Annotated in this window: 113 protein-coding genes and 1 tRNA gene (2 of these 114 running past the window's edge); 32 read left to right on the top strand and 82 right to left on the bottom strand. The window is 61.7% G+C overall.

The window, feature by feature from the left end; genetic code table 11:
• The 6 genes from trpB to NKJ94_RS06295 form a co-directional block, all read right to left on the bottom strand.
• A protein-coding gene (gene trpB, locus NKJ94_RS06320) for a tryptophan synthase subunit beta (RefSeq protein WP_352523655.1) crosses the window boundary here: on the bottom strand, positions 1-949 show its 5' portion. The gene continues 266 nt to the left of window position 1, outside the view; 949 of the gene's 1,215 nt are visible here — the first part of the coding sequence; its start codon is at positions 947-949; its stop codon lies beyond the left edge, outside the window.
• Positions 950-1,054: 105 nt separating this feature from the next.
• Positions 1,055-1,849: a helix-turn-helix transcriptional regulator gene (locus NKJ94_RS06315; protein ID WP_352523653.1), complete on the bottom strand. Its 795-nt coding sequence runs from the start codon at positions 1,847-1,849 to the stop codon at positions 1,055-1,057.
• An 86-nt stretch (positions 1,850-1,935) separates the two neighbouring features.
• Positions 1,936-2,973, bottom strand: a complete 1,038-nt coding sequence (locus NKJ94_RS06310) for a phosphatidylglycerol lysyltransferase domain-containing protein (protein WP_352523651.1) — start codon at positions 2,971-2,973, stop codon at positions 1,936-1,938.
• A 273-nt stretch (positions 2,974-3,246) separates the two neighbouring features.
• Positions 3,247-3,969, bottom strand: a complete 723-nt coding sequence (locus NKJ94_RS06305; protein WP_352523649.1) for a glycosyltransferase — start codon at positions 3,967-3,969, stop codon at positions 3,247-3,249.
• Between the two features lie 108 nt (positions 3,970-4,077).
• Positions 4,078-4,851 (bottom strand): glycosyltransferase family 2 protein, encoded by a 774-nt coding sequence (locus tag NKJ94_RS06300; RefSeq protein ID WP_352523648.1) that lies wholly within the window; start codon positions 4,849-4,851, stop codon positions 4,078-4,080.
• Positions 4,852-4,965: 114 nt separating this feature from the next.
• Positions 4,966-6,129: a glycosyltransferase family 4 protein gene (locus NKJ94_RS06295; protein WP_352523646.1), complete on the bottom strand. Its 1,164-nt coding sequence runs from the start codon at positions 6,127-6,129 to the stop codon at positions 4,966-4,968.
• Positions 6,130-6,352: 223 nt separating this feature from the next.
• Between NKJ94_RS06295 and NKJ94_RS06290 the strand changes: the two genes are divergently transcribed.
• Positions 6,353-7,333: a glycosyltransferase family 2 protein gene (locus NKJ94_RS06290; protein WP_352523644.1), complete on the top strand. Its 981-nt coding sequence runs from the start codon at positions 6,353-6,355 to the stop codon at positions 7,331-7,333.
• A gap of 30 nt (positions 7,334-7,363) precedes the next feature.
• On the opposite strand, the gene NKJ94_RS06285 is transcribed toward NKJ94_RS06290, so the two are convergent.
• The 10 genes from NKJ94_RS06285 to NKJ94_RS06240 form a co-directional block, all read right to left on the bottom strand.
• Positions 7,364-8,053, bottom strand: coding sequence for a sulfotransferase family protein (locus tag NKJ94_RS06285; RefSeq protein WP_502904175.1), 690 nt, complete (start codon positions 8,051-8,053; stop codon positions 7,364-7,366).
• Between the two features lie 20 nt (positions 8,054-8,073).
• Positions 8,074-8,868: a sulfotransferase domain-containing protein gene (locus NKJ94_RS06280; RefSeq protein WP_352523641.1), complete on the bottom strand. Its 795-nt coding sequence runs from the start codon at positions 8,866-8,868 to the stop codon at positions 8,074-8,076.
• 301 nt (positions 8,869-9,169) lie between these two features.
• A complete protein-coding gene (locus NKJ94_RS06275; RefSeq protein WP_352523639.1) occupies positions 9,170-10,348 on the bottom strand; it encodes a glycosyltransferase family 9 protein in 1,179 nt (392 codons plus the stop codon).
• Positions 10,338-11,525: a glycosyltransferase family 9 protein gene (locus tag NKJ94_RS06270; RefSeq protein WP_352523637.1), complete on the bottom strand. Its 1,188-nt coding sequence runs from the start codon at positions 11,523-11,525 to the stop codon at positions 10,338-10,340. Before NKJ94_RS06270 ends, NKJ94_RS06275 begins: the two co-directional genes overlap by 11 nt.
• Positions 11,526-11,537: 12 nt before the next feature.
• Complete coding sequence (locus NKJ94_RS06265; RefSeq protein WP_352523635.1) at positions 11,538-12,704, bottom strand: glycosyltransferase family 9 protein; 1,167 nt, start codon at positions 12,702-12,704, stop codon at positions 11,538-11,540.
• A gap of 6 nt (positions 12,705-12,710) precedes the next feature.
• The gene (locus NKJ94_RS06260; RefSeq protein WP_352523856.1) at positions 12,711-14,411 is read right to left on the bottom strand and encodes an ABC transporter ATP-binding protein; all 1,701 of its coding nucleotides are present in this window, start codon (positions 14,409-14,411) and stop codon (positions 12,711-12,713) included.
• A 326-nt stretch (positions 14,412-14,737) separates the two neighbouring features.
• Entirely contained in the window at positions 14,738-15,358 is a 621-nt protein-coding gene (locus tag NKJ94_RS06255; protein ID WP_352523633.1) for a class I SAM-dependent methyltransferase, read from the bottom strand.
• A gap of 392 nt (positions 15,359-15,750) precedes the next feature.
• A complete protein-coding gene (locus NKJ94_RS37565) occupies positions 15,751-16,005 on the bottom strand; it encodes a DUF6894 family protein (RefSeq protein ID WP_502904168.1) in 255 nt (84 codons plus the stop codon).
• A 585-nt stretch (positions 16,006-16,590) separates the two neighbouring features.
• Positions 16,591-16,905: a hypothetical protein gene (locus tag NKJ94_RS06245; protein WP_352523629.1), complete on the bottom strand. Its 315-nt coding sequence runs from the start codon at positions 16,903-16,905 to the stop codon at positions 16,591-16,593.
• A gap of 226 nt (positions 16,906-17,131) precedes the next feature.
• A complete protein-coding gene (locus NKJ94_RS06240) occupies positions 17,132-17,368 on the bottom strand; it encodes a hypothetical protein (protein WP_352523627.1) in 237 nt (78 codons plus the stop codon).
• 230 nt (positions 17,369-17,598) lie between these two features.
• Here NKJ94_RS06240 and NKJ94_RS06235 point away from each other — a divergent pair, with 230 nt between their 5' ends.
• Positions 17,599-18,435, top strand: coding sequence for a hypothetical protein (locus NKJ94_RS06235; protein ID WP_352523625.1), 837 nt, complete (start codon positions 17,599-17,601; stop codon positions 18,433-18,435).
• Between the two features lie 27 nt (positions 18,436-18,462).
• Here NKJ94_RS06235 and NKJ94_RS06230 read toward each other — a convergent pair whose 3' ends face one another.
• Entirely contained in the window at positions 18,463-18,765 is a 303-nt protein-coding gene (locus tag NKJ94_RS06230; protein ID WP_352523854.1) for a DUF982 domain-containing protein, read from the bottom strand.
• 239 nt (positions 18,766-19,004) lie between these two features.
• Between NKJ94_RS06230 and NKJ94_RS06225 the strand changes: the two genes are divergently transcribed.
• The 6 genes from NKJ94_RS06225 to NKJ94_RS06200 all read left to right on the top strand — a co-directional run bounded on the left by NKJ94_RS06225 (position 19,005) and on the right by NKJ94_RS06200 (position 27,222).
• Positions 19,005-20,066 carry a glycosyltransferase family 4 protein gene (locus NKJ94_RS06225; protein WP_352523623.1) on the top strand — a complete coding sequence of 354 codons (1,062 nt, stop codon included), beginning with the start codon at positions 19,005-19,007 and terminating at the stop codon, positions 20,064-20,066.
• A gap of 47 nt (positions 20,067-20,113) precedes the next feature.
• The gene (locus NKJ94_RS06220; RefSeq protein ID WP_352523621.1) at positions 20,114-22,276 is read left to right on the top strand and encodes an amylo-alpha-1,6-glucosidase; all 2,163 of its coding nucleotides are present in this window, start codon (positions 20,114-20,116) and stop codon (positions 22,274-22,276) included.
• Positions 22,277-22,454: 178 nt separating this feature from the next.
• Positions 22,455-24,236 carry an alpha,alpha-trehalose-phosphate synthase (UDP-forming) gene (locus NKJ94_RS06215; RefSeq protein ID WP_352523619.1) on the top strand — a complete coding sequence of 594 codons (1,782 nt, stop codon included), beginning with the start codon at positions 22,455-22,457 and terminating at the stop codon, positions 24,234-24,236.
• Entirely contained in the window at positions 24,233-24,994 is a 762-nt protein-coding gene (gene otsB, locus NKJ94_RS06210; protein WP_352523617.1) for a trehalose-phosphatase, read from the top strand. Before NKJ94_RS06215 ends, otsB begins: the two co-directional genes overlap by 4 nt.
• Positions 24,995-25,192: 198 nt before the next feature.
• Positions 25,193-25,585: an MmcQ/YjbR family DNA-binding protein gene (locus tag NKJ94_RS06205; RefSeq protein ID WP_352523614.1), complete on the top strand. Its 393-nt coding sequence runs from the start codon at positions 25,193-25,195 to the stop codon at positions 25,583-25,585.
• Between the two features lie 179 nt (positions 25,586-25,764).
• The gene (locus NKJ94_RS06200; protein WP_352523612.1) at positions 25,765-27,222 is read left to right on the top strand and encodes an NCS1 family nucleobase:cation symporter-1; all 1,458 of its coding nucleotides are present in this window, start codon (positions 25,765-25,767) and stop codon (positions 27,220-27,222) included.
• Positions 27,223-27,252: 30 nt separating this feature from the next.
• Here the strand turns inward: NKJ94_RS06200 and NKJ94_RS06195 are convergent, their stop codons facing one another.
• The 5 genes from NKJ94_RS06195 to tpiA form a co-directional block, all read right to left on the bottom strand.
• Positions 27,253-27,792 carry a DUF1697 domain-containing protein gene (locus NKJ94_RS06195; RefSeq protein WP_352523610.1) on the bottom strand — a complete coding sequence of 180 codons (540 nt, stop codon included), beginning with the start codon at positions 27,790-27,792 and terminating at the stop codon, positions 27,253-27,255.
• Between the two features lie 11 nt (positions 27,793-27,803).
• The gene (gene pyrG / locus NKJ94_RS06190; RefSeq protein WP_352523608.1) at positions 27,804-29,432 is read right to left on the bottom strand and encodes a CTP synthase; all 1,629 of its coding nucleotides are present in this window, start codon (positions 29,430-29,432) and stop codon (positions 27,804-27,806) included.
• A gap of 147 nt (positions 29,433-29,579) precedes the next feature.
• Positions 29,580-30,710: a L,D-transpeptidase gene (locus tag NKJ94_RS06185; RefSeq protein ID WP_352523607.1), complete on the bottom strand. Its 1,131-nt coding sequence runs from the start codon at positions 30,708-30,710 to the stop codon at positions 29,580-29,582.
• A gap of 198 nt (positions 30,711-30,908) precedes the next feature.
• Complete coding sequence (gene secG / locus NKJ94_RS06180; RefSeq protein ID WP_352523606.1) at positions 30,909-31,361, bottom strand: preprotein translocase subunit SecG; 453 nt, start codon at positions 31,359-31,361, stop codon at positions 30,909-30,911.
• Positions 31,362-31,524: 163 nt separating this feature from the next.
• Positions 31,525-32,292 (bottom strand): triose-phosphate isomerase, encoded by a 768-nt coding sequence (tpiA, locus tag NKJ94_RS06175; RefSeq protein WP_352523605.1) that lies wholly within the window; start codon positions 32,290-32,292, stop codon positions 31,525-31,527.
• Positions 32,293-32,434: 142 nt separating this feature from the next.
• Here tpiA and NKJ94_RS06170 point away from each other — a divergent pair, with 142 nt between their 5' ends.
• The 6 genes from NKJ94_RS06170 to lexA all read left to right on the top strand — a co-directional run bounded on the left by NKJ94_RS06170 (position 32,435) and on the right by lexA (position 38,834).
• A complete protein-coding gene (locus NKJ94_RS06170) occupies positions 32,435-34,327 on the top strand; it encodes a SurA N-terminal domain-containing protein (protein ID WP_352523603.1) in 1,893 nt (630 codons plus the stop codon).
• Positions 34,324-35,334, top strand: a complete 1,011-nt coding sequence (gene trpD / locus NKJ94_RS06165; protein ID WP_352523601.1) for an anthranilate phosphoribosyltransferase — start codon at positions 34,324-34,326, stop codon at positions 35,332-35,334. Before NKJ94_RS06170 ends, trpD begins: the two co-directional genes overlap by 4 nt.
• 4 nt (positions 35,335-35,338) lie before the next feature.
• Positions 35,339-36,190, top strand: a complete 852-nt coding sequence (gene trpC, locus NKJ94_RS06160; protein WP_352523599.1) for an indole-3-glycerol phosphate synthase TrpC — start codon at positions 35,339-35,341, stop codon at positions 36,188-36,190.
• A 66-nt stretch (positions 36,191-36,256) separates the two neighbouring features.
• On the top strand, positions 36,257-36,772 hold the full coding sequence (gene moaC / locus NKJ94_RS06155) for a cyclic pyranopterin monophosphate synthase MoaC (protein WP_352523597.1): 516 nt from the start codon (positions 36,257-36,259) through the stop codon (positions 36,770-36,772).
• Positions 36,772-37,977, top strand: coding sequence for a molybdopterin molybdotransferase MoeA (locus NKJ94_RS06150; protein WP_352523595.1), 1,206 nt, complete (start codon positions 36,772-36,774; stop codon positions 37,975-37,977). The genes moaC and NKJ94_RS06150 overlap by 1 nt, the downstream gene beginning before the upstream one ends.
• Positions 37,978-38,081: 104 nt before the next feature.
• Positions 38,082-38,834: a transcriptional repressor LexA gene (gene lexA / locus NKJ94_RS06145; protein WP_352523593.1), complete on the top strand. Its 753-nt coding sequence runs from the start codon at positions 38,082-38,084 to the stop codon at positions 38,832-38,834.
• Here lexA and NKJ94_RS06140 read toward each other — a convergent pair.
• Complete coding sequence (locus tag NKJ94_RS06140) at positions 38,791-41,298, bottom strand: ComEC/Rec2 family competence protein (RefSeq protein ID WP_352523591.1); 2,508 nt, start codon at positions 41,296-41,298, stop codon at positions 38,791-38,793. The two genes, lexA and NKJ94_RS06140, sit on opposite strands and share 44 nt — an antisense overlap.
• A 96-nt stretch (positions 41,299-41,394) precedes the next feature.
• Between NKJ94_RS06140 and gltX the strand changes: the two genes are divergently transcribed.
• Complete coding sequence (gltX, locus tag NKJ94_RS06135; RefSeq protein ID WP_352523589.1) at positions 41,395-42,816, top strand: glutamate--tRNA ligase; 1,422 nt, start codon at positions 41,395-41,397, stop codon at positions 42,814-42,816.
• 179 nt (positions 42,817-42,995) lie between these two features.
• On the top strand, positions 42,996-44,324 hold the full coding sequence (gltA, locus tag NKJ94_RS06130; RefSeq protein ID WP_352523587.1) for a citrate synthase: 1,329 nt from the start codon (positions 42,996-42,998) through the stop codon (positions 44,322-44,324).
• Positions 44,325-44,440: 116 nt separating this feature from the next.
• On the opposite strand, the gene lpxB is transcribed toward gltA, so the two are convergent.
• From lpxB to NKJ94_RS06065, 13 genes are all read right to left on the bottom strand, one after another.
• Positions 44,441-45,610, bottom strand: coding sequence for a lipid-A-disaccharide synthase (gene lpxB, locus NKJ94_RS06125; RefSeq protein ID WP_352523585.1), 1,170 nt, complete (start codon positions 45,608-45,610; stop codon positions 44,441-44,443).
• Positions 45,600-46,502 carry an LpxI family protein gene (locus NKJ94_RS06120; RefSeq protein ID WP_352523583.1) on the bottom strand — a complete coding sequence of 301 codons (903 nt, stop codon included), beginning with the start codon at positions 46,500-46,502 and terminating at the stop codon, positions 45,600-45,602. Before NKJ94_RS06120 ends, lpxB begins: the two co-directional genes overlap by 11 nt.
• A gap of 6 nt (positions 46,503-46,508) precedes the next feature.
• The gene (gene lpxA / locus NKJ94_RS06115) at positions 46,509-47,342 is read right to left on the bottom strand and encodes an acyl-ACP--UDP-N-acetylglucosamine O-acyltransferase (RefSeq protein ID WP_352523581.1); all 834 of its coding nucleotides are present in this window, start codon (positions 47,340-47,342) and stop codon (positions 46,509-46,511) included.
• 13 nt (positions 47,343-47,355) lie between these two features.
• Positions 47,356-47,820 (bottom strand): 3-hydroxyacyl-ACP dehydratase FabZ, encoded by a 465-nt coding sequence (gene fabZ, locus NKJ94_RS06110; RefSeq protein WP_023674942.1) that lies wholly within the window; start codon positions 47,818-47,820, stop codon positions 47,356-47,358.
• Positions 47,813-48,871, bottom strand: coding sequence for a UDP-3-O-(3-hydroxymyristoyl)glucosamine N-acyltransferase (gene lpxD / locus NKJ94_RS06105; protein ID WP_352523580.1), 1,059 nt, complete (start codon positions 48,869-48,871; stop codon positions 47,813-47,815). The genes fabZ and lpxD overlap by 8 nt, the downstream gene beginning before the upstream one ends.
• Before the next feature lie 180 nt (positions 48,872-49,051).
• On the bottom strand, positions 49,052-51,415 hold the full coding sequence (bamA, locus tag NKJ94_RS06100; RefSeq protein ID WP_352523577.1) for an outer membrane protein assembly factor BamA: 2,364 nt from the start codon (positions 51,413-51,415) through the stop codon (positions 49,052-49,054).
• Between the two features lie 217 nt (positions 51,416-51,632).
• Complete coding sequence (gene rseP, locus NKJ94_RS06095) at positions 51,633-52,775, bottom strand: RIP metalloprotease RseP (protein ID WP_352523575.1); 1,143 nt, start codon at positions 52,773-52,775, stop codon at positions 51,633-51,635.
• A 101-nt stretch (positions 52,776-52,876) separates the two neighbouring features.
• A complete protein-coding gene (locus NKJ94_RS06090; RefSeq protein WP_352523573.1) occupies positions 52,877-53,710 on the bottom strand; it encodes a phosphatidate cytidylyltransferase in 834 nt (277 codons plus the stop codon).
• A gap of 3 nt (positions 53,711-53,713) precedes the next feature.
• Complete coding sequence (locus NKJ94_RS06085; protein WP_352523571.1) at positions 53,714-54,436, bottom strand: isoprenyl transferase; 723 nt, start codon at positions 54,434-54,436, stop codon at positions 53,714-53,716.
• 32 nt (positions 54,437-54,468) lie between these two features.
• Positions 54,469-55,023: a ribosome recycling factor gene (gene frr / locus NKJ94_RS06080; RefSeq protein WP_084642476.1), complete on the bottom strand. Its 555-nt coding sequence runs from the start codon at positions 55,021-55,023 to the stop codon at positions 54,469-54,471.
• A 104-nt stretch (positions 55,024-55,127) separates the two neighbouring features.
• Entirely contained in the window at positions 55,128-55,850 is a 723-nt protein-coding gene (gene pyrH / locus NKJ94_RS06075; protein WP_352523569.1) for a UMP kinase, read from the bottom strand.
• 137 nt (positions 55,851-55,987) lie between these two features.
• Positions 55,988-57,094: an aldo/keto reductase gene (locus tag NKJ94_RS06070; RefSeq protein WP_352523567.1), complete on the bottom strand. Its 1,107-nt coding sequence runs from the start codon at positions 57,092-57,094 to the stop codon at positions 55,988-55,990.
• 54 nt (positions 57,095-57,148) lie between these two features.
• The gene (locus NKJ94_RS06065; RefSeq protein ID WP_352523566.1) at positions 57,149-57,577 is read right to left on the bottom strand and encodes a nuclear transport factor 2 family protein; all 429 of its coding nucleotides are present in this window, start codon (positions 57,575-57,577) and stop codon (positions 57,149-57,151) included.
• Between the two features lie 114 nt (positions 57,578-57,691).
• Between NKJ94_RS06065 and NKJ94_RS06060 the strand changes: the two genes are divergently transcribed.
• Positions 57,692-58,630 carry a LysR family transcriptional regulator gene (locus NKJ94_RS06060; RefSeq protein WP_352523564.1) on the top strand — a complete coding sequence of 313 codons (939 nt, stop codon included), beginning with the start codon at positions 57,692-57,694 and terminating at the stop codon, positions 58,628-58,630.
• Positions 58,631-58,638: 8 nt separating this feature from the next.
• Here NKJ94_RS06060 and tsf read toward each other — a convergent pair whose 3' ends face one another.
• The 5 genes from tsf to NKJ94_RS06035 all read right to left on the bottom strand — a co-directional run bounded on the left by tsf (position 58,639) and on the right by NKJ94_RS06035 (position 63,267).
• Positions 58,639-59,562 (bottom strand): translation elongation factor Ts, encoded by a 924-nt coding sequence (gene tsf / locus NKJ94_RS06055; RefSeq protein WP_352523563.1) that lies wholly within the window; start codon positions 59,560-59,562, stop codon positions 58,639-58,641.
• Between the two features lie 119 nt (positions 59,563-59,681).
• Positions 59,682-60,476, bottom strand: a complete 795-nt coding sequence (gene rpsB, locus NKJ94_RS06050) for a 30S ribosomal protein S2 (protein WP_352523562.1) — start codon at positions 60,474-60,476, stop codon at positions 59,682-59,684.
• 205 nt (positions 60,477-60,681) lie between these two features.
• Entirely contained in the window at positions 60,682-60,960 is a 279-nt protein-coding gene (locus NKJ94_RS06045; protein ID WP_352523560.1) for a DUF4031 domain-containing protein, read from the bottom strand.
• 43 nt (positions 60,961-61,003) lie between these two features.
• Entirely contained in the window at positions 61,004-62,302 is a 1,299-nt protein-coding gene (locus NKJ94_RS06040; protein ID WP_352523558.1) for a lysophospholipid acyltransferase family protein, read from the bottom strand.
• Positions 62,303-62,439: 137 nt separating this feature from the next.
• Positions 62,440-63,267, bottom strand: coding sequence for a cell envelope integrity EipB family protein (locus NKJ94_RS06035; RefSeq protein ID WP_352523557.1), 828 nt, complete (start codon positions 63,265-63,267; stop codon positions 62,440-62,442).
• A 138-nt stretch (positions 63,268-63,405) separates the two neighbouring features.
• Between NKJ94_RS06035 and NKJ94_RS06030 the strand changes: the two genes are divergently transcribed.
• The 4 genes from NKJ94_RS06030 to NKJ94_RS06015 all read left to right on the top strand — a co-directional run bounded on the left by NKJ94_RS06030 (position 63,406) and on the right by NKJ94_RS06015 (position 66,418).
• Positions 63,406-63,870, top strand: a complete 465-nt coding sequence (locus tag NKJ94_RS06030) for a RidA family protein (RefSeq protein WP_352523555.1) — start codon at positions 63,406-63,408, stop codon at positions 63,868-63,870.
• 14 nt (positions 63,871-63,884) lie between these two features.
• A complete protein-coding gene (locus NKJ94_RS06025) occupies positions 63,885-64,613 on the top strand; it encodes a glycerophosphodiester phosphodiesterase (RefSeq protein ID WP_352523553.1) in 729 nt (242 codons plus the stop codon).
• Positions 64,614-64,653: 40 nt separating this feature from the next.
• The gene (locus NKJ94_RS06020; protein WP_352523552.1) at positions 64,654-65,868 is read left to right on the top strand and encodes a GNAT family N-acetyltransferase; all 1,215 of its coding nucleotides are present in this window, start codon (positions 64,654-64,656) and stop codon (positions 65,866-65,868) included.
• A 118-nt stretch (positions 65,869-65,986) separates the two neighbouring features.
• The gene (locus NKJ94_RS06015; RefSeq protein WP_352523550.1) at positions 65,987-66,418 is read left to right on the top strand and encodes an HIT family protein; all 432 of its coding nucleotides are present in this window, start codon (positions 65,987-65,989) and stop codon (positions 66,416-66,418) included.
• Positions 66,419-66,507: 89 nt separating this feature from the next.
• On the opposite strand, the gene clpA is transcribed toward NKJ94_RS06015, so the two are convergent.
• The 3 genes from clpA to NKJ94_RS06000 form a co-directional block, all read right to left on the bottom strand.
• Positions 66,508-68,976, bottom strand: coding sequence for an ATP-dependent Clp protease ATP-binding subunit ClpA (gene clpA, locus NKJ94_RS06010; protein WP_352523548.1), 2,469 nt, complete (start codon positions 68,974-68,976; stop codon positions 66,508-66,510).
• Positions 68,977-68,982: 6 nt separating this feature from the next.
• Complete coding sequence (gene clpS, locus NKJ94_RS06005) at positions 68,983-69,309, bottom strand: ATP-dependent Clp protease adapter ClpS (RefSeq protein ID WP_023717744.1); 327 nt, start codon at positions 69,307-69,309, stop codon at positions 68,983-68,985.
• 274 nt (positions 69,310-69,583) lie between these two features.
• Complete coding sequence (locus NKJ94_RS06000) at positions 69,584-69,913, bottom strand: phasin family protein (protein WP_023674920.1); 330 nt, start codon at positions 69,911-69,913, stop codon at positions 69,584-69,586.
• 298 nt (positions 69,914-70,211) lie between these two features.
• On the opposite strand from NKJ94_RS06000, the gene NKJ94_RS05995 reads away from it, so the two are divergent.
• Positions 70,212-71,597 (top strand): SPOR domain-containing protein, encoded by a 1,386-nt coding sequence (locus NKJ94_RS05995; RefSeq protein WP_352523546.1) that lies wholly within the window; start codon positions 70,212-70,214, stop codon positions 71,595-71,597.
• Between the two features lie 44 nt (positions 71,598-71,641).
• On the opposite strand, the gene NKJ94_RS05990 is transcribed toward NKJ94_RS05995, so the two are convergent.
• From NKJ94_RS05990 to NKJ94_RS05975, 4 genes are all read right to left on the bottom strand, one after another.
• Entirely contained in the window at positions 71,642-72,340 is a 699-nt protein-coding gene (locus tag NKJ94_RS05990) for a DnaJ domain-containing protein (RefSeq protein ID WP_352523545.1), read from the bottom strand.
• Entirely contained in the window at positions 72,340-73,071 is a 732-nt protein-coding gene (locus tag NKJ94_RS05985) for a vWA domain-containing protein (protein ID WP_352523543.1), read from the bottom strand. The genes NKJ94_RS05990 and NKJ94_RS05985 overlap by 1 nt, the downstream gene beginning before the upstream one ends.
• Positions 73,072-73,196: 125 nt before the next feature.
• Complete coding sequence (locus tag NKJ94_RS05980; RefSeq protein WP_352523541.1) at positions 73,197-73,634, bottom strand: DUF1489 family protein; 438 nt, start codon at positions 73,632-73,634, stop codon at positions 73,197-73,199.
• A gap of 85 nt (positions 73,635-73,719) precedes the next feature.
• On the bottom strand, positions 73,720-75,123 hold the full coding sequence (locus NKJ94_RS05975) for an L-serine ammonia-lyase (protein WP_352523539.1): 1,404 nt from the start codon (positions 75,121-75,123) through the stop codon (positions 73,720-73,722).
• A gap of 171 nt (positions 75,124-75,294) precedes the next feature.
• Between NKJ94_RS05975 and NKJ94_RS05970 the strand changes: the two genes are divergently transcribed.
• A complete protein-coding gene (locus NKJ94_RS05970; RefSeq protein ID WP_352523538.1) occupies positions 75,295-76,050 on the top strand; it encodes a DUF599 domain-containing protein in 756 nt (251 codons plus the stop codon).
• Here the strand turns inward: NKJ94_RS05970 and NKJ94_RS05965 are convergent.
• The 6 genes from NKJ94_RS05965 to NKJ94_RS05940 form a co-directional block, all read right to left on the bottom strand.
• Positions 75,987-76,796 carry a YdcF family protein gene (locus NKJ94_RS05965; protein ID WP_352523853.1) on the bottom strand — a complete coding sequence of 270 codons (810 nt, stop codon included), beginning with the start codon at positions 76,794-76,796 and terminating at the stop codon, positions 75,987-75,989. The genes NKJ94_RS05970 and NKJ94_RS05965 overlap by 64 nt on opposite strands.
• 30 nt (positions 76,797-76,826) lie before the next feature.
• Positions 76,827-78,392 (bottom strand): amidase, encoded by a 1,566-nt coding sequence (locus NKJ94_RS05960; RefSeq protein WP_352523536.1) that lies wholly within the window; start codon positions 78,390-78,392, stop codon positions 76,827-76,829.
• Positions 78,392-78,850 carry a GNAT family N-acetyltransferase gene (locus tag NKJ94_RS05955; RefSeq protein WP_352523534.1) on the bottom strand — a complete coding sequence of 153 codons (459 nt, stop codon included), beginning with the start codon at positions 78,848-78,850 and terminating at the stop codon, positions 78,392-78,394. The genes NKJ94_RS05960 and NKJ94_RS05955 overlap by 1 nt, the downstream gene beginning before the upstream one ends.
• A 7-nt stretch (positions 78,851-78,857) precedes the next feature.
• Positions 78,858-79,145: an Asp-tRNA(Asn)/Glu-tRNA(Gln) amidotransferase subunit GatC gene (gene gatC / locus NKJ94_RS05950; RefSeq protein WP_352523533.1), complete on the bottom strand. Its 288-nt coding sequence runs from the start codon at positions 79,143-79,145 to the stop codon at positions 78,858-78,860.
• A gap of 79 nt (positions 79,146-79,224) precedes the next feature.
• Positions 79,225-79,641: a hypothetical protein gene (locus NKJ94_RS05945; RefSeq protein ID WP_352523531.1), complete on the bottom strand. Its 417-nt coding sequence runs from the start codon at positions 79,639-79,641 to the stop codon at positions 79,225-79,227.
• A 23-nt stretch (positions 79,642-79,664) separates the two neighbouring features.
• The gene (locus NKJ94_RS05940) at positions 79,665-80,372 is read right to left on the bottom strand and encodes a metal-dependent hydrolase (protein ID WP_352523529.1); all 708 of its coding nucleotides are present in this window, start codon (positions 80,370-80,372) and stop codon (positions 79,665-79,667) included.
• 117 nt (positions 80,373-80,489) lie between these two features.
• Here NKJ94_RS05940 and ruvX point away from each other — a divergent pair, with 117 nt between their 5' ends.
• Positions 80,490-80,975, top strand: coding sequence for a Holliday junction resolvase RuvX (gene ruvX, locus NKJ94_RS05935; protein ID WP_352523527.1), 486 nt, complete (start codon positions 80,490-80,492; stop codon positions 80,973-80,975).
• Here the strand turns inward: ruvX and NKJ94_RS05930 are convergent.
• The 3 genes from NKJ94_RS05930 to NKJ94_RS05920 all read right to left on the bottom strand — a co-directional run bounded on the left by NKJ94_RS05930 (position 80,942) and on the right by NKJ94_RS05920 (position 83,607).
• Positions 80,942-81,253 carry a DUF6105 family protein gene (locus NKJ94_RS05930; RefSeq protein WP_352523525.1) on the bottom strand — a complete coding sequence of 104 codons (312 nt, stop codon included), beginning with the start codon at positions 81,251-81,253 and terminating at the stop codon, positions 80,942-80,944. The two genes, ruvX and NKJ94_RS05930, sit on opposite strands and share 34 nt — an antisense overlap.
• Positions 81,253-81,807 (bottom strand): hypothetical protein, encoded by a 555-nt coding sequence (locus NKJ94_RS05925; protein WP_352523523.1) that lies wholly within the window; start codon positions 81,805-81,807, stop codon positions 81,253-81,255. Before NKJ94_RS05925 ends, NKJ94_RS05930 begins: the two co-directional genes overlap by 1 nt.
• Positions 81,808-81,978: 171 nt before the next feature.
• Positions 81,979-83,607, bottom strand: a complete 1,629-nt coding sequence (locus NKJ94_RS05920; protein WP_352523521.1) for a DNA alkylation response protein — start codon at positions 83,605-83,607, stop codon at positions 81,979-81,981.
• Between the two features lie 155 nt (positions 83,608-83,762).
• Here NKJ94_RS05920 and NKJ94_RS05915 point away from each other — a divergent pair, with 155 nt between their 5' ends.
• From NKJ94_RS05915 to NKJ94_RS05895, 5 genes are read left to right on the top strand one after another with little or no spacing between them, the layout of a single operon-like run.
• Positions 83,763-84,728: an aspartate carbamoyltransferase catalytic subunit gene (locus tag NKJ94_RS05915; protein WP_352523520.1), complete on the top strand. Its 966-nt coding sequence runs from the start codon at positions 83,763-83,765 to the stop codon at positions 84,726-84,728.
• Entirely contained in the window at positions 84,725-86,011 is a 1,287-nt protein-coding gene (locus tag NKJ94_RS05910; protein WP_352523518.1) for a dihydroorotase, read from the top strand. Before NKJ94_RS05915 ends, NKJ94_RS05910 begins: the two co-directional genes overlap by 4 nt.
• 58 nt (positions 86,012-86,069) lie before the next feature.
• Positions 86,070-86,657 (top strand): glycerol-3-phosphate 1-O-acyltransferase PlsY, encoded by a 588-nt coding sequence (gene plsY, locus NKJ94_RS05905; protein ID WP_352523516.1) that lies wholly within the window; start codon positions 86,070-86,072, stop codon positions 86,655-86,657.
• Positions 86,654-87,778: a DNA-processing protein DprA gene (gene dprA / locus NKJ94_RS05900; RefSeq protein ID WP_352523515.1), complete on the top strand. Its 1,125-nt coding sequence runs from the start codon at positions 86,654-86,656 to the stop codon at positions 87,776-87,778. Before plsY ends, dprA begins: the two co-directional genes overlap by 4 nt.
• Positions 87,779-87,823: 45 nt before the next feature.
• Positions 87,824-88,177 carry a hypothetical protein gene (locus NKJ94_RS05895; RefSeq protein WP_352523514.1) on the top strand — a complete coding sequence of 118 codons (354 nt, stop codon included), beginning with the start codon at positions 87,824-87,826 and terminating at the stop codon, positions 88,175-88,177.
• A gap of 103 nt (positions 88,178-88,280) precedes the next feature.
• Here the strand turns inward: NKJ94_RS05895 and NKJ94_RS05890 are convergent.
• A tRNA-Lys gene (locus NKJ94_RS05890) sits at positions 88,281-88,356 on the bottom strand.
• A gap of 308 nt (positions 88,357-88,664) precedes the next feature.
• On the opposite strand from NKJ94_RS05890, the gene NKJ94_RS05885 reads away from it, so the two are divergent.
• Positions 88,665-89,144 carry a BA14K family protein gene (locus NKJ94_RS05885; RefSeq protein ID WP_352523512.1) on the top strand — a complete coding sequence of 160 codons (480 nt, stop codon included), beginning with the start codon at positions 88,665-88,667 and terminating at the stop codon, positions 89,142-89,144.
• Between the two features lie 150 nt (positions 89,145-89,294).
• On the opposite strand, the gene NKJ94_RS05880 is transcribed toward NKJ94_RS05885, so the two are convergent.
• The 16 genes from NKJ94_RS05880 to NKJ94_RS05805 form a co-directional block, all read right to left on the bottom strand.
• Positions 89,295-89,738 (bottom strand): DUF6882 domain-containing protein, encoded by a 444-nt coding sequence (locus NKJ94_RS05880; RefSeq protein WP_352523510.1) that lies wholly within the window; start codon positions 89,736-89,738, stop codon positions 89,295-89,297.
• 102 nt (positions 89,739-89,840) lie between these two features.
• On the bottom strand, positions 89,841-91,334 hold the full coding sequence (glpK, locus tag NKJ94_RS05875) for a glycerol kinase GlpK (protein ID WP_352523508.1): 1,494 nt from the start codon (positions 91,332-91,334) through the stop codon (positions 89,841-89,843).
• Positions 91,335-91,480: 146 nt separating this feature from the next.
• A complete protein-coding gene (locus tag NKJ94_RS05870; RefSeq protein ID WP_352523507.1) occupies positions 91,481-93,208 on the bottom strand; it encodes an ABC transporter substrate-binding protein in 1,728 nt (575 codons plus the stop codon).
• 77 nt (positions 93,209-93,285) lie between these two features.
• The gene (locus NKJ94_RS05865) at positions 93,286-93,630 is read right to left on the bottom strand and encodes a DUF2160 domain-containing protein (RefSeq protein ID WP_352523851.1); all 345 of its coding nucleotides are present in this window, start codon (positions 93,628-93,630) and stop codon (positions 93,286-93,288) included.
• 95 nt (positions 93,631-93,725) lie between these two features.
• Entirely contained in the window at positions 93,726-94,640 is a 915-nt protein-coding gene (locus tag NKJ94_RS05860) for a carbohydrate ABC transporter permease (protein ID WP_352523506.1), read from the bottom strand.
• Between the two features lies 1 nt (position 94,641).
• A complete protein-coding gene (locus tag NKJ94_RS05855) occupies positions 94,642-95,508 on the bottom strand; it encodes a carbohydrate ABC transporter permease (protein WP_352523504.1) in 867 nt (288 codons plus the stop codon).
• Position 95,509: 1 nt separating this feature from the next.
• Entirely contained in the window at positions 95,510-96,577 is a 1,068-nt protein-coding gene (locus NKJ94_RS05850; RefSeq protein WP_352523502.1) for an ABC transporter ATP-binding protein, read from the bottom strand.
• A gap of 9 nt (positions 96,578-96,586) precedes the next feature.
• On the bottom strand, positions 96,587-97,666 hold the full coding sequence (locus tag NKJ94_RS05845) for an ABC transporter ATP-binding protein (RefSeq protein WP_352523501.1): 1,080 nt from the start codon (positions 97,664-97,666) through the stop codon (positions 96,587-96,589).
• A 39-nt stretch (positions 97,667-97,705) separates the two neighbouring features.
• Positions 97,706-99,232 carry a glycerol-3-phosphate dehydrogenase gene (gene glpD / locus NKJ94_RS05840; protein WP_352523500.1) on the bottom strand — a complete coding sequence of 509 codons (1,527 nt, stop codon included), beginning with the start codon at positions 99,230-99,232 and terminating at the stop codon, positions 97,706-97,708.
• Positions 99,233-99,358: 126 nt separating this feature from the next.
• Positions 99,359-100,126 carry a DeoR/GlpR family DNA-binding transcription regulator gene (locus tag NKJ94_RS05835; RefSeq protein ID WP_254817352.1) on the bottom strand — a complete coding sequence of 256 codons (768 nt, stop codon included), beginning with the start codon at positions 100,124-100,126 and terminating at the stop codon, positions 99,359-99,361.
• Between the two features lie 127 nt (positions 100,127-100,253).
• Complete coding sequence (locus tag NKJ94_RS05830; protein ID WP_352523499.1) at positions 100,254-101,666, bottom strand: pyridoxal phosphate-dependent decarboxylase family protein; 1,413 nt, start codon at positions 101,664-101,666, stop codon at positions 100,254-100,256.
• Positions 101,667-101,725: 59 nt separating this feature from the next.
• Complete coding sequence (locus tag NKJ94_RS05825) at positions 101,726-102,457, bottom strand: proteasome-type protease (RefSeq protein WP_352523498.1); 732 nt, start codon at positions 102,455-102,457, stop codon at positions 101,726-101,728.
• A 31-nt stretch (positions 102,458-102,488) separates the two neighbouring features.
• Positions 102,489-103,283, bottom strand: coding sequence for a transglutaminase family protein (locus tag NKJ94_RS05820; protein ID WP_352523497.1), 795 nt, complete (start codon positions 103,281-103,283; stop codon positions 102,489-102,491).
• 55 nt (positions 103,284-103,338) lie between these two features.
• Positions 103,339-104,280 carry an alpha-E domain-containing protein gene (locus tag NKJ94_RS05815; RefSeq protein ID WP_352523496.1) on the bottom strand — a complete coding sequence of 314 codons (942 nt, stop codon included), beginning with the start codon at positions 104,278-104,280 and terminating at the stop codon, positions 103,339-103,341.
• A gap of 181 nt (positions 104,281-104,461) precedes the next feature.
• A complete protein-coding gene (locus tag NKJ94_RS05810; RefSeq protein WP_352523494.1) occupies positions 104,462-105,874 on the bottom strand; it encodes a circularly permuted type 2 ATP-grasp protein in 1,413 nt (470 codons plus the stop codon).
• Positions 105,875-106,046: 172 nt separating this feature from the next.
• Entirely contained in the window at positions 106,047-106,283 is a 237-nt protein-coding gene (locus tag NKJ94_RS05805) for an Lrp/AsnC ligand binding domain-containing protein (RefSeq protein ID WP_352523492.1), read from the bottom strand.
• 244 nt (positions 106,284-106,527) lie between these two features.
• Between NKJ94_RS05805 and NKJ94_RS05800 the strand changes: the two genes are divergently transcribed.
• Positions 106,528-106,947 carry a DUF4864 domain-containing protein gene (locus tag NKJ94_RS05800; RefSeq protein WP_352523491.1) on the top strand — a complete coding sequence of 140 codons (420 nt, stop codon included), beginning with the start codon at positions 106,528-106,530 and terminating at the stop codon, positions 106,945-106,947.
• Here NKJ94_RS05800 and NKJ94_RS05795 read toward each other — a convergent pair.
• Positions 106,866-108,329 carry a glycosyltransferase family protein gene (locus NKJ94_RS05795; RefSeq protein ID WP_352523490.1) on the bottom strand — a complete coding sequence of 488 codons (1,464 nt, stop codon included), beginning with the start codon at positions 108,327-108,329 and terminating at the stop codon, positions 106,866-106,868. The genes NKJ94_RS05800 and NKJ94_RS05795 overlap by 82 nt on opposite strands.
• Here NKJ94_RS05795 and NKJ94_RS05790 point away from each other — a divergent pair.
• Entirely contained in the window at positions 108,328-108,615 is a 288-nt protein-coding gene (locus NKJ94_RS05790) for a hypothetical protein (RefSeq protein ID WP_352523489.1), read from the top strand. The genes NKJ94_RS05795 and NKJ94_RS05790 overlap by 2 nt on opposite strands.
• Here NKJ94_RS05790 and tgt read toward each other — a convergent pair.
• The 7 genes from tgt to coaD form a co-directional block, all read right to left on the bottom strand.
• Positions 108,575-109,705: a tRNA guanosine(34) transglycosylase Tgt gene (gene tgt, locus NKJ94_RS05785; RefSeq protein WP_352523488.1), complete on the bottom strand. Its 1,131-nt coding sequence runs from the start codon at positions 109,703-109,705 to the stop codon at positions 108,575-108,577. The genes NKJ94_RS05790 and tgt overlap by 41 nt on opposite strands.
• 24 nt (positions 109,706-109,729) lie before the next feature.
• Entirely contained in the window at positions 109,730-109,999 is a 270-nt protein-coding gene (locus tag NKJ94_RS05780) for a hypothetical protein (RefSeq protein WP_352523486.1), read from the bottom strand.
• Positions 109,989-111,074 (bottom strand): tRNA preQ1(34) S-adenosylmethionine ribosyltransferase-isomerase QueA, encoded by a 1,086-nt coding sequence (queA, locus tag NKJ94_RS05775; RefSeq protein WP_352523485.1) that lies wholly within the window; start codon positions 111,072-111,074, stop codon positions 109,989-109,991. Before queA ends, NKJ94_RS05780 begins: the two co-directional genes overlap by 11 nt.
• A gap of 12 nt (positions 111,075-111,086) precedes the next feature.
• Positions 111,087-111,485, bottom strand: a complete 399-nt coding sequence (locus NKJ94_RS05770) for a hypothetical protein (protein ID WP_352523483.1) — start codon at positions 111,483-111,485, stop codon at positions 111,087-111,089.
• Complete coding sequence (locus NKJ94_RS05765; protein WP_352523482.1) at positions 111,482-111,994, bottom strand: peptidylprolyl isomerase; 513 nt, start codon at positions 111,992-111,994, stop codon at positions 111,482-111,484. The genes NKJ94_RS05770 and NKJ94_RS05765 overlap by 4 nt, the downstream gene beginning before the upstream one ends.
• Before the next feature lie 27 nt (positions 111,995-112,021).
• Positions 112,022-112,579: a peptidylprolyl isomerase gene (locus tag NKJ94_RS05760; RefSeq protein ID WP_502896089.1), complete on the bottom strand. Its 558-nt coding sequence runs from the start codon at positions 112,577-112,579 to the stop codon at positions 112,022-112,024.
• 108 nt (positions 112,580-112,687) lie between these two features.
• Positions 112,688-112,906: the 3' portion of a pantetheine-phosphate adenylyltransferase gene (gene coaD, locus NKJ94_RS05755; protein ID WP_352448768.1), read on the bottom strand. The gene runs 282 nt beyond the window's last position; the window shows 219 of its 501 coding nt (coding positions 283-501); its start codon lies beyond the right edge, outside the window; the stop codon is at positions 112,688-112,690.

Here is a 112,906-nt window from a genome sequence, read left to right as displayed (position 1 = left end):
CCGATGCGATTGAAGAAACCTTCGCAATATTGCCGTCGGCGTCCTGGAGAACGATGCAGTGCGAACCGTGCAGCGTGCCAGGCGTTCCGAAGGTCAACGTGGCGGCATGCTCGCCGGGCTTAGCTGATTTTCCCAAGGGCTCAATCCCGTGCAGCGACACACCCTGATCATCTAGGAAACCAGCGTAAATACCCATTGCGTTCGATCCTCCGGCCACGCACGCCACGACATGATCAGGCAAAGCCCCGCCATTCACCGCCATGAATTGTTGCCGTGCCTCCTGTCCGACTACCGATTGAAAGTCGCGGACGATCAGCGGAAACGGGTGCGGGCCGATGGCGGAACCGATCGCATAGAGGGCATGTCGATACTGCCGCGCATAGGCGTTGTACGCGGAATCGCTTGCTTCCTTGAGCGCCGATTGACCTTGTCCAACCGCAATCACCGTTGCCCCGAGAACCTTCATGCGGCTGACATTGGAACGTGCCTTCTCAAGATCGACTTCTCCAATGTGCACCTCGCATTCGAGGCCGAAATAGGCGGCCGCCGTGGCAAGCGCGACCCCGTGCTGGCCTGCGCCTGTCTCCGCGATCAACTTGGTCTTGCCCATATGCCGCGCGAGCAGGGCGAAGCCGACGCAGTGATTGAGCTTATGGGCGCCGGTGTGGTTCAGATCCTCGCGTTTGACGAACAGTGTGGCGCCGCCGATTTGAGCGGAAAGATTGGCGAGGCGGTGTACGGGTGTGGGCCGACCCTGGAAATAAATGCGGGCATCATGCAGTTTGCGCTGGAAATCCGGCATGTTCCAGGCGAGCTGATGCGTTTCGGCCAAGGCGGCAAGCTCGGGCCGCAACTCCGCGGGGTAGTCAATGCCACCATACCTACCGTAGTAGCCTTGGCTATCCGGGTGGCTATTACGGTAGGTGCCCGTAGTTCTTTGAAACGACATTTGGTCGACCTCTTGATGGTGAGGTCCGACCGATACGCCAAGTGAGCGGCAGTTTATTGAATGGGATTTGCGCGACGCAGCGATTGCCCTGCCCGGCGGCTGTAGCTAATGGGAGTTGGCTCGAAGGTCGTGCGACAAGCGGCCAGGAGTGACACCGTAGACCTTCCTGAATTCGCGGGTGAGATGCGCTTGGTCGCAGAAACCAACCGATTGTGCCGCCTCACACAATTCGGCGCCTGCACAGATCAGTTCTCGCGCCCTCGCGATGCGCAGCTGCCTGACATAGGTTTGCGGCGCAATGCCGGTCGCGCGGTGGAATATCCGGACGAAATGGCTCTTGTGAAGTCCGACATGCCGGGCAAGCATGTCCGTGCGGATCGCGCGCATATACCGTTCGTCGATGAACTGACAAGCGGCTCGGACAGCGGTCATGCCGCTTGCGGCGAAACCGGCAGGCTCGAACGAGCAGTTCTGCAACAACTTGCGCAAGGCGGTCTCAATCGGAGCGGCGCCTGAAGTTGGAGAGGATAGGGCATCGACAAATGCTTCGGTCGCCGCGCATCGGCGCAATACATCGGTCCGGACGAGAGGGACGGTGGAGGTGCAGTCGCCCGCCGAGAGGCAGTCCGAGACGAAGCGTGGGGACGGATACAGAACCTCATAGCGGGCCGGCTGGTCCAAACTGCCACCGCTATGCACCTCGAATGGATTGAAGAAGAACACGTCGCCTGGCTGCGCCCTTTTGCTCCATCGGTTCGATTGCAATGAAGCACTTCCCGCAGTGAGGACAACCACCGAGAGAGTGTCATGCATGTGCTGATCGAAATGGCGCGCCGAAGCGCGCGCCCTGAGAAGATCCGGCGACCCCAGTATAAACCTGCAAGACTCGACAATGGTCATCACACCACACTGCACTCAAACTCTGATCATGGCCTCACAATAATATCGCATGCCTCGTTCGACAGAGGCCGTCTCCGCACTAACCACTAGACGGCCCTGATCAGCCGGAGCAGAGAAAGCGCCTCGAAAAAGGTCCCCTTGCGAAAGGCGAGATAGGTCGGCTCTTCGACACCGTGGAATCGGCGCTTGAAGGCCGCCTGCCCCTGCAGGTTGAAGCGGGTGCGATTGACCCACGGCGATTCATAGGCGCGCTGGAAAGCGCGCCGCCAGAAATCGCTTTCGACAAAGCCGCTGGGTCCGATTTCGACAAGCGGCGACAGGCCGAGGGTGACGACGGAAATACCTTCGTTGCGAAAGCGGTCGACCGCGAATTTGGTCAGGCCGATCTCGGCATGCGCTGAGGCATCGATGTGCTTGCGCTTGAACGAGGTGGTGTAGCCGATGACCTTGCCGTCACTGAACAGCGGATCGAAATCCAGCAAGGCAACGAGCTCTCCATCCGGACCGTGCAGGACGAAGCGGCGCATATCGACGCCAAGGTGATCGGCAAAGGGCCTGTTCAGGAACCTCATCTCCCAGCGCTTGACGATGCGGTCGGCCCGCCAGTTCTGGGAGAGCCTGGCAATCTCGTCGAGGAAGATGGTCCCGTTGTCCTCCGCGAAGGAAAACCCCTTCTTCAAGAGCCAACGTTCGGAATAGCGCACTGTCTCATTGCGCTTTCCGGAAAAGTCGTGGCCGGGCAGGACAAGCCTGGTGTCGACGCCGAGGCGGTTGACCTGATAGCCAAGCCCAGCAAGCACGCGCGCCGTCTGTTCGCCGATCTGCACGAACCACGGGCTGCCGGCAACCTCGATGAAACGTCTGATATAGTCGCGCCGATCGGCCGGGTCAGCCATTGGATCACCGAGCGCGAAATGATGTCGCGTTTTACTGCCGTAAGCGATGTAGCCCTGGGCATCGCCGAAGTAATGAAGTCCCTTCTGCACGGCGGTCGAATAGGCAAGGGAAAAATCGCCATGGCGACGAACCAGCGCCAGGCGCTCGACATAGTTCAGCTGCAGCCGCGGTATTTTAGGCCGGCGGTTTTCCAAGAAACGATCGAGGCGTCTTCGCAGTGACGGCATGGTCGACTTTCGCGTGCCGGCTAGGCCGATGAAAGAGCTGACGGACTCCAACCGATCATATTGCCGCGAGCTGATCCTTATCTGGGTGCGGCATGCTTATCCGGCCGGAACTGCCAGATTCTTAGGCGCAATCTGCCCCCGGTCCCGCCCCAAGGCGGCACCACGCATTGTTGTCGACGCTCAGCGTCTGACGGCTGGTTGCTGCGCTCTTCGCGACACGGAAATCGATGCCACTTCGGAAGCGCTCAGGTCACCTGCCAAGCACGATGGCTCTTATCGAACTGCGCTCTGAGAAGATTCTGCTTGATCGGAAGCCAAGAATTCGTCGCGTTCTGCTATCCAAAAATCTGCATAGTCGACATTCTGCCACTCGGCAAACCACGGGCCGCCGCTTGTATAGTGGACCGCCTTAGGCGTGCCGACAGCAGGCTTTTCGTTCCAGCCTTCGAGCCAATTCCACTCTACCGGCAATGAGCCCAGGTTTTCGTCGGCAACCCACTGCATTCGGTGAAGATAGGCGCCACTTTCCTGATTCACGACCTCTGGCGTGAGCGATTTAACCGAAGGATGCGCGCAATTGAACAGCATCAACGACGACCAGTTTTTCCGAGGATAGGATGTCTGGACCACGCCATCCATCTTAGTCGTGGCCTTCGGCGTATAGTCATGCTGGACGCAATAGACCGCCTTGTCCGAGTTCGTATATTTCAGCAGGCCTGCGACGTCACCGAGCCACAGGAAATCGCAATCGCAAAACAGGGCCCAACCCGTGTAGTCGGCGAGAAAAGGCGTGAGAAAGCGCGTGTAGGTGAACTCCGTTGAGGCGAGCGGATCTTTTTCCCGCCAATACAGCCCGTGGGCACGCATCTCATCCTGTTTGATCGGAATGACGGAGACAGGCGCCGACGCATGTTTCAGCAGCGAATGTCGCGCGACGTCGTACGCGATCGGCTCACGGCTGTCCCATCCGATAAATACCCTAAACGCATCAGTCATATTCACTACCCTGGCTTTCGATTTAAACGGTCGTACACTAACTAGTTGGCGATGGCTCGGCAACAATGGCGGTCAACCAAGCCGGTTTCTCACAGATTTGTCCTGGCCTCAGCCTTGCTTTTTCGGATGGAATTGGCCTCGCATTCCCAATGCGACATGCGCCCATTTCTGATAGGTGTAGCTGGCCGAATACGCGGCAACCATCGCACCAATGGCACCGTCCAGAAATCCCAGCCGGAAAATATAGCTGCGCATATATGCCCAGACGGAGCGCAAAACCGCCTTGCCTATCGAGCTTTTTTTGCCCTCGGCAAGCAGTTGCGCGGCGGACGCTTCTGCGTACCGGCCGATCTTGTCGTGGGCGTCTGCCAGGTCGGTGATGGAGTCGTGCTCAATCGGCTGGGACAATCGCCTGACCTTCCCATTCACCAATACTTTCTCGTGCACGGTGTCGTCGCTGAAGCGCCCGGAGCGGCGACGGAAAAGCCGGAGCACCAGATCGGGCGACCAGCCGCCATGGCGGACAATGTGCCCGCAAAAGCGCGATCTTCTCGGTATTTCGAAGCCGTCATAGCCTTTTGGGTCCGCGATTGCGGCTCTGATTTCAGCACCGAGCGGTGCTTCCACCCACTCGTCGGCATCCAGCGAAAGGATCCAATCCCCTGTTGCCGCGGCCAGCACACGGTTTTTTTGCGCGCCGAAACCGGGCCAATCAAGGGTCATCAGAACCTTGGCCCCCAGTTCACCGGCAATCTCCCTGGTTCTGTCGCTGCTGTTATTGTCGAGAACGACAATTTCGTCGGCAAAATGGACCGAGCGTAGGCAACGCCCGATGCTCGCTTCCTCATTGCGGGCGATGACAATGACTGAGAGCGCCGGCACGGTCAGGCGGTTCCGGCATCAAGGCTGCCACTGTCGGTCGAATGCATCTGCGGCATCGGCTCCCGGCCTGTTAGCACGCTGAGGTACTAACCTATTCTAACAAAAAGTCGAAAGTCACTTCAGGTCGAGATTTTCATACAACGATATCATTCGCTGGATCATGACATTGAAATCGTACTGTTCGGCTGCCGCTCTCACCCGGGCTGCGGTCTCAGGTCGTGACGACAACTTCAGCGCGTGCGCGAGCCCTGCAGCGAGGTCGCTTTCGCTGGCCGCGTCGCAAACAAGCGTCGGCTCGAATCGATCGACAAGCTCGCGCGCTCCGCAACCGGTGCTTACCACAGCGGGCAAGCCGCTGGCCATGGCTTCGATCACCACTGTGCCGAAAGGATCATAGATGGAAGGCAGCACGGCAATATCGGCCGCGCCGTACCACGGTAACATGTCTCTCTGCGGCCCCAGCATCCGCAGCCTTGCGCCGAGACCGAGCCTGTCACCAGCCTGCCTGAAGGCGTTGGCGCGCGAGTCATGGCCGATGACCCACAATTCCGGCTCGCCGTCGAGCGTGGCGACAGCCCTCATCAATGCAAGAAGTCCTTTTCGCGCAAACCCCGAGCCGACAAACAGGACGACCGGCCTGTTATCGTCGACGTCGAACCGCGCACGGACCGCGGCCCGATGCCGTTGGCGCAGCTGCGGTTTGAAGCGGTCGAGGTCCACCCCATTGGGAATATGATGCACATTTTCCGCCGGATAATCGTAGTGACGGACAATGTCCTCTGCGACCATTTTCGAAATGGCTATGACAGCTTTGAGCCGTGGGCTGGCATAGGTTGCGCGTTCGAGACGCAGCGTCTGGCGGTGAAAGGGGCTCAGCGCCATTGCCGCCCTGCCAAGCCGCGTCTCGAAACGGCGCCGCTCGGCAAGATAGGCTGCATGAACGCCCTCCCCGGCCCGGAAGACATCGCAGCACGGAAGCCGATCGTTGCTCTGCACCAGGGCCGGTGGCATCTCGGCGATCTTGCGGCAGGCGGCTTGAGCAAAGGACGTCGCCCGCAGGGAGCGCGGAAAGCGGCGGCCGGCACAATGGATGAACTCTATCCCTTCATATCGCGGCCAGTCGCCGGACAGCACGGCCACCGGCCGTTGACGCGCGGCGAACGCCGCCATGATATTTTCCAGCATGATCTCGCCTCCACCGAAAGGCGCATAACGCTGGCGCACGAACAGGATCGGCCTGTCGAATTGATTTTCGATGCCACGAATGCCCGCATGCATGAGGTCTGGGCTCCGGCCTTGTTGCCATCTGACGATGTCTATAGAGGCCGACACGCATCGGCAACAGTTGGAAAGCTCACCGCCGGAACTCAGAACAGATCTGCGTCCATTGTTCACTACTGCTTGCGATTTGCCTAACGGTGCTGCATGTAGAAATTAATAGCAAACAGCGGATCAGTGCCAGCTCCAGCCGGGCGGTGACCGCCATGAGGGAATCGACGGCTTGAGCAAAGCAACCTGGCCCGCCATTGTCCGCCGGACGATTACCGATACCGCCATATATCGGCTGAGACACACCTTCGGAAGACGGGCAGAAGTGTCATCGCTGCGGCCGATAACGCCCCTTGGAGCGAATGACCTGCCTTTAATCCTCGTCATCCGCAACGAGGCAGACAGGCTGCGCCCGTTCTTGAAGCACTATCGCGAGCTCGGCGTCACCAGATTCGCCGTCCTCGATGATCGCTCGACCGACGGAACAGCTGAGCTTCTGGCCGAGCAGCCAGATGTCGATCTATTCAGTTCGCCGATCACCTATTCGCAGTCGGACCTGGGAAACCTTTGGCGGCAGCGTATTGTGCAGATTTATGGTCAGCCTCGCTGGTATCTGACCGTGGATGCTGACGAATATCTTGTCTATGACGGCATGGATCAGCATCCGCTCGGCGCGTTGGCCGACTGGCTCAAGCGGCGCGGAATGACGCGTCTGCTGGCGCCGATGATCGACATGTATCCGAGCGGAAACATCTGGGACGTCCCCTTCGATCCCATCTTGCCGCCATGGCAAGTTGCGGACCATTTCGACAGCAGCGACTATGAGGTGACAAAGAGCCCTCGGCATCTGAAGATCACAGGCGGCCCGAGGACCCGGCTTTTCGCCAGAAAACACAAGCTGACCAAATTTCCCTTGATATATGTTGACCGGCAGACGATTTTTACATCGATTCACTCGCCGTTGCCTTATTGGCGGAACTATATAAAGGGATTTGGCGGCCTGCTTCATTTCAAGTTCTTCGCCGATTTCAACGACAAGGCGCAGGTCGCGGTGGCGGAGGGTCAGTATTGGAACGGCGCTTCCAAATATCGCCAGTATCACGAGGTATCGAGCGGTAAAGCGACCCTCAGCGCGATGGGCGAACAGTCAATGCTGTATGAAGGAGCTCACAGCCTGTTCAAAACGGGTTTGATCGACAAAATTGATTGGTAGACGGTATTTCCAGCAGATGCCGAACCGTTATCATGCATAACCGAATGCTTTCATAAGCTGGGCACCTCGTCCCTGTACCAGATCCTGTAACTCGGTGTTTCCGAGTTCCGAGCGCCATCTCCCACGTCCGTCGTAGATCGGCTGGTTGACCTGTTGGTTCCGGAGCACCGCATGTGGTGTCTCGAGGCCAGCGTCGGTCGGCTTGAACCATTGCTGCGGCTTCTTGTGATAGTCGAGGAGATCCGGGCTGAACGTCACATTGAGAAAACCGCATATCTGCTCGACGATTTTGGCCGGATTCTCGATCAGGTCCTCATAGCGATAGATCAGCACATCCGGCTCTCCCCGTTCCGCAAGAACCAGCGCATTGTCGTTGATCCAGCGGTCCAGGGCCTCCTTGGGGTCGCCAAGTCGTTTGACCAGGGACGCCACGACGTCGCGTCCATCTCGCACCGGCATGACGAAACGCGCGCCGGGCACGAGCCGGCGAATGCGGGCGACACGACGGATGTGCCGTGGTGTCTTTTCGAGCAGCACACTCTTTCCAGCCCTGAACGCATCCCGCTTCAGCTTCCAGTAGCGGAACAGTGCCAGCGGGGTCCATTTGAAGAAAATGTTGGTTTCCTGGAGCGGCAGGTAGACGTCTGGATGGGACGCAAGGATCGTCGCGATCAAGGTGGTGCCGCTGTGGCCGCAGCCGCAGATGAATCCGGTTCGCATCACCATGTCGGCAATGCTCCCTAACCCGAGGTAACTCGAGTGCGGTTATCGACGCGAGCATAGCACAAGCCGTTCGTGCGAAAGACCTTGTCCAGCTTCTCCCAATATTCGAACTTAGCCAACTGCTCGTCACAATAGGCCACGTCATCCTCGGAAAGATATTCGCCGTAACCGCCTATCTTGCCCTTACGCACCTTGAAGCTTTCCGGATCGTTCGCATCACGCGGCTGTAATATCTTGCCGTAGCGATCGGACAGATCACCGGTCGATTCACTCACTTTCATCTTGTCGAACGTTCGGTTGTTCGCCACCTCGACAAGCGTCCGATCGTCAGCCTGTAGGTTCAGGAATCCAAGGATCGCGCGAAGGACACCAGCCGTATCCCGATGCATATCTTCGTATTGAAGATACCGGATTTCGCGCATCCGGGGCATGGCCGCAAACCATTGCAGGTTAAATCTGATGATCTTTTCAATCCCATGGTTGTCGCTTCTGATAAAATCGCTGAACGATCCCGCTGGAAGCATATGGCGCTTCTGAACCTGAAAGTACCCCGAGACCACCGTGTCTCTTGGGTCGCGAACCAGCATTATTGTTCTTCTCTTCTTGTATCGAGATTTATTCTCCTTAAGACTTGATTTTGGTCTAAGCAGCTTGTGGTCGGTTCCATCGTGAATGTATTGAACTTCAACGCCGAGATCGTCCAGCATGACACGCAGCCAGGTGCGCCCTGATTTCGGAAAGGATACGATAAGAGGAAGAGGCGGCGCTTTGGCCTGGAACAATTTTAGAAAGGACATGTTTAGAAAGGACATGGAGAGACCTCCTTTAGATTATCAGAGCTGGCGCCCGAACCGCTGCAGGCCAGACCAACCCCATCGCTGGGCGCCTAAACCTACGGCCGGTTCGAACACAAGGCAGAAATACCGGCAAGAATTGCGATCCTCTGCGGGGCGAATTGGCCTTTACTATATCCCGGTGCGGAATGCCTTATGTTTTTTGGCCTGTTGCGACGACTGTTCGACACGGGCGCCTCCCTCTCCGATCGTCGGCCGAACCACTTAATGCGCATAGCGTCGAAGCGCATTCAGTCGATGCGCTTTTGGGCGACATGCCTTAGCCACTCACTTTTATGACCCAAGACGCCAGGATAGAATCGGCCTCGTCCATCACCGCGGCCCAGGGGCGTTCCCGTTTCGAGACCAGTACGGCGGACGGATAATAGGGCGTGCGGTCGCCCTCGACCGGCCAGGAGCGCTTAAAGCCATCGCCCAGAATGAAAACCGAGGGGATGCCGAGCGCGCCCGCCAGATGCGCTCCGGTATTGCTGATGGTCACCACGGCGTCCATCGCGGCAACCTGCGCGGCGAAAAGGTCCATGTCGACGAGTTGATCGACTGATCTGTCATGAAGAATGCGCTCCGGCTCAGCGTCGGTCAGGACCTTCAGGTCGGTCTCGATCTGGCCATATTGCAGCGAGACGAACCGGACGTCCGGTCGGCCGATCAGGTTACGCCAGGCGGCCAGCGGCGGCAGGTCTTTGCCGGGATTGGAGCTGCCCCATGCGATCCCGACCAACGGTCGTCCGTCCTGCCGGTAGCGGGCTCGAAGTTCAGCGACCCGGGCCGGGTCCGGCTTAAGGGGCACGAAATGCTCGCGGATTGCCGCCTCGTCGGTCTCGAAAACGGCAGTCAGATGCTGGACGCCGGCGAAGGCTTGCGCCTCCCCATAGGCGGCCTTGCCGTCAGCGCCGACCGGCCGCACATCAGCGGTCGGAAAAGTGCGCTGGAAGAGCGGTACTAGCCGTTGCTCGACCAGCACGATCAAGCGGGCGGCGCGCGCCAGGGCACGGCCGACGGAACTCGCATGGTGGATCGCGGTGGCCAGACCCTGCTTTTCTGTTTCCATCAGATCGACCAGCAGTATCTGGCCCGAAATATCCTGGCCCAGCCACTCGCGCTCGACACGGCCCTCAACGATGTGGCGCCTGGCGATTTTGAGTTCGGCCGCGGGGCCGTAGGCACCCATGCGCATCAGCGCCTTGCTGAGCTCGTCGAGCAGGTGGACCTCTCGCCTCGCCTTCGCAATAGACCCGAGAGCCAGGGCTTTCGGCAGCGCCGCCGGCCAATCGCGGGACTCGACGCTTCGCCGATAATCCGCCATCTGATCGGCAATATCGCCGTCGCGCCAGCGAAGGAAAAGCTGCCGCCGGTGACGTCGGAACCAGACCTTGTATTTGTAGCCTGCAAGCGTGGTCGCGCGGCGCAACCGGCCAAGAAGTTGGCTACCGTCCATCACCAGCTCCACCGATGATTTGCATAACTCGTCCACCTGCTTCCTGCATTGCGGACGCCCATGCTCGGCCGCCTTTTCGGACCAGTCGAACGCTTGGATAAGCGGCCACGGTGTCTCCGAAAGCGGGCCAGGACAGCCGAAACCCGTCGTCGAGCATGACGATCGTCGGCACGCCGAGCGCTCCGGCCAGGTTGGCGCCGGTATTGCTGATGGTCACCACCGCATCGAGCGCCGCTATTTGGGCGGCAAAGCGGTCCATATCCACCAGCTGGTCCACGGAAGCGTCATGGATGATGCGTCCCGGCGCGCAGCGCTCGAAATCGGAGAGCGCTGGCCCGACATCGCCATATTGCAAGCTGACGAGGCGTCCAGGCAGGTTGTCGAGCAGCGGCCGCCAATCATCCAGAGCCGGCAGATCCTTGCTTTTGTTGAGACTTCCCCAGGCAAAGCCGATCAGTGGACCCGGCCCGCGATCGAGATAGGTGCCACGCAGCTCAGCAACCAGCCGGCGATCCGGCTCCAGCGGAACGAAGGGCGCGCGTGCCGCCGGGTCGTCCGGCCAGAAATGCGTTGCCAATGTCTCGAAGCCGGCGAAGAGATCGCCGTCCGCCGCCGCCACCTCCCCTTCCCCCTCGAGCCTGACGTCGAGCGCCGGATAAGTTCTGCGATAGAGAGGCGCCAGTCGCGGCTCGACGAAGACGATGCATCGGTGGGCGGCTGTGACAACCGGGCCAAGCAGCGAGGCGAACTGGAAGAAGATCGCAAGGTCGCCTTCGCGGCGATCGACGACAAGCGTGCGATCAGTAAGGTCACTGCCGTTCCATTCGGGCCTGCCGGGTACCTGCTTGCTGGACGCAATCAACTGCCAGGTGCGATTGCCCCCGTCGAGACGTCTCAGTCCGCGCCCGGCCTTCTTGATCAGGCCGAGATCGCCAAGCTGCTCGGCAAGCAGCCCAAGCGCCAGGGCATGATCCCGAGCCGCCTTCCAGTCTCTTCGCTCGACACTATCGTCCATCAGCTTCATATGCCGTTCGACGGGTTCGTCGGCATGGCGCGAGCGGCGTCTGAAAAGCTCCCTTGCCTGCTCGACAACCTTCTGCAGCCGCTTGCCGAGGGCGCTTTGCGGCCGCAGATCGGCGGCCTTTGCCTTTTGAAGGATGGATGGTCTGTTCGGCAAGGCAGTACTCGATTATACTCGATGAGCGTTGGAAAGCATCGGCGAAAGCCGACGACCGGCATCTTCAAGTACTGCCGACCATGGACGCCCTTCCTTGCGAATGACGACACCCTTCGGATACCAGGGCGTCCGGTCGCCGGTCACTGGCCATGCCGTCTGAAAATTGTCGTCGACGAGGAAAACAGTCGGCACGCCGAGGGCTCCGGCAAGATGGGCCGCCGTATTGCTGATCGTCACGACGGCATCGAGTGCGGCGACCTGCGCAGCGAAACGGTCCATGTCTACCATCTGGTCGACGCTGCCGTCAAAAATCAGACGCGCGTCATTGCCGTTGCGCAGGCGCCGCAGCGCCGGCTTGATCTGTCCGTACTGGAGCGACACGAATGTGGCTTGTGTCTGGGCGATGAACCTTGCCCAATCGGGGAAGTCGGGCACGTCCTTGGTGTGGGATTTACTGCCCCAGGAGAGGCCCACCAGCGGCAGATCGGTCATCGGGCGATAGCGCTTTCGAAATGTCTCGACGAGCTTGGGATCTGCTTGTAGCGGCTCGAAATCGGCGGCAAGTCTTTTGGCATCGCGGCCGAAAATCCAGGCGAGATGTTCGAATGTCGCAAACTTATCACCAGTCACATTCTCCCGTGCCGCAACCACTGTAGCCTTTGGAAATGTGCGTTGCAGAAGCGATACAAGGCGCGGCTCTACTCGAATGATTGCCCTTTGCGCACGTCCAGCGGCAGCTCCGGCCAGTCGCGCGTGGCGGATGACGCGGCCAAGACTGCGAGGGTCATCCTCGACAAGATCGATCAGCAGCGTCTCCGTACCGAGATCCTGGCCAGCCCAATCGCTGGCCCTTGCTCCCTTCCGGAGACTTCGGGCGGAGAGGCGAAGCTCCGCCGCCCGCGCAAAGTTGCCAAGCCGTTCGAACGCCTGGCCCGCCTTCTGCATCAGCTCTGGGTCGCGGGTATGATCGGCCATGATGGCTATCTCGTTGGTACTTGCCTCAAGGCCTTTCCAGTCCCTGCGCGCGATCAGGGCATCGACCTTGGCTTGCTGCTCAAGAACGGAGGCAGGGAAAGGCTGGGCAGACAATTTCCGCAACGCCTTTGTATATCGGCGCAACTGCTGACCCAACCCGCCGATCACATACCGGATATAGGAACCGTGATAAAAGCTGGTCATCGGCCTTCAGCGCAATACGCTCTGCCGCAGCTTTTTACCGCTTTCAACCATCGGATCGAGCGTCTCCAAGTGAAATATCGAACGATATATCTCGCTGTGCTTGGCAAGCTGGTCATGCGTACCAGCATCGACAAGCTGCCCGGCGTCAAACACGAGAATACGATCGGCCGCCTTAATTGTGGAAAGCCTGTGCGCAATGCAGATCACCGTTCGTTGAAATGTGTCGTCGAAGGCTGCCTCCATGACCGCCCGTTCGTTTTCGCCGTCGAGCGCCGATGTCGCTTCATCATAGACAATTACCGGAGCATTCTTGAGCAAGGCGCGTGCGATGGCGACGCGTTGTTTCTGCCCGCCCGACAGATTGGTGCCGCTCGGCCCGACAAGCGTGTCGAGCCCGTTTTCGAGGGCCGAAGCAAAGCTGGTGACCCGGGCGAGGTCCGCAGCGGACTCGATTTCTTGATCGGTGGCGTTCGGGCGCCCGTCGCGAATATTGTCGCGGATCGAGCCTTCGAACAGGAAGACATCCTGTGACACCAAAGCGATGTTGTCGCGAACGTCGGCCAGGCTGATTTTCGAAATATCCTTTCCGTCGATGAGAATCCTGCCCTTGTCCGGCTCCATCAGGCGCAGGATCAGATTGACGATGGTGGTCTTGCCAGCGCCGGAGCGGCCGACGATCGCCAGCTTCTCACGAGGCCGCACGTCGAAGGAAACACCCTGCAGCGCTGGGCTGTTGCCTTCATAGGAGAAGGCCACATCCTCAAAGCAGATACCACCATCGACATCGGTCAGGCGCTCGCCTGCGATTGCGAGTCGCCGCTGCTCGGGCGTGTCGATCAAATCATACATCTGCTCGACGGCGACCATTTGCTTCTGGATGTCGACATTGACCCGGGCCAACCGCTTGGCAGGCTCATACGCAAGCAGGAAGGCGGTAATGAAGGCCATGAATTCGCCGGGCGTCTTGCCGTTGCCGAGGGTCTGCCAGCTGGCATACATGACGAAAAGCCCGATGATCACACCGCCGCCGGTCTCCATCAATGGGCTCATCAACGCTGATGTCCGGTTGATCTGGATGCCACGCCTTTCCATCTTGCGGACGGCCTTTGCGAAGCTGGCGACCGCCTTGTCCTCGAGCTGGAAGGACTTGATGGTGCGGATGCCTTCGACGGCTTCCGTGCCGATCGACTGGACCTGTGCGGCCAATTCCGTCTCGCCCCTTGCCAGCGCCTTGAGCTTCCTTGTTATCGCGCCGACCGACAGGAACAGCATCGGCAGAACTGCCACGGATATCAGCGACATCACCGGATCCTGCTTGACCATGACACTGGCCAAAGCCATCAGGGTCAGCAGATCGGAGACGGTGCTGCTCGTGAGTGTGAGAATAACGGTCGCCCCGGCGCGCGCGTTGAACATGATTTTGGAGATAAATTTTGCCGGATGCTGGTTGGCGAAACGGCTGATGTCGAAACGCACCATTCGGGAAAACTGGCGGTTTTGAAGGTCCGAAACGATGGCCCGGCGAATCTTTCCCGTCGTGATGGTCTGGCAGTAGGCAGCTATGCCCTTGACCAGGAAAATGCCGATGATGACGGCGCTGATACCCGATACAGCGGCAGCGTCTCGTTCGACATAGATGGTGTTGATCATGACTTTCATGATCCAAGCCGCTGCGCCGGTCGCCGCCGCAGCGGCGATCGAGCACATCAAACCTGTCACATACAGCATCTTGTGCGGCGGCAGATTTTCGCTAATCAGACGCTTGATTAGCGGATATGCTGGGGCCGTTGATACTCGTTTCTTTGCAATCATCTCGTCGCCGCCCGTTGCGATCCCGTCCGGTCTTCGTGTTGCCTTGAAAGCGCGAGACGGTTTCGATCATTGTCTGTGGCTTCGTTCCCGACCGCAGTCAATGCCGAACAGGATCCTTGCGCGTCATCGGCTTACGACCGTCGGTTCCTCGGATGCCAAGCATGGCGGAACACAAGCCATGCGGCTCTTGCGCCGCTCGTCGTTCGCCGCACTATGCCTGGTCATTGTTTCGCAAGGACGAGGAGATGGCTTCCAAGAGGCGATGTGTGATTGCTTTTGACTGAAAAGCCCACATCCGAAAGCACCGCCATCATTTCTTTATCCTTACCAGGGGGGACGCGGGCAACGATCGTTTGAGCACGCCTGGCGATATCGGACAGCACGCTTCGCGCCTTGTCCGCGCCGAGGCTCCACTGCATGTGGTGGTAAACCGCCAGCAGCATGACGATGTCGTATTGCGGTTGGAGAACATTTTGCAGCTTCCGGCTGCCAAGATCGAGACAATCGAACCGGCTTTGGACTGGACAACCCAGAAAGATCATCCTGGCCGTCTCGATATGCGGCTTGAGAATGTCGATCCCGTGGATCGAGCTCGGTCTCAGCTTGGATATCTCATAGGCGACAATACCCATGTTGCAGCCAACATCGAGAATGGATTTGCCGGCATAGTCGACTTCTGCGGAGAATAGCCCGTCCAGTCTGTCGTCCCACGTCCCCTTGAACCTCTTTTGCTTATTTGACCACCACAAATCATTGTTCTCCAAAAGCGGCGCCGGACTGGGTTCCTTGACGGAGGAGGACTGTGCGCCGGGCCTTGGTCCGGACCAGTCGCTGGCGCGCAAACGACACTGCCCAGAACGTCCTGTAAACGCAACCGCGGGAGAAAGGAACTCCTGATCACAGCATCCTGCGAGAGACAAAGACGTTTCGGGGAGTTGACGAGCACCCAGCCCGACAAATCGATATGTCGGTTGGAAATGGCAATGTCGCTTGCCTGCCCCCTACCCGGGCTGAACTTGCTTGCGCGGCGCAAGCACGGCAATTCGGGAGAATAGCGTCCTCTCCAACGATGCCTTGTTCAGCGATAGCGTGGTCATGTTTGTTCTTGCTTTGTGCCGGATGCTACTAATTTGGTTATGGTGTGTTGATTTGCGCCAACGACCGTCTTACCGCGACACGCGGTTTTTCAGCTAGGCTCGATCAAAGCTCGCCCGCATTGCGGGTCTTTGGCGAATCACGGTCGAGTGCCAGCCTTTTCGGCAGCTTCCGAGAAGGGAAATCGGAATAGCAGCTTCCGGTTCTCGTCGCAGATTTCGAAGGAAAGGCCTGTCAGGACCGGGTCGCCGCTGAGCAGACCCTCGGCCAGTATTTCCTTGGCCGAAGCCATGGCATTATCCTGAGCCGCGGACAAAACGTCCAACTCTTGACCCTCGAAATCTTCCTTCAAGCGGCCGTCATTGTTTCGGAAATGAAAAAAATATCTCGGCATGCCTGCTCCAGTTGGTAGGTTTATCTAGTCGCGAGCGGCCTCAGGAACAGCGTCGGATTCGCACAGGCGGCGGCATCCGTACGATTTCGACGTTGGGATTCATGGCTTTCAGGCCTTCATGCATCAGGTCGATCGAACAGCAGCACTCCCAGCCCATGTTCGAACGCACATGCCGCAATCATGTCGTCCGGGGCCTTTCCGGAGACCGGGCAATTCGGCATGACTGCCCTGATCGCGATCTCAGCCGCTGCGGTGGAAACCACATCTGGGCGCCTTTTTCTGGTCTCCATATATATTGCTCGATCAGAATTTTCAGGCGCCGCACTGCAATCTCGGCAACGACCACCGTTCCTCCCTCGATTCGGCACAATGTCCGGGTCAAAGGTCCGCTGCTATTGGGAAGCAACGGACCACTCGGCTGGGTGAGCCAATGGCCCGAGGCGGGGGTGTCTCGGACCGCCATCACAATAGCTTCGGCAAGCCGCTCGTTCCACAGGATGCTGCGGTTGGTAATTTTCGTACATTGAGCATTGCCGCAGGGCAGTCTGCGAGCGGGGGATTTTGCGCTATGCCGCGGTCACCGGATCAGCTTCGGCTTTGATCGAGATAGCTGTAGATGCCCGCGCCGATCGCGACCGCTCCTACGGTGATCAGAATCGATGGCACCCCCATCGACGTGGCGACGATCCCCCAGACAATGGCGAGGGCAATTGCGCCGGCCGTTCCCAGGACCAGTCTAAGCCGTTTCGACATTATCCGTTCCCCCAAAAGTGCATCTTTGGCCTTTTTGGTCGAAATATCGCAATGCGGCACCGTTGTCTGTGCCTTGTCGAAACTTTTTACGCCGTCCCTGAGCCCGAACGCTGAGGCGTAAGCGATCCGTATGCGACCTTGTTGCAAACACCTCTCCGCCAAATGAGGAAGCTCGGGCGCGAGCCTGGGAAAGCGAGGTGTCTATGCAAAATTTTCGGAAGTTAATCCGGTTCACGATTATGGGCATGGCGGCCACGACGACCGGAATAGTCATCACGGGCCTTACGCCAGAGACAACCGAAGCGACTTTGATTTGCCATAGGTTGGTCTGCCAGAAGGCGAGCAATGAACGCACTGCCTTCGGCACCAAATATCAGCGTAAATGCACTTGCGAAAAAATAAGCGAGGGCGCTAACAACCGTCCCTCCCCACGCAATGTCAACAACAGGCCCATCGGCGGCTCAAGCGGCAGCAGCGGCTCAAGTGGCACTAGCAGCTCAAGCGGCAGCAGTGGCTCAAGCGGATCGAGCGGCAGCAGCGGGTCAAGTGGCGGCAATGACGGAACACGCAGCGGCGGATCCAGCGGCAGCGGAGTGTAGCGGCTGCTCAAGCGGCTCCGGCGGCGGTGGCCACACTACGTGACCGTGGCGGCCGCCAACGACGATCAATCCTCACGACAACGGGAGTAGTAGCTTGACGCTCCAACCGAAATCGGCGACCGCGCCCCTCACCGGTCTTGCAGGACTGCTTGGTCTTGCGCTGGCCGTCGGGGTGCTCGTCAACAGAGGCTGGCCTGTACATTTGCAGGCCATGACTGTCATTGCAGCTACCGCGGCAGCGATGATCGCGGTCGACACGGCCTATTTCCAGACGTTCCGAAGGCGTTCGACGGGATTCCAGGCAGAGCCGCTGCGAGCGCTTGAAGTTGAGCGCGTCGTGCGCAAGGTCATCGGCTTCATTGTCACGCTCACGACCGTTGCCGCAGTCTACTGGATATTGCCGGAATACCGGCGTGCGTTTTACGCCCCCTACTGGGCAGCGCTCTACGACATCTTGCCGGCGCTGCTCGTCGCCACTCCGTTTTATGTTGCTTATGTCGACTGCCGGCAAACCAATCCGGAAGACTCATACGCCGAAATCGGTGCATTCGTTCTCAGCGGCGCCGTGCCGCAAAGGACAGAGCAGATACGCCAGCATGTGTTGGGCTGGATCGTCAAAGGCTTCTTCCTGCCGCTGATGTTCGTCTATTTGTGCTCCACCCTGGGTTCAATCCTGACCGGGCTGGAGCAACCATATCAGCTCGACATCACGCGCTGGCACGCTTTCGCAATCGATCTCCTGTTCATGGTAGATGTCCTTATCGCAGTGGTCGGCTACGTCTTCACGCTGCGCGTCCTCGACAACCATATCCGCACCGTCGAGCCTACCGTGTTCGGCTGGCTGGTTTGTCTTGCCTGTTATGAACCAATAACCGCTGAAGCGCTGCGGCACTCCGCCATCCTGCTCGGGCTCAACGCCGTCTATGCGCTCCGCGCCATCACCGAGGAACGCCATCTGTCACGCGACCCCGATTACGTCGCCTATTGTGATTACATCGCCGAGAACGGTGCTGTAGCCCTACTCAAACGACTGTTCGCGACAGCGCGTCGGTCGCCGATGGGGCGCTCCGCTGAATGACATTTTTGCTCTGACGATCAGCGAGAGCTATCGTCTCAGCGCATCCGCGCGATCCGTGGCCTCGTCGCTCATCGGCAACGGCCTATCGCCCTCGAGCAGGCGGGTGATCCGGGCGAAGCCGGTAAAAGCCTTTCTCGCTTCCTCGGCCGACATCCGGCCCGCCATGGCTGCAGCGCAGCAATTCACCGCACATTGGTAAACCGGCCCGCGCCGCCCGGCCGGCCATTTTCGCAAGAATGCCATCGCTTCGGCAACGCTGTCGATCTCTTCCACAGGCCGTCCATGTCCGCGCGAAATCCGCACGGGCGAAAAGAATTGCAAGCGATCCATCATTTCCTCCCGTCGACCGGATGCGTGCGATCGAACCCCCCTAAACTCGTGAACTGGGCCTTTGGTTCCCGGCAAAAGAGAGCTTGGCTTGGAAAATGTTGGCTGGACGAGACGAGGAGCGGAGCGGTGGAAGCGCCAGGCGCACCCATTGGCGTGACTTCTTGCCGCTGTACGGGAACGTTAGCGCGGCTGATGCATTTCGATGCCACGAACAGTCTTTTTGAGGGAAATGCCAAAACATGAGAATAGCCCATGTGGCGCCGCTCCATGAATCCGTGCCACCCCGGTTCTATGGAGGGACGGAGCGCATCGTCTCCTATCTGACCGAAGGATTGGTCGAACTTGGCCATGACGTGACCCTGTTCGCCAGCGGCGATACCAAGACATCGGCGAAATTGGTGGCGTGTCGCGAGCGTGCGCTCCGTCTCGATCCGCGCCCGCACAAATCCGAAACCGCAGCGCATCTCTCGATGCTTGCCGAGGTGAGGAACCGTGCGCAACAGTTCGACGTCATCCACTTCCATCTCAGCCATTTCCTGCATTTCCCTTTCTTCGAACACATGCCCGACCGTACGGTGACGACGCCGCATGGCAGGCTCGACTATGTCGATTTGGCCCCGGCCTACCAACGTTTTCCGCGCTTTCCGATGATCTCGATTTCCCGCAGCCAGAGAGCCGGGCTCGCCAAGGCCAATTGGCTGGCGACCATCCAACACGGGCTGCCGATCGATATCTACGAGCCGACTTTCGAGACCGATGCGGACGAGCCGTATCTGGCGTTCCTGGGCCGGCTGTCGCGCGACAAGCGCCCGGATCGTGCCATCGAGATCGCCTTGCGCTCTGGGCTGAAACTGAAGCTTGCGGCAAAGATCGGCGATGACGACCGCGCCTTTTTCCACGACACGGTCGAGCCGCTGATCGATGGCGACCGTGTCGACTATATCGGCGAGATCGAAGAGGACAGAAAAGCGGAATTCCTCGGCAAGGCGGCCGGCCTGCTGTTTCCGATCGATTGGCCGGAGCCGTTCGGCCTTGCCGCGATAGAGGCGATGGCCTGCGGCACGCCGGTAATCGCCTGGAAACGCGGTGCCCTGCCGGAGATCATCGACCATGGCGTGACCGGTTTCCTTGTCGATACTGTCGATGCTGCGGTCGCCTCGATACCGGAATTGCTGCGCCTCGACAGGCGACAGGTGAGAACCGTATTCGAGAACCGTTTTTCTGCCACGAGAATGGCCCACGACTATGTGGCTGCCTATGCGCGCCTGATCGGCGCTCCCGGTGAAGCGAGAGCGTCCTGATCGGCGTCATTGTGGAAATTGGAACGAAACGACAGAGTTTGTGACGAATGAATCAACTCGACGAGCGTAAGCTTGATCCCGCCGTAGCCCTTGCCTCTCTCGACGAGGTCGCGCCTCGGGAGCCGCACCGGCTGTTCGCCCTCAAGCAAGGCGACTGCTTCGCGGTGGCCGACGCCTATGGCGACATCCGCGGCGCCGGCGACGGCTTTTTCCGTGACGACACGCGTGTGCTTTCGGAATTCCGGCTGACGGTCGGTGGCCGGCAAATGTCGCTGCTCGGCGCATCGCTCAGCCAGGACAATGTGCTTTTCACCTCGAACCTGACCAATCTGCCGATCCAGAGTGTCGGTGGCCGGGACATTCCGCAGGGCGCGATCCACATAGAGCGCGTCAGGCTGCTTTGGCAGGACCGGCTGTTCGAGCGCATCACCCTTTCCAACTATAGCCAGGAATCGTCGGCCATTCGGGTTTCCTTGCATTTCGCAGCAGATTTCCGCGACATGTTCGAAGTGCGTGGTTCGACCCGGCCCAAGCGCGGGACAGCCCACGCCGCCGAGACCGGTCCGACGTCCGTGGTGCTTCGATATGACGGGCTGGACCAGCTTGTGCGCCTGTCGGCCATCTCGTTCTCGCAAGCCCCGGACAATTTGACCACCAACCGTGCGGATTTCCTGATTGCGGTGACGAAGCGCAGCAGCGAGGTTCTCTATATCGAAGTCGGCCCGGAAGTGGCGGAAACGCCCGACCGCGACCGTTTCCGTGCCGCCGCCGCCCGCGCCCGCTTCGGCATGCGCGCAAAACGCCGCCATGGCGGGACGGTGCACAGCTCCGGCCGCGTCTTCAACGACTGGATCGAGCGCGCGCGGGCGGATGTGGCGCTGCTGACTACCGAGCTTGCAACCGGACCTTACCCCTATGCCGGCATACCCTGGTTCTCGACGGCATTTGGCCGCGACGGGGTGATCTCCGCGCTGCAGATGCTGTGGTTGAATCCCGGGCTGGCGCGCGGCGTGCTCGCCTTTCTCGCCCAGCATCAGGCAACCGAAACGTCGCCGTTCAGCGATTCGCAGCCGGGCAAGATCATGCATGAGACCCGCAAGGGCGAAATGGCGGCGCTGCGGGAGCTCCCGTTCGGCCGCTATTACGGCGGCGTCGACACCACGCCGCTCTATATTCATCTCGCTTGCGCTTATGCGGATCGTACCGGCGACATGGCGTTCATCGACAGCCTGTGGCCATCGCTCTGTGCTGCGGCCGAATGGACCGAAGAGATAAGCCGCGCGACCGGCTTCGTTACCTACCAGCGCGGCGCCGAGAGCGGCCTCGCCAACCAGGGCTGGAAAGACAGCTTCGATTCGGTCTTCCATGCCGATGGCCGCATGCCCAAGGGGCCGATCGCTCTGGTGGAGGTGCAAGGTTATGTCTTTGCCGCGTTCCGTGGGCTGGCGGCGCTCGCCCGCCGCCGTGGCGAGGACGACAAGGCCGATCATTGGGACGAACGCGCCGAAACCATGCGCGCCGCGGTGGAACGCCATTTCTGGATGGACGATCTCAACTTCTATGCCCTGGCGATCGACGGTGCAGGCGAGGTCTGCAAGGTACGGACGTCGAATGCCGGCCATCTTCTCTATGTCGGGCTGCCCGAGCCGGAACGGGCGCGGATGGTCGCCGATCAGCTGCTCTCCGCGTCCTTCCACTCGGGTTGGGGAGTGAGGACGCTGGCCGATGATGCGATATTCTTCAATCCCATGTCTTACCACAATGGTTCGATCTGGCCGCATGACACGGCCATGTGCGGTGCCGGCCTGGCACGTTATGGCGTGCGCGACAGCGTGGTCCGGCTGATGAGCGGCACGTTCGAATCGGCTGTCCATTTCAACATGCGGCTGCCGGAACTGTTCTGCGGCTTTACCAGGTCGCCAGGCGAAGCGCCGATCGCCTATCCCGTCGCGTGCCTGCCGCAGGCCTGGTCGGCGGGATCGGCCTTCATGCTGATGCAGGCCTGCCTTGGCCTGGAAATCGATGGCTGGGACGGCGAAATCCGGGTCACCCGCCCGAGGCTGCCGATTGGTATCGATACGCTGACATTGCGGCATCTGGGCGTCGGCTCGGCGGTGGTCGACCTCACATTCCAGCGTGTCGGCGACCGGGTCGTTGCCTTTCTCGCCGACCGGTATGAGGGGATGGTACCGCTCATCGTGCGCACTTGACGCCGCCGCACTGCGGCGCATCGAAAACGACGCGCGGCATTGCAATCGTCCGGAACCGATAGCCTCTTTGTGCGTTGCAAAAATGGGCGGCGCGGGAACGCTTTCGTCGTTGGACGGCAGCGAACCAGAAAAACAAATAAAAACGGCTATCGGCCGGCCGGAGGCGAGATCACATTCGATGTCAGACTATACTGTAGACCTGCTCTGGGTTTTGCTGATTGCAAGTTTTGGCTTTTCCGCTTTTGCCATTCTATTATCGATATCCCGCCAGCGCCGCGGCCGCGCAACGGCGGCCGCATACACGCCGAGCGAGGATGTCGCGTCGGAAGCGGCACGCAAGGTGCTGCGCGAATTCGAAAAGAACGGCCAGTCGGCCGACGCGGCGCTGGTCACATGGTCGCCCGACACATTGCGCAAGATCCTGGCCGACGACCTGCCGGATGCACAGGTCATCGTGGTGTCCAACCGCGAACCCTACATCCACAACATCAAGGATGACGGGGTCCAACTTTTGGTGCCGGCCAGCGGGCTGGTGTCGGCACTTGAGCCCATCACCCGCGCCTGTGCCGGCACCTGGATCGCCTATGGCGGCGGAACGGCAGACCGTCTCACAATCGACAAGGACGACCGGGTGCAGGTGCCGCCAGGCAATCCGTCCTACACGCTGCGCAGGGTCTGGCTGACGGAGGAGGAACATCAGGGCTATTATCTGGGCTTCGCCAATGAAGGCCTATGGCCGCTTTGCCATATTGCCTTCACCCGCCCGATCTTTCGCGCCTCGGACTGGGACGCTTACGAGGCCGTCAACCGCAAGTTCGCCGATACGGTGGTTGCCGAAGCACGCAACGAAAGGCCGATCGTGCTGGTGCAGGACTACCACTTCGCGCTGCTGCCGCGCATGATCCGTCAGCGCCTGCCGGACGCGATCATCATCACCTTCTGGCATATCCCGTGGCCCAATTCGGAAGTGTTCAGCATCTGTCCGTGGCGTGAGCGGATCCTGGAAGGACTGCTCGGCGGTTCGATCATCGGCTTTCACACCCAGTTCCATGCCAACAACTTCACCGAAAGTGTCGACCGCTTTCTGGAGAGCCGCATAGAACGGGCAGACGCGGCAATCTCCTATGGCGGACAGACGACATTGGTCCACGCCTATCCCATTTCCATAGAATGGCCGGCCCAATTGCTGGCAAGTTTGCCGTCTGTCGAGGAGTGCCGCGCTCGTGTCCGCGATAGATTCGGCCTGTCTACGGATACCAAACTATGCGTTGGCGTCGAGCGCCTCGACTACACGAAAGGCATTCTCGATCGCTTCCATGCCTTGGACGAATTGTTCACGAGATATCCCGAATGGATAGGCAAGGTGGTTTTCCTGCAGATCGCGGCGCCGAGCCGGGGGACATTGCCGGCCTACCAGCAACTCCATGACGAATGCCGCCGCTATGCCGAAGAGCTCAACCGGCGCTATGGCAGCGAGACATACAGTCCTATCCTGATGGTCGCCGAACATCATCGGCAAGAGCAGGTGTACGAGGTCTATCGCGCCGCCGACATCTGTATGGTCACCAGCCTGCATGACGGCATGAACCTTGTCGCCAAGGAATTCGTCGCAGCGCGCGACGACGAACAGGGCGTGCTTTTGCTCAGCACCTTCGCCGGCGCCTCGCGCGAATTGCTGGAAGCACTGATCGTCAACCCCTACGACGCGGCCATGATGAGTGAGGCGCTGTTGCAGGCGCTGACGATGACGCCGGAAGAGCAGCGCGAGCGTTTGCGGCCGATGCGCGAGATGGTCCGCGACAACAATGTCTACCGCTGGGCCGGCAGCATGCTGCTGGATGCTGCGCGCCTGCGCAAACGCGGCGATCTCGACAGGGTGACTGGAACTGGCGAGCGGCCGCCATCAAACACCAACAACGTCATCTCGATGTTCGAGCGGGCACGGAGGACGGCGTCGTGACGGATTTCGAACAGCCGCCGGCGCCGAATCTGCCGGAAGGGCAATGGGCGCTCTTCCTCGACATCGACGGGACCCTGCTGGAGCACGCTGCCCATCCAGACGCAGTATTCGTCGGCGAGGAATTGCGCAATCTGCTTGGACGCATCGAGCGGCGGCTGGATGGTGCGGTCGCCTTCATCACCGGCCGCTCGATCTCCGCCGTGGACAGGTTGTTTCAGCCGCTGAAGCTGAGGATTGCCGGACTCTATGGGCTGGAGCACCGGCTGACGCCGACCGGTCCGATCGATGCCGCTGACGCTCCGGCCGACATCGCCGCCCTTGCCGACGAGATCGAGGCCGAACTGGGCAGCGGCAAGGTCTATGTGGAGCGCAAGGGTCCGGTCCTCGCCGTCCATACAAGAGCAGCGCCGCAACTGCTTGCGCCCGCAATCCAGCTTGTCGAACAGGCGTTGGCCCGGCTTCCGAAGGGTTACCGGGTGCTTCCGGGAAACGCCGGCGTCGAGCTCATGCCTCTGGAAGCCGTCAAAGGAGCCGCCATCCGGCGTTTTATGGAGATTCCGCCCTTTGTCGGCAGGCGGCCGATATTCCTCGGAGACGACACATCGGACGAACACGGTTTCGAGGCGACCAACGAAGTTGGCGGCATCTCCATCCGCGTGAAGCCGACCGGACCGACGGCCGCGACCTATGTCCTCAAAGACGTGACCGGCGCAATAGACTGGCTCGACGCCAATTTCGAGGCATTGGCGGTCTCTTGATCACGATCGGCCGCCATCTCGATGTAAAGCGACGCCCGGTCCCCAACGGCGATCGAAGACACCTGTGTGCCGGCCAGCGTAACTCCATAGAAGTCGGGCCGTGCACCTGCCGGTCCATCCAAGCGTTATTGCTGATATCCAGTCTATCTGTTGATATTAGCCGGTTTTGCTTGGCGTCAATGCGCTGGAGGAGAGTTGATGAGCAAGAAATCGCCTGCTTCGACCGATGCCGTTCCCAAGGAGCTGCGCGCCTTCGGCCTCACCTTTCCAGGCGCCGAGACAAAGAGTCCGTGGCCTGGTCACGACGATCTCGCGGTGAAAGGCAAGACCTTTGCTTATTTGAGTCTGGAAGGCGAACCATTCAGCATCTCCCTCAAACTCCCCTACAGCGGCGACGAGGCGAGAACGCTCCACTATGCGTCGCCGACGGAGTACGGCCTTGGCAAGAGCGGATGGGTGACGTTCGAACCAGCACCGGACGAACTGCCACCGATCGGACAACTGAAGTCATGGCTCGATGAGAGTTATCGCGCACAAGCGCCCAAAAAGCTTGCCGCCCTGATCACGCACAAGGTGGACTCTGGAGGTTAGGTCGAGCGATTGGTGTCCGGCGCTAGAAGCTCAACGACGCCACGCCGATAAGCGCGTTTCTCATTGAATGTCTTTAAGTCCAAAGCCGGCAAATCGATTGCTTGCCGGTTTCCCTGCGTCAGGCTTAACCTGCGTGCCATGCGTGGAGGCGCGTGCGGTAACAAGGGGAGGACATAGCAATGACCATACAAGGCGCATCACCGGACCTGTACAATGAGGATCTCGCCCCGGCGAAGGTTCGAAACTGGGGACCGTTCTCGATCTTCAACGTCTGGACGTCGGACGTCCACAGCCTGTGGGGCTACTATCTCGCGGCAAGCCTGTTCCTGTTTTGCGGCGGCTTCGTCAACTTCATCATCGCCATCGGCATCGGTTCGCTGATCATCTACGTGCTGATGAATTTGGTCGGCTATGCCGGCGTGAAGACCGGGGTGCCCTACCCCGTCTTGGCGCGTGCTTCCTTCGGCATCTGGGGCGCCAACATACCGGCGCTGGTGCGCGCCATCGTCGCCTGCTTCTGGTACGGCGCGCAGACCGCGGCGGCTTCCGGCGCAATCGTGGCGTTGCTGATCCGCTCGCAATGGTTCGCCGACTTTAATCAAAACACGCACTTCCTCGGCCACACCGGTCTCGAAGTGATCTGCTTCGCGGTGATCTGGGCGCTGCAGCTCCTGATCATCCAAAGAGGCATGGAAACGGTGCGCCGCTTCCAGGACTGGGCCGGCCCTGCGGTGTGGGTGATGATGCTGATCCTGGCGATCTATCTCTGCATCAAGGCCGGCACCTTCGCCTTCACCAGCGACATCCCTATGGACGTGCTGCTCGACAAGACCAAGGACGCGGGCGTGCCCGGCACGCCTGGCTCCTGGACCTCACTGTTTGCGGTGGCGGCGATCTGGGTGACCTATTTCTCTGCGCTCTATCTCAACTTCTGCGATTTCGCCCGCTATGCGCCGGACAAGGCATCGCTGCGCAAGGGCAACATCTGGGGCTTGCCGGTCAACCTCATCCTGTTCTCGCTGGTTGCCGGCGTCACCACCATCGCCGCCTTCGATGTTTATGGCGAAGTGCTGCTGCATCCCGACCAGATCTCGGCGAAATTCGACAGCTGGTTCCTGGCGGCGCTGGCAGCCCTGACCTTTGCGGTGGCGACGCTGGGCATCAATGTCGTGGCGAACTTCGTGTCGCCCGCCTTCGACTTCTCCAACGTCTTTCCACGGCAGATCGACTTCAAGAAGGGCGGCTACATCGCGGCGCTGATCGCGCTGGTGCTCTATCCCTTCGCGCCCTGGGAAGGCAGTGCCGCCTCCTTCGTCAACATCATTGGCGCGACGATGGGGCCGATCTTCGGCGTGATGATGGTCGACTATTACCTGATCCGGAAGGGCGAGGTCGACGTCGAGGCGCTCTACAGGGAGAATGGCGAATTCCGCTTCCAGGGCGGCTGGCATGTCAATGCCTTCATCGCCGCCGGTATCGGCGCTGTCTTCTCCTCGATCCTGCCCAACTTCACCAGCGTGCTGCCGTTATGGTGGGGCGTCTATGGCTGGTTCTTCGGCGTGGCAATTGCCGGCGTCATCTATTACGTGCTGCGCACGATGGCACTCGGTGCCGGGGCCAAGATGGCCAAGGCCTAAACGGATTCGGGGCGGCGCGAGCCGCCCCGTTCATTCTGCGACCATCTCGGCCAGGCGGCGCACGGTGTTCCAGTTGCGCGAAGTGCCGATGCCGAGGCGTTTGTGGCTTGTCGCCGAAAGCAGCCGCGAACTGGGCGTTTCGCGCGAAAAGAAGATCCAGATGTCGCCGCCGACAATCCGCAGTTTCTCGTCCTTGCCGACATAGGCCTCAAGCGCCGCGGCGGCCTCGACGGGAACGGGAGCCCGCATCACGCGCACCGCCACCTGGTCCGCGGCTTCAGCCGATTCGGCGGGGAACGGATTGCCGGCCGCCAGCCTCAGCCAGCCGTCGGCGCGGCGCACGATGATGTCGACGTGGCGGCCGAAAGTCTTTGCGAACGCCGCCTCCAGCCGCTGCTCCAACGCCGCGAGTTCTGTCTCCTGCGCATCGAAGACCAGATTGCCGGTCGCCACCAGCGTGCGCGGGTTGTTCAGGTCCAGGCCTTCGGCCATCGCCTTCAGATCGGACATGACGACCCGCCGCCCCTCGCCCAGGATGATGCTGTAGAGCAGCGCGACGTAAGTTTGCATCGGCGGCTAGTCTAGACCAGCCGCGACTGCTCTACCGCCGCCTCGATGAAGCTGGCAAACAGCGGGTGCGGATCGAGCGGCCGGCTTTTCAACTCGGGATGATACTGCACGCCGATGAACCAGGGATGGTCGGGATATTCGACCGTTTCCGGCAGCACGCCATCCGGCGACATGCCGGCAAACACCAGACCGCAATCCTCGAGCCGCTCCTTGTAGTCGACATTGACCTCGTAGCGGTGGCGATGGCGTTCGGAAATCTGCGTATCGCCATAGATCTCGGCGATCTTCGATCCCTTGGCGAGATCGGCCTGGTAGGCACCGAGCCGCATGGTACCGCCGAGGTCGCCGGTTTCCCTGCGCTTTTCCAGCATGTTGCCCTTCAGCCATTCGGTCATCAAGCCGACGACCGGCTCCTCGGTTGGACCGAACTCGGTCGATGATGCGTGATCGACGCCGGCCAGCGAACGCGCCGCCTCGATGCAGGCCATCTGCATGCCGAAGCAGATGCCGAAATACGGCACCTTGCGCTCGCGCGCGAACTTCGCCGCCAGGATCTTGCCCTCCGAGCCGCGCTCGCCAAAACCGCCGGGGACGAGAATACCATGGACCTTTTCCAGCCACGGCGCCGGGTCTTCCTTCTCGAATATCTCGCTCTCGATCCAGTCGAGCTTGACTTTGACGCGGTTGGCGAGGCCGCCATGCGACAGCGCCTCGATCAGCGATTTGTAGGCGTCCTTGAGGCCGGTATATTTGCCGACGACGGCAATGGTAACCTCGCCTTCCGGATTGTGGATGCGGTTGGACACCGCTTGCCACCGTTCCATGCGCGGCTTCGGCGCCGGATCGATGCCGAAGGCGGCCAGCACTTCCGAATCCAGCCCTTCATTGTGATAGGCCATCGGCACGTCATAGATATGCGGCACGTCGAGCGCCTGGATGACAGCGCTTTCGCGGACATTGCAGAACAGCGACAATTTTCTGCGCTCTTCCTTGGGGATCGGCCGGTCGGCGCGGACCAGCAGGATATCGGGCGCAATGCCGATGCCGCGCAACTCCTTGACCGAATGCTGCGTCGGCTTGGTCTTCAGTTCGCCCGCCGTCGGGATATAAGGCATCAAGGTCAGGTGGACGTAGACGGCGTTGTTGCGCGGCAGGTCGTTGCCGAGTTGGCGGATCGCCTCCAGGAACGGCATCGCCTCGATGTCGCCGACGGTGCCGCCGATCTCGCACAGCACGAAATCGTAGTCGTCATTGCCGTTGAGGACGAAGTTCTTGATCTCGTCGGTGACGTGCGGAATGACCTGCACGGTGGCGCCGAGATAGTCGCCGCGCCGCTCGCGCTCGATGATATTCTTGTAGATGCGGCCGGTGGTGATGTTGTCCTGCTGGTTGGCCGAGCGGCCGGTGAAGCGCTCATAATGGCCAAGATCGAGATCGGTCTCGGCCCCGTCATCGGTGACGAAGACTTCGCCATGCTGGTAGGGCGACATCGTGCCGGGATCGACATTGAGATAGGGATCGAGCTTTTTGATGCGTGCGCGATAGCCTCGCGCCTGCAAGAGAGCCCCAAGGGCCGCTGCAGCAATGCCTTTTCCAAGTGAGGAAACCACGCCGCCTGTGATGAATACATATCGCGCCATGGGAGTCATCGCTTAACGCGGCCGAATTGATTCCGCCAGAGAAAAAACCGCCGCGAAGGCTTTTTCCCAAGAAGGCGCTCTGGTCGTTGGCGTATCAAAACAAAAGGGCCGGCGAGGCCGGCCCTTTTGGCACGATCTGTCCAGGCGTCAGATGATGACGACCTTGGTGCCTACTTTCACCCGGCGGTAAAGGTCCATGACGTGCTCATTGATCATGCGGAAGCAGCCATTGGAGGCGCTGGTTCCGATCGACTGCGGCGCGATGGTGCCGTGAATGCGCAGATGGGTGTCCTTCTTGCCGTCGTAGAGATAGATGGCGCGCGCGCCGAGCGGGTTGTCGCCGCCGCCGGGCATACCGTCCTTGTACTGCCCATAATGCTTGGGTTCGCGCTTTTGCATATCCAGCGTCGGAATCCAGCGCGGCCATTCCTGCTTGTCGCCGACGGCAACCATACCCTTGAACTGCAGGCCTTCCCGGCCGACCGCAATGGCATAACGGCGGGCGGTTGACGATGATTCGACGAGGTAGAGACGGCGGGCGCCGGTATCGATGACGATGGTGCCGGGGTTGTAGCCGGTGAATTCGACCTCCTGCGGCACGAATTCCGGCTTGACCTTGAACTGCCGCTTGGCCTGCTTCCTTTCGAGCGCGGCGTCGAGCGCGCGTGTTTCTGGAAGCAGCGAGGTCGACGAAGAGGACGTGCCGCCGAACAGTCCCGCGAACAGCCCGACGCTCTGCGGCTTCTGCCCGACCGCTTCGCTACGCAACTCGCCATTATTGCCGGTCAGCGCAACGTTCATGGCCTCGGCCGGGATCGGCTCGGCCGACTGGATCGGCGCAATGGGCGTAATAGGTGCAATCGGCTCGATGATATTGACGGTCTTCTTCTTAGCCGGCTTGGCGTCGGCCACCTTGGCCGCCGCCACCGACTGGCTCGTCTTGGCAAGGAATGCCTGCCGTTCCGCATCGGCCTTGGCTTTCGCCGCCTCGCGCATCGCCAGCTTCCTGGCCTCGACCGCCTTGGTGCGAGCGGCTTCCTTGTCGGCTGCGATCTTGGCTTCGATCTTGCGAATCTGCGCAAGGTCGTCCGGCGTCGGATCTTTCTTCTTCTTGAGAAGCTTCAGTGTCGCCGCATCGCTTTTGGCAGCGACGTTGACAACGTCGGTTGTTGTTGCGGCTTTATGAGCCGAATTTGCCGTCGGCATAGCCGCGTAAGCGGGCGCACCTAGGCTGAGCACGGCACAAAGGCCGGCAAAAATGAAGCTGCGAAGCTGCATGGGGAAGATCCGATCGTTCAATGCTTGTTGCCCACGGCGCCGCCCGGCGCCCCCCAAGGACGCCGAAAATGCCGCGCGCAATCTATAATCGATTAGCCGGAGGCGCCTCAAGCGTGCGGCGCGGTCGAATCTTCGTGATCGTGCGGCATTTGCCGCGACTGTGTTCAAACGACAACAGATCGCGGCATAAGTGGCCGATTACTGGTTGGGGACCTGCGGCGTAGCCGGCGCGGTGCCGCCGTTTGTCGCTGGCGGCGTCGCCGGAGCGGTTGCCGGAGGCGTCGTTGCCGCGCCATTGCCGGACGGCGGGGTCGGCGCCGTGTTGCCCGAAGGCGGCGTCGGCGTCGTGCTTCCGGGCAATTGGTTGAGCACGCCCTTGCCAGCCCCGTCCGAGGTCGCTGGCACGCGATCGAGAATGTCGATCGGCTTCTCGCCATAGCGCGCTACGATCGACAGTGTCAGCGAAGTGACGAAGAAAGCCGCAGCCAGGATCGCCGTCGCCCGCGTCAGCGCATTGGCGGCGCCACGCGCGGTCATGAAGCCCGATCCGCCGCCGATGCCGAGGCCGCCGCCTTCGGAGCGCTGCAGCAGCACCACGCCGACAAGCGCGAGCACGACCATGAGGTGGACGACGATCAGTACGGTTTCCATAATTTATCCTGGCAAGGCCTTGCGCGGCCGCTGATTTGGAGGCGGCTCAATACAATGCTTTGACGGCATTTCCAAGCCCGTGGCCGGAATATGGGAAGCAATGCGTCCTTTGCAACGATTTCGGCGCCGGCCGTCCGCTCAAATCCAGGAAGCAGTCCCGGTATCAAGCGATGTTTCGATAGGCTTCCGCGATGCCGAGGAAGTCCGCCGCCTTCAGGCTGGCGCCGCCGACCAGCGCGCCGTCGACATTCCTGACGCCGAGCAGCTCGACGGCGTTGGACGGCTTGACCGAGCCGCCGTAGAGAATGCGCATCTTGGCTGCCGTATTGCCGAGCTTCCGCGCCAGTTCTTCGCGGATATGTGCATGCGCCTCGGCGACGTCGGCGGCGGTCGGGGTCAAGCCGGTGCCGATCGCCCATACCGGCTCATAGGCAATAACGGCGTTGGAAGCCGTGGCATTTGGCGGAACCGAGCCCGCAACCTGACGCGACAGCACGTCGAGCGTGGCTCCTGCTTCGCGTTCGGCTCTTGTCTCACCAATGCAGATGATGGCCACCAGCCCGGCGCGCCATGCGGCGGCGGCCTTGGCCTGCACTATGGCATCGTCCTCCTTGCGATCGGCACGGCATTCGGAATGGCCGACGATGACATGGCTGGCACCTGCATCCTTCAGCATCTCGGCCGAAATACAGCCGGTATAGGCGCCACTTTCCTCGGTGTGGCAATCCTCGCCGCCGGCGCGGACCGGCGTGCGCGACAAAATCTCGGCGGCATGCGCAAGCAAGGTCGCCGGCACGCAGACCACCGCTTCGGTTTCTGCGTCGAGCCCGCTCATGAAACCGTTGCCGATCATCCTGAGCTCGTTGAGCGAGGCGCTGGTGCCGTTCATTTTCCAGTTGCCGGCGACGAGCGGGCGAATTCCAGGCGTCATGGGATTTGTTTCTCCGGGCAACTTTCGGCTGGCCCTCACTATCAAAATCAGGCCACAAAGCAATCGACAGTGAGCAGGAAGGGCGCTATTGCGCTTGTTTCAGACTCGGCGCATGCGAAATGCGCAAAAATCGGAAGTACTCATGCTTGGTATGTTGAGAAGCGCGGCGGGGACCTGGGTCGCGAAACTGCTGCTGTCCTTGCTGGTGTTGAGCTTCGCCATCTGGGGCATCTCGGGGCGGCTGATGGGCGGTTTTGCCGGCCATGACGCCGTGATTACGGCCGGGGGCACCAAGGTCTCGATCAACGAATACCGCCTCGCCTACGATCGCCAGCTCAGCGTCATGTCGCAGCAATTCGGTCAGCGCATCAGCCGTGAGCAGGCGACGGCGCTCGGCATCGACAACCAGGTTCTGGCGCAACTCGTGTCCGGCGCCGTGCTCGACGAGCAGGCCCGCAAGCTCGGCCTCGGCCTGTCCAAGGACCGGCTCGCCGAACTGACGCGTGAAGACCCGGCGTTCAAAGGGCCTGGCGGAACCTTCGACAGGAGAACCTTCGAGTATCTGCTTCGGCAGATCGGCATGCGGCCGGAAGACTATTTGAAGAACCGCGCCCAGGTGGCGGTCCGCCAGCAGATCGTCGAGGCGGTTTCGGATGGCCTCAAGGCCCCGGATACATTCTTCAGGGCGGTCGCGCTCTACCGCGGCGAAGATCGCACCATCGACTACCTGACCTTGCCGAAATCGCTTGTCGAACCGATAGAAGCGCCGTCCGACAGCGTGCTTTCGGCCTATTTCGGGGAAAACAAGAAAACCTACGCCGCGCCCGAATACCGCAAGTTCTCCTATGTCAGGCTCGAACCGGAAGACATCATGGATTTGAGCGCAGTGACCGACCAACAGGTCAGCGACGACTACAACAAGAACAAGGCGCGCTACACCACGCCGGAGATGCGCACCATCGAGCAGCTTGTGTTCAAAACGCCTGATGCCGCAAAGGCGGCGCTCGATTCGCTCAAGACCGGCGCGACCTTCGACAAGATCGTCGCCGCCGAAGGCAAGACGCCGGCCGACACGCTGCTCGGCACGCTGGCCAAGGACAAGATCGCCGACAAGGCGGTTGCCGATGCTGCCTTCAAGCTCAACGTCAATGAAGTCAGTCCGGTCGTACAAGGCGCCTTCGGCCCCGTTCTGCTGCGCGTCACCGAGATCAAGCCCGAAGTGGTGAAGCCGCGGGCCGAAGTGTCCGAGCAGATCCGCAAGGACCTGGCTCTAGGCGAGGCAAGCCGCATCTTGTTGGACGTGCACGACAATTACGAGGATACGCGCGCCTCGGGCAGTTCGCTCGCTGAGGCAGCCGCCAAATTGAAGCTGAAGGTCGTCACCATCGACGCCATCGACCGCACCGGCCAACGGCCGGATGGAACCATCGTCAAAGACCTGCCGGAATCGCCACAGCTCATCAAGGCGGTGTTCGAATCCGAACCCGGAACCGACAATGAAGGTCTCACCACCGCCGATAACGGCTTCGTCTTCTACGACGTGAGCGCGATCACGCCGGCCCGTGACCGCACGTTGGATGAAGTCCGCCAGAAGGTCGTGGCCGATTGGACCGCGGCGGAGACTACCAAACGGCTCACCGCAAAAGCGCAAGAGCTCGAGAAGCGTCTCAAGGCTGGCGCCACGCTCGAGGTGATCGCCGGTGAGCTCAAGCTCGAAAAGCAGACCAAGCGCGGCGTCAAGCGCGATGCTGACGACGTCGATTTCGGCAAGGAAGGGGCCGCCGCGATGTTCGGCGTCGGCGAAGGCGGGACCGGGCTGATCCCCTCGCCTACGGGCGACGGACAGATCCTGTTCAAGGTCGCCGAGGTGTTCGAGCCTGCCGGGGCCGACGCCAGCTCAGTACCCCAGGACGCTCAGAAATCCTTCACCTCCGGTATGTCCGACGACCTGCTCGACCAATTGGTGGCGCAGTTGCAGACGCAATATGACGTCCGCATCGATCAGACGGCCGTAACCCAAGCCCTGGCCAGATGAGCGCGCTGAAGATTCACATCGCCAAGGTCGCCGCCGGCAGCGCCCTTTCTTTCGAGGAGGCACGCGAGGCCTTCGACATCATCATGTCCGGCGACGCCACACCCGGCCAGATCGGCGGCTTCCTGATGGCATTGCGCGTGCGCGGTGAGACGGTCAGCGAGATCTCCGGCGCCGTCGCCACCATGCGCGCCAAGATGCTGCGCGTCGACGCCCCCGAGGGCGCCATCGACATTGTCGGCACCGGCGGCGACAATTCGCACAGCGTCAACATTTCGACCGCATCCGCCTTCGTCATCGTCGGCAGCGGCGTGCCCGTCGCCAAGCACGGCAACCGCGGACTGTCCTCGCTGACCGGCGCCGCCGATGTGCTGATCGCATTGGGCGTCAAGATCGACATCCCTCCGGAGACGATCGGCCGCTGCATCCAAGAGGCCGGAGTCGGCTTCATGTTCGCGCCGGCGCATCACCCGGCGATGAAGCATGTCGGCCCGATCCGGGTCGAGCTCGGCACCCGCACCATCTTCAACCTGCTGGGCCCGCTTTCCAATCCGGCCAGTGTCAGACGGCAGATGGTCGGCGTGTTCCTGCCCGAATGGATCATGCCGGTGGCAGAAACGTTGAAGGCGCTTGGTGCCGACCACGCTTGGGTCGTCCATGGCGACGGCTATGACGAGATCACCACCACCGGCGAGACGCAGGTCGCCGAACTGTCCGGCGGCGAGATCCGCAGCTTTATGCTGACGCCGGAAGCCGTCGGGCTGAAGCGTCACACCAAGGACGAGTTGCGCGGCGGCGACGCCGCCCACAATGCCCAGGCGCTGCGCGATATGCTGGGCGGCGCTGCCGGCGCCTTTCGCGATACGGTGCTGATGAATGCCGGCGCCGGGCTGGTGGTGGCCGGCAAGGCGACGACGCTTGCCGACGGCATGGTGACGGCGGCGCAGGCCATCGACAGCGGCCGCGCGCTGAAAGTGCTCGACAGGCTGGTCGAGATTTCGAACGGTTAGGGCTATGTCCGATATCCTGCGCAAGATCGAGGCCTACAAGCGCGACGAGATCGCGGCGGCCAAGGCGCGCGCGCCGTTTGCCGAGATCAAGGCGCGGGCCAAGGACGCCGATGCGCCGCGCGGCTTTCTCTCCGCTCTTGAGGCCAGGCGCAAATCCGGCAGGTTCGCGCTGATCGCCGAAATCAAGAAAGCAAGCCCGTCCAAGGGCCTGATCCGCGCCGATTTCGATCCGCCGGCGCTGGCCAGGGCCTATGCGAAAGGCGGTGCCGCCTGCCTTTCGGTGCTGACCGACGCACCCTCCTTCCAGGGCGCGCCCGAATTCCTCACCACTGCGCGCGCTGCCGTCGAGTTGCCAGCCTTGCGCAAGGATTTCCTGTTCGACCCCTATCAGGTCTACGAGGCCAGGGCATGGGGCGCCGACGCCATCCTGATCATCATGGCCAGCGTCGCCGACGCGGTGGCAAGGGAACTCGAAGCGACAGCTTTCGAGCTCGGCATGGACGCGCTGGTCGAGGTGCATGACGAGGCCGAAATGGAACGCGCGCTGCGGCTGTCGTCGCGGCTGATCGGTATCAACAACCGCAATCTGCGGACCTTCGAAACCAGCCTCGAGACCTCGGAACGGCTGGCCGCGATGGTGCCGGCCGACCGCCTGCTGGTCAGCGAGAGCGGTATCTTTTCGCATGAGGATTGCCGCCGGCTGGAGCGGAGCGGCATCGCCACTTTCCTGGTCGGCGAGAGCCTGATGCGTCAACAGGACGTGACCGCGGCAACGCGCCTGCTTTTGACGGGCAAGGCGCCGGCCAATGCATCGGCCCGAAAATCGGAGTCGATTTTCGGAGAGCACGATGCATAGATTCAAAGTGTTAGAGCGTACTTTGTGCGTCCAAACGGACGCACGTCGCTCTAAGGCGGTCTGAGGATGGCGGCCGCCCTCACCCATCTTGGCGCACAGGGCGAAGCCAACATGGTCGATGTCGGCGACAAGGCTGAGACGGTGCGCACGGCAGTCGCAGAGGGCTTCGTCTCGATGCGGCCCGAGACGCTGGACATGATCCTCGCCGGCGATGCCAAGAAGGGCGATGTCCTGGGCACCGCGCGCATCGCCGGTATCATGGCGGCCAAGAAGACGCATGAATTGATCCCGCTCTGTCATCCGCTGCTGCTGACCAAGATATCCGTCGATATCGAGCCGGACGCGGCGCTGCCCGGCCTGAAGGTGACAGCACTGACCCGCGTTACCGGCAAGACCGGAGTCGAGATGGAGGCGCTCACGGCCGTCTCGGTAGCTTGCCTGACGATCTATGACATGGCCAAGGCGGTCGACCGTGCCATGGTTATCTCCGGCATCAGGCTGGTTGAAAAGACCGGCGGCAAATCCGGCGACTACAAGGTCACCGGGGTCACCGGAGATGGGACCACCGGGGCGGGCCGATAATGGCGCTGGTCCCAGTTGCCGAGGCGCTCGAGCGCCTGCTGCACGGCGCAGCAGCGCTGCCGGGCGAACGCGTCGCACTGCTGGATGCCGCAGACCGCGTGCTGGCGGAGCCGGTTGTGGCGCTCCGCACCCAGCCGCCGTTCAATGCCTCCGCCATGGACGGCTATGCCGTGCGGGCCGCCGATATCGCGTCCCTACCAGCAAAGCTTTCGGTGATCGGCATGGCGCCAGCCGGACGCGGCTTTGCCGGGGCGGTGCAGCAAGGGCAAGCCGTACGCATCTTTACCGGTGCGCCGCTTCCCGAAGGCGCCGACACCATCGTCATCCAGGAGAACGTCCGCGACCTCGGCGGCGGCAGCGTCGAAGTGACGGAGCCGACGGTGCAAGGGCGCAACATCCGCCGCCTCGGGCTTGATTTCGCCAAGGGCGACGTCCTGCTGGGCCAGGGCCGCCTGCTAGATCCGGCGGCCTTGTCACTGGCAGCATCGGCCAACCACCCCGAGGTCTGCGTGGTCAAGCGGCCGCTGGTCGCCATCATCGCCACCGGCGACGAATTGCTGCCGCCGGGCAGCGAGCTTGGCCCCGACCAGATCATCTCGTCAAACGCCTATGGCGTCGCCGCCGCCGCACAGTCGGTCGGCGCGCGCGCGCTCGATCTCGGCATCGCGCCGGACCGCAAGGAGGCGATCGCTGCGCTGGTGACAAAGGCGGTGAAGGCCGGCGCGAATGTCATCGTCACGCTGGGTGGTGCCTCGGTCGGTGACCACGACTTCGTCCATGACGTGCTGACCGGGCAAGGCATGACCCTCGATTTCTGGAAGATCGCCATGCGGCCCGGCAAGCCGCTGATGTTCGGGCGGCTGGGCGACATCCGCTGCATCGGCCTGCCCGGCAATCCGGTGGCAAGCCTGGTCTGCACCCAGCTCTTCCTGAAGCCGCTGCTGGCGCGGCTCGGCGGCCGGGCCTTTCAGCAGGATATACGTCGGGCGCGGCTCGGCGCTGCCATGCCGGCCAATGATCTCAGGCAGGATTATGTGCGGGCTGTTGTCAGGCACGACGCCGGCACGCTGGTGGCGACGCCGTTCGGCATTCAGGATTCCTCAATGCTGAAAATGCTGGCCGATGCGAACGGGCTGATCGTTCGCGCACCGTTCGCACCCGCCGCGGCGGCGGATGCTCCCTGCGACGTGCTGATGTTACGCTGAACAAACCGTCAACACATTCATTAAACTTTAAACAGTTGCGGAACACAAATGGAACAGATAGTGTTTGTTCTGGGTTTGTTTTTCTGATTCTGTTGGGGGTCGCTATGCTGACACGCAAACAACACGAACTGCTGATGTTCATCCACGAAAGGCTTAAGGAAAGCGGTATCCCGCCCTCCTTCGACGAGATGAAGGAAGCGCTCGACCTGGCTTCCAAATCAGGAATCCACCGGCTGATAACGGCGCTGGAGGAGCGCGGCTTCATTCGCCGTTTGCCCAACAGGGCCCGTGCCCTGGAGGTGCTGCGCCTGCCCGACTCGATCGCCCCAGGCCTCAATGCGGCACGCAAGTTCTCGCCGAGCGTCATCCAGGGCAGTCTTGGGCAAGGCGGTCCTGGGCAGGGCAGCCTGGGACGGCAAGGCAAGCCGACATCGTCGCGCGTCCCTGCAGCCGGCAATGACGACGATGTCGTCGTCGCCGTGTCGATTCCGGTGATGGGCCGCATCGCCGCCGGTGTGCCGATCGACGCCATCCAGCACCAGACGCATTCGATCTCCGTGCCGCCGGACATGATCATGGGCGGCGAGCATTATGCGCTTGAGGTCAAAGGCGATTCGATGATCGAGGCCGGCATTTTCGACGGCGACACGGTCATCATCCGCAATGCCGATACGGCGAGCCCCGGTGAGATCGTGGTGGCTCTGGTCGACGAGGAGGAAGCGACGCTGAAGCGGTTCCGCCGCAAGGGCGCCTCGATCGCCCTGGAAGCCGCTAATCCGGCCTATGAGACGCGCATCTTCGGGCCAGACAGGGTCAAGGTGCAAGGCAAACTCGTCGGGCTGATCCGCCGCTACTGAGTTGCGCCCTTGGGTGTGGTGCCGGCTTAGGCTTGTCGGCCTTGCGATATGGCGGCAGGCCTCTGGCCTCGCGTGAAAACTTCCGCTGCATATGCCAGGGCCGGTATGATTTTTCGACCGCGAAGCGGATTTCTGCGCGCGTTGCCGCTTGTGGATCGAAATACACGGCGGCACTTCCCGCGCGCGCCAGTTGCCGTTTGGTGACGACGAGGACCAGCCGGTCGTAGTAGCAGGGGTTATGGGTGGTGGCGTCGTCGATGACGATCAAACTGGCAAAAGCACAGGCTGGCCGCGCAGAATCCCGGTCCTTGGCTTGCGCGACAATCGCACCGGATGGATGGCGGGCAAGGCAGAGGCCCTCCGTGCAAATGAAAGGCATGCCCGCTGGCAGATCGGCTGGGTCGGCAATGTCGAATTGCGGGTCGTTCTTTCCCGGTGTTTCCGGCGCGACGATGGCCTCGGAGGTCAGGGCGCGTTTCCAGTTGTCGATGGTGAATTCATTCGGGCGTGCTCGGTTGACCGCGAGTTCACCGCTGCCGATCGGCAGCGCGACCAGCCGTGCGTCCTCCGAGATCAATACGTCGGGTGCGCGCGTCTGCGTAGTCGTCAGCAAGCCGGCGAGCGCGAAAGGAAGTGCCGCGAGCCGCAGCCAGGTCGTGGCCATGCTGGCAATTATGAGACCAATCGTCACCAGAAGGACCGATCTCAGCGAAATCAGCCCGACCGCGTCGATCGGCGAGCGCTCGGAGATCCATCCGGACAGGGCGATCATCGCCGTCAGCCCCTTGCCCATCACATAGAGGAAAGGCCCATCCGCGCCGAACGGCATCGCCAGCGCGCTGAGGACCGCGCAAGGCATGACGACCAGCGAGACAATGGGCATGATCGCCAGATTGGCGAACAGGCTGAGCGGCGCCACGCGCTGGAAATGCCATATAGCGAAAAGCGCCGTGGCGCCCCCTGCAATGATCGAGGTCATCGCGAGGCCGCCCATGCCCAACAGAACCTTTCGGGTGGCGAAGCGTAGCGGCGACCGCCGCGGTGGCGGCGTGGTGGCCCTGCCGGCGCGGTAATCGGACCAGCCGGCATAGGCGCCGACAAGGGCCGCAGTCGCGGCGAAGGACATCTGGAAACTCGGACCGACCACCTCGTGCGGCGACACCAGGATGACCGCGATGGCCGAGATCGCCAGATTGCGCATGGTGAGCGCGGCCCGGTCGAACAGCACGGCGATAAGCATCACCGCCAGCATGATGAAGCTGCGTTCGGCCGCCACCACGATGCCGGAAAAGACGAGGTACGCCGCAATCGAAAAAAGCGCGGCGGCCGCGGCATATTTCTTGACCGGCCGTCGCGATGAGAAGTTGGGAAACAGCGCAAAGGCGCCGCGCAGGAGGGCCATGATGGTGCCGGCGACCAACGCCATATGCAGCCCTGAGATGGAGATGATGTGGTAGATGCCGGTACGCCGCATCGCTTCGTTGATCTCCTCGGGAATGCCGGCGCGCACGCCGACGATCAGCGCGGCTGCAATTTCCCCCTCGGCGCCGCCGATGCGGCTGCGGATATGGTCGGCGATCGATTCGCGGGCATCCTCGACCGCCGAAGAAAGCCGCGCAGCAAGCGGCATGCCGCCCGACGGCACGACTTTTGGATTGCCGAGGAAAAAGCCGCTGCCGCCGATACCGGCAAAATAGCTGTCGAAGGAGAAGTCGTAGCTGTCGGGCCGCACCGGGCCGGTCGGCGGCAGCAGCCGCACATAGCCGGTGATCTCGGAACCTGCGGTCAGCTCAGCCGGTATCTTCATCGCCGAAACGCGGACCCGTTCCGGCATGTAGCGCAGTGTCGGCCGGGCGGTCGAGATCACGTCGATCGTCAGCCTGATGCGGCCGCTCGCCATGGGCTCGAACGACACGACGCGACCCGTCAGCCGCGTCGAGATTTCGGAACCGAGCATATGCGTTCCGACACGCCAGGTCTCGAACTTGGCGGCAAGCACGCCAAGCGCGCAGAGCAACGCCACCATGAAGCACAGGCGGGTTCTGGGCCACGACCGCCAGAGGACGGCACAAAGCGCCGCGAGGAGCACGATTGCGATCGGCTGTGGAAAGGACGGCTCCACCGCCAGCGAGAAATACACAACCACCCCGCATGCCAGGAACACCGGCACCAGCAAGAAGGCGACGCCGCGGTCGAGTTCAAGGCCGGCCGCCGAGGCTACGCCCTTGCGGATGCTGGACGGTGCAAGGAGCCGCCAGCGCCGGCGCAGACGCACGATGGGCTCGACCGCAGGCACCGTAACCGTTGCTGGATCGCCCGCCGGCAGGATCCGGGGATCAATGCGCGGAGCGGGCAGCGATGCCGGTGCCGGCAGGACAGGCAGGGGCGTGGCAAACAGCAAACGTTCGCTGACGCCGTTGACCGCGTCCTCGCCCTTGCCTGCAACCCGGCCTCGCACAGCCATCGGGTCTGCCCCTTGCGCCCTCGACCCCCTATGCTACATGAACGCGCAACGCGCGAAAGTCCGCAAACCCACTTCCTTCGCCTGCCTGAGAGTTCCATGCCCGACAAGGTCGTCACCCGTTTTGCCCCTTCGCCCACCGGCTACCTGCATATCGGCGGCGCGCGCACGGCGCTGTTCAACTGGCTGTATGCCAAGCACACAGGCGGCACGATGCTGCTGCGCATCGAGGACACCGACCGCGAGCGCTCCACCGATGCGGCAACCGCGGCCATTCTCGACGGGCTTTCCTGGCTGGGCCTGACATGGGACGGGAAGCCGGTGTCGCAGTTCGAGCGCGCGCCGCGCCATCGCGAGGTGGCCGAGGAGCTCGTCCGCATGGGCAAAGCCTATTACTGTTATGCGACGCCTGCCGAGCTGGAAGCAATGCGCGAGAGCGCGCGGGCCAAGGGGCTGCCTCCCCGCTATGACGGCCGCTGGCGCGACCGCGACCCGTCGGAGGCGCCGGCCGGCGCAAAGGGGGCGATCCGCATCAAGGCGCCGACAGACGGCGAGACGGTGGTGCATGATCTCGTGCAAGGCGAGGTCCGCTTCCCCAACAAGGATCTCGATGATTTCATTATTCTGCGCTCGGACGGCAATCCGACCTACATGCATGCCGTCGTCGTCGACGATCACGACATGGGCGTCACCCACATCATCCGCGGCGACGACCATTTGACCAACGCCGCCCGCCAGACGGTGATCTATCGCGCCATGGGCTGGGAGGTGCCGTCGATGTCGCATATCCCGCTGATCCACGGTGCCGACGGCGCCAAGCTGTCGAAGCGGCACGGTGCGCTCGGCGTCGAGGCTTATCGCGCCATGGGCTACCTGCCGGAGGCGCTGCTCAACTATCTGGCGAGGCTTGGCTGGAGCCATGGCGACGACGAGATCATGTCGATCGCCGACATGATTGCATGGTTCGACATCGGCGACGTCAACAAGGGCGCCGCCCGTTTCGACTTCGCCAAGCTCGAGGCGCTGAACGGCGTGCATATGCGCCGCATGAATGACGCGGCGCTGCTCGATATCTTCATCGCCACTCTGCCCTATCTCGAAGGCGGTCCGGCGATCGCCGCGCGCCTCGACGACAGACGCAAGGCGCAATTGCTTGCCGCTTTGCCGGGCTTGAAGGAGCGCGCCAAGACGCTGGTCGAACTTGTTGAAGGGGCTGCATTCCTGTTCGTCGCCCGGCCGCGGCCGGGCGACGAAAAGGCAGCAGCGCTGCTCGGCGGCGAGGCGCGCGCAATCCTGCGGGGCGCTCACGCGGCACTGGCCACGGTTTCGGACTGGTCTGCCGCCTCGGCGGAAGCCGCGATCCGCGCCTATGCGCAGGCTGGCGGCCACAAACTCGGCGCCGTGGCCCAACCTTTGCGCGCCGCGCTCACCGGCAAAAGCACCTCGCCAGGCGTCTTCGATGTGCTAGCCGTGCTTGGCCGCGAGGAAAGCCTGGCGCGGATCGCCGATCAAATCGATTAGGAAACTGGCCCAAGAAGATTGGCATTGAAAGGTGTGTTTCGCAGTGCAACATTGGGTCTTGGCCTAATCTGGCGCGCAGATTCAATTGCGGGCGCAAATGTGCGTATTCCGATGCTTTGGACGTGTTGGGTTCAGATATTTTTGCTTTGCCGGCCTGAGGAATCAAAAAGGAGTTTGCTATGACCGAACCTGCGACAAAAATGGAATTTGGCGGCAAAACCCAAGCGTCGACGGCAAAACTGGAACTCGGCGGCAAAACCCATGAACTCAAGATACGAAGCGGTTCGGTAGGACCTGATGTCATCGACATCGGTTCGCTCTATAACACCACCGGCGTTTTTACCTACGATCCCGGCTTTACGTCGACGGCAAGCTGCGAATCGGAAATCACTTTCATCGATGGCGATGCCGGCATTCTTTTGCACCGCGGCTACCCGATCGACCAGCTGGCCGAGCACGGCGACTTCCTCGAAGTCTGCTATCTCTTGCTCTACGGAGAACTGCCGACCAAGGCACAGAAGGACGATTTCGACTACCGGGTGACGCGCCACACCATGGTGCATGAGCAGATGTCGCGCTTCTTCACCGGCTTCCGCCGCGATGCGCATCCGATGGCGGTGATGTGTGGCGTGGTCGGCGCGCTGTCGGCCTTCTATCACGATTCCACCGACATCTCGGACCCCTATCAGCGCATGGTCGCCTCGATGCGGCTGATCGCCAAAATGCCGACGATCGCGGCGATGGCCTATAAATACCATATCGGCCAGCCGTTCATTTATCCGAAGAACGAGCTGAATTTCGCAGCCAACTTCCTGCATATGTGCTTCGCCGTGCCTTGCGAGGAATACAAGATCAACCCGGTGCTGGCGCGCGCGATGGAGCGTATCTTTATCCTGCACGCCGATCACGAACAGAACGCCTCGACCTCGACCGTCCGCCTGGCCGGCTCGTCGGGCGCCAATCCCTTTGCCTGTATCGCCGCCGGCATCGCGTGTCTGTGGGGCCCTGCACATGGCGGCGCCAATGAGGCAGCCCTGAACATGCTGGGCGAGATCGGCCATGTCGATCACATCCCGGAATTCATTGCGCGCGCCAAGGATAAGAACGATCCGTTCCGATTGATGGGCTTTGGCCACCGCGTTTACAAGAACTACGACCCGCGCGCTAAGATCATGCAGAAGACCGCGCATGAGGTCCTGGGCGAGCTCGGCATCAAGGACGATCCGCTGCTCGACATCGCCATGGAGCTGGAAAAGATCGCGCTGACCGATTCCTATTTCATCGAGAAGAAGCTCTATCCGAACGTCGATTTCTATTCCGGCATCACGCTGAAGGCGCTGGGCTTCCCCACCACCATGTTCACCGTGCTGTTCGCGGTCGCCCGCACCGTCGGCTGGATCGCGCAGTGGAAGGAGATGATCGAGGACCCGCACCAGAAGATCGGTCGCCCGCGCCAGCTCTATACCGGCGCGCCGGAACGGGACTACGTGCCGATCGCGAAGCGGTGAATGGTGAATGGTGAATGGTGAATGGTGAATGGTGAATGGTGAATGGTGAATGGTGAATGGTGAAGCGGAGCGCAACTCCCTGTCCATAGCAAATACTATTTACTATTCACCATTCACTACCTACTCCCCACCATCCCCATCACCACCCCCGCAGCAATCTCGCCTGACGGCTTGTCGGTCGCCATGCGCCCGGCGATTTCGGCAAAACCGTCCTTCTGCCAAGCGCGGTAGGCGGTATCGGAGAACAGCGCCTCCAGCTGCCGCGCCAGATAATGCGGCCGCACATACTGGTTGTAGTGTTCCGGCACGACCGGCCGGTCGGCGATGAGGTTGGGCAAGGCTGCACTCCACACTTTGATGAGCCCCTGCGCCATGCGCATGACCAGATCGAGCCGGTAGCAGGAGATCATCGGCACACCCGCCAGCGCCAATTCCAGCGACACCGTTCCCGATGCGATCAGCGCCGCATCGGCCTTGCCGAAGGCCTGCCATTTGCGTTCGGCATCGAGGATGATCTCCGGCTTCTCGTCCCAGCTTGCCACCGAGGTCCTGACCAGGTCGGCGACGTGCGGCACCGTCGGCAGCAACAGGCGCAGGCGGTGCCCGCGCGCCCGCAGGATCGACACCGTCTTGCCGAACGGCCCGACCAAGCGTCGCACCTCGCCGCGACGCGAGCCGGGCAATACAAGCAACTTTTTCACGCGGTCGGCGGACAGGTCACGCGGCTGCGCCTGCGCCTTGGCGGCACTAACGATACCCGGATCATGTGCAAGGCGATGCCCGACATAGGTGCCGGGCGGCCCCCCTAAGCGAGCGAGTTCCTTCACCTCGAACGGCAGGATGCAAAGAATGTGGTCGACATACGGCTTCATCGCCGCCGCCCTGCCCGGCCGCCACGCCCACACGCTGGGGCAGACATAGTGAACGATCGGGATCGTCGGATCGACGGCACGCACCTTCTTGGCGACGCGCAGCGAGAAATCCGGACTGTCGATGGTGATGAGGCAGTCGGGCTTTTCGCCGGAAATCGCGTTCGCCGTCTGGCCGATCCGCCGCATCAAGCGCGGCAGGTCGTGCAGAATGGCGCTAAGCCCCATCAGCGCGATCTCGCTGCCGTCGAACAATGGCGCCAAGCCGAGCGCCTGCAAATGGCGACCGCCGATGCCGACGAGCCGAACCTCGCGCCCGGTCAAGCGCTTGAGCGCCTGCACAAGGTCGGCGCCAAGCAGGTCGCCGGACTCCTCGCCGGCGACGACGGCTATCTTCAACGGCCGCTCATTCGCCATGCGCCGGCTCCGCAGCAGGCAGGCCGATCACGAACAGGCCGAGTGCATTGGCACGCCCGATGGTGGCGGGGCCTTCGAGCACCAGCGAGCGGCCGGCTTCGACGGCAATGCCGGCCAGTCCGGCGGCATGCGCCGCCTCGACGGTCAGCGGGCCTATGGAGGGCAGATCGGCACGCAGTTCCTGACCGGGCTTGGCGCATTTGACCAGAACACCGCGGCTCCGGCCCGCCAGCCTGCCGTGCCCGCGTAACTGTTTTGTCCGCTCGAGCAGCCCGTCTGTGCCTTCGACGCCTTCCAGCGCGATGGCGCGGCCGCCGACCGCAACGGCCGCCTGGCCGATATCCAGCGCGCCGATGGCTTTTGCCGCCGCATGCGCCGCCTCGATGTCGCGCCAGTCGGATTTGCGGGGCGCCGCCTTGGTCAGCAGGCCTTCGGCGGCGACCAGTTCCGGCACGATCTCGTGAGCGCCGACGACCTTGATGCCGCTGCGCTCGATCCTGCGCACGAACAGTTTCAGCACGGTGTCGTCGCCCCGGGTTACACCGACGAGAAGGCTGGGTAGCCAGGCGAGCAGGCCTAAATTGAGGCGCATGGCGCTCAGCCTGGGGCGGCGCGTGATATGACCCGCGGTTACCAGATGCGTAACGTGGTGCCGCTTGAGCATCGGCAGCAGCGAGCCGACGTCTTCCAGCCTCAAGGTTGCCTGCTCATAGGGCTCGAAATCAGCTATGCGGTCGACCTCGCCCGCCGCCATCACGACGAAGGGAGATTTGCCTTGCCGGGCGAGCGCTCGGGCAATTTCGACCGGGAGACTGCCGCCGCCAGCGATGATGCCGACCTTGGCATCTTGCGCGAGATCAAGGCCCTTTCCGGCAGCCTCAATCTTCGTCATCTGCCCTCAGTCTTGATCATCGGTATCGTCGCCGTCGCCACCCTTGAGCGACGGCACGGCATAGTGCCGCTTGCCGCGACCGGCGATGAAATCGACGATCTTCATGGCGGTCGGCGACGAGGCGAATTCCGCTTTGGCGAACTCGATGTTTTCGCCGACCGTCCGAGAGCGATCGAAGATCGTCTTGTAGGCTTTGCGCAGCAAGTGGATCTCGGAACGCGGCAGTCCGGCGCGCTTCAGGCCAATGATGTTGAGGCCGCGAAGGCTGGCGCGGTTGCCAACCGCGATGGCGTAGGGAATGACGTCGCCGACGATCGCCGAGCAACCGCCGAGAAAGGCGTTGTCGCCGATGCGGACAAACTGATGAACCGCGGTAAGGCCGCCGATGTAGACATTGTCGCCGACCTCGCAATGGCCACCTAACGTCGCCTGATTGGCGAAGGTGGCATTCTTGCCGACCACACAGTCATGGGCGATATGGGCATAGGCAAGGAAGTTGCCGTTGTCGCCGATCGTCGTCTCGCCGCGGCTGGAATCGGTCCCGAGATGCATGGTGACGCCTTCGCGGATCGTGCAGTTCTCGCCGATCACCAGCGTGGTACGGCCGCCCTTGTGCTTGGTGTTCTGCGGCGGCCCGCCCAGTATCGCCATCGGATAGACCTTTGTCGATGCACCGATGGTAGTCGCGCCCATCACCGAGACATGGCTAACCAGTTCGACGCGGTCGCCGATCACGGCGTCGGGGCCGACGTGGCAGAAGGGCCCGATGCGGGCGCCTTCGCCGATTTGGGCGCCTGCCTCGATGACCGACGATGGATGGATGACTGTCTGTATCTTCATTAGCATTCGTTTATCAGCCGCTTGCGACCATCATCGCCGAGATCTCGGCTTCCGCCGCCTTGGCGCCATCGACGAGGGCCTCGCAGGCGAATTTGAGAAGATTGCCGCGTTTCTTGATTTTCTTCACATGGATTTTCAACTGGTCGCCTGGAACGACCGGCTTGCGGAATTTGGCGTTGTCGATGGTCAGGAAATAAACCAGCGATGGCTTTTCCGTTCCAAGGCTGCGGATGCAGATGGCGCCGGCCGTCTGCGCCATCGCTTCGATGATCAGCACGCCGGGCATGACCGGCTGGTCCGGGAAATGACCCTGGAAATGCGGCTCGTTTATGGTGACGTTCTTGATGCCGATGGCGGATTCGTCGCCGTCTATGTCGACGATACGGTCGATCATCAAGAACGGATAGCGGTGCGGCAGGAGCTTCATCAGCCGCATTATGTCAACCGCTTCGAGCGTCGCCGCTGCGATGTCAGCCATTTCCCCCCTCACCCTGTTTGCGCGTCCGTGCAAGTCTGCGCAAGGCCGCTATCTCGCGCATGGCTTCCGCCATCGGCTGCGCCGGATATCCTCCCCAAATCTCACCTGCAGGCACATTGCTCATAAACCCGCTTCTTGCGGCAAGCTTGGCCCCGGACCCGATGGTCAAATGATCCGCAAGGCCGACGCCGCCGCCCATGGTGACGTTGTCGCCCACCGTCACGGACCCGGAAATACCCGAAAGCCCGGCCACTATGCAATTGCGGCCGATGCGAACGTTGTGCGCGATCTGCACCAGATTGTCGATCTTGGTGCCCTGGCCGATGATCGTGTCGGACATAGCGCCGCGATCGACAGTCGTATTCGACCCGATCTCGACGTCATCCTGGATAATAACGCGGCCGATCTGCGGAACCCGCTCCGGACCTTTGGCGCCGGCGACGAAGCCGAAGCCATCCTGGCCGATCCTGGCACCGCCATGGATGATGACGCGATTGCCGATCAACGCATATTGTACGCTGGCACCTGGACCGACATAGCCGTCGCGGCCGATCTGTGAGGAAGGACCGATAACCGCATGCGGGGCAATGACGGTTCCGCTGCCGATGGCGGCGCGCGGCCCGATGACCGCGCCTGCTTCGATGATCGCACCGGCCTCGACATGGGCGGTCGGATCGACATGGGCGTGCGGCGAGATACCGGTTTCGCCGGTCATCGGTCCAGGCGTCGCAGCCGCCGGGAAAAGCAGACGCCCGACCATTGCGAAAGCCTGCTGCGGGCGCGGATGCACCAGAACCGCAATGCCCGCCGGCGCCTTGCCGGCAAATTCGGCAGGGCAGAGAACCGCTGCCGCCCGCAGTGACTGCATCAGCGCGAAATTGCGCCTGCCATCGACGAAGACAAGTGCGTTCTCGCCGCCTTCATTGGCAGGCGCCAGAGCCTCGATCGATACATCGGAGAGACCGGAATCGACAAGCGTCGAACCGGTCAGATTCGCGACTTCGCCGGCCGTATACCGGCGTGAGGGCGCGAAGAACACCGGATCGGTCATTCCAGAAGCAATATCCAGCTAGCGCATGACCCCGAAAATCGGAAATCGATCCTCGGAAAGGATCATGCGCAAATCAAAGTGCTACAGCGTCCTTTGCTCGTCCGATAGGACGCGCCGCGCTGTAGTGTCGGATCACCGTCTTCCGGATTCAAACGACCCGGAAGCATCGTTACCCGCGCATCAGAAGCGGGTCGATATACCGAAGTTGAATTCCTGCACGTCGTCGGTCTTTTCCTTCTTGACCGGGATCGCATAGTCGATGCGGATCGGGCCGAAGGGCGACGCCCACATCAAACCGACGCCGACAGAGGCGCGCCATTCCATGCCGGTCGTCGACTGATTGACGAGATTGGAGGCAATCTTACTGCCGTAGAGCGTTGCCGCGTCAGCGAAGACCGCACCGCGCAAACCGAAGCTTTCCGGGATGACCGGCAGCGGGAACTGCGCTTCCGCCGAGGCATTGAAGTAGGTGGTGCCGCCGAGATGGTCATTGCTGTTGTCCAAAGCAACCGGGCCGATCCCGCCGTATTCGAAACCGCGGATCATGCGCTCGCTGCTCTGGAAATGGTCGAAGACACGCAGATCGCCGCTGCCATATCCCTGGACATGGCCGGCGCCGCCCGAAATGAGACCCACCAGATCCAATTGTTCGGACAGCGTCTGATAAATGCTGCCGCGCGCCGTGACCTTGATGAACTTGGCATCGCCGCCGACTCCGGCCACTTCCGTGCCGACATTGGCATAAATACCGTCATGCGGGTTCTTCATGTCGTCGATGGTATTGTAGATCAGGCCGAGGCTGACCGAGGACTTGAGCCATGGGCTCTCTTCAACGCCGTTTACGATCGCCTGGGAGACGTCGCAGGTGCCACCATTGATAATGGGAACGCAGCCCTCGTCGAACTCGTACTTCTCTTGCGCAATGTTATACGCCAGCTGCGTCGTGATATTGTCGGTGATCGGCAGCCCGAAGCGAACGGTCGCGCCTGTCGTGTCGCTGTCGTAATGGTCGTAGTTTCGGCTCTGCTTGTAGATGTCGAAGCCGGCCGCGATGCGGCGCCCGAGGAAATAGGGTTCGGTGAAAGAGAAGCTGTAGTCGCGCGAGTTCTTGCCACCGCCCGCCGCCACCTTGATGAATTGGCCGCGACCGAGGAAGTTGCGCTCACTGACGGAGCCTTCGACGGACGGACCTGACGTTTCACCGCCGCTCGAATAACCGGCGCCGACCGTGAACTCACCGGTCGATTTCTCGACCACATCGACCACCAGCACAACCTGGTCCGGCTCAGAACCCGGAACGGTGGAAATTTCGACTTTTTCAAAATAATCGAGCGCTTCCAGCCGCCTCTTCGCGCGCTGGATGAGGACCTGATTGAAAGCGTCGCCTTCGCTGACATCGAACTCGCGGCGAATGACGTAGTCGCGCGTCCGATCGTTGCCGCGAATCTCGATGCGCTCGATATAGGCCTTGGTACCCTGGTCGACCGTATAAACGACCGAGATCGTGTGGTTCTCGAAGTTGCGGTCGCCGCGCGGTGTCACCTGGGCGAAGGCATAGCCGGATCCAGCGACCTTTTCGGTCAAGGCGATGATCGTGTCCTCGACGTTCTTGGCGTTGTAGACATCGCCCTTGTGGGTCTCGACCACCGATTCAAGCGACTTGCTGTCGACCTCGGGGATCGTGCTTTCGACGCTGACATCCCCGAACGTATAACGCTCGCCCTCCTGCACCGTGATGGTGACGGTGTATTTGTTGGTGGTGTCGTCGAGCTCGCCGACAGCCGAGACGACCTGGAAGTCGGCATAGCCGTGATTGTAATAGAAGCGGCGCAGCAGCTCCTGGTCGGCGCGCAACTTGTCCTCGTCATAGACGTCGTCGCGCAGCACGAACGAAAGGAAGGACGAGCGCTTGGTGGAGATGATGTCCGACAGCCGGCGGCTCGAATAGGCGCTGTTGCCGACGAAATTGATCGCTGCGATCTGGGTGCGGCCGCCTTCGTTGATGTTAAAGACCACGTTTATGCGGTTGTCGCCGAGATCCATGATCTGGGTGGTCACGGCGGCGTCGTCGCGGCCGATACGCCTGTAAGCGGCCTTGACCGCCTCGACATCGGCATCGAGCTGCTGTTGCGAAAAGGTGCCGCGAGGCTTCAATTGCACCGCGGCTTCAAGCGCGTTGTCCTTGAGCTTCTTGTTGCCCTGGAACAGCACCTGGTTGACGACCTGGTATTCGGAAACCTTGATGACCAGCGTCGAGCCGACCTGGTTGATCTGCACGTCCGAAAACAGCCCGGTGCCGAACAGCGCCTTGACCGCATCGTCGATGTCCGAGCTGGAAAACGCCTTGCCGGGCTTGATCGGCACATAATTGCGGATGGTGTCGGCGTCGACACGCTGATTGCCGGTGACTTCCACTCTTGAGACGACAGCCGCTTCGGCGGCCGATGTGGCAACGAACTGCACTGCGAGCGCGCCTGGCACAACCAGAGCGGCGGACATAGCCACCGCGGACGCGGCGCTCAGAAACTTGGATGCTGCCTTCATCGGGCTTTTGTACCTTTTCTCGAAGTCCCCACGGCGAGAAAACCGGACGTGCGGTAATTTCCCCTACCGTATTAACCGGATTTTCCCTACACGCAAGGCTTCTGGTTAATTTGTATTTACTTAACCCTGTGGCGTGGCTTTCGCGTCACGCATATCCCCACGCATGGTAAACGGCGTCTCAACATTGCTCGCGCTGAAGCCAAATTTCTTCATGATTTCAGCACCCAAACAGATCGTTCCAGAAAACAAAGCCCATGAAGCCGAGCACCAGGATGAGGCCACTCCGATAAGCCATTTCCATCATCCGTTCGGACACCGGCCGCCGGATGACAGCCTCCACGCCGTAGAACAGAAGATGCCCTCCGTCGAGGGGGGGAATCGGCAGAAGGTTCAGAATCCCTATCCCGACTGACAGGAATGCAACAAGCTGCACCAGCCATTCAAAGCCGAGCTTTGCCGCCTGACCCGACATCTTGGCGATCTTGATTGGGCCGCCCAGCTGGCACTTGTCCTCGCGACCGACAACGAAACGCTGCAGGAACTGACCGGTGCGCTGGATGACGTGTCCGGTTTCCTGGACCGCTGCCCCGACCGCCCCGGCCGGACTGTAGGTGATCAGCCGCGGCTGGCCGAGTTCCTTGTTGTTGACGACGCCGATCACGGCCACCTGGACCTTGTTACCCAGTGCGTCTTGTTGTTCCATCAAGCGCGGCGTCGCCGTGACGGTGATTTCCTTGCCGCCGCGTAGCATGACGAAGGTGATGCTGTCGCCGGCGCGGCCAGAAACCAGACGCTGGACGTCGGCAAAGGTCTCGACCTTGCTGCCGTCGACGCTGACGAATCGGTCGCCGGGCATGATGCCGGCCGCCGCTGCCGGACTGCCGACGGTGACCTCAGCCACCATCGGCTCCAGCACGGGCCGGCCATGGACGGAAAACAGCACGGCAAAGACGGCGATCGTCAGCAGGAAGTTGAACAGCGGCCCCGCCACGACCGTCGCCGCGCGCTTCCAGATCGGCTGCGTGTGGAAGGCGACCTTGCGTTCTTCGTCGCTCAGCGCCTCGACCTCCTCCGAGCTGAGCTGGCTTGACGTCGCGTTCATGTCGCCGACGAACTTGACGTAGCCGCCGAGCGGTATGGCGCAAAGCTTCCAGCGGGTGCCGCGGCTGTCGTTGAAGCCGATGATCTCAGGGCCGAAACCGATCGAAAAGGCTTTTGCGCCGATACCGCACCAGCGGCCGACGAGGTAATGGCCCATTTCGTGGACGAACACGACCACGGTCAGCACGAACAGGAAAGGCACCAGCGTGCCGAGGACAAAGCCCTCCGTGCTGAAAACCGCGTGAAGAATCTCGTTCAATTCATACCTCAAATTCATCCACGGCGCAGGTACGCCGCGACTGTGACATCAATCCAGGCGAATCCATGGCGCAGCCCGCGCCGGCCCACCGACGATGCCGCTCAAACCGGAAACAGCCCCTGTGCCGGATGATCGGCGGTCGCGGAAATCCAGCCGATGACGTATAGGGCGAAAGCCGCCGCGACAAGCCCGTCGACCCGGTCCATGATGCCGCCATGGCCGGGTATCAGCGTGCCGGAATCTTTGTGGCCGTGGCGTCGCTTGACCCATGATTCGAACAGGTCGCCGGCCTGCGCGACGATCGAAAGCACCAGTGCGACCACGCCAAGCACGACGAGGTTGCCCGTTCCGGCGACGGCGGCCAGAAGCAGCCCGGCCACCACGCCGCCGACGACTCCGCCGAGCGCCCCGCTCCGCGTCTTGCCCGGCGAGATCGACGGCGCCAGCCTTGGACCACCGACGGAGCGGCCGACGAAATAAGCAAAAATATCGGTCGCCCAAACCACGGCGAACAGGAAGAGAATGGCCAGCAGCCCGGAACGGTCGCCGTCACGCAAGAAAGCCAGCGACAGGCCGGACACGGCCGCATAGGCAAGGCCGGATGCTTCCCACGGTCCTGCCTTGCGCATCGATGCCGCGATGGCAGTGACAGCAACCAGAGCCGCGACGAGCGGCAGCAGCAAAGACGCAGGCAGGCCGGCGATGAGGGCACCGACAAAGACCACGATCAGCGCTTCGGGCAGAAAGCCGAGACCTTTCGTAGCATTAACCCCTGCCGGGGCAACAGGGCGGCTCATCCGCGTCCACTCGTAGAAGATCACCGCCGCCATGGCGGCGCAAAGCAACCGGAAGGGCAGTCCGCCGAGCCACGTCAGGCCAAGCGTGACGACGGCAAGCACGACGGCCGAAATGACGCGAAGCTGAAGGTTGCTCATCCCTCAGCCTGAGGCGACGTCTTGGGCGGCAAGTCCGCCGAAGCGGCGCTCGCGGCCGGCGAAATCGCGCAGTGCATCGGACAGGTGCTCGCGACTGAAGTCGGGCCAGTAGCAAGGCAGGAAAACGAGCTCGCTATAGGCAGCCTGCCATAACAGGAAATTCGACAGCCGAAGCTCGCCGCTGGTGCGGATGACCAGTTCCGGATCCGGAATGCCCTCTGTATCGAGCGAGCTGGCAAAGGATTCGGCCGTGATCGCCTCGCTGTCGATCTCACCGCGCGATACCGCCGCGGCGAGCTTGCGCGCTGTGCGCACGATCTCGTCGCGCCCGCCATAATTGAAGGCGATGACCAGCGTCAGCGCCTCGTTGCGGAGAGTGAGCGTTTCGGCTTCTTCGAGCAGGCCCCTTATGTCGGGCTGCAGCCCTGCCCTGTCACCGATGACCCTGATCCGCACCCCACTCTGGTGCAGCTCGGCCAGATCGCGTCGGATGAAAAGTTTCAGCAAGCCCATGAGGTCGCTGACTTCGGATTTCGGCCGTGACCAGTTTTCCGACGAGAAAGCGTAGACGGTCAGGAAGGAGATGCCGAGGCCGGGGGCGGCGCGCACCGTCTTGCGCAGCGCCTCGACGCCGGCGCGGTGACCGGCGAGCCGCGGCAAGCCGCGCGCCTTGGCCCAGCGTCCGTTTCCGTCCATGATGATCGCGACATGCGCGGGCGTTGCCATGTTCTCGCTTCCGGGCCAGCCTTGGCCAGACCCTAGACCTGCATGATTTCCGCTTCCTTGTCGGAAAGCAGGTGGTCGATGGTGCTGATCGTCTCGTCGGTTAGTTTCTGAACCTGGTCGGCCCGTTTGCGGTGGTCGTCCTCGCTGATGTCGCCGTCCTTTTCCGCCTTCTTCAGAAAGTCCATGCCGTCCCGGCGAACGTGACGCACGGCGACGCGGGCATTCTCGGCATAGCCGTGCGAGATCTTGACCAGCTCCTTGCGGCGCTGCTCGTTGAGTTCGGGCAACGGGATCCTGAGATTGGTTCCGTCCACGATAGGATTGAAGCCGAGATTGGATTCACGGATGGCGCGATCGACGGCGCTGACCATCGACTTGTCCCAGACCGAAACCGAGATCATGCGCGGCTCCGGCACCGACACGGTTGCCACCTGGTTGATCGGCATGGCGGTGCCGTAGGCCTGCACCTGGATGGCGTCGAGCAGGCTGCTCGACGCGCGGCCGGTGCGCAGCGAAGCCAGATCATGCTTGAACGCGGCGATCGCCCCGTCCATGCGCCGTTTGAGATCGTCGTATTCGCCACTCATCATCGTCTCCTCGACCCGTTAGCCCGGGTTCACTGCCTTGAGGGTAAAACCCTGTTCGAGGCTCAATCCGCGAACCGGTCCCATTTTCGGGTTCATGGTCCGGATTAATCGTCGGCGACAACCGTGCAACGGCCGCCGCCACGCAGGATATCACCGAAACCACCCTTCTCGTGGATCGAATAGACGATTATCGGAATGTTGTTTTCGCGCGCAAGTGCAATCGCCGCCGTATCCATGATCGAAAGCCCGCGTTTTATGACTTCGCCATGGCTGATGCGCTCGAAGCGTCTCGCATCCGGGTCCTTCTTGGGATCAGCCGAATAGACGCCATCGACCTGGGTCCCCTTGAACAGCGCATCGGCGCCGATCTCGGCCGCGCGAAGGGCTGCAGCCGAATCGGTGGTGAAGAACGGATTGCCGGTGCCGCCGGCGAAGATGACGACCTTGCCCTGGTTCATGTAGGCGGTTGCCTGACGCTGCGAAAAACTTTCGCAGAGCTCGGGCATGGCGATCGCCGATAGCACCACGGCATCGACGCCGATCTTATTGAGCGAGGTGCGCAGCGCCAGCGAGTTGATGACCGTGGCAAGCATGCCCATATGGTCGCCGGTGACGCGGTCGCCGCCCTTTGATGCAACGGCAACGCCGCGAAAGATGTTGCCGCCGCCGATGACGACGCCGACCTCGATGCCCAAGGCGCGGGCCTCGGCGATGTCGGCGGCTATACGATCGACCACCGACACATCGATGCCGAAATGCTGCTCGCCCATCAACGCTTCGCCCGACGCTTTCAGCAAGACACGTCGGTAGAGGGGCTTCACCGTCATCTGGTCCTCATCATTGTGCGTGTGACGCTTGGGGTGGCTCCCTCGCGCAGGCGCTGCCCCGAGACATTGGCGTTCCGATACACGAAGGGCGCCGCGCTGGCACCCGGCCCCCGAACCAGAAAACTCTCTTCCAGCCTTTAGCTTACACCGGCAAAAGCACCTTGCATGAGCAGGTCCGGCATGTAGCCAGCCGGCTTGTCGCCGACTGCCTGACCTCCGGTAAGGCCGCCCTGTATTTCCGAGCCGAAGAACGAATACGGAAAGGGTGTGATTGGCCGGCTCACCGCATCGAGCCGTGCCCGAAGCTCCTGCGCAATGTCGAAATCGAGCGCGCCGAGATTATCCTTGAGTTGATCCAGCTTCGTCGCACCGATGATCACGGATGCAATGCCGGGCTGGGTCGCGGCCCAGTTCAAGGCAACCTGAGCCATGCTGCGGCCGAGCTGACCTGCAACCTTTTCCAGCTCGGCGACGATCTCCGAGTTGCGATCATTGAATTTCTGGAAACCGGGATTGGTCGAGCCGCGCATCGTCTCCAGCCTGCCACCTGCCTTGTTCAACGTATCGGACCGGTATTTCCCACTGAGCAGGCCGCTGGCCAACGGGCTCCAGACCATTATACCCGCACCGTAGCGCGTGCCGAACGGCACGAATTCATGTTCGATGTTGCGCTCGGCCAGCGAGTATTCAAGCTGAAGCGCCGAGACCGGTTCGTAGCCGCGATGCTCGGCGACGGCCTGGGCCTGGCTGGCATACCAGGCCGGGACGTCGGAAAGGCCGACGTGACGGATCTTGCCGGCGCGGACCAGATCGTCCAGCGTCCGCATCACCTCCTCCGGAGGCGTCAGCCTGTCCCAGGCATGGAGGATGTAGAGATCGATGTAATCGGTGCCGAGGCGCTTCAGCGAGCCCTCGACGGCTCGTATGATGTTCTTGCGGCCGTTGCCGCCGGCATTCGGATTGCCCTGCTCAAAGTTCATGCTGAATTTGGTGCTGATCACCGCCTTGTCGCGCAAGCCCCGCTCGGCGATGAATTCGCCGAGCCAGGTCTCGGATGTGCCGCCGGTATAGGCGTCGGCGGTATCGAAGAAATTGCCGCCTGCTTCGACATAGGCATCAACCAAGGCGCGCGCGGTTTCCTTCTCCGCGCCCCAGCCCCATTCCGTGCCGAACGTCATGGTGCCGAGCGCCAGGCGAGTGACACGCAGCCCGCTGTTGCCGAGCGTATAGTAGGACATGGTCATGGATTTTCTCCTGAAATTTGAAAAGCGGGATTGAGGTCTTGCCTGGGATACGAGTCAGGCCTTGGCCAGCGCATCGACCACCACCTGGAACCGGCGCGGATCGAAATAATCGTGGTAGGCGCTGATCAGGCCCCTCTCGAAACGGAAGACCGCGACATTGCTGTTGGTGTATTCAGTGCCGCCGATCAGCACCGCGCGGTTCTTGTACTCAACGACGATCGCGTCCGAATCCGCTGCTGGATAGATGGCTGTCAGCTGCGAATCGAAGGATTCGAAATTGCCGAAGAGGCCTCGGAAGGCGGCCAGGATCGCGGCCTTGCCATCGATGCTGCTTCCAAATCCTGCCGGCGGGTAGAATACAAGGATTCGGCCATCTTCAGCCCAAAGGTTGCCCCATGCCTCGATGTCCTTGCGGTGCATCAGATCAAAAAATTTGCGTACGGTCTCGAGATTATGGGTTTGTTCGGAATTTAGGTCGGTCATCGGACGTCTCCTTGGCTGTTCGGCGATCGCCGTGTGATGCAGCCCAAGATGCGCCCTCCTTTTCCCGCCGATAAGATTGCATTATCTGAATGGACTATGCGATACCATGCATGAATGGACCGCGATCTGCTTAGCCATCTACCTATCATCGTCGCCGTCGCGCGGCGTGGCGGCTTCGCCTCGGCGGCGGCAGAATTCGGCATGAGTCCATCCGCTGTCAGCCACGCGGTGCGGCTGGTGGAAGAGCGGATCGGCCAGCCACTGTTTGCCCGCACCACGCGCAGCGTGGCACTTACAGAGGCCGGAGAAGCGCTTGTCGCCGCGGCAGAACCGGCGCTGGAAGACATTACCGACAGAATCGAGCGCATTCGCTCGGTGAAAGGCAGAGCGAGCGGACTGCTCAAGATCAACGTGCCGCGTGTGGCGCTGCCTCTGGCGCTGATGCCCATCCTGACGGCGATGGCGGAGCGTTACCCTGACGTGACGATGGAGATCGTCACCGACGAACGTCTGAGCAATATTGTCGGCGAGGGTTTCGACGCCGGCATCCGGCTGGGCGAGATGATCGCTGAGGATATGGTGACGGTGCGGCTGACTCAGCCGTTCCGGACAGCCATTGTCGCCTCTCCGGCCTATTTCGGCCGCCACGGAAAGCCGCGAACACTTGCTGATCTCTCCACCCACAACTGCATCGGCTATCGGCTGTTGCGATCACGTGCGCTCTACCGTTGGGATCTGTCAGACCAGGGCAAAGATATCAGCGTCGAGACGCGCGGCAGCGTCGTCGTCACCGATCCGCTGTCGGCGCGCGACATGGCGTTAGCCGGGATCGGCCTTGCCTATCTGTTCGAGCCGCTGGTGAAGGCCGACATCGAGGCCGGCCGGCTGGTCGAGGTATTGCGCGACGCCTCGATCGACGAGCCGGGGCTGTTCCTCTATTTTCCGCGCCGGGCGGCGATGGCGCCGAAGCTGAGGGCCTTCATCGACACCGCGCAAGAAATCGGCCGGGCATCCTCGCGGACACCCGGCCGTAAAGTCTTTTCAGAAAGATAGAGCGCGGCTTACTTCTTGACCGCTGCCGCGACTTCCGCCGCGAAATCTGTCTCTTCCTTCTCGATGCCCTCGCCGAGCGCGAAGCGCAGATAGGCTGATATCCTGGCCGGCGCGCCGATGTCCTTCTCGGCATCCTTCAGCGCCTTCTCGACGGTGATGTCGGGATTGAGCACGAAGGCCTGCTTGAGCAACACGACCTCTTCGTAGAACTTGCGCAGACGACCCTCGACCATCTTCTCGATGATCGCTTCCGGCTTGCCGGACTGGCGCGCCTGGTCGGCGAAGATCGCCTTCTCGCGCTCGACCGCAGCCGGATCGAGCTGTTCCGTCGTCAGCGCCATCGGGTTGGTGGCGGCGACATGCATGGCGACCTGGCGAGCAAAGGCGTTGGCGGCCTGCGCGTTGCCTGACGTCTCGATGGCGACCAGCACGCCGAGCTTGCCAAGGCCGTCGGCAACCGCATTGTGGACGTAGGTTGCAACAGCGCCATGCTCAATGGTGAGCTTGGCCGAGCGGCGGAAGCCCAGATTCTCGCCGATCGTGCCGACGGCATCCTTGATGGTCTCGGCGACCGACTTGCCCGAGCCCGGATAGGGAGCTGCGGCGACGGCCTCGGTCTTGCCGCCATAAGCGAGCGCGACCTTGGCGACGTTGGCAACGATCTCCTGGAAAGCGGCGTTGCGGGCAACGAAGTCCGTCTCGGAATTGACCTCGACGATCGCTGCCTCGCGGACGCCGGAATCGACGCCGATCAGGCCTTCGGCAGCGGTACGGCCAGCCTTCTTGTCGGCCTTGGAAATGCCCTTCTTGCGCAGCCAGTCGATGGCTTCTTCCATGTTGCCGTTGGTCTCGTTCAACGCCGCCTTGCAGTCCATCATGCCCGCGCCGGTCAAGTCGCGGAGTTCTTTGACCTGTGCAGCCGAAATGCTCATTGTCGCCTCTTTGTCTAAATGCACCGACGCACCATCGATTCTCGATGATGCGCCTGGCGCCAGTAGCGCTTAACGCGCCAACATATTGGAAAGATGAAGGCCGTAGCCGGCCTTCGCTGCTATGCTTCCGGGGTCTGGGCGGCCGGGGTCTCGGCCGGGGTCTGATCGAGCGCCGGCTCGACCGGAGCCTCGACCGAAGCGCCGATATCGACACCGAGCGCGCCCTGCTGACGGGCGATGCCGTCGATAGCTGCCTTGGCGATCAGATCGCAATAGAGCTGGATGGCGCGGGCCGCGTCGTCATTGCCGGGGATCGGGAAGTCGATCTTGTCCGGATCGCAGTTCGAATCGATGATGGCAACAACCGGGATGCCGAGGCGCTTGGCCTCGAGGATGGCGATCGCCTCCTTGTTGGTATCGATCACGAACATCAAATCGGGCGTCGAGCCCATGTCCTTGATGCCGCCCAACGCCTTGTCGAGCTTCTCGCGCTCGCGGTCGAGGTTGAGGCGCTCCTTCTTGGTCAGGCCCTGGGCCTCGCCGGCCAGCATCTCGTCGAGCTTGCGCAGGCGCTGGATGGAATTCGAGATCGTCTTCCAGTTGGTCAGCATACCGCCGAGCCAACGCGAATTGACATAATACTGCGCCGAGCGCTGCGCGGCATCGGCGACGATGTCGGACGCCTGGCGCTTGGTACCGACGAACAGCACGCGGCCGCCCTTGGCGACGGTGTCGGAAACCTGCTTCAGCGCCTGGTGCAGCAAAGGCACCGTCTGCGAGAGGTCGATGATGTGGATGTTGTTGCGGGCGCCGTAGATGTAGGGCGCCATTTTCGGGTTCCAGCGGTGGGTCTGGTGGCCGAAGTGAATGCCAGCTTCCAAAAGCTGACGCATGCTGAAATCAGGCAGTGCCATTCTTGAGATCCTTTCCGGTTAGCCTCCACGGACACAGGCATTTTTGGACTTGGTCCTCGAACGCCACCGGAGGTTTCAGCCGGATTTCTCCCGGGCAGACACCAAAGTCCGTGTGTGGAATGAGCGCGCATATAAAGGGGATGCGCGACAAACGCAAGCGCTGCTGCGTCTTGCGGTTCAGCGTGCGGCGATCAGCGCACCGGTGTCATGATCGCATCTTCCCCTTCGGCACCCGCACACGCCGGAAAACAGCTACGATCTCTTCGCGGCTGCACTCGATAGCGCCGAGCCGCACCGCGCGGTCGCGCTCGAACCCGGTTATGTCATAATGCGGCGCCGATGTCTTCGGCGGCCCTTGATAGGACGAGCGCTTGATGCCGAGCTGCGCGGCGAAGCGATGCAACTCGTCGGTGTCGTCTGCCAGCAGATGACACCAGCGGTGGCCGATCCATTTCCAGATCGCCGCATCGACATAGACCGCCATGAGGCTTGCCGCACTCCTTCATCTTGCGCCAACCAACACGCCGCTAACGATGATAGAAGGGATTGGTATAGAAAATGAAGCCGCCGCCGGCCTCGAGTTCCACGACGGTCCTGGTGACGGTCTCCTGCATGCGGTCATGCAGTTCGGCGAGTGCCTCCTCGACGGAGCCTTGATAGGCGTGCAGCCCGAGCGGCTCCGGTACCCGGATATGAGCGCAGCGTGGGCCTGCCGGCTGCGGCACGAAACGGTTGAGCGTATCGCGCAGCGTACCATTGCAATAATCGTTGCGGATCCGCTTCAAATGCTCTGCGATCTCCTCCTGCGTGATGCGCGGATTGGCTGAAGCCCACGGTCCGACGCGCTGCAGGCGCTGGATCGTATCCGCCAGCGTTCGGACCTGCTTCCGGCTTCCGGTATCATCCGTGTTTTCCCGCAGCCAGCGGCGCGACCGGCGCAAAAGCTCGGCACTGTCGAGCGTGCCGGCGTCGACCGAAACAAGTTCAGCAAGGCGACGGCCGAGTTCCGCGAGCAGGTCCTTCTGACGTGCGTCATACGAAGCCCGCTCATCTTGTCGCAGGCCATGTGCAGCCTCATCGCGCGACAGCAGCGTCGCGTAGATATGATGGACGCGCTCCGGCAGCGTATCGGCGGCACGGCGTTCGATCTTCAGGCTGCGCTCGATATAGCCGCATTCCTTTGCCAGCGCTGCCTCGACATCCCCTGTGAAAGCGAGCTTCCATATCACGGGCGCGATCCAAACCTTGAAATCCGGATCCGTCAGCCGGCCGCGCTTCAGCGCTTCGAACCCCATCTCGACCGCGCCCGGCAGCAGCGGGGCAACGATGTTGGCATGCCAGCCGACGCCGCCTTCGGGATGCAGGAGCACGCCCTGCCCTTTCAGCGCCCAGGCCACCGAATGTTCCTTGGCCGCCCCGCTATTGCCCGGAATTTGTGCGATCAGATTGTTGGCCAGCCAGAATTTCTGCATCAGCCGGCCAAGCCCGTTGACGACGCCATGCGTGGCCCAGGATGCCGCCAGCGGGCTTACCCGGGAGACGACCTCCTTGTCGATCATCCAGTCGGTAAAGAACTCCGGATGGTTGGGCGTGATGAACGTCGCCTTGCCCGCGCCGCAACAAGTCTTCAGCCTTTGCCGGTCATCCTCCGGAAAATCGATGTGGCGGACATTGGCGACGCCGCGCAAGCCGGCCAGACGGTTAAACGGCAACAGGTCGCGAAACCCTGGAATGCCGTGCAGCATGACAATCCGGTTGACGAATGTCATGGCCTTGATCAGCGCCGCATTGGGTCGCGGCGCCACGAACACATCGATCCTGCTCAACCTGCTCCCCCCGGCGCCTACCGTCGTAAAACGTTGATATGCAATTGCGGCATGCTCAAGTCGGTGCAACATGCCCCGCAAGATCAAGCGCCACTATCGCGGAGAGCAGCCGGCGGCAGCTTGCCGTCGGTTCGAGCTCATTTCGGCGGGCAGGTCTTTGGCTGATCGAACAGCGACAGATTGACCAGCTTGCCGGTCATCGAAAAATCGTTGTAGTCCATCACGAGATCGCGCGTGATGCCATTCTGGTGCAGCTTGAAGCTGATCCGGTATTCCGGCACCTCTTCACCGCCTTTGTCGGTATCGTCGAAATAGGCGATGTCGACCGGCCAGTATTTGTCGGTGGCGAGCTTGGCCAGCGCCGGCGCTTCCGGATCGGTCTTGTCGGCATCGGCTTGCTTGCCGACGACGACGGTGGTGGTCATCACCTTGTTGGCATCCTCCGAGCCGTCGAACAGGTTGGTTTCGTAGAAACGTTCGCCCTTTTCCGCCTTGCCGATCATTTCAACCATTTGCTGGGTCGGGAACTGGGTCGCGGCGAGTTCCAGGCTGTTCTTCTCGGGCTTGTCGATTTCGACCTTGAGACCATTGGCCTCCTTCGTCGCGGTACCTTTGACCTCCTTATCGAGGTTCTGGTCGACAAAGGACTTGTTCACGAAGGAGAAGGTCTTGCCCTCGGCATCCTCGAAGGTGGTCATCTGCTGATCGGTCAGCCTGGTGTTGTCGCTGGTGACGATCTGGGTGACCAAACGGAACTTCACCGTATAGCCCTCGCAGGGCGAGCCGTTGAACTCGTAGACCATGCGGCCGGTGATGCCGGTGATCCCCGAGCGATCCGACGCCTTGTCCAGGGTAATATCATAGACGGCACGATGCGCCTGCAGCGCCGGCACCGCAAAAGCGGGAGCCGCCCAGGAAGCCGCTGTCAGAAGAACGGCGTGGAATGCGAGGCGCGTTGCGCGCATAGGGTGCTCCGATCATCGCGGCTAATGGCAGGCCGCATGGAAAGATAGTCCAGCTTAAAAAAAGTCGTGGCGGAAGCGAGGCAAAAATAGCAATTTCGGCCCGGCCTGCGCGGCGCCTTCAAGCAATAGGGAAATAGCATGAGCGAAACAATCGAAAAGCGACTAAGCGATCTCGGCGTGACGCTGCCGGCCGCCGCCGCGCCCGCCGCCAATTACGTGCCCTATTGCAGGTCAGGCAATCTGCTGTTCACCGCGGGGCAATTGCCGCTCATGGAGGGCAAGCTCCAGACGAGCGGACTGCTTGGCCGCGATGTCGACACCGCAACCGGCAAGGAAGCCGCAAAATACTGTGCGATCAACATATTGGCGCAGGCCAGGGCGGCACTTGGCGATCTCGAGAAAATCCAGCGCCTGGTGAAGATCACCGTCTTCGTCGCCTCGGCGCCGGACTTCGTCGAGCAGCATCTGGTTGCCAACGGCGCCTCCGATTTTCTCGTCGCAGTGCTCGGCGATCGCGGCAAGCACGCCCGCTCCGCCGTCGGCACCGCCTCCCTGCCGCTTAATGCCGCAGTGGAAATCGAAGCGATCTTCGAAGTCGAATGACCGGGACTGCGACCATGACCGATCTTTCCTGGCTGACTGCCCGGCCCGTCGCCCATCGCGGCCTGCACGACATGAACAAGACGCGGTGGGAGAACACGCTTCCCGCCTTCGCCGCGGCAGCCGAGCGCGGCTACGCGATCGAATGCGACGTCCACCTGTCATCCGACGGCGTCCCCGTCATCATCCACGATGGCGATCTGCGGCGGCTGACCGGCGAGGACGGCTTCGTCTGGCAGCGTACGGCTGCCGAAATCACGGCGCTGAAGGTCGGTGGCACCGCCGACCATTTGCCGACGCTGCAGCAGGCGCTTGATCTGGTCGACGGCCGTGTGTCGATGGTTGTTGAGCTGAAAGGCGCTGCCGGGCACGACGAAGGCCTGGTCGAAAGCGTCGGCAAGATGCTCAAGCGCTACAAGGGCAAGACCGCGATCATGTCGTTCGACCATTGGCTGATCCGCGATTTCCCGAAACATGCGCCCGGCATACCTGGCGGGCTGACCGCCTATGGCAAGGACAACCAGCTGATCGAGGCGCATTTCGCCATGCTGGCGCATGATATCGCCTTCACCTCCTACGCCGCCGGCGACCTGCCGAACCGGTTCGTCTCGTTCGTACGTGAAAGGCTCGGCATGCCGGTGATCACCTGGACAGTGCATGATCAACCTGCCATCGACCTGACCTTCAGATTTGCCGACCAGATGACGTTCGAAGGATTTGAGCCCGATCTTGTACGGCTCGCTTGAGCGGGCTTGTATGGGTCCGCAGCGAGCTTAAGTAAGCCTCATGGATCAAGGGGACGACTGCGAAAGACAAACGGCGAACGCGGAGCTGTCGATCCGCATCGCCGCGGGCATCGGCGCCTTCACTCGCACCGAATGGGACAGCCTCGGTGGCACTACGCGGAGCGATGCAGAAAACGCCTACAACCCGCTTGTTTCATTCGCTTTTTTGAGCGCGCTGGAAGATTCCGGCTGCGCCGTTCGACGCACCGGCTGGCAGGGTCATCATCTCAGGCTGGAAACCGCGCAAGGCAAGCTGCTCGGTGCGGTCCCCTGCTATCTGAAGTCGCACAGCCAGGGCGAATATGTGTTCGACCATGGCTGGTCGGACGCGTTCGAACGCGCCGGCGGGCGCTACTACCCGAAACTGCAATGCGCGGTGCCGTTCACGCCCGTCACCGGCCCTCGCCTGCTGGTCGGCAAGGGCGAGGACAGCCACACCGTCAAAGCTGGCCTTGCGGCCGGCCTGAAGGCGGTGACGGATAAGCGCGGCGTTTCTTCCGCGCATGTCACCTTCGCGCCGGAGGATGATGTCCAGATATTGGCGGCAGCCGGCTTCCTGCATCGTACCGACCAGCAGTTTCACTTCTTCAACGAAGGCTTTTCGAGCTACGACGATTTTCTCGCGACATTGGCCTCGCGCAAGCGCAAGGCGATGAAAAAAGAGCGGCGCGAGGCGCTCGCCGACGACATCTCGATCGACTGGCTGACCGGTAAGGATCTGACTGAAAAGGCCTGGGACGACTTTTTCGCGTTCTACATGGATACTGGCAGCAGGAAATGGGGCCGGCCCTACCTCAACCGCGATTTCTTCTCCATGATCGGCGAACGCATGGCGGACGATGTCCTGCTGGTAATGGCCAAGCGTAACGGACGCTACATTGCCGGCGCCATCAACTTCATCGGTTCCGACGCGCTCTACGGCCGCAATTGGGGCTGCATCGAGGACCACCCCTTCCTGCATTTCGAGGTCTGCTATCATCAGGCGATCGATTTTGCCATCTCGCGCAAGCTGAGGGTGGTTGAAGCCGGTGCGCAAGGCGAGCACAAGCTGGCGCGCGGCTACCGGCCGGTGACGATGCATTCAGCGCACTACATCGCCCATCCCGGTCTGCGCAATGCAGTGGCCGATTACCTCAAACGCGAGCGCCACGAAGTCGAGCGGATGAGCGAATATCTGGAAGAGCATACCCCGTTCCGCAAGGACCTGGCTGAGTAGAGTAGCAAGTCCCAATCGCTCAGCCGCGGGCCGGCATGGCCGATCTCAACCGATCGTCTTGCCCGCCCGGAACGGCTTCGCTACACGAGATAGCGAGCCAAGAACCGGAGTGCGCGCCATGGCCGAAGCAACCTACGACAGCAGCAACATCTTCGCAAAAATTCTGCGCGGAGAAATCCCTTCGCACCGGGTCTACGAGGATGATGCAGTCATCGTCTTCATGGATGTGATGCCGCAAGGACCGGGTCACACGCTGGTGGTGCCGAAAGCGCCGTCGCGCAACCTGCTCGACGCGGATCCGGCAGTGCTTGGCCCGCTCTTCGCTCACGTCCAGAAAGTTGCGCGGGCGGTAAAGAAGGCCTTCGATGCCGATGGCGTCACAGTCATGCAGTTCAACGAACCAGCTTCGGGCCAGACCGTCTTCCACCTCCACGTCCACGTCATTCCGCGCTTCGAGGGCATTGCCTTGAAGCCGCACAGCGGACAGATGGAAAAGCCTGAAGTCCTGGCCGAGAACGCCGGCAAGATACGGACGGCGCTGGCAGACTGAGCTGGCGCGAAGCCGCTCGGCAGCTGCCGGCGCTCTATCGCTTCATGAAAAAAGCCCCGTTTCCGGGGCTTTTTTGACTTGCAGGTTCGTTAGTTCTTACGCGGCAGTTGCGGCACCAGGCTGCGCTTGCCGCCATCCTTGCCCTTAGGCTCCGGCTTCTGCGCCACCGCCTTTTTCGCGGCGGGCTTTTTCGCCACAGCCTTCTTGCTCTTCGGCGCGTCGTCCGGTTCTTCTTTCTTCGGCTTGACGGGCGCCTCGTCGGCGAGCGATTCGAGCTTCAGGCCGGTCTCGCCGGTTTCCTTCTTCTCGACGGTGACACGCACCGTGCCGCCCTTCTTGAGCTTGCCGAACAGCACCTCGTCGGCCAGCGGCTTCTTGATGTGCTCCTGGATGACACGGCCAAGTGGCCGGGCGCCCATGCGCTCGTCATAGCCCTTGTCGGCCAGCCAGGCGATTGCCTCCTGCGACAGGTCGAACGTCACGCCGCGCTCGGAAAGTTGCGCTTCCAGCTGCATGACGAACTTCTGTACCACCTGATGGATGACCGGTATCGGCAACGAGCCGAACGGAATGATCGCATCGAGACGGTTGCGGAACTCCGGCGTGAACAGCCGGTTGATCGCTTCGACATCGTCGCCTTCACGCTTGGTCGAACCGAAACCGATCGCCGCGCGCTGCGCATCGGATGCGCCCGCATTGGTGGTCATGATCAGGATGACGTTGCGGAAGTCGATCTGCTTGCCGTTATGGTCGGTCAGCTTGCCGTGGTCCATGACCTGCAACAGGATGTTGAACAGATCCGGATGCGCCTTCTCGACTTCGTCCAGCAACAGCACGCAATGCGGATGCTGGTCGACGCCGTCGGTCAGAAGGCCGCCCTGGTCGAAGCCGACATAGCCGGGAGGCGCGCCGATCAGCCGCGAAACGGTGTGGCGTTCCATATATTCCGACATATCGAAGCGGATCAGCTCCACGCCGAGCGAGGCGGCAAGCTGCTTGGCGACCTCGGTCTTGCCGACGCCAGTCGGGCCCGAGAACAGGTACGAGCCGATCGGCTTTTCCGGTTCGCGCAGGCCGGCCCGCGCCAGCTTGATCGCCGAGGTCAGCGCGGTGATCGCGGTGTCCTGGCCGTAGACGACGCGCTTCAGCTCGATGTCGAGGCCTTGCAGCACCTTCTCGTCGTCGGCGGAAACCGTCTTCGGCGGGATGCGCGCCATGGTGGCGATCGTGGCTTCGATCTCCTTGATGCCGATGGTCTTCTTGCGCTTGGCTTCCGGCACCAGCATCTGCGAGGCGCCGGTCTCGTCGATCACGTCGATCGCCTTGTCCGGCAGCTTGCGGTCGTTGATGTAGCGCGCCGAGAGTTCGACCGAAGCCTTGATCGCCTCGCTCGTGTAGCGAACCTTGTGGAACTCCTCGAAATAGGGCTTGAGGCCCTTCATGATCTCGATGGCGTCCTCGACGGTCGGCTCGTTTACGTCGATCTTCTGGAAGCGCCGCACCAGCGCGCGGTCCTTCTCGAAGAACTGCCGGAACTCCTTGTAGGTGGTCGAGCCGATGCAGCGGATGGCGCCGGACGACAGCGCGGGCTTCAACAGGTTCGACGCATCCATGGCGCCGCCGGAGGTTGCCCCTGCCCCGATCACGGTATGGATCTCATCGATGAACAGCACGGCGCCCGGATAGTCCTCGAGCTCCTTGACGACCTGCTTCAGCCGCTCCTCGAAATCGCCGCGATAGCGGGTGCCGGCCAGCAGCGTGCCCATGTCGAGCGCGAAGATGGTGGCATTGTGCAGCACTTCGGGAACGTCGCCCTCGACGATGCGCTTGGCGAGGCCTTCGGCGATCGCCGTCTTGCCGACGCCGGGATCGCCGACATAGAGCGGGTTGTTCTTGGAGCGGCGGCACAGCACCTGGATGGTTCGGTTGATCTCGCTCTCGCGACCGATCAGCGGATCGATCTTGCCGGCCTTGGCCTTGTTGTTCAGGTTGACGCAATAGGCGGTCAGCGCATCCTGTTGCTGCTTCTTCTTGCCGCCTTCTTCTTGCGGCTCGGCCCCGCTCTGGCTGCCTTGCTCGTCGTCGGCGCCGCGCGGCGTCCGCGTCTCGGAAGCGCCGGGGCGCTTGGCGATGCCATGCGAGATGTAGTTGACCGCGTCATAGCGGGTCATCTGCTGTTCCTGCAGGAAATAGGCGGCATGGCTCTCGCGCTCGGCGAAGATGGCAACGAGCACATTGGCGCCGGACACTTCCTCGCGGCCTGACGACTGCACATGGATCACCGCGCGCTGGATGACGCGCTGGAAACCGGCAGTCGGCTTGGAGTCCTCGTCGTAGCCGGTGACGAGATTGTCGAGCTCGGTATCGATATAGGTGAGAACCGTATGCTTCAACTCGTCGAGATCGACGTTGCAGGCACGCATGACGGCGGCCGCCTCGGTGTCGTCGATCAGGGCGAGCAGCAAATGTTCAAGGGTTGCATATTCATGGTGCCGCTCATTGGCGAGCGTCAGCGCTTGGTGAAGCGCCTTTTCCAGGCCTTGGGAGAAAGCCGGCATGTTACCTCACTTCTTCTCCATCACGCATTGCAGCGGATGCTGATTCTGTCGGGCGAAATCCATGACCTGAGACACTTTGGTCTCGGCCACCTCGAATGTATAGACCCCGCACTCGCCCACCCCATGATTGTGAACATGAAGCATTATGCGTGTGGCGGCTTCGCGGTCCTTCTGGAAAAAACGCTCCAGCACGTGGACCACGAACTCCATGGGTGTGTAGTCGTCGTTAAGGATGAGGACCCGATACAGACTGGGCTTCTTGGTCTTGGTTTTTGTACGCGTGATGACGGCCGTGCCGCGACCGGCCTCATTGCCGTTGCTGCCGTTTTGCATTCGCACCACGTAGCTCGTGGCAGTCAAACCTGTAGTCACGTAGTCCTGCCTCTTTCGAATCCTCATGCATGCTCGACATGTAGGTGCTCGATGAACGATTTTAAGCCCTTCTGTTTAGCTGACAATATGGCTAGGTGGCCAACTTGACCGATTTTTCAAATCGTGAAGACTGCAAGGCCCCCGATTTCGGGTTGGCATGAAAAAACCCGGCCGCGCCTTCGCGACCGGGTTTGTCTTTGCAGGCCCAAGGGCCGGCTCGGAACGTTCGTCGAATTTACTTCGCCTTGGCGACAATCGATTCGAACGGCTTGTAGGCTTCCTTGGCGAGCTCGGCATAGAGATCGCCGAGCTTGGTGGCCTCGGTGACGAAACTCTCATAGGACTGCTTGGCGTAGTCGGACTGGATTTCGATCGCCTTGTCCAGCGACTTGGCGGAAAAGAGCTTCTCGACAGCGGCGCTGCCGGCCTCGAAGCTTTTCTTTGTGTACTCGCCCGCCTCGGCGGCGATGGCCTGCGCACCCTTGGACAGCGACGCGAAGCTCTTCAATCCGGTGTCGGCAAATTCCTTGCCGTATTTGCTGAAATCTTCATAGGTCTGGGTCATTTCACGCATTCCCTTGAACGGTTACCTTGGACGATGGACGCGCCTTGTCCGGGCCGCGTTGTGCAATGCATGTAATTATATTGTGCAATGCACAAAAGTCAAGATTTCCGCGGCAATGCGCACCGTGAGCTGCCGGCAATCGCTAAGATTCGAATAAAGAAAAGCTCAATCCCGCAGAAAATGGTGAACGCGGCGGTTACCATAAACGGATTGGTAACGCTGCCCGCGTTAGCGTGGCCCGAGGTGAGGCAGGACCCTTTGCCGCCTCCAAGGCAACGGAAATTCAAAGGAACTATCAGTGCGTAAGGCGTTGTCGGGCTTCGTTTCCAAATCCGCGTCCCCCCTCAAAACGATCATGATGCTCGCTATGGCGATGACCTTCGTCGTCGCGGACGCAGCCTCATCCATGGCGGCCAAGTCGGCGGCCATCGTCATCGATGCCAAGACCGGCAAGGTGCTTTATTCGTCGGATGCCGATGGCCGGCGCTATCCGGCCTCGCTTACCAAGATGATGACGCTCTATCTGACCTTCGAGGCATTGGCGAACGGCAGGATCAGCAGGAATTCCCCGGTCGTGTTCTCGGCCAATGCCGCTGCCGAACCGCCGACGAAGCTCGGCGTCAAGCGGGGCGGCTCGGTCACGGTCGAGACCGCCATCCTGTCGATGGTGACCAAATCGGCAAACGATTCCGCAACGGCGCTTGGGGAGATGCTCGGCGGCAATGAGGCTAATTTCGCCCGCATGATGACGGCCAAGGCGCGGGCGCTCGGCATGAGGGGAACCGTTTTCCGCAACGCCAACGGCTTGCCTGATCCCGGCCAGTTCACGACGGCGCGCGACATGGCGCTGCTCGGTATCGCCCTGAGAGAGCATTTTCCGCAATATTACGGCTATTTCTCGCAGCGCTCGTTTCTTTACGGACGGCAGCGCATCAACGGCCATAACCGTCTGCTCGGACGCATCAAGGGCGTCGACGGCATCAAGACCGGTTATACCCGGGCCTCCGGTTACAATCTGGTCTCCTCGGTCTCGCATGGCGATCGGCGCATCGTAGCGGTGGTCATGGGCGGCAGGTCCGGCGGCAGCCGCGACAGCCAGATGGCGGGATTGATCAATGCCTACATGCCGAAGGCGTCGTCGCGCGGCGGCGGCATGTTGATTGCCAAGGCCGGCGGCGGCAATCCGATTTCAGCCCTGGCCAAGGTGTTTCTGCCGAAGCATGACGCGCCGACGCCGGACAGTAAGCCGGACGACGATGCCGTTGCCTCTCTTGTCGAGGAAAATGCGCCCGGCGTTGAAGAAACCACTCCCGTCGTTCAGACCAAGAAGGTCAAGACAGCGACCGTGGCGACAGCGGACGATATCGCGACGGCTCGGGTCGTCGCGGCCTATGCCGAACCGGCGGCGGTCGATCCCGTCAATACGGCGTCGGTGCCATCCGGCTGGGCAATACAGGTCGCCTCTTCGCCAAAACAGTCAGAAGCGAAGGCTTTCCTCGACAAGACGACGAAGGAGGCGCCCTCCGTTCTAGCTGATGCCGCTGGTTTCACCGTCGCCTTCGACAAGGACGGCGTCACCTATTACCGCGCCCGGTTCGGTGGTTTCGGTTCGAAGACCGCCGCCTGGAAAGCCTGTAACGCTTTGAAAAAGAAGAAAATCGAGTGCTACGCCGTCCGGCAGTAAGGGCGCGAAAGATACCTTTCCCGAAAGTTCTGCGTCGAAGGAGACTAGTTGTGATTGGAGAGCAAGACGTCCTTGGCTTCGTTGATCCGCGCCGCCAGGAAAGACGTGCCACCGATATCGGGGTGCAGGCGCTGCATCAGGCGGCGGTGCGCCTTGCGGACATCCGCCGCGGCAGCCCCCGCTTCAAGACCAAGGATCTTGTAGGCCTCCTCCTTAGTCATGGCGCCCGAACTTGGCGCAACACCCAGCCCTTCGCCACCATTCGCATCAGCGTCTTTGCGCCAGATGGGAAATCTGCCGTCAAGATACGTCTCTAGCAATTGGCGGCTCTCCGGATCGCCGGCGAGCTCGCGATAGAGTTGCTGCAATTCGGCAAGCCCCATCGAGCCAAGCATCTTGCCTTCATGGCGCCCGGCCAACACGAGGCCTTCGAGGCCGCCGGTATCGTGATCGAGTTCCATCTCAAGCGCCGCAGTACGCACCGTCGAACGCTTGCCTGGTGCCAGTTTTGCCGCCGGCCGATTCATGCGCATGGAGCCGTACCAGGCGAGCGCGGCCGACAGGATCAAGCCGCCGATGCCCTCGCGCCCGACCAGCAGCACGGCGACGCCAACCAGCCCGAGCAGCACGGGTCCAAGCGTCCTCATGCCGCCTGCAAGCTTCGCCGGGTCGGCGCGCAGGAAGACGGTAAGCATGCCGAGAAGCACCAGGAGCAATGCTAAAAAAGCGATAATCGCGCCCATCAGTTTCCGCCGCCCCGCAGATGCTCGATCATCAGCCGGTCCTCCGGCCTGCCCCGGGCCTCCAATGCTTTCAGCCCGCCGGTCGCAAAAACGGCGACGGACGAAAGCAGGCCGGCCAAGGTCGCGGCAGCCCGCCGATCAAACCGGAACCAGGCTCCTTTGGACAGCCGCGCAATTTCCTTGAACGCCTTTTCTGCATCGGCATCATGGCCTTCCTGAAAGACGAAGACAGGAACGCCGTGCAGGCCTAGGCTGCCGGCCTTTTCCGCCAGATCGTCTATATTTTCTTCCATCGCATCGCCGATATAGACCAGCGCGTTGACCTTCGCCGCCGCCGTCTGTTTCAGCGCATGGGCGAGCACCTTGCCGATCTGGGTGTGGCCGCTGCGGCAGTCGATCCGCGTCATCAGCTGCTTCAGAGCTTCGGTATCGGTGACGAATGCGGATGAGCGGCACTCGCCAAGGCCGCGAAAATAGACCAGTTGAACCTTGAGCGCCCCAGCCTTGCCGACGGCGTCGAACATCTCGGCCTGCAGCGCACAGGCGAGATCCCAAGTCGGCTGGCGGCTCATCGTCGCGTCGAGGGAAAGGATCAGCCTGCCTGAACCCGTTGCCGATGCAGCGAGCGTCCTTGCCTGACGGAGAAAGGCCTCGATCTCGCTGGTGCTCGATTGGGACTCGACCGGCGCAGGATTGGCCTTTGCAGGCACGGGCTGCTTCTTGTCGCTCATGACATTCAAGATGTGGCGTTGTTCCCCGGCTTGCAAGCCCAGATAAGGCGACCTGGAGGACCGGTGATGATGGCAACTGCGGACAAACGCTTCGGCCGGTGCTCTTGGCGTTGCGGTTCTTGGTGTCAGAGCAGGCCGAGATCGGCAAGCTCACGCCTGAGCTTCGGCGGCATCTCGACCAGCCCGGCTTTGCCCTTGCCGAGATCGGCCGGCGCGTCCGCCGGCTTCAGGTAGCGCCAGCCTTGGAATGCACGGCGCGGTTGCCAGTCGGTGCGCACGACCTCGGGATCGAGGATCAGATGGCAACGGCCGATGCCGTCGTCATCGGTGAAGGGCCGGATTTCGGTGATCAGCTGGCGGCATTGGACATTGCCCTTGATCACCCAGTAGAGCGAGCCGCCGTCGGTAATCTCGGCACCGCGCGTCGGCACCATGCGGGTGGTGTGGTAGTGCTCGGCCGGTTCGCCGGTGCGGCGCCGCTCGTCGAGGCGGAAGGCGATCCACTCTTCCAGATCCTCGACGCTGTCACAGCCGACGCAAAGCTTTATGAGATTGAGAGGCATCGTCTAAGGTTTAGTCCAGCACACGAACCCGTCAACGGCTTGATCGACTTCTCCACAGTGGTGGTCATGGCCGCCAGATTGGCGCTCAGCACTCCACGACATTGACGGCCAATCCGCCAAGGCTGGTTTCCTTGTATTTTTCGTTCATATCGAGGCCGGTTTGGCGCATGGTCTCGATCGCCGCATCGAGCGGCACGAAATGAACACCATCGCCCTTGATGGCCAGCGAAGCGGCGGTCACCGCCTTGACGGCGCCAAGCGCATTGCGCTCGATGCACGGCACCTGCACCAGCCCGCCGACAGGGTCGCAGGTCATGCCGAGATGATGTTCCAGCGCGATCTCGGCGGCGTTCTCGACCTGCTCGGGCGTACCGCCCATGACGGCGCACAATCCCGCCGCAGCCATTGCCGAAGCCGAACCGACCTCGCCCTGGCAGCCGACTTCGGCGCCCGAGATCGAGGCATTGGTCTTGATGATGCCGCCGACCGCCGCCGCGGTCAGCAGGAAATCGCGGATGCTCGGCTGGTCGGCTTCCGGATGGAAATGCAGCCAGTAGCGCAGCACCGCTGGCAATGTGCCTGCCGCCCCATTGGTCGGCGCGGTGACAACGCGGCCGCCGGCAGCGTTCTCCTCATTGACCGCCATGGCATAGATCGACAGCCAGTCATTGGCGAGCAGTGGGTTGGGCCGGTTCTGCTGCCACTGCTCCTGCAGCTTGTCGTGCAGCATCCGCGCGCGACGGCGAACCTTCAGTCCGCCCGGCATTATGCCGTCTTTCGACAGGCCGCGCTCGATGCAGCTCTTCATGGCGCTCCAGATGTCGTCGAGGCCAGCGTCGAGCTCCTCGCGCGACATCTGCGTTTCCTCGTTGACGCGCTTCATCTCGGCAATGGAAAGGCCGCTTTTCGCCGCCATCGACAGCATTTCGACGGCGTTCTTGAACGGATATGGAACCTTCTTGCCTTCGGTTGTCGCCGAGCCCCTTGCCTTCATCCGCTGCAGCTCTTCCTCCGAAACCACGAAGCCGCCGCCGATCGAATAATAGATGCGCTTGAGCAGCAACCGGTCGCCAGCATCATAGGCAGAGAAGGCCATCCCATTGGCGTGACCCGGCAGCGGCGTCTTGCGATCCAGCACCAGATCCGTTGCCGGGTCAAAACGATAGGACGGATGGCCGAGCGGCGAAATCCGCTTCTCGGCGGTGATGCGAGCGACGATGCCGTCCGCCTGGTCAGGATCCACCGTCTGCGGCGTTTGGCCGGCAAGGCCGAGCACCACGGCACGGTCGGAGCCGTGGCCGATGCCGGTATAGGCGAGCGAGCCATGCAGGCTGGCCGCGATCCGGTCTACCTTGGCGCCAGCCGGGCGCGGCCAGTCGTCTCCCGCAATCTCGTCGAGAAACCGCCGCGCAGCCGTCATCGGCCCCATCGTGTGCGAACTCGATGGGCCGATGCCGATCTTGAACAGGTCGAAAACCGAAAGGAACACGTGAGCGTTTTCTCCTGGGACCCTGTTGAGGTCTACATATAGGAATTCCCATGATGTTTTCCGCTGTTTTGAAGATTGCGGCGCTGCGCCTGCCGACCTTGTTTGCTCCGGCAGCGACATTCCAGCTTCGGCCATCGAAGCGGCCCCTCCGCTTGTGGTAAAAGCAAACGCATGGGCGATTCCTTCCATCTGTCGACGGCCGACCTCGCGGCGCTTGCGTTCTTCCTTGCCGTGTGGGTGCTGCATACGCTCGCCTCAGACGGAAAGCTGATCAGCCGCATGTCGCTGACGACGGCGATGAATGTCCAACGCGAAGCCTGGATGCGGACCATGGCCGAGCGCGAAATCCGCATCGTCGACACCGCTATCATGGCCGGTCTTCAACAGGGGACTGCCTTCTTCGCCTCCAGTTCGCTGATCGCGCTGGGTGGCTGTTTTGCCTTGCTTGGCGCCTCCGACCAGGTCCTCGCGGTGCTAAGCGATCTGCCGTTGGGTGCGACCTCTTCCCGCGCGGCCTTCCAGATGAAGGTGTTCGGATTGGTGCTGATCCTTGCTTATTCCTTCTTCAAGTTCGGCTGGGCTTACCGGCTGTTCAATTATTGCTCGATCCTGATCGGCGCGGTGCCGATTCCACATGGCGAAGCGGCTCGCAACTCTGTCACCGAAACCGCGGTTTGGCGTGCGGCGCGCATGAACATGCTGGCCGGAAAGCATTTCAATTCCGGCCTGCGCGGCGTGTTCTTCTCGATCGGCTATCTCGGCTGGTTCGTCGATCCTGCAGTGTTCGTCCTGTCGACGCTGCTGCTCCTGGCGGTGCTGGTGCGCCGGCAGTTTTTCTCCGCGGCGCGACAAGCAGTGCTCGGTCAGCCGCCCGGCCCAACATCCGGCGCCGGAAAAGGCCGGTCTATCCGGCCTGACAGCCAGTAGGCAATCAGCCCGATCCATTCACGGGTCGCGATGGTTGTGGTCTGCAGCGCTTCGTTGGCATCTGTGCGGAACAGGCCGATGCCTTCCTTGCCGGAGGTGCGGTAGTCGACCGGCCACGGAACCGTCGGAAAGCCGGCTTTGTCGAACAGCGCCTTGGCGCGCGGCATGTGGAAGGCCGAGGTCACCAGCAGCCAGGTTTCGCCCGGTTTTGGCGTGATCAGTTGCTTGGTGAAGACCGCATTCTCGTAAGTGTTGCGTGATTTGCCCTCAAGGACCAGCCGATCGGCCGTCACGCCGAGCGCAGTGAACAGGCGTGGAGCTGTCGCCGCATCGCCCTCGTCTTCGCGGACCAGTGCAATGGGGCCACCTGAAATGACGACCTTCGCTGTCGGAAAACGCCGTGCCAGCACGGCTGCCTCGACCATTCGATCGCCACTGGCGTTGAGTTCATAGCCGCCGCGGACGAAGTTGATGGCGCTCTCCATACCGCCGCCCAGCACAATGATGCCGTCAACTCGTTCCGGCAGGGGTGGCTTGGGGAAACGCTCCTCGAGCGGATTAAGCATCACTACGCCGAGCGAGGTCCACGCCGAGAGTGCAAGGACAAGGAATGCCAGCACGCTGCCGGTGGCAAACAGCCTCTTGCGCCCGACCAATGCCGCAAGCAACCCAGCCAGCAGCACGATGATCGCGAGATTCAACGGCTGGACGAAGAGCCACAGAACCTTGGAAAGATAGAAGAACATCATCCTCACCCCGCTAGATGAGGAACGATCCTACCACCATTTCTCCGGCTGGAACGTACCGGCCGCCTGTTCGATGACATGGGCGGTCTGGAACAGCATCTCCTCGTCGAAGGGCCGGCCGATAAGCTGCAGGCCGAGCGGCAGCCCCTTGGCGTCGAGCCCGGCCGGAACCGCTATGCCGGGCAGGCCGGCCATGTTCACCGTCACCGTAAAGATGTCATTGAGATACATTTTGACCGGGTCGGCGGCCATGTCCTCGTCGGCGATGCCGAAGGCGGCGGACGGCGTTGCCGGCGTCAGGATGACGTCGACGCCTGCCGCGAACACATTCTCGAAGTCGCGCTTGATCAGATTGCGAACCTTCTGCGCCTGCAGATAATAGGCATCGTAGTAGCCAGCGGAAAGCACATAGGTGCCGATCATGATGCGGCGCTTGACCTCGCGGCCGAAGCCGGCGGCGCGGGTCTTTTCATACATGTCGGCAATGTCCTTGCCGGGCACGCGTAACCCGTAACGGACGCCGTCATAGCGGGCGAGGTTGGACGAGGCTTCGGCGGGCGCTACGATATAATAGGCTGGCAGCGCGTATTTCGTGTGCGGCAGCGAGATATCGACGATCTCGGCGCCGGCATCCCTCAGCCAGGCAATGCCTTTTTGCCACAGCGCCTCGATCTCCTCGGGCATGCCGTCGACACGATATTCCTTGGGGATGCCGACCTTCATTCCCTTGATCGGGCGGCCGATCGCCGCCTCGTAATCCGGCACCGGCAGGTCGACGGAGGTCGTGTCCTTCGGGTCGACCGAAGCCATCGACCTCAACAGGATCGCGGCATCGCGCACGTTGCGCGCGATCGGCCCGGCCTGGTCGAGCGACGAGGCGAAGGCGACGACGCCCCAGCGCGAGCAGCGGCCATAGGTCGGCTTGATGCCGACCGTGCCAGTGAAGGCAGCGGGCTGGCGGATCGAGCCGCCGGTGTCTGTAGCGGTGGCGCCGGCGCATAGGAAGGCAGAGACGGCTGATGCCGAGCCACCGGACGAACCGCCCGGCACCAGCTGGGCATTGTCCAATGTGCGCGCGGTCTTGGTGCCGCCGGCCGAAACGAAGCCGCCCTCGCCCTGGTGCGTCGTCGGCATCACCACCGTGTCGAGGCGCGAACGCCGCCACGGGTTGATGACGGGCCCGTAATACGAAGTCTCGTTGGACGAGCCCATCGCGAATTCGTCCATGTTGAGTTTGCCGAGCATGACGGCGCCATCCGCCCACAGATTGGCGGTGACGGTCGATTCATAGTGCGGTTTGAAGCCATCCAGCACATGGCTGCAGGCCTGAGTGTGGACGCCTTCGGTGCCGAACAGATCCTTGATGCCGAGCGGGATACCCTCGAGCGACCCGCCCTCGCCCTTGGCCAGTTTCGCGTCGGAGGCCTTGGCCATGTCGCGCGCTTTGTCGTCGGTGACCACGACATAGGCATTGAGCGCCGGATTGGCTCGCTCGATCGCCGATAGATAGGCCTCGGTGATTTCGGTGGCGGTGATCTCCCTGGAGCGCAACTTGGCGCGGGCCTGCGAAATCGTCAGCTGGGTCAGGTCGCTCATCAGGCAAGGCTCTTTTCGTAAAACACCGACCACTCGGAATCGGGATAATCCAGCACCGGGCCGCAGCGCGAAAAACCGGCACGTTCGTAGACGGTCCAGGCGGCGGGATGACGGTCGCCCGTCTCCAGCACCAGTCGCTTCAGCCCTTCCTCGCGTGCCAGCGTCTCGATCCGCTCGACGATCTTCGCGCCGATCTTGCGACCGCGATGCGAGGGCCGCGTATACATGCGCTTGAGCTCGCCGACGACTGCATCATGGCGCTTCAGCGCGCCGCAGCCAATGGCAAGGCCATTATCGCGGGCGATGAAGACGGTCGTGTCCCGATCGGCCATTTGCTCGACCGTCAAATGGTAGCAATGCTCCGGCGGCGTCAGCTCCAGCAGCGTGGCATTGAGCTCCTCGACCAGCCCAAGCACATCGTCCTGCAGCGGCGTCTCCGCGGCGATCTCGATTGCCATCGGCCTGTTACTCCACGACCTTTGGCACGAGGAAGAAGTTCTCTTCGGTCGCCGGTGCATTGGCGACGATGTCGGCTGCCTTGCCGCCGTCGGTGACCACGTCCTGGCGCTTCTTCATTGCCATCGGCGTGACCGAGGTCATCGGCTCGACGCCGGAAACATCGACCTCGTTCAACTGCTCGACAAAACCCAGAATAGCGTTCAATTCGCCGGTCATGCGTTCTGCGTCCTCCTCGCTCACCGCAATGCGGGCGAGATGCGCGACGCGCTTCACGGTCTGAAGATCAACGGACATAGCTCTGCCTCGGGAAAACCAGTGCGCGCTATAGCGGCGCAGAGCGTGCCGCGCAACATGCATCGTGCCGACAACTGCCCTATGGCATCGCCACGCCGTCGCAGAGGAAATAGCTGCCGCTGTTGCCGCTCTGCTCGCTTTGGTCCGCGGCAGGCCGAACCGAAACCAGATCGATCTGCTTCGGGCTCATCTGTGTCAGCGAGAGAACATCGGGAAAGACGTAGCCCGGCTCCTGGCATATGGCAGTCACGGCCCAGCTTGGCGAGCGTGTGGCTTTGGTGATCTGCAGGAACTCACAATTGTATTCGATGCTTTCCAGTCCGTTTGCCGACAGCACGATATTGCCGCCCTCGATCACCGTCTGCAGCGTATCCTTTTTGGCCTGCGCGCAGAGATCCTCCGATTGCAGATAGACGCCCTTGATGAAATCCTCCGCGGCCAGCGCCGGCGACGCGGCAACCAGCATCGATATGCAAAGAGAATTCCTCAGACCCATGTCTTCATCCCGGCTCACTGTTTTTACAGCGTAATCGTCTCGCCGATCTTCGGCAACGCCACTTTCACACCTGATCCGTCCAGCCCGGCCACGAACTTGTCGGCGGTCTGGTCGATCATCGGAAATGTGCCGAAGTGGGCGGGAATGACCGTCTCAAACTTGAAGAAACGCTGGCAGGCAAGCGCTGCCACCGCGCCGCCCATGGTGAAACGGTCGCCGATCGGCACGATGCCGATCTTCGGTTCATGCAGCTCGTTGATCAGTGCCATGTCGGAAAAAATGTCGGTGTCGCCCATGTGGTAGAGCGTCTTGTCCTCGGGGAAGTGCAGGACTAGCCCGCCCGGATTGCCGAGATAGGTGTTCTGGCCGCCCTCGCCCGGAAAGGACGACGAATGCAGAGCCTGAACGAAAGTGGTGGTGAAGCCGCCGCAATCGACGGTACCGCCGATATTGCCGGGGTTGATCTGCTTGTCACTGACGCCTTTGCCGACCAGGTACATGCAAATCTCGAAATTGGCGACCAGCATCGCACTGCTTTTCTTGAGCACTTCTACGGCGCCGCTGATGTGGTCGCTGTGACCGTGGGTAAGCAACACGTGCGTGACCCCTTCGGCCGGCCCTTGCCACCCGCCTGTCCATGACGGATTGCCGACCAGATAGGGGTCGATCAGGATTTTCGCGCCTTCGATTTCGATGCGGAATGCCGAATGTCCGTACCAGGTCAGTTTCATCAATGCTTTCCTCGATTTTTGCCTCGGTAGAGGATAGAACGCCGACGGCGAAATTAAAGTGCCACGGCACGCTTTGCGCGTATAGGAAGCGCCGCGTCGTGGGCAAAGGAAAAGCCGTTGAGCATCATCACCATCGAGGAGCTGCCGGCACGCCTCGACGGCGGCAAGACCCTGGCCGGGCTCGATCTCGGCGACAAGACGATCGGCGTGGCGGTTTCCGACCGCGGCTTGTCCTTCGCGCATCCTCGCCCTGTCATCATGCGCAGGAAATTCTCGCTCGATGCCGCAGTGCTGCTCGCTCTGCTGCAGAACGAAAATGCCGGCGCCGTGGTGATCGGCCTCCCCATCAACATGGACGGCTCTGAAGGCCCCCGCGCCCAGAAGTCCCGCGCTTTCGTCCGCAACATGGCTGGATTGACCGATCTGCCCTTCGTCTTTTGGGACGAACGACTGTCGACGGTAGCGGCCGAGCGGACACTGATCGAGATGGATTTTTCCCGCAAGAAACGTGCCGGCAAGATCGATTCGGCTGCGGCGGCCTTTATCCTGCAGGGCGTTCTCGACCGGCTTCAGGCGCTCGGCGTCGATGCCTGGTCGAAATAGCGGTTGCGCATTGCCTTGATCCAGCCGCCAATCGCCTTGCGGCGGCGAAATGCCCAGAACGCCATCAGCAGCAGCCCGTCGAAGACGCAAGCTTTTGCCACCATGCCAGGAATGAGCGCCGGATCGACGCCGAGCATCTGCCCATAGAGTTGGAAGACCAGGTCATGCAATTGACGGCTCAGCATGACGTAGCCGAAATTGATGTCGTTGAGCGACAGAAAGAACCAGCCCCAGAACAGGAGGAGCGGAGCCGCCCACAGTGCGAACAAGGTGCGCATCAGCGGTCATCCCTCGAATCCAGCCGGCCGGAAATGCGGGCAAGCGAGGAATTGTGCGCCGCTGCCTTGGCCATGACATGCGCGGCCGCACGGATTTCGCCGGTGCCCGGAGCCGCCGCGGCAACAGCTGACCGCCGCTCGGCGAGCATCGCGACGTAGGACGCCAGAAGGGCCGCTAATTGCACCGCGACAACCATGAACAGCCCATTGATGCCTTGCGCAGCGCCGCCGATGACGATCAGCGACAGCACGCCCGAGGCGGAGATGAAGGCGATCCGCACGACGCTGTCGGCGGGGTCCGGGTTGGTCGCGTCGCTCGTCAGTGCTTCAACAAAGGCCCAGCAGAACAGCACCGCGACGACAAGTAGCGCTACGGCGAGCGGCGCCACGACGACGGCGTTTTCGAGATCGGAAAACCGAGTGTCCTGGACGGGAACGCCGAGCACGCCAAGTGCCGTCGCGACGCCACGATTCCCATCGATGCAGATGAACGCCAGCAGGGCGAAAACTGCCGCCCAATGCAATGCCAGAAAAGAGCTCAAAATATGCCGCATGACGCTCCTGCTCCGCAGGGCAAAGGCCGGTCAAGCCGAACAGTCCTTACCTTAACCATAACACTGGGCTTTGCCACCGGCCGCCGCAATGGAAACCATTCGTTAAGGTTAACGATCATCCACAGGGCGCGCAAAAGCGGCAGCGAAAAACCCGTCTTCGACCTTGGTTGATCAGTTGATCGGCGGATAGAGCGTATCGATGATCATCCGCGCGTCATGGCGCGAATCGAGCATGCCATAGGTGTTGCGCCACTGGCCGGCGAGGCGCGTCTCCACGAAGGCGTCGGCGATCCGCCCTGCCCCCAGGCGGCGCAATTCCGCCGCCGCCGCCGACAGCGCCAATTGCTCCGTCAACAGCCGGGCCGAGCCCTCGTCCGTTGCCGCGACCTGCATTGCCGCCTTGAGCACGCCGACGGTGCCGCGTCCGCCTGCGCCGAGATCGCGGTCGATGCCGGCCAGCACATCATCGAACAGGCCGGGCGCGCGGCCGAGCACGCGCAGCACGTCGAGCGCCATGACGTTGCCTGAACCTTCCCAGATCGCGTTGACCGGAGCTTCGCGATAGTAGCGGGCGAGTGGCCCCTCCTCGACATAGCCATTGCCGCCGAGGCACTCCATCGCTTCGTAGAGCAGCGGCGGCGCGATCTTGCAGACCCAGTATTTGACGACGGGCGTCATGGCGCGAGCGAAGGCCGCCTCGCCACGGTCGCCTGCTGCCTCGTCGAAGGAGCGCGCCAGCCGGAACGACAGCGCGGTAGCGGCGGCAACATCGAGCGCCATGTCGGCCAGCACACGCTGCATCAGCGGCTGCTCGATCAGATTGGTTCCAAACACCTGGCGGTGACGCGTGTGGTGGACGGCCTCGGCCAGTCCGGCCCGCATGATCGCCGACGAGGCGACGGCACAATCGAGCCGCGTCAGCGTCACCATGTCCATGATCGTCTTCACGCCGGCGCCGGGCTCTCCGACCATCTCGCCGATGGCATTGACGAATTCTACCTCGGAGGACGCATTGGAGCGGTTGCCGAGCTTGTCCTTCAGACGCTGAAAGCGGAAGCCGTTGCCGGATCCGTCGCCAAGCAAGCGGGGAACGAGAAAGCACGACAATCCCTCCGGCGCCTGTCCGAGCACGAGGAAGGCATCCGACATCGGCGCCGACATGAACCATTTGTGGCCGGTCAGGCGATAAAAACCGCTGCCGGCGCGCTCCGCCCTGGTGATGTTGGCACGGACATCGGTGCCGCCCTGCTTCTCGGTCATGCCCATGCCGAGCGTCAGCCCGGCCTTTTCGACCGGCGGCTTTTGGCTTTGATCGTATTTGCGCGTCGTCACCCGGGGCGCCCATTCGCGAAACAGCTTTGGGCTGGCCATCAGCGCTGCCAGCGAAGCGCTGGTCATGGTGATTGGGCAGAGGTGCCCAGTCTCAAGCTCGGCCGTGAGGTAAAAGCGCGCCGCGCGCACCTGGTGGCGGCGGCCGATCTCGGCGTCACCGTTTTCCCAGACCGACGAATGCAGCCCGTTGGCAACCGAGCGACGCATCAGCGCGTGATAGGCTGGGTGGAACTCGACTTGGTCGATGCGCCGACCCTGGCGGTCATGGGTCCTGAGCTTCGGCGTCTCGACATTGGCAAGACGGGCCAACTCCTGCGCCTCATGCGTCAGAACGAAACGGCCAAGCCCATCGACGTCCTTGCGCACCGGATCGGAAAAGCGCTCGGCAAGCTGGATCAGCAACGGATCGCCCCGCCAGGCGTTGCCGCCGGCCAGCGGCGGCGGCTGGTTGGTCACGTCGTCGGTCACGCTTCGTCCTTATCACCTGAAGTCTGCGAATCCAAAGCCAAGGCGGTTTATAGCCTATGGCCGGCGGCGCGCGACGAAAATACCGGGGAGAACCGATCCAATCCAAAGCCGGTGCTTGCAGCCGCGGAGCCTCCCCCCTATAGCAGCGACTTGAGATGACCGACGCATCGTCCCTGCCACTTTATCCCCACCGCCATCTTCTAGGCATCCGCGATCTTTCCCCCGCCGACATCGAGCTTCTGCTCGACCGGGCGGACCGGGCCGTTGCCATCTCGCGGCAATCGGACAAGAAGACATCGACGCTGCGCGGCCGCACTCAGATCAATCTCTTCTACGAAGCCTCGACCCGCACGCAATCGTCGTTCGAGCTGGCCGGCAAACGGCTCGGCGCCGACGTCATGAACATGTCCGTGGCGAGCTCTTCGGTGAAGAAGGGCGAGACGCTGATCGATACGGCGATGACGCTGAACGCCATGCGCCCCGACATATTGATTATCCGCCACCAATCGGCGGGCGCGGCAGCACTTCTTGCCCAAAAGGTCGGCTGCTCGGTGATCAATGCCGGCGACGGCGCCCATGAGCACCCGACGCAGGCGCTGCTCGACGCGCTGACCATCCGCCGCGCCAAGGGTCCGCTGTCGAAGCTGATCGTGGCGATCTGCGGCGACATCCTGCATTCGCGCGTGGCGCGCTCCAATATCATTCTGCTCAATGCGCTTGGTGCCCAGGTACGGGTCGTAGCCCCTTCGACGCTTTTGCCCGCCGGCATCGAGAAGATGGGCGTCATCGTTACCCGCTCGATGGCCGAGGGCCTGAAGGACGCCGATGTGGTGATGATGCTGCGCCTGCAGCGCGAACGCATGGAGGGCGCTTTCGTACCTTCGGTGCGCGAATATTTCCGCTATTTCGGCCTCGACGCCGAGAAGCTGAAAGCGGCCAAGGACGGTGCGCTGGTCATGCATCCCGGCCCGATGAACCGCGGCGTCGAGATCGCCTCCGAGATCGCCGACGGCCCGCAAAGCGTCATCCAGGAACAGGTAGAGATGGGCGTCGCGGTGCGCATGGCGGTGATGGAAGCCCTGCTCGACTCCCGTCGAAACCATGAGGGCCGTGGCGCATGAGCACTACGGTATTCAACCGAGCCCGCATCGTCGATCCCTCGCGCGGCATCGATGAGGTCGGCGCCGTCATCATTGAGGGCCGCAAAATCGTTGCGGCCGGCAAGGCGGCCTTGAACCAGGGCGCGCCCGAGGGCGCCGCGATCATTGACTGCACCGGCAAGGTCATCATCCCCGGACTGATCGACGCCCGCGTCTTCATCGGCGAACCGGGCGGCGAACACCGCGAGACCATCGCTTCGGCGAGCATTGCTGCGGCGGCCGGCGGCGTCACCTCAATCGTCATGATGCCCGATACCGACCCGGTGATCGACAATGTGGCACTGGTCGAGTTTGTGCTGCGCACCGCCAAGGACACTGCCATCGTCAACATCTTTCCGGCGGCAGCGATCACCAAGGGGCTGGAAGGCCGCGAGATGACCGAGTTCGGCTTGCTGCGCGAGGCCGGCGCGGTCGCTTTCACCGACGGCCGGCATTCGATCGCCAGCGCGCTGGTGATGCGCCGCGCGCTGACCTATGCGCGCGATTTCGGCGGCGTCATCGCGCATGAAACCCAGGATTCCGATCTCGCCTCGGCCGGCGTGATGAACGAGGGCCTTTACGCAAGCTGGCTTGGCCTTGCCGGCATTCCGCGCGAGGCCGAATCGATCCCCCTGGAGCGCGATCTCGCGCTGGCGCGGCTGACCGGCGGCGCCTATCACGCTGCCAAGATCTCGACGGCTATGGCGACAAACGCGGTAGCGCGCGCAAAAGCCGATGGCGCCAACGTCTCCGCCGGCGTGTCGATCCACAATCTGTCGCTCAACGAGAACGACGTCGGCGAGTACCGCACCTTCTTCCGGTTGACGCCGCCGCTGCGCGCCGAGGAAGACCGGCTGGCGATGATCGAGGCGGTCAAGGACGGTACCATCGACATCATCGTCTCCTCGCATGACCCGCAGGACGTCGACACCAAGCGCCTGCCCTTCGCCGATGCTGCGGCCGGCGCCATCGGGCTGGAAACTTTGTTGGGCGCGGCATTGCGGCTCTATCACAATGGCGACGTGACGCTGCTCAGGTTGGTCGAGACGCTGTCGACCGCGCCGGCAAGATTGTTCGGCCTGCCCGGCGGCACGCTGAAACCGGGAGCATTGGCCGACCTTGCGCTCGTCGCTCTGGACGAGCCATGGATCGTCAGCGAGAGCGGCATCCGCTCGCGCTCGAAAAACACCTGTTTCGAAGGCGCGCGGCTACAGGGCAAGGTCTTGCAAACCATGGTGGCGGGCCGCACAGTGTTTTCGGCCTAGGACGGAACAGGGATCGCGCCTTGAAATCCACTCAGCCAAGGAAAGTTCGGGGGGAACAATGACTTACAGTCCCGTCTTGGCATTGGTGTTCGGCTATCTGCTCGGCTCGATCCCCTTCGGGCTGCTGATCACCCGTGCCGCAGGCCTCGGCGACGTGCGCAACATCGGCTCCGGCAACATCGGCGCCACCAATGTGCTGCGCACCGGCAACAAGGGCCTCGCCGCGGCCACCCTGCTGCTCGATGCGCTGAAGGGCACCGCGGCCGTGCTGATCGCCGGCCGCTTTGCACCTGAGCTCGGACTCTGGGCTGGTTTCGGCGCGTTTCTGGGCCATCTTTTTCCGGTCTGGCTCGGCTTCAAGGGCGGCAAGGGTGTCGCCACCTATCTCGGCGTGCTGATCGGCCTTGCCTGGCAGGTGGCGCTGATCTTCGCCGTCGTCTGGCTCGCAGTGGCTTTCCTGTTCCGCTACTCCTCGCTCGCGGCGCTGACGACAGCGGTCGTCGTGCCAATCGCCCTCTATTTCCTCAGCACACCGCAGATTGCTGGGCTTTTCGCAGTGATGAGCCTGATCGTCATCCTGAAACATCGGGCCAACATTGCGCGGCTGCTTGCCGGCACCGAGGGCAAGATCGGGGCCAAGGAATGAGCGAGCCCGCCGCCGGTCCGCGCCTCAGCGACCGGCAGCGGCTGAGCTGGCTTCGCCTGATCCGCACGCCCAATGTCGGCCCAGCTTCCTTTCGCGACCTGATCAACCGGTTTGGTTCGGCCGAAGCAGCACTTGCGATGCTGCCCGAGCTGATGATTTCGGGCGGCGCCAAAAAAATCGTCCGCATTCCGTCCATTGCCGAGGCCGAGGCGGAGCTGGAGACAGCCAGGCGGGCCGGTGCCCGCTTCGTCGGCATCGGCGAGGCGGATTATCCGCCGCTGATGAAAAGCATGGATCATCCGCCGCCGCTGCTCGCGGTCAGGGGCAATAGTGCGGTTTTCCGCTTGCCAGCGGTCGCCATCGTTGGCGCTCGCAACGCCTCGCTGGCCGGCATCAAGATGGCGCGAATGCTGGCGGCGGACCTCGGCCGCGACGGCTATGGCATTGTCTCCGGCCTGGCGCGCGGCATCGATACGGCCGCGCACCAGGGCAGCCTTTCGACCGGCACAATCGGCGTGCTCGCCGGCGGCCTCGATTTGCCCTATCCGCCCGAAAATGCCGGCCTATGCGACGAGATTGCCGAGCGCGGCGGCGCCATCATCTCCGAAATGCCGTTTGGCTGGCAGCCGCGCGCGCAGGATTTCCCGCGCCGCAACCGGCTTGTCGCGGGTGCTGCATTGGGGTTGGTGGTGGTCGAGGCCGCACAGCGCTCCGGCTCGCTGATCAGCGCCCGCCTGGCCGGCGAGATGGGCCGGCTGGTCTTCGCCGTTCCCGGTTCGCCGCTCGATCCGCGCGCCGCCGGCGCCAATGGCCTGCTCAAGGACGGCGCCACTCTTGTCACCGAGGCCGCCGATATCACCGGCGCGATCGCGCCGCTGGTCGGCGCGTGGGCGCCAAGGACATCGCCGCTTGAAGAGCCGCCCGACTTTTCGGCAACTCCGCCGCCGCGCGAGGGCGACCGCGACCGCGTCGTCGAGGCGCTTGGCCCGACGCCGGTAGCAGTCGACGAGATCATCCGCCATACCGGCCTGCATCCCGCCCAAGTGTTCATGGTGCTGCTGGAGCTCGACCTCGCCGGACGGCTCGAGCGCCATGCTGGCGGCAATGTCTCGCTGATTTGACCGAGAGCTTGCGCATGTCCCGGCACGCAATTCCGACGTGATTCCATGGCCGATCTAGGTGAGAAGCCAAGGCAGACGCTGTTCACTCGTACGACGGCCCTCGTTTGGGCAGCGTTGAGCGCCGTGCTGGCGCTGAAATGGTCGACGGATCTCGGCATGCTGGGTTTTCCCGACGGCTACATAACGCCCTTCGCAAGAGCGACCAGCACGCTTCTGGGCATTCTGACGGCAGCCTGCATGGCCCAGGGTCTCTACTTTTTCTTGGCCGGCGTGTTCGGCAGGAAGGTAAGCGCTGTCCGTCTCGGTGTACAAATCCTTGCCGCAGCGGTTCTTACCCGTGGCGCCAGTGCTTGTTGTGAAGGATTGTCCGCGTTCTCAGCTGTGCAGCAGGGCCTATGAGGCACTCACAGGCACGATGATGGACGATGGCGCCAGCGGCTAATACGACCGGGCCGCGATCACCTCCCCGCCTGCAAGAAGGTGCTGAATCTTATCTGGATTTTGGTGAGCGCGATGGGATTCGAACCCATGACCTACTGATTAAAAGTCAGTTGCTCTACCGGCTGAGCTACGCGCTCCCGCGGGCTCAGAAAGGCCGCCCTCGAAATTGCGCGGAACATAGGGAGAGTGCCTCTGCCGGTCAACCGGAAAAAGACGACTCGCGAACCGGGCTTTCCCGCAGTGTCGTCATGCCTTGCGGAGCGCCTCGGCGTCGACGGAACGGCCTCCCTCCCGCGCAAGGCCGAAGCTCACCTTCTATGGGGGTAAAGGCAAGCAGCAAATCGGGAGAACCTTTGCGGATCAGCAACTTGGGATTTTTAGCGGAACAATTTGCGCAGCCTGCCCGTTTCCCGCGATAAGGGACACGCGTTTCAAGGAGAAGACTATGAACAGGATCATGTCGGGCCTGCTGGCGACCACTCTTTCGATCTCATTCGCTGCCGCGGAGATCGTGCCAGTCAACGCTCAGCCCAGCTATGCGCCCCCGGCCCAGGGGCTCACCTCGAATGTCCAGACTGTCCAGTACGAGCCGTGGCGGAGGCACCGGAATTTCAACCGCGACTTCTCGCGTCGCGATTTCTCCCGGCGCAGTTTTGCCCGTAACGACGACATGTATTGGCGTGGCCATCGCGGTTATCGCGAATATCGTCGCGGCTATCGCCGTCACGGCGATTACTGGTTCCCGCTGGCGGCCTTCGCTACAGGCGCGCTGATTACGGGCGCCATCATCAACAATCAGAATCGCGTGTATCGCGGCGATGCCCACGTGCAGTGGTGCTATGACCGTTATCGGAGCTATCGTGCCTCTGACAACACGTACCAGCCCAATTACGGTCCGCGCCGGCAATGCCGGTCGCCTTACTGAGTCGTAGATTAGAAGCTGCAAGCCCGCGCCCGAAACGGCGCGGGTTTGTGTTGGGCGACGAAATTTCGAGGTCTCCGCCACTGTGATCGCCTCTCGAATGGCCGGCAGGCAGACCTCAGGGTCAGTTTGCCCAATTGATGCTCTTGATGATCAGATAGAGGCCTCCTCCTTCGCCACGAGGAGAACGGTAGGTCCTTGGGCGTTGCAAATTCGAGCCATTACGGCGGTCAGTTCCCAACCGAGCACGGTCAGGTCATTATCCGTCACAAAAACCTGAGTTAGTTCGTCAACGCCGTTCTTCTCCCCGAAGGATCGGACCAACTGGGCGTCGGTGATCAGGTCGCTAGGCAGGTTTGAATTTCCCCAGGCCCAAAGCCAATTGCCACCCTTGCCACTTGTTGAGCCTGCAACCTGGATCTCGGCGACGACCTTGACGACACCTTGATCTGAGAAAAGAAGCTTTCCGGTCTTGAGGTCGTAATCATAACGAGGCCAACTGCCGACGCCGAAATCATCTTGCAAGCGTCTATTCTTGGCGTTCAGTTGCTCGATAGCCTCTTGGCGCCAGGCAGGATACCAATCTGGGTGTTTCATGGACCCTCACCCTGCCTGACCCGCTCTCCGAGCCGACCCACGCATCCGAGCAGCCACCGCCCAGCCTCATTAAACAAGGTTGGGAATTCGGTGGCTACGTGCTTATTGCATGCTTAGCGTCCTGCGCACAGCATCGCGCCAACCCGCCAGCTTGGCGGAACGTGTCGAAGCATCCATCTCCGGCTTGAACCGGCGCTCGAGCGCCCAAGTCCTGGCGAATTCCGCGGCCTTCGGCCAGACCCCCGCTTTCGAGCCGGCCAGCCATGCCGCACCAAGCGCAGTCGTCTCGAGAATTGTCGGCCGGTCGACCGGCGCATCGAGAATGTCGGCCAGCCGCTGCATGGTCCAGTTCGACGCCACCATGCCGCCATCGACCCTGAGCACGGTCTTGGCCGAGGCGCCCTTCCAGTCCTTGCGCATGGCGTCAAGCAGGTCGCGCGTTTGGAACGCAACGGATTCCAGTGCCGCGCGGGCAAATTCCGCCGGCCCCGAATTGCGGGTCAGCCCGAAGATGGCGCCGCGCGCCCCGGCATCCCAGTGCGGCGCGCCGAGCCCGACGAAAGCCGGCACCAGATAGACGTTCTGCGTCGGATCGGCTTCCGCTGCCAATTTGCCGCTCTGCTCAGCCTTGCCGATCACCTTGATGCCGTCGCGCAGCCATTGCACGGCGGCGCCCGCGATAAAGATCGAGCCTTCCAGCGCGTAGGTGGTCTTGCCGTTCAGCCTGTAGGCGATAGTGGTCAAAAGCCGGTTCTTCGAACGAACCAGATCGCTGCCGGTGTTGAGCAGCGCAAAGCAACCGGTGCCGTAGGTCGACTTCATCATGCCTGGCTCGAAACAGGCCTGGCCGATCGCCGCCGCATGCTGGTCGCCGGCCACACCGAGGATTCTGATCTCCGCGCCAAACAGGCTTTTGTCCGTGATTCCAAAATCATCGGCACAATCCTTCACCTGCGGCAGCATTTTCGCCGGTATGCCGAGGATGGTAAGCAGTTCGTCGTCCCAGGCGTTTTGTTCGATGTTGTAGACCAGTGTGCGCGAGGCATTGGTGGCGTCCGTGGCGTGGACCTTGCCGCCAGTCAGGCGCCAGATCAAAAAACTGTCGATGGTGCCGGCCAGCAGTTCGCCCTTCTCGGCGCGTTTTCTGGCACCCTTTACCTTGTCCAGCATCCAGGCGATCTTGGTACCGGAGAAATACGGATCGAGCAGCAGGCCGGTCTTTTTCGCGAACTTCTTCTCCAGCCCTTGCTTCTTCAATTTCTGGCACAGCGGCGCGGTGCGGCGGTCCTGCCAGACAATCGCGTTGTGGATCGGCTTGCCAGTCGCCCTGTCCCAGATGACGACGGTTTCGCGCTGGTTGGTGATGCCGATCGCGCCGACGTCCGCTGCATCGCAGCCGGCTGTCTTCAGCGCAGCCTCTACCGTTTCCACGACACTCGACCAGATCTCCTCGGGATCGTGCTCGACCCAACCGGAGGCGGGATAATGTTGAGTGAATTCCTTCTGTCCGCTGCCGACGACCTTCATCTTGTCATCGAACAGAATCGCCCGGCTCGATGTCGTCCCCTGGTCGATTGCTAGGATGTACCCGGTCATTCTCTCTCCCCGTCGGCGCAAATTCAAAGTGCTACGGCTTCACCACGCGTGACGTGTCGCGGTCGTTCACGCAAACAGGGGAGACGGCAACATGCCGCCTCCCCTGAGTGTTGCGATGCGGGCGCTGACGCCCACATCAAACAGTCCTATTGCTGCCAGCTCTTAACCAGCTCGTCATAGTTGATGGTGACCGGCTTTTCCTTCTCGTTCTCGATCTTGAGCTGAGGAGCGAGATTGCCCTTCTTGACCGCGTCGGCGTTCCAGTAGGCGAGGTCATGCTCTTCGGCCATCTTCGGGCCGATATCGCCCTGGACGCCCGACTTCTCGATGCGGCTCATCACCTTCTCCTGCTCGCCGCAGAGCGAGTCCATCGCTTCCTGTGCACTCTTGGCGCCCGACGAAGCATCGCCGATCGCCTGCCACCAGAGCTGCGCCAGCTTCGGATAGTCCGGCACGTTGGTGCCGGTCGGCGACCACTGGACGCGCGCCGGCGAGCGGTAGAACTCAATCAAGCCGCCGAGCTTCGGCGCACGCTCGGTGAAGCTTTTGTCGTGGATCGTGCTCTCGCGGATGAAGGTCAGGCCGACATGGCTCTTCTTCACGTCGACCGTCTTCGAGGTGACGAACTGCGCGTAGAGCCAGGCGGCCTTGGCGCGGTCGGTCGGCGTCGACTTCATCAGCGTCCAGGAACCGACGTCCTGATAGCCGAGCTTCATTCCGTCCTTCCAGTAGACGCCATGCGGCGACGGCGCCATGCGCCACTTCGGCGTGCCGTCGTCGTTCAGCACTGCCTTGGCGCTGGCGTCGACCATGCTGGCGGTGAACGCGGTATACCAGAAGATCTGCTGGGCAACCGCGCCCTGCGCCGGCACCGGCCCTGATTCGGAGAAGGTCATGCCCTGGGCTTCCGCCGGTGCATAGGCCTTCAGCCAATCGAGGTACTTCTGGATGGCATAGACGGAAGCCGGACCATTGGTGTCGCCGCCGCGCGCCGTGCAGGAACCAACCGGACGCGAATTCTCGTCGACCTTGATGCCCCATTCGTCGACGGGCAGGCCGTTCGGAATGCCCTTGTCGCCATTGCCGGCCATCGACAGCCAGGCGTCGGTGAACCGCCAGCCGAGCGACGGGTCCTTCTTGCCATAGTCCATGTGGCCATAGACCTTCTTGCCGTCGATCTCGCGGCCGGTGAAGAACTCGGCAATGTCCTCATAGGCCGACCAGTTGACCGGCACGCCGAGGTCGTAGCCGTATTTGGCCTTGAAGTCGGCCTTGTTCTTCTCGTCGTTGAACCAATCGTAACGGAACCAATAGAGGTTCGCGAACTGCTGGTCGGGAAGCTGATAGAGCTTCTTGTCGGGCGCGGTCGTGAACGACGTGCCGATAAAGTCCTTCAGGTCGAGGTTCGGGTTGGTGACATCCTTGCCGTCGCCCGCCATCCAGTCGGTCAGGTTGCGCACCTGCTGGTAGCGCCAGTGCGTACCGATCAGATCGGAATCGTTGACCCAGCCGTCATAGAGGTTCTGGCCGGTCTGCATCTGGGTCTGGATCTTCTCGACGACGTCGCCTTCCTGGATGACGTCATGCGTGATCTTGATGCCGGTGATGGCTGTAAAGGCCGGCGCCAGTACCTGCGATTCATATTGATGCGTGGCGATGGTTTCGGAAACCACCTTGATGTCCATGCCGGCGAAAGGTTTCGCGGCATCGATGAACCATTGCATCTCGGCTTCCTGGTCGGCGCGCGAAAGCGTCGAAAGGGGCCCGATTTCCTTGTCGAGGAAGGCCTTTGCCTCGTCCATTCCGGCATAGGCATTGCCTGCCCCAAGCAACAGGACAAGCGCAGTCGTTGATGTCAAGAATTGCCGTCGCATGTATTTCCTCCACTGTTAAAGTTTAAAGTACGATCTGAAGCGGTCGCCGGCACGCGGCCGCTCCAACTATTCCCCCTCTATACGTAGCGGAACACGCCGATGGCGTAGACCACGGAGAGAGCGAGAGCCCACCACAGATTGGGTCCGACGAGACCCAGCCAAGCGAGATGGATAAAGGCGCTGCCAAGCAGCGACAGGAACAGGCGGTCGCCGCGCGTCGTTTCGAAGCGCAGCACCCCGACGCGCGGATTGCCGCCCGGCGAGACGTATTCCCACGCCGCCATGCCGCAAAGCAGCAGAAAGATGGTCCCAAAGAAGGCCGCCGTCGGCCACGTCCAGGCTATCCAGGAAAAGTCGAGGTTGGACGAGAGGTTAAATCCCCATAAGCGGATATTGGCCGGATCGCTGAAGCCTACCGTCATTGCCACGAAATCGATTTGAAGTGCCATCCAGGCCACGACGACCAAGGCGAGAAACAGCACGGCCCATAACCATGGGTTCCTGTCGACCTGCTCCATTATACCCTCCCCAGGGCAAAGCCCTTGGCGATGTAGTTGCGCACAAACCAGATGACGAGCGCGCCTGGGATCAGCGTCAGCACGCCGGCTGCGGCGAGCAGTCCCCAATCCATACCGGCGGCCGAAACGGTGCGGGTCATGGTCGCGGCGATCGGCTTGGCATCGGTCGTCGTCAGCGTACGGGCGATTAAGAGTTCCACCCACGAGAACATGAAGCAGAAGAAGCACGCCACGCCGATGCCGCTCGCAATCAGCGGCATGAAGATCTTTATGAAAAAGCGCGGGAACGAATAGCCGTCGATATAGGCGGTCTCGTCGATCTCCTTCGGCACGCCCGACATGAAGCCTTCGAGGATCCACACCGCCAGCGGCACGTTGAACAGGCAATGCGCCAGAGCCACGGCGATATGGGTGTCGATCAGGCCGAAGGCCGAATAAAGCTGGAAGAACGGCAGCGCGAACACCGCCGGCGGCGCCATGCGGTTGGTCAGCAGCCAGAAGAACAGATGCTTGTCGCCGAGGAAGCGATAGCGCGAAAAGGCATAGGCAGCAGGCAGTGCCGCAGCGACCGAAATCACCATGTTCATAACCACATAGGTGATCGAGTTGATGTAGCCCGAATACCAGGACGCGTCGGTGAAGATGGTGCGGTAATTCGCCAATGTTGGTGCGTGCGGGTAGAGCGTCAGCGACGAGACGATCTCGCCATTGGTCTTGAAGCTCATATTGATGAGCCAGTAGATCGGCAAAAGCAGAACGATGATGTAGAGCGTCGGCACGATCCACCACCAGCGCGACTCCTCGCCGCGGCGGCGCATCAGCCGTGCGATCTCGTCCTGCCGCAGCGTGCTGGCGAGCCCTTCCGAAGCTGTCGTCTCGCTCACTCTGTCGGCCCTCTCGTCGGCGCGGCTCATCTCAGCGCTCCGCGTCGTAATTGGTCATCACGGTGTAGAATACCCATGACAACAACAGGACGATGAGGAAGTAGACCAGCGACATCGCCGCCGCCGGGCCGAGATCGAACTGACCAAGCGCCGTCTTGACGAGGTCGATGGACAGGAACGTCGTCGAGTTGCCGGGTCCGCCGCCGGTCACCACGAACGGCTCGGTGTAGATCATGAAGCTATCCATGAAGCGCAACAGCACTGCGATCAGCAGCACCCGGTTCATCTTTGGCAGTTGGATATAGCGGAACACCGCCCAGCGCGAGGCGCCGTCGATCTTGGCCGCCTGATAGAAGGCATCCGGGATCGAGACCAGGCCGGCATAGCAGAGCAGCACGACAAGGCTGGTCCAATGCCAGACGTCCATAATGATGACGGTGACCCAGGCGTCGTAGGGATCCTGCACATAGTTGTAGTCTATGCCGATCGCATTGACGTAATAGCCGAACAGGCCGATATCGTTGCGCCCGAACACCTGCCAGATAGTGCCAACGACGTTCCAGGGGATCAGCAGCGGCAACGCCATCAGCACCAGGCAGACCGGCACCCCCCAGCCCTTCTTCGGCATGTTGAGCGCGATGAAGATGCCGAGCGGCACTTCGATTGCCAGGATGATGAAGGAGAAGATCAGGTTGCGCACCATTGCTTGCCAGAAGCGGCTGGAGGAAAGCAATTCCTCGAACCACTCCGTGCCGGCCCAGAAGAAGACGTTGTTGCCGAAAGTGTCCTGCACCGAATAATTGACGACAGTCATCAGCGGGATGACCGCCGAGAACGCCACCAGCAGCAGCACCGGCAGCACGAGGAACCAGGCTCTGTTGTTCCAGGTCTTTTCCACTTCAGGCTCCCATCTCGACGCGCCAGGAATCGGCATAGATGTTGATGCCGGCCGGATCGAACCGCACCTTCGGATCGGCCGGAACTGTCTCGTCCTCGCCGATGACGGCGGCGATCTCGCGCCCTTCGAGATTGGCACGGACCACCTTGTGGCGGCCGACGTCCTCGACCTTGCTGATTCGGACGGCCATGCCCTGGCTGCCTAGGCGCACATATTCGGGACGGATGCCGAGCTCGATGGCGCCGCCGCTCGCCTTGGGCACGCCCGGCAGTTCGATCTGCTGCGAGCCCAGCCGCGCCATCTTGCCGTCGATCGCCACCGGCATGACGTTCATGCCGGGCGAGCCGATGAAATAGCCGACAAAGGTATGGCGCGGACGCTCGAACAGCTCCGCCGGCGTGCCGATCTGCACGATTTCGCCGTCATACATGACGACCACCCGGTCGGCGAAGGTGAGAGCCTCGGTCTGGTCGTGCGTCACATAGACCATGGTGTAGCCGAAGCGGCGGTGTAGCTGCTTCAATTGCGAGCGCAGCACCCATTTCATATGCGGGTCGATGACGGTCAAAGGCTCGTCGAACAGGATGGCGTTGACGTCAGAGCGCACCAGCCCGCGCCCGAGCGAGATCTTCTGCTTCTGGTCGGCTGTCAGTCCGCGCGCCTTCTTCTTCGCCCATGAGGCGAGATCGATCATCTCCAGCGTCTCGCGCACCTTGCGGCCGACGTCGGCCTCCGGCACGCCGCGATTGCGCAGCGGGAATGCCAGATTGTCATAGACCGTCATCGTGTCGTAGATCACCGGGAACTGGAACACCTGGGCGATGTTGCGCTCTTGGGTCGACAAATTGGTCACGTTCCTGCCGTTGAACAGCAGCTGGCCATGCGATGGATGCAGCAACCCCGAAATGATGTTGAGCAGCGTGGTCTTGCCGCAGCCGGATGGGCCGAGCAGCGCATAGGCGCCGCCGTCCTCAAAAGTGTGGTGCACTTCCTTCAGCGCGAAATCGGCATCCGTGCGCGGGTTCTGCAGATAGGAGTGGCGGATATGGTTGACGTCGATGCGCGCCATCGCTTCCTCCTAAGCCGCCAGCTTCGGCGCGGCCACGGCACGGCCGTGCTCGTCGAAGACCATGATGTGGCGCGGATCGATGAACACCTCGACCTCCTCGTCCGGCTCGAAGTCGCGAATGCCATGGGTCAGCATGACCCAGCGGGCATCGGCGAAATCGAGATGGATGAAGCTTTCCGATCCCGTGATCTCGGTGATCGTCACCTTTGCGCGCACCGGCACGGCGGCGGCGTTGGGCCGATCGAGGGAAAGATGATGCGGCTGGAAGCCGATCGTATAGATCGCATCGGCAATGCCGAAGAGCTCGGCCGGCACCGGTAATTTTACCCCGCCCTCGAGCAGAAAATCCAGGCCCTTCTTGGCAAGTACGATGGTGTTGAGCGGCGGATCGGCGAAGGTTCTCGCCGTCACCAGATCGACCGGCTTGCGGAACACTTCGATGGTCGGCCCGAACTGCGTGATACGGCCTTCTGAAAGCGTTGCCGTGTTGCCGCCGAGCAGCAGGGCTTCGTGCGGCTCGGTCGTGGCATAGACGAAGATGGTGCCGGCCGCCGCGAAGATCTTCGGCAGTTCCGCACGCATCTCCTCGCGCAGCTTGTAGTCGAGATTGGCGAGCGGCTCGTCGAGCAGTACGAGGCTGGCATTCTTGACGATGGCGCGCGCCAGTGCGGTGCGCTGCTGCTGGCCGCCGGACAGGCTGAGCGGCGTGCGGTCGAGATAGGGCGTCAGTTTGAGAAGGGCGGCGGCATTGCGCACCTCCTTGTCAATCTTTGCCTGCTCCGTGCCGGCCACCCGCAGCGGCGAGGCGATGTTTTCGTAGACGGTCATCGCCGGATAGTTGATGAATTGCTGGTAGACCATGGCGACGTTGCGCTTTTGCACCGGCATGCCGGTGACATCTTTGCCATCGAACCAGACCGAGCCGGAGGTCGGCACGTCGAGGCCCGCCATCAGTCGCATCAGGCTGGTCTTGCCGGAGAGCGTCGGCCCGAGCAGGACGTTGAGCGAGCCGTGCTGAAGCGTCAGCGAGAGGTCGCGGATATGTTCCGCCGCACCCACCGTCTTCGTCACGTTTCTCAGTTCCAGCATGATGCCTCCTCCCAGGCTTTCTGCATCAGTCGGCCGTCCCTATTCGGCAGCAGCGACGTGCTGCCGGCTTATTCCGCGCATGAACTCGTCGAGCACTGCCGCCTGCTCACGGCTGAGACGCAGGCCGCGCTTGGTCCTGCGCCACAATACATCCTCGGCAGTCACCGCCCATTCGTTTTCGACGAGGTAGCGCACCTCGGCCTCGTAGAGATCGGCGCCGAAGTTGCGGCCAAGATCCGCGTTCGACTTGGTGAGGCCCAGCAGCTTCCTTGCGCGGGTGCCGTAGAGGCGGGTCAGCCGACGGGCCAGCCGCGCATCGAGGAACGGGTATGCCGTTTTCAGTTTCGCCACCTCGGCATCGAAGCCGGTGACGGGAAAGTCCCCACCGGGCAGCGGCGCGTTTGCCGTCCATGGCTTGCCGCGCTTGCCGAGAAAACCCTCGATCTTCTCGAGCATCGATTCCGACAATCGGCGGTAGGTGGTGATCTTGCCGCCAAAGGCGTTGACGATCGGGGCGGCGCCCTCACCTCCGTCGGCCTTCAGCACATAGTCACGGGTGGCTTCCTGTGCTTTTGAGGCGCCATCGTCGTAGAGCGGGCGCACCGCGGAATAGGTCCAGACGATATCTGACGGTTTGACCGGCTGCGCGAAATATTCGCTTGCCGCAGCGCAGAGATAGTCGATCTCTGCGTCACTGATCCTGACGTCGTGCGGATCGCCGGGATAGTCCCGGTCGGTGGTGCCGATGAGCGTGAACTCGTCCTCGTAAGGGATGGCGAAAATGATGCGGCCGTCCTGGTTCTGGAAGAAATAGGCGCGCGGGTCGTCGAACTTCTTGCCGACGACGATATGGCTGCCTTGCACGAGGCGGACATTGTGCACGTCGTTCAGGCCGACGGTGGCCGACAGCACCTGGTCGACCCACGGGCCGGCGGCATTGACCAGCAGCCGCGCCTTGACCTCTTCGGTATCGCCGGTCCGCACGTTTTCAAGCCTGACCGTCCAGAGATTGCCTTCACGTCGTGCGCTAACGACCCTTGTACGAGTTCGAATGGTTGCGCCGCGCTCAGTGGCGTCACGGGCGTTCAACACAACCAGCCGGGCATCGTTGACCCAACCGTCCGAATATTCGAACGCTTTTCGAAACAGCGGCTTCAGCGGCTTGCCGGCCGGATCCTTGGCCATGTCCAGCGTTTTCGTCGGCGGCAGCAATTTGCGCCCCCCAATATGGTCGTAGAGGAAAAGCCCGAGCCTGATCAGCCAAGCCGGACGCAGCCCCTTGGCGTATGGCAGCACGAAGCGCATCGGCCAGATGATATGCGGCGCGTTCCTCCACAGGATCTCGCGTTCCATCAGCGCTTCGCGCACCAGGCGGAATTCGTAGAATTCGAGATAACGCAAGCCGCCATGGATCAGTTTGGTCGAACCGGAAGAGGTCCCGCTGGCCAAGTCGTTCATCTCGGCAAGGAAGACCGAAAAGCCACGCCCAACGGCGTCGCGGGCGATCCCGCAGCCATTGATACCGCCACCGATGACGAAAATGTCATGGATCGGTGATGCGCTCAAAAGGGTCCTCCTCCGATTTCGCATTGCAACATTTTTTGGGTTTTACGAAACCGTAGCGGAATTATTTCGAAATGATAACGAATGTCAAACGAAATATGATTGGCGACAGATGCCGCAACGGCACCTCTAGGACAGCGACGTTTCAATCAGCTGAACCTCTGCCTCCTGGCAGATCTTGCGCACCGACGGGATGTCGCAACGATCGGTAATGAAGGTGTTGACCTGCGACAGATGGCCGATGCGGACGGGCGCGGTGCGCTCGAATTTGGTCTGGTCCGACACCAGGATCACATGCCGGGCGTTGGCGATGATCGCCTGAGCCACCTTCACCTCGCGAAAATCGAAGTCGAGCAGTGCGCCGTCATGGTCGATGGCCGAGGCGCCGATCACCGCAAAATCGACCTTGAACTGCCTGATGAAATCGACCGCTGCCTCGCCGACAACGCCGCCGTCGGAACCGCGCACGACGCCACCGGCGATCACCACCTCGATCGAAGGATATACACGCATCCTGTTGGCAACATTGATGTTATTGGTGATGACCATCAGACCGCTGTGGTCGAGCAGCGACTTGCTGACCGCCTCCGTCGTGGTCCCGATATTGATGAACAGGGACGCGTTGTCGGGGATCAGCCTGGCGGCCGCACGGCCGATCGCCTCCTTCTCCTCGGCGGCGATCTTGCGCCGCGCTTCATATTCCATGTTCTCGATGCCGGACGGGAACAATGCCCCGCCATGAATACGGGACAAAAGCCGCTGGTCGCACAGATCGTTGAGATCCTTGCGGATCGTCTGCGGCGTCACGTTGAAATGCGTCGCCAGCTCCTCGACCAGTACGCGGCCATGATCCTTGGCCATCTGGATAATTTCGGAATGACGCGGCGACAGATACATCTAGCAACCTCGCGTTTTCGTTTTTCTTGTCTATAACTGAAAACGAAAGCTATGAACAGGCATGAGCTGGCTAATGAAAATCAGGTGACTACAAAGAAGAGCTCCGGCGCAATCTCGATGAGGCCGGTCAACCCAGGCCACGCGCAATCTCAGTGATGACCTCGAACGCAGTGTCGACATCCGCCGCAGTCGTTTCGAACTGCCCGACCTGAAAGCGAATCGCCACCTGCCCGTCCACCCGAGTCTGCGTCAGGTAGATGCGACCGTCATCGTTGATCGCGTTGACCAGCCGCAGATTGTGTTCGTCCGCATCCCCGCCTTCGGCCACCACGTGCCGGAACGAAAACAGCGCCAGCATCGGTTCCGTGACAATCTCGAAATCCGGTTCCCGGGCCAGCCGCGTGGCGAGACCTTCGCTCCAGGCGACATGGTTGCGGATCATGGTCCGCAGATTTTCCAAGCCATGCGCACGCAGCAGGAACCAAAGTTTCAGCGCACGAAACCTCCGGCCGAGCGGCACCGACCATTCGGAGTAGTTGATGACCCCGTCGCGGCCATGTGTTTTCAGGAATTCGGGCTTGATCGCCAGCGTGCGCACGAGGTCTTCCGGCTGGCGGATGAATTGCATCGAGCAGTCGAACTGTGCGCCCAGCCATTTATGCGGATTGAAGACGATCGAATCCGCATGTTCGGCGCCGGCCCAGAAATGCCGGAACTCGGGGCAGATCATCGCGGAGCCGGCCCACGCGGCATCGACATGCAGATAGAGCCCGTGCCGCTTCGCCACCGCGGCAACAGCCGCGACGTCGTCGGTGCCGCCGGTGCTGGTGCCGCCGACACAAGCGATAATGCCGGCCGGCAGCATGCCCGCTTCCCGGTCGGCGACGATCCCCGCTTCCAGAGCCGCCGGCTGCATGGCGCGAAGGCGTCCGGCGACCGGAATGCGCACGAGGTTCGCCTCGCCGATGCCTGACACCCAGATCGCCCGATCGATGGAAGTATGGACTTGGTCGGAAGAATAGACCCGCACTACCGGCTGGCCTTGCAGGCCGCTCTTGTTGCCTTGCCAGTCGAGCGCGCGCTCGCGCATGGTCAGCACGGCGGCAAGCGTTGCCGATGAGGCCGAATCCTGCATGACGCCGGAAAATCCCTCCGGCAGACCAAGCGCCTGCCGCGCCCAGTCGATGACGCGCGTCTCGAGCTCGGTTGCTGCCGGCGAGGTCTGCCAGAGCATGCATTGCGCAGCCATCGCGGAAACCAGATACTCGGCCACGACGGAGACCGGTGCCGCATTGGCCGGAAAATAGGCGAAGAAACGCGGATGCTGCCAGTGCGTCATGCCCGGCAGGATCTTTTGCTCGAAATCGGCGAAGATTGCCTGCATCGTTTCGCCGTCTTCCGGCGGCGCGACATCGATGCTTCTGAAGATTTCGCCCGGCTCGACAAGCGGCCGCACTGGTCTTTCGCGAAGGCTGTTTCTGTAGTCGGCGCCCCATTCAGCCGCTCGCAGCGACCATTCGCGGAATTCGTTGCTATTCATCTTCGCCTCCGTAGCGCCTCATCGAGCCGCGATCAAAGAGCACGAAAAACGAAGGTTTTTCATTCGGGAAAATCAGGCAGGCTGGCAAAGGCGGTCTTCAGCGCGTTCGACCAGCTGTCCGAGATCGTGCGATAATATTGATCGTCCTGGGTTATTCGCTTTTTGAGGCCGACCTTGAAGGTGTCCTTTTCATAGAACAGCAGGTCGAGCGGCAGGCCGACCGACAGGTTCGACTTCAGCGTCGAGTCGAACGACACCAGCAGCAGCTTCACTGTCTCGGCGAAACTCATCGTCTTTTCGTAAGCCCGGATGATGATAGGCTTGCCGTATTTGGTCTCACCGATCTGGAAGAACGGCGTATCGTCGGTCGATTCGATGAAATTGCCTTCCGGATAGATCATGAACAGACGCGGCGCGCTGCCCTTGATCTGGCCACCAAGGATGAAGGATGCATTGAAATAGGAATCCGCCTTTTCGCCTGCCGGCGACGAACTGGCGATGACCTCCTTGACGGTGTCTCCGACCAACCGGACTGTCTGGTACATGGAGGGGGTTTCGAGCAGCGTGGCGTGGCGCTCCGCCACTGCCTTGGTGCGTTCATCGAGGAGGCTGACCACGGCCTGGGTCGTCGCCAGATTGCCGGCCGACATCAAAACGATGACGCGCTCGCCCGGCTCCTCCCAGACATGCATCTTCCTGAAGGTCGAGATCGAATCCATGCCGGCATTGGTGCGCGTGTCCGACATGAACACGAGCCCGCGATCGATCTTCAGGCCGACGCAATAGGTCATCGAATCTCTTTGGCAACAATCTTGCCGGGGATTACTGCTCCACGGTGACGGTGACCGCAAGCTGTTCTTCCGCCTGTCCCAGCCGAATTCCCGACACCGGCGTAGCGTCGCGATAATCGCGGCCGGTCGCCACCTTTACATAGCGCTCGTCGGGAGAAATGCCGTTGGCGACATCGAAGGCGACCCAGCCGAGGCCCGAGACATGCGCCTCGGCCCAGGCGTGGCTTGCTGCCTGCTCGATCGCTGCATCCATCATCAGATAGCCGCTGATATAGCGGGCCGGAAAATCCATGGCGCGCGCGGCGGCAACGAAGATGTGGCTGTGGTCCTGGCAAACGCCGGTCTTGAGCGCCAGGGCCTCTTCGGCCGGCGTCGTCGCGTTGGTGGTGCCCGGCGTATAAGCGACGCGCTCGCCGATCACCGCCATCAACCGATGCAGCCTTTCGATGTCGGTGCCCTTGCCTACGGAGGCAGCGAGCTCGCGAATACCGCTGCCGATCGTCGTCAGCGGCGTTTCCTGGCCGAACAGCCAGAGCGGCGCGAAACCCTGGTGCGGTCCGCTGACGCCGGCGGTGTCGCGCGTCACCACTTCGCCGGCAGCTTCGACGGTAATGAAGTCGCGCTCGCCCTCCACGCTCAACAGCCGGGTATCATTGCCGAAATGATCGGTGAAGCGCACTTCCTCGCGCGCGCCTTCGATCCTCAGCGCCCAGGACAGCACCGTCTGCGTGCGCCCGTTCACCGGAAGCAGCCGCAACCGCTGCAACAGATAATGCACCGGCGCATCGTAGCGGTATTCGGTCCGGTGAGTGATCTTCAGCCGCATCGCTCTCGTCCTTGGAGCTTTTCCGAAAACTGGTCTCCGCTTTTTGGGATCATGCTCAATAGAACCTGTAATCCTGCGCGATCTCGTCGCCGAGCCTGGTGTTGTCGCGGATGAAATTGGCCAGGAATTCGTGCAGGCCAGCGTCGAAAATGTCCTTGATCGAGCCGGCCGTCAGCATGGAATGGGTCTTGGCGGCCGTCGCATGACAGGCGTGGCGCTCACCATAGTCGTCACCCAGGAATTTGAGATGCTCCGTCAGGAAGCGATAGCAAAAGGTCAGCGAGCGCGGCATGCGAACGTTGAGGATCAGATAATCGGCGATGTTGCTCGGCTTGTAATCGGCGTCATAGACCCAGCGGTAGGAACGGTGCGCCGACACCGAGCGCAGGATCGATTCCCACTGGTAGTTGTCGAGCGTCGAGCCGACCCAGGAGATCGATGGTAACAGCACGTAGTACTTCACGTCCAGGATGCGCGCGGTGTTGTCGGCGCGTTCGACGTAAGTGCCGAGCTGCGAGAAATCGAAGATCTCGTTGCGCAGCATGGTGCCGTAGAACGAGCCGCGGATCAGCGCCGTCTCGCGTTTGATTGCGTCGAGCACGCTGGGCAGGTCGCGCTCGTCGATCGGCTTGGCCAGCATCCGCTTCAGCGACATCCAGGCTTCGTTGATGCTTTCCCAGGTTTCGCGCGTCAATGCGGTGCGCACCATGCGGGCATTGTTACGGGCCGTTTCGATCGACGACATCGTGCTCGACGGGTTCGAGGTGTCGCGCAGCAGGTAGTCGGCGACCTTGGCGGCGGTGTAGTCCGAATATTTCTGAGTGAAGCTGGCGTCCGAGCCGGCGCTGAGCAGCACCGAATTCCACTCCTCCGAAGCGTTCTGAGTACGAGTCAGCGCCATGCGCAGCCCGGCATCCACCAACCGTGCCATGTTTTCCGCCCGCTCGATATAGCGGTTCATCCAGTAGAGCCCGTTGGCGGTGCGGCCGAGAAGCATATTAGGCAGTCCTGTGGTGAATAGTGAATGGTGAATAGTGAAGGGTGAATGGCCAGATTTTTGTAGGGCACGGCGCCGCGTGCTTCACTTCAGGGCATTTCACCAACATCAACGACATGTCATCCTTATCTATTCACTAATTCACTATTCACTATTCACTATTTACCACTCGGTATTCGCGCTAATCATCCAACACCCACGTGTCCTTCGTGCCGCCGCCTTGCGAGGAATTGACGACCAGCGAGCCTTCCTTGAGCGCTACTCGGGTCAGCCCGCCGGGCACGATCTGGATACGGTCGGAAACCAGCACATAGGGGCGCAGATCGACATGGCGCGGCGCCAGCCCCTTGTCCGTCAGGATGGGGCAGGTCGACAGCGCCAGCGTCGGTTGGGCGATGTAGTTCGATGGTTTTGCCGCGAGCTTCTTGGAAAACTCCTCGCATTCCTTCTTGGTCGCCGCCGGCCCGACCAGCATGCCGTAACCGCCGGATCCGTGGACTTCCTTGATCACCAGTTCGTCGATGTGCTCGAGCACATATTTCAAGCTGTCCAGTTCCGAGCAGCGCCAGGTCGGGATGTTGCCAAGCATCGCCTTGCGGCCCGTGTAGAATTCGACGATCTCGGGCATGTAGGAATAAATCGCCTTGTCGTCAGCTATGCCGGTCCCCGGCGCATTGGCGATGGTGATATTGCCGGCGCGGTAGACGTCCATGATGCCCGGCACGCCAAGGGCGGAATCCGGACGGAAGGTCAGCGGATCGAGGAACGAGTCGTCGACACGCCGGTAGAGCACGTCGATCTGCTTGTAGCCCTCGGTCGTTCGCATCGCGACATGGCCGTCGACGACACGCAGATCCTGCCCCTCGACAAGCTGCACGCCCATCTGGTCGGCAAGGAAGGCATGTTCGAAATAGGCTGAGTTGAAGCTGCCCGGCGTCAGCACGGCAATGGTCGGCGCGCCCTTGGTGCTTTGCGGCCGCACCGCCGCCAGCGACTGGCGCAAGAGCTGCGGATAATTCTCCACCGGCCGAACCTTGATCTGCTGGAACAGCTCGGGAAAGAGCTGCATCATCGTCTCGCGGTTCTCCAGCATGTAGGAGACGCCGGACGGCGTGCGCGCATTGTCCTCCAGCACGTAGAACTCGTTCTCGCTGATGCGCACGATGTCGACGCCGATGATATGGGTATAGACGCCGGCCGGCGGCCGCACCCCGATCATCTCGGGCAGGAACGCCTCGTTCTTGGCGATCAACTCCTTCGGCACGCGGCCGGCGCGCAAGATCTCCTGGCGATGGTAGATGTCGTCGAGAAAGGCGTTCAGCGCCTGGACGCGCTGCTCGATGCCTTGCGTCAGCCGCCGCCATTCATTGCCTGAGATGATGCGTGGAACGATGTCGAAGGGGATCAGCCGCTCCGACGCTTCCTGCTCGCCATAAACGGCGAAGGTGATGCCGGTCTTGCGGAAGACGCGTTCGGCGTCCTGCATCTTCTCGGTAAGCCTGGCCGGGTCCTGTTCCTTCAGCCAGCGATCGTAAGCCGAATATGGTTTTCTCAGCCCGGAAACTTCCGGAAGCATTTCATCGAACGCTGCCAATCGCATACTCCCCTGTGACGCCATTTCACTGGCGTCGCTGGAGAAAATCAAGCGCAATCGGTGATTTGGCAGGCGCCGGCGATCAGTATATCGCGGTTGCCTAAAATTAAGGCAGCACCGATAGGGCCGTGGTCAGGCTTTGCCTCGTGTCCGGGCAAATGCCGGATGCAGATCAAAACGCGCGAAAAGTGACGACCGTGAACGTATCCTTGATGCCGGGGAGAATCTGCACTCTCTCGTTGACGAAGTGGCCGATGTCTTCCTCGTCGTCGACATAGAATTTGGCGAGCAGATCGTAATTTCCGGCTGTCGAATAGATTTCCGAAGCGATCTCGGCATCGGCCAAAGCGCTGGCAACGTCATAGGCTTTGCCCAGATCGCACTTTATCTGCACGAAAAATGCCTTCATTGCCTGGTCCTGCCCAAGATCGCACGCTCTAGGTATAATCGAGCGGCCCTTGTGGCAGACTGCCGCCCGCCTTTCAAGCATCGGCCATCGCTCAGGCGGTTCTCGCCTCGACAATGCATGCTCGGTTTGGACACAGGCTGCCGCGCCGAATATTTGTGCTCGGCTGAAACCCTGAACCCCTGCAAAGCGTATGGTATCATGTATCTTCGGACAGCGACTTCTCGGGGAATAACGGAGACAGGCCATGCGCCGTACGTTTTTCGCATTCGCAGTCGTTCCACTCATTTTCGCATCCCGGGCCTTTGCTGGCGACGCCGAAGTCAAGGCGGCGCAGACGGTCATCGATGGTCAGTTGAGGGCCTTCATCGCCAATGACGGAGCGACGGCCTACAGCTTTGCCGCACCGAATGTGAAACGCACCTTTCCGACCGTCGATAGCTTCATGAACATGGTGACCAACGGCTATCCGCCGGTGCGCCAGCCGCAGATCTACTCCTTCGGCAAGGTTCGGGAGACGAGCCCGACCTCGATCGTCCAGCAGGTGCTGATCGTCGGCCCGGACGGCAAGGACTACGAGGCGGTCTACACGCTCGAACTACAGCCTGACGGCAGCTTTCGGATCACCGGCTGCAGCCTGCGCGCGTCCACGTCGCTCAGCACCTGAGGGGCGCTTGACGAGAGGCAGAGCTGTTTCAATCCTGTCGCCGGTAGAGCGTCCAGCTTAGGCCTGAAAACCCCCAATGTCGACCGATCGGCCCGTTCATACGCCAGAGCGCATGCGGCCGTCGGTTCGACATGTTCAGCTTGTTTGTCCACGTCCCCCTCGAGGATCAGCCACGCCGGCCGTTCGGCGCACATCCTATCGTCTGGAACCAGCAAAGCCCGACGATCCATCCGTGCCGCAAAATAATCGACGACCATGGCGGTGCGGAAATCACTGTTGCTGGCATAGGCGGCAGCGCTGTTCCTGGTCATCTCATCGACCATAGCGGCGTAGGAGCCGCGTCCATACTGATAGAACTGGAGCAGCGACGAAATATTGCCGCTCACCATGAGCGCCAGCGCTCCCATCGCAAGTAGCCTGGCGGTCCCGCGAGCATCCAAGCCGCGGCCAATCATCTCGCCGGCCCAAAGCAGCAGCAATGTTCCGTTGATGATGAAATAGCGCGGAAACTCGAGGTTGGGCAGATGTGCCGTCGCCATGAGCAAAGGCAGTCCGATAATCCCGACGGCATAGAGGCTGGCCCGGCGATCGCGCCAGACACCAGCGGATAGGCAGACAAGGCCGCAGGCGGCAACGATGCAGGGCCAGTCGCCGAACCAGGGTGGCAGCCCGGACAGAGAGCAGATCATCCCGCCATAGCCCTGCGCGAAGGCGGCAATCGAGAACGGCGAAGCACCACCGACACTGAAGCCGAACAGCCTGCCACCGATAAACACGCAGGCAGCCAGCGGCAGCACGGCAAGCAAGCCCGGCAGGAAGATTGACGCCAGATCCGCAACGACACGGTCAATCTTCGCCGTACGCTGCCAAGCGAGCCACGCGGTCCAGATTGCGAGGACTGCCACCATTCCGATCATGGTGAGGTGGCATAGGAACCCGAAAAGGATCGCCGCTGCCAAGGCCATGCCAGACCACCGTTTGTTGTCGAGCCGGCGCTCCAGAAAAACCACCGAAAGCAGCGTGAACAGTACCAGTCCGGCATAGCCACGCGCCTCCGAGCCGTAGTGGACCATTGGATAGCTCACGGCAAACAACAGGCTTGTGGCGATCATCGCCCGTCGTCCGCGCGGCGCGGCGGTCGCCGCCGCCGCGACGATCGTGGCGACACCGAGTGCTGTCGACAGGCCCCGCTGGATCCCCGGCGAGGCGTCGGGGCCGATGAGATAGAGATAGACCGAGTTGAGGAAATGATTGTTGTCGTGATTGACGCGCCAGAATATCTGGTCGATCGAGGTCAGCGGCTCGATCAGCGCAAAGCTCCAGATCTCGTCCAGCCAAAGGTCGCCACGCGCGCCCAGCAAGCGCAAGACCAGCCCGATCATGGCGATCGCCAGAATGGCAAGCAACGATCCAGCCGTCCATCGCTGGACCGCCACGGAGGACGAAGGCGAAGGCTCGGCGATGCCGTTCGTCCGCACCGTCGTGCTGGGAACTGAAACTTGTCCCGAAACGAACAGGTTCTTGATCCTCGCCCAATGCAGTCCGGCAATGCTTATTGGGCAGACGTTTCAAAACAGTTCATGGCAGGTGCTGCTCCCCACCTCGAGCCTGACCATCAAGACCGTTCCTAGCGGACGGGCAGGTCACCGTTTGCCCATTGTTGGGTGATGATCTCAGCTTGTTCGGCAAACCTCCCAGCCTCGACCGCTTCACGAATGTCGCGCATCAATTGCTGGTAGTAGGACAGATTGTTCCAGGTCAGAAGCATCGCCCCAAGCGCCTCCTGCGAGCGCACCAGATGGTGCAAATAGGCGCGCGAATAGTCGCGTGCGGCCGGGCAGTCGCTTTCCTCATCGAGCGGGCGCGGATCGTCGGCATGGCGGGCGTTGCGCAGATTGACCTTGCCGCGCCGTGTGTAGGCAAGGCCATGGCGCCCTGCCCGCGTCGGCATCACGCAATCGAACATGTCGATGCCGCGCGCCACCGACTTCAAGATGTCGTCCGGCGTACCGACACCCATCAGGTAGCGCGGCCGGTCAACTGGCAGCTCCAGGCAAGTGATGTCGAGCATCTCCAGCATCACCGCTTGCGGCTCGCCGACGGCCAGCCCGCCGATCGCGTAGCCCTTCAGCTCCATTGCCTTCAGCGCCTGCGCCGAGCGCAGCCGCAGGTCCGGCACGTCGCCGCCTTGCACGATGCCGAACATCGCCTTGCCGGGCTGCTCGCCGAATGCCGTTTTGCAACGCTCGGCCCAGCGCAGCGACAACTCCATGGCGCGCTCGATCTCCTTCTCCTTGGCCGGCAGCGCAGTGCATTCGTCGAGCTGCATCTGGATGTCGGAATCGAGCAGCCCCTGGATTTCGATCGAACGCTCCGGCGACATTTCGTAGGCGGCGCCGTCGATATGCGAGCGGAAGGTCACGCCGTTCTCGGTCAGTTTCCTCAGCTTCGACAGCGACATCACCTGGAAGCCGCCGCTGTCGGTCAGGATCGGATACGGCCAGCGGGCGAATTCATGCAGGCCGCCGAGCCGTGCCACGCGCTCGGCGCCGGGTCTCAGCATCAGGTGATAGGTGTTGCCGAGAATGATGTCCGAGCCGACGCCGCGCACCTGATGCATATACATGGCCTTCACCGTGCCGCCGGTGCCGACCGGCATGAAGGCGGGCGTGCGGATCTCCCCGCGCGGCATGGTGATTACACCACGCCGCGCCCTGCCGTCGGTCGCCAGCACCTTGAAGGTGAATGCGTTAGTCATTGAACTCCCTAGCCATCGAACTCCCTAGCCATCGAACTCTTTGTCGAACACCGGCGCGTCCGGAGCCTGCTTATCGAGCGACTGCCGGTAGCGGATGCAGCCGCGCATGAATTTCGGCCAGGGCGGCACGGCAATCGCCGGCTCGGTCTTTTCAGGCAAAAGCGACCAGAGGTCGGGATGATGCCAGCACAGATCATGGCCGGTGGCGTCGCGGTGTTGGCGGATGCCGGCGCGCAGTTTCCTGACCTCGGCGAACAAGGCTTCGCGGTCGAAGGTTTCCAGGTCATCGTCCATCGTTATCCTCCCTGAACAGAAGACTTGCGTCTCCATAGGAATAGAACCTGTAGCGGTTCTCGATGGCATGCGCATAGGCCGCGCGCATCGTCTGCAAACCGCAGAAGGCCGAAACCAGCATGAACAGCGTCGAACGCGGTAGATGGAAATTGGTCATCAGCATGTCGGCGGTCTTGAAGCGATAGCCGGGGGTGATGAAGATGTCGGTCGGGCCCGACCATGCGGCCAGCCTGCCGTCCTCGCCAGCCGCGCTCTCTAGCAAGCGCAGCGATGTCGTGCCGACGGCGACAATGCGCCCTCCTCTTGCTTTCGCCGCATTCAGCGCCTCGGCGGTTTCCTGGCTGACCGAACCGGTTTCGGCGTGCATCTTGTGATCGGCGGTGTCGTTCGCCTTCACCGGCAAAAACGTGCCGGCGCCGACATGCAGCGTGACGAAACGGCGCTCGATACCCTTGGCGTCGAGCGCGGCAAACAGCTCCGGCGTGAAATGCAGACCCGCCGTCGGCGCGGCCACGGCGCCCTCCTCCCTGGCATAGATGGTCTGATAGTCGCTGCGGTCCCGCTCGTCGTCGTCACGCTTGGAGGCGATGTAGGGCGGCAGCGGAATGTGGCCGACGGCGTGCAGCGCCTCATCGAGGAACGGACCTGACAGGTCGAAGCCGAGCAGCACCTCGCCACCTTCCCCCTTCTCGATCACGGTCGCATCGAGCTGGCCGAGAAAGCAGGAATTGGCATCATGACCGAAATGGATGCGATCGCCGGCGGCGACGCGCTTGCCCGGCCGCATGAAGGCGAGCCAGCGGTCGGGCGCCGTCCGCATATGCAGCGTGGCTTCGACCTGCGCCGCTGCCTCCCCGCGCCGCCTGATGCCTTTCAGCTGCGCCGGAATGACCTTGGTGTCGTTGAAGACCAGCAAATCTCCGGTCTCGAGCAGGGACGGCAGGTCGCGCACCGTCCGGTCCGCGAGCCCCTCACCCGGCCTGACCACCAGCATCCGGGCCCTGTCGCGCGGCTCGGCCGGGCGAAGCGCGATGCGCTCCTCCGGCAGATCGAAGTCGAAAAGGTCGACGCGCAAGAAATCCCCGCCTCAAGGTTCCGGGCAGGTCACCACCCAGGCGCCGACACCGTCTATGCTCAGCGTACCGCCCATTGCGGAACCGGACTGCTCGCTGGCCTTGACCAGCCGCAATTTGGCGACGATCGAGCTGAGGCCCTCATCAGTGAGATCGATCAGCATACGCTCGTCGTCTTCGAATGCCTGTCCGACGATGACTTTCGTCGAACCAGGCTGGCCGTCCGTGGTCCATGTCTTGCCGCCGGCATCCAGCCACACGCGCGCCACCGCAATGACGGCTGTGTGTCCCATCAGCACGTCGATCGATGCCGCGCCGCCGTCGGCGCTGCAAACGATCGATTCCGTCGCCAGCGCCGGAGTGGCCGCCGCGACGAGCACAAGTGCGATGGCCGCGACAGCCCGGCTGGTCATTTCACGTCGGCCGCGACCTTGAGCGAGACGATCTTGTCGGGATCCTGCACCGGTTCGCCGCGCTTGATCTTGTCGACATTGTCCATGCCTTCGATGACCTGGCCCCATACAGTGTACTGGCGGTTAAGGAAGGCGGCATCGTCGAAGCAGATGAAGAACTGCGAATTAGCCGAGTTCGGGTTCTGCGAGCGCGCCATCGAGCAGGTGCCGCGGCCATGGTTGGCATTGGAGAACTCGGCCTTCAAGTCGGGCCTGTCGGAGCCGCCCGTGCCGGCGCGGGACGGCGCGAAAGACGGCTTGTTGGAATTGCCGAATTTCACGTCGCCGGTCTGCGCCATGAACCCGTCGATGACGCGGTGGAAGACTACACCGTCATAGGCACCTTCGCGCGCCAGTTCCTTGATACGGCCGACATGGCCGGGCGCCAGGTCTGGGAACAGTTCGATGACGACCTTGCCCTTGGTCGTGTCCATGATGAGCGCGTTCTCGCGGTCCTTAATCTCGGCCATGTCAGAATATCCTTTTGAAACTTGGGTTTACTTGCCGTCCGCGGCGATGCGCACCTTGATCATGCGATCGGGTTCGGTCACCGTCCCGTTCTGCGCCTCGTCGCCTTTCTTGATGTGGTCCACCAGTTCCATGCCGCTGACGACGTTGCCGACGATGGTGTACTGGCCATCGAGCGGCGGTGCCGGCGCAAACATGATGAAGAATTGCGAATTGGCGGAATTCGGATCGTCGGAACGGGCCATGCCGACCACGCCGCGCTGGTAGTGCTCGGTGCTGGAGAATTCGGCCGGCAGGTCGGGAAGATCGGAACCGCCGGTGCCGACGGCGTCGGCATTGAAGCCGCTCTTCATGTTGCCGAACTTGACGTCGCCGGTCTGCGCCATGAAGCCGTCGATGACACGGTGGAAGGCGACGTTGTCGTAGGCGCCCTGGCGCACCAGCTTTTTGATCTGCGCGACGTGTTTCGGCGCAAGATCGGGCCTCAGCGCGATGGTCACGTCGCCGTCCTTCAGCGTTATGATCATGGTGTTTTCCGAATCGGCAGCAAAGGCCGACACGGATGCGGTCACAAGACCGGCAAGCATGACAAGCAACGAGGCAAGCTTTTTCAGCTGCATGGGATCTTTCTCCGAATATCTTCGTTCATGCATGTCGTTACCCAAAACCGGGTTCCACTTTTGGGCGACGTGCATTTATTTCGCGAATTTGGCGGTGAGCGCGCCAGCCACCGCCGCCGGCACGAAGGGGCGGATGTCGCCTCCCATCGAAGCTATCTGGCGCACAAGTGTGGCGGTAATGGTGCGCACCGAGGGACTGGCTGGCAGGAAAACCGTCTGCAGCTCCGGCGCCATGGTCTCATTCATGCCGGCCATCTGCATCTCGTAGTCGAGATCGGTGCCGTCGCGCAGGCC

The organism is Mesorhizobium sp. M0060 (genome assembly GCF_040323155.1).
Classification (GTDB): domain Bacteria; phylum Pseudomonadota; class Alphaproteobacteria; order Rhizobiales; family Rhizobiaceae; genus Mesorhizobium.
This window is presented reverse-complemented; position numbering and strand designations above follow the sequence as displayed.

Excerpts from the sequence above, each read along its gene's own strand:
- NKJ94_RS06315 (WP_352523653.1), bottom strand. The coding sequence starts at position 1,849 with ATGACCATTGTCGAGTCTTGCAGGTTTATACTGGGGTCGCCGGATCTT.
- NKJ94_RS06310 (WP_352523651.1), bottom strand. The coding sequence starts at position 2,973 with ATGCCGTCACTGCGAAGACGCCTCGATCGTTTCTTGGAAAACCGCCGG.
- NKJ94_RS06305 (WP_352523649.1), bottom strand. The coding sequence starts at position 3,969 with ATGACTGATGCGTTTAGGGTATTTATCGGATGGGACAGCCGTGAGCCG.
- NKJ94_RS06295 (WP_352523646.1), bottom strand. The coding sequence starts at position 6,129 with ATGCATGCGGGCATTCGTGGCATCGAAAATCAATTCGACAGGCCGATC.
- NKJ94_RS06285 (WP_502904175.1), bottom strand. The coding sequence starts at position 8,053 with ATGCGAACCGGATTCATCTGCGGCTGCGGCCACAGCGGCACCACCTTG.
- NKJ94_RS06280 (WP_352523641.1), bottom strand. The coding sequence starts at position 8,868 with ATGTCCTTTCTAAACATGTCCTTTCTAAAATTGTTCCAGGCCAAAGCG.
- NKJ94_RS06275 (WP_352523639.1), bottom strand. The coding sequence starts at position 10,348 with ATGGACGGTAGCCAACTTCTTGGCCGGTTGCGCCGCGCGACCACGCTT.
- NKJ94_RS06265 (WP_352523635.1), bottom strand. The coding sequence starts at position 12,704 with ATGACCAGCTTTTATCACGGTTCCTATATCCGGTATGTGATCGGCGGG.
- NKJ94_RS06260 (WP_352523856.1), bottom strand. The coding sequence starts at position 14,411 with ATGTGCTCGATCGCCGCTGCGGCGGCGACCGGCGCAGCGGCTTGGATC.
- NKJ94_RS37565 (WP_502904168.1), bottom strand. The coding sequence starts at position 16,005 with ATGCCGAGATATTTTTTTCATTTCCGAAACAATGACGGCCGCTTGAAG.
- NKJ94_RS06235 (WP_352523625.1), top strand. The coding sequence starts at position 17,599 with ATGATCGCGGTCGACACGGCCTATTTCCAGACGTTCCGAAGGCGTTCG.
- NKJ94_RS06230 (WP_352523854.1), bottom strand. The coding sequence starts at position 18,765 with ATGGATCGCTTGCAATTCTTTTCGCCCGTGCGGATTTCGCGCGGACAT.
- NKJ94_RS06225 (WP_352523623.1), top strand. The coding sequence starts at position 19,005 with ATGAGAATAGCCCATGTGGCGCCGCTCCATGAATCCGTGCCACCCCGG.
- NKJ94_RS06220 (WP_352523621.1), top strand. The coding sequence starts at position 20,114 with ATGAATCAACTCGACGAGCGTAAGCTTGATCCCGCCGTAGCCCTTGCC.
- NKJ94_RS06215 (WP_352523619.1), top strand. The coding sequence starts at position 22,455 with ATGTCAGACTATACTGTAGACCTGCTCTGGGTTTTGCTGATTGCAAGT.
- NKJ94_RS06205 (WP_352523614.1), top strand. The coding sequence starts at position 25,193 with ATGAGCAAGAAATCGCCTGCTTCGACCGATGCCGTTCCCAAGGAGCTG.
- NKJ94_RS06200 (WP_352523612.1), top strand. The coding sequence starts at position 25,765 with ATGACCATACAAGGCGCATCACCGGACCTGTACAATGAGGATCTCGCC.
- NKJ94_RS06195 (WP_352523610.1), bottom strand. The coding sequence starts at position 27,792 with ATGCAAACTTACGTCGCGCTGCTCTACAGCATCATCCTGGGCGAGGGG.
- pyrG (WP_352523608.1), bottom strand. The coding sequence starts at position 29,432 with ATGGCGCGATATGTATTCATCACAGGCGGCGTGGTTTCCTCACTTGGA.
- NKJ94_RS06185 (WP_352523607.1), bottom strand. The coding sequence starts at position 30,710 with ATGCAGCTTCGCAGCTTCATTTTTGCCGGCCTTTGTGCCGTGCTCAGC.
- secG (WP_352523606.1), bottom strand. The coding sequence starts at position 31,361 with ATGGAAACCGTACTGATCGTCGTCCACCTCATGGTCGTGCTCGCGCTT.
- tpiA (WP_352523605.1), bottom strand. The coding sequence starts at position 32,292 with ATGACGCCTGGAATTCGCCCGCTCGTCGCCGGCAACTGGAAAATGAAC.
- NKJ94_RS06170 (WP_352523603.1), top strand. The coding sequence starts at position 32,435 with ATGCTTGGTATGTTGAGAAGCGCGGCGGGGACCTGGGTCGCGAAACTG.
- trpD (WP_352523601.1), top strand. The coding sequence starts at position 34,324 with ATGAGCGCGCTGAAGATTCACATCGCCAAGGTCGCCGCCGGCAGCGCC.
- trpC (WP_352523599.1), top strand. The coding sequence starts at position 35,339 with ATGTCCGATATCCTGCGCAAGATCGAGGCCTACAAGCGCGACGAGATC.
- moaC (WP_352523597.1), top strand. The coding sequence starts at position 36,257 with ATGGCGGCCGCCCTCACCCATCTTGGCGCACAGGGCGAAGCCAACATG.
- NKJ94_RS06150 (WP_352523595.1), top strand. The coding sequence starts at position 36,772 with ATGGCGCTGGTCCCAGTTGCCGAGGCGCTCGAGCGCCTGCTGCACGGC.
- lexA (WP_352523593.1), top strand. The coding sequence starts at position 38,082 with ATGCTGACACGCAAACAACACGAACTGCTGATGTTCATCCACGAAAGG.
- NKJ94_RS06140 (WP_352523591.1), bottom strand. The coding sequence starts at position 41,298 with ATGGCTGTGCGAGGCCGGGTTGCAGGCAAGGGCGAGGACGCGGTCAAC.
- gltX (WP_352523589.1), top strand. The coding sequence starts at position 41,395 with ATGCCCGACAAGGTCGTCACCCGTTTTGCCCCTTCGCCCACCGGCTAC.
- gltA (WP_352523587.1), top strand. The coding sequence starts at position 42,996 with ATGACCGAACCTGCGACAAAAATGGAATTTGGCGGCAAAACCCAAGCG.
- lpxB (WP_352523585.1), bottom strand. The coding sequence starts at position 45,610 with ATGGCGAATGAGCGGCCGTTGAAGATAGCCGTCGTCGCCGGCGAGGAG.
- NKJ94_RS06120 (WP_352523583.1), bottom strand. The coding sequence starts at position 46,502 with ATGACGAAGATTGAGGCTGCCGGAAAGGGCCTTGATCTCGCGCAAGAT.
- lpxA (WP_352523581.1), bottom strand. The coding sequence starts at position 47,342 with ATGAAGATACAGACAGTCATCCATCCATCGTCGGTCATCGAGGCAGGC.
- fabZ (WP_023674942.1), bottom strand. The coding sequence starts at position 47,820 with ATGGCTGACATCGCAGCGGCGACGCTCGAAGCGGTTGACATAATGCGG.
- lpxD (WP_352523580.1), bottom strand. The coding sequence starts at position 48,871 with ATGACCGATCCGGTGTTCTTCGCGCCCTCACGCCGGTATACGGCCGGC.
- bamA (WP_352523577.1), bottom strand. The coding sequence starts at position 51,415 with ATGAAGGCAGCATCCAAGTTTCTGAGCGCCGCGTCCGCGGTGGCTATG.
- NKJ94_RS06090 (WP_352523573.1), bottom strand. The coding sequence starts at position 53,710 with ATGAGCAACCTTCAGCTTCGCGTCATTTCGGCCGTCGTGCTTGCCGTC.
- NKJ94_RS06085 (WP_352523571.1), bottom strand. The coding sequence starts at position 54,436 with ATGGCAACGCCCGCGCATGTCGCGATCATCATGGACGGAAACGGACGC.
- frr (WP_084642476.1), bottom strand. The coding sequence starts at position 55,023 with ATGAGTGGCGAATACGACGATCTCAAACGGCGCATGGACGGGGCGATC.
- pyrH (WP_352523569.1), bottom strand. The coding sequence starts at position 55,850 with ATGACGGTGAAGCCCCTCTACCGACGTGTCTTGCTGAAAGCGTCGGGC.
- NKJ94_RS06070 (WP_352523567.1), bottom strand. The coding sequence starts at position 57,094 with ATGACCATGTCCTACTATACGCTCGGCAACAGCGGGCTGCGTGTCACT.
- NKJ94_RS06065 (WP_352523566.1), bottom strand. The coding sequence starts at position 57,577 with ATGACCGACCTAAATTCCGAACAAACCCATAATCTCGAGACCGTACGC.
- NKJ94_RS06060 (WP_352523564.1), top strand. The coding sequence starts at position 57,692 with ATGGACCGCGATCTGCTTAGCCATCTACCTATCATCGTCGCCGTCGCG.
- tsf (WP_352523563.1), bottom strand. The coding sequence starts at position 59,562 with ATGAGCATTTCGGCTGCACAGGTCAAAGAACTCCGCGACTTGACCGGC.
- rpsB (WP_352523562.1), bottom strand. The coding sequence starts at position 60,476 with ATGGCACTGCCTGATTTCAGCATGCGTCAGCTTTTGGAAGCTGGCATT.
- NKJ94_RS06045 (WP_352523560.1), bottom strand. The coding sequence starts at position 60,960 with ATGGCGGTCTATGTCGATGCGGCGATCTGGAAATGGATCGGCCACCGC.
- NKJ94_RS06035 (WP_352523557.1), bottom strand. The coding sequence starts at position 63,267 with ATGCGCGCAACGCGCCTCGCATTCCACGCCGTTCTTCTGACAGCGGCT.
- NKJ94_RS06030 (WP_352523555.1), top strand. The coding sequence starts at position 63,406 with ATGAGCGAAACAATCGAAAAGCGACTAAGCGATCTCGGCGTGACGCTG.
- NKJ94_RS06025 (WP_352523553.1), top strand. The coding sequence starts at position 63,885 with ATGACCGATCTTTCCTGGCTGACTGCCCGGCCCGTCGCCCATCGCGGC.
- NKJ94_RS06020 (WP_352523552.1), top strand. The coding sequence starts at position 64,654 with ATGGATCAAGGGGACGACTGCGAAAGACAAACGGCGAACGCGGAGCTG.
- NKJ94_RS06015 (WP_352523550.1), top strand. The coding sequence starts at position 65,987 with ATGGCCGAAGCAACCTACGACAGCAGCAACATCTTCGCAAAAATTCTG.
- clpA (WP_352523548.1), bottom strand. The coding sequence starts at position 68,976 with ATGCCGGCTTTCTCCCAAGGCCTGGAAAAGGCGCTTCACCAAGCGCTG.
- clpS (WP_023717744.1), bottom strand. The coding sequence starts at position 69,309 with ATGCAAAACGGCAGCAACGGCAATGAGGCCGGTCGCGGCACGGCCGTC.
- NKJ94_RS06000 (WP_023674920.1), bottom strand. The coding sequence starts at position 69,913 with ATGACCCAGACCTATGAAGATTTCAGCAAATACGGCAAGGAATTTGCC.
- NKJ94_RS05990 (WP_352523545.1), bottom strand. The coding sequence starts at position 72,340 with ATGGGCGCGATTATCGCTTTTTTAGCATTGCTCCTGGTGCTTCTCGGC.
- NKJ94_RS05985 (WP_352523543.1), bottom strand. The coding sequence starts at position 73,071 with ATGAGCGACAAGAAGCAGCCCGTGCCTGCAAAGGCCAATCCTGCGCCG.
- NKJ94_RS05980 (WP_352523541.1), bottom strand. The coding sequence starts at position 73,634 with ATGCCTCTCAATCTCATAAAGCTTTGCGTCGGCTGTGACAGCGTCGAG.
- NKJ94_RS05970 (WP_352523538.1), top strand. The coding sequence starts at position 75,295 with ATGGGCGATTCCTTCCATCTGTCGACGGCCGACCTCGCGGCGCTTGCG.
- NKJ94_RS05965 (WP_352523853.1), bottom strand. The coding sequence starts at position 76,796 with ATGTTCTTCTATCTTTCCAAGGTTCTGTGGCTCTTCGTCCAGCCGTTG.
- NKJ94_RS05960 (WP_352523536.1), bottom strand. The coding sequence starts at position 78,392 with ATGAGCGACCTGACCCAGCTGACGATTTCGCAGGCCCGCGCCAAGTTG.
- NKJ94_RS05955 (WP_352523534.1), bottom strand. The coding sequence starts at position 78,850 with ATGGCAATCGAGATCGCCGCGGAGACGCCGCTGCAGGACGATGTGCTT.
- gatC (WP_352523533.1), bottom strand. The coding sequence starts at position 79,145 with ATGTCCGTTGATCTTCAGACCGTGAAGCGCGTCGCGCATCTCGCCCGC.
- NKJ94_RS05945 (WP_352523531.1), bottom strand. The coding sequence starts at position 79,641 with ATGGGTCTGAGGAATTCTCTTTGCATATCGATGCTGGTTGCCGCGTCG.
- NKJ94_RS05940 (WP_352523529.1), bottom strand. The coding sequence starts at position 80,372 with ATGAAACTGACCTGGTACGGACATTCGGCATTCCGCATCGAAATCGAA.
- NKJ94_RS05930 (WP_352523525.1), bottom strand. The coding sequence starts at position 81,253 with ATGCGCACCTTGTTCGCACTGTGGGCGGCTCCGCTCCTCCTGTTCTGG.
- NKJ94_RS05925 (WP_352523523.1), bottom strand. The coding sequence starts at position 81,807 with ATGCGGCATATTTTGAGCTCTTTTCTGGCATTGCATTGGGCGGCAGTT.
- NKJ94_RS05915 (WP_352523520.1), top strand. The coding sequence starts at position 83,763 with ATGACCGACGCATCGTCCCTGCCACTTTATCCCCACCGCCATCTTCTA.
- NKJ94_RS05910 (WP_352523518.1), top strand. The coding sequence starts at position 84,725 with ATGAGCACTACGGTATTCAACCGAGCCCGCATCGTCGATCCCTCGCGC.
- plsY (WP_352523516.1), top strand. The coding sequence starts at position 86,070 with ATGACTTACAGTCCCGTCTTGGCATTGGTGTTCGGCTATCTGCTCGGC.
- dprA (WP_352523515.1), top strand. The coding sequence starts at position 86,654 with ATGAGCGAGCCCGCCGCCGGTCCGCGCCTCAGCGACCGGCAGCGGCTG.
- NKJ94_RS05895 (WP_352523514.1), top strand. The coding sequence starts at position 87,824 with ATGGCCGATCTAGGTGAGAAGCCAAGGCAGACGCTGTTCACTCGTACG.
- NKJ94_RS05885 (WP_352523512.1), top strand. The coding sequence starts at position 88,665 with ATGAACAGGATCATGTCGGGCCTGCTGGCGACCACTCTTTCGATCTCA.
- NKJ94_RS05880 (WP_352523510.1), bottom strand. The coding sequence starts at position 89,738 with ATGAAACACCCAGATTGGTATCCTGCCTGGCGCCAAGAGGCTATCGAG.
- glpK (WP_352523508.1), bottom strand. The coding sequence starts at position 91,334 with ATGACCGGGTACATCCTAGCAATCGACCAGGGGACGACATCGAGCCGG.
- NKJ94_RS05870 (WP_352523507.1), bottom strand. The coding sequence starts at position 93,208 with ATGCGACGGCAATTCTTGACATCAACGACTGCGCTTGTCCTGTTGCTT.
- NKJ94_RS05865 (WP_352523851.1), bottom strand. The coding sequence starts at position 93,630 with ATGACGGTAGGCTTCAGCGATCCGGCCAATATCCGCTTATGGGGATTT.
- NKJ94_RS05860 (WP_352523506.1), bottom strand. The coding sequence starts at position 94,640 with ATGAGCCGCGCCGACGAGAGGGCCGACAGAGTGAGCGAGACGACAGCT.
- NKJ94_RS05850 (WP_352523502.1), bottom strand. The coding sequence starts at position 96,577 with ATGGCGCGCATCGACGTCAACCATATCCGCCACTCCTATCTGCAGAAC.
- NKJ94_RS05845 (WP_352523501.1), bottom strand. The coding sequence starts at position 97,666 with ATGCTGGAACTGAGAAACGTGACGAAGACGGTGGGTGCGGCGGAACAT.
- NKJ94_RS05835 (WP_254817352.1), bottom strand. The coding sequence starts at position 100,126 with ATGTATCTGTCGCCGCGTCATTCCGAAATTATCCAGATGGCCAAGGAT.
- NKJ94_RS05830 (WP_352523499.1), bottom strand. The coding sequence starts at position 101,666 with ATGAATAGCAACGAATTCCGCGAATGGTCGCTGCGAGCGGCTGAATGG.
- NKJ94_RS05825 (WP_352523498.1), bottom strand. The coding sequence starts at position 102,457 with ATGACCTATTGCGTCGGCCTGAAGATCGATCGCGGGCTCGTGTTCATG.
- NKJ94_RS05820 (WP_352523497.1), bottom strand. The coding sequence starts at position 103,283 with ATGCGGCTGAAGATCACTCACCGGACCGAATACCGCTACGATGCGCCG.
- NKJ94_RS05815 (WP_352523496.1), bottom strand. The coding sequence starts at position 104,280 with ATGCTTCTCGGCCGCACCGCCAACGGGCTCTACTGGATGAACCGCTAT.
- NKJ94_RS05805 (WP_352523492.1), bottom strand. The coding sequence starts at position 106,283 with ATGAAGGCATTTTTCGTGCAGATAAAGTGCGATCTGGGCAAAGCCTAT.
- NKJ94_RS05800 (WP_352523491.1), top strand. The coding sequence starts at position 106,528 with ATGCGCCGTACGTTTTTCGCATTCGCAGTCGTTCCACTCATTTTCGCA.
- NKJ94_RS05790 (WP_352523489.1), top strand. The coding sequence starts at position 108,328 with ATGGCGATCGCCAGAATGGCAAGCAACGATCCAGCCGTCCATCGCTGG.
- NKJ94_RS05795 (WP_352523490.1), bottom strand. The coding sequence starts at position 108,329 with ATGATCGGGCTGGTCTTGCGCTTGCTGGGCGCGCGTGGCGACCTTTGG.
- tgt (WP_352523488.1), bottom strand. The coding sequence starts at position 109,705 with ATGACTAACGCATTCACCTTCAAGGTGCTGGCGACCGACGGCAGGGCG.
- NKJ94_RS05780 (WP_352523486.1), bottom strand. The coding sequence starts at position 109,999 with ATGGACGATGACCTGGAAACCTTCGACCGCGAAGCCTTGTTCGCCGAG.
- NKJ94_RS05770 (WP_352523483.1), bottom strand. The coding sequence starts at position 111,485 with ATGACCAGCCGGGCTGTCGCGGCCATCGCACTTGTGCTCGTCGCGGCG.
- NKJ94_RS05765 (WP_352523482.1), bottom strand. The coding sequence starts at position 111,994 with ATGGCCGAGATTAAGGACCGCGAGAACGCGCTCATCATGGACACGACC.
- NKJ94_RS05760 (WP_502896089.1), bottom strand. The coding sequence starts at position 112,579 with ATGCTTGCCGGTCTTGTGACCGCATCCGTGTCGGCCTTTGCTGCCGAT.